Raw genomic sequence first — 115,343 nt, 5'->3', positions numbered from 1 at the left:
TTAATTCATCAAAAATCCCCTTCACCATCGCCGGATTGAATTCCTTAGAGGACAAGCCATAGCGTCCGCCAAAAACTTTAGGCATCGCGCCTTCCCAACTTTCCATTAAGGCAGAAACTACATCTAAATAGAGCGGTTCACCGTTTGCACCGGGTTCCTTCGTTCGGTCTAACACAGCAATTTTTTCGACGGTTTTCGGTAACGCCGCAATTAATGCCGATCCATCAAAGGGACGATATAACCGCACTTTTAAAACGCCAACTTTTTCCCCTTGGGCATTGAGGTAATCCACCGTTTCATGGACGGTTTCACAACCGGAACCCATCAGCATAATCACCCGTGTCGCATCCGGCGCGCCCACATATTCAAATAATTTGTAAGCGCGTCCCGTCAGTGCCCCAAAGCGATCCATCATTTCCTGCACAATGGCGCTGCATTTGTCATAGAACGGATTCACCGATTCTCGCGCTTGGAAAAAGACATCGGGGTTTTGGGCTGTGCCGCGCACCACTGGATGCTCGGGGGTTAAGGCTCTGGCGCGGTGGGCAAAGACATCTTCATCGTCGATCAAATCCCGTAAAACCGATTCATCGAGTAATTCAATTTTTTGAATTTCGTGGGAGGTGCGGAACCCATCAAAAAAGTGGATGAAGGGCACACGGGCTTTCATCGTCGCCGCTTGGGCAATCAACGCCATATCGTGGGCTTCCTGCACCGAGGCGGAGGATAGCAAAGCAAATCCCGTCCCCCGCACAGCCATCACATCGGAGTGATCGCCAAAAATGGAGAGGGCTTGGGCAGCAACAGAACGGGCGGCAACATGGATCACCGCTGAGGTGAGTTCCCCTGCAATTTTGTAGAGGTTGGGGATCATTAATAGTAGCCCTTGGGAAGCGGTGAAGGTTGTCGTTAAAGAACCCGTTTGCAGTGCGCCGTGGACGGCTCCGGCGGCTCCTCCTTCACTCTGCATTTCGATGATGCTGGGCACGGTTCCCCAGAGATTTGGCTGTCCTTGGGAGGCCCAGGCATCGGCCCATTCACCCATCGGTGAAGCGGGGGTGATGGGATAAATGGCAATGACTTCGTTTAGTTTGTAGGCAACTTTGGCGACGGCTTCATTCGCATCGAGGGTGGCAATTGTGTTAGTAGCCATAATCTCAAAATTCTAATGTTTTGCTGGTGACTGGGTGGAAATCGTAGGTGATGATCTGTTTTGTGAGTCGAGGCAGTGGAAAAAGTGATTGATGTTGGCTATTTTTTGAGCCTGATACTTGGTTGACTTTAACAACAAAATGCTTGCTAAAAGTTATAAGAAAAAATAGAATTTGATTGGCCTGATCCGGAAAATCAAGGGAATATTTACACTTCTAATTTTAGAGAATTTTTTTACTGTCTTGGATTGTTCTGCCGTAGAAAATGATAAAAATCAGTGAAGGTTTAAATTTCGTTGAAATCCTAGGGGAAGCTAAATAAGAAAAGTTATTTTTTACTTTTTTTTGTAACGATCTTGGGCATGGTTTCGGTGCCAACTTTTTTAGTAGAGATTGATTATGACACCTTCGGCAATAGAGGAAAAACTGTCGGTGGTTGGCCAAGAAGCTGGGCCTATTGCCAGCATAAAAATCTCGTCGGTTTAGCGATCGCCCACGAGAATTCAAAGAATTAAAGAATTACCTAGGAAAATTGGCCTTGGGCTGAGGTTTTTTCACGCAAACCCCAACCTTTCGCCTATACCTAGTCAATCTAGAAGATTGTTGAGATTGAAATCTCAACGTCCATTTGGTTGGTTAAAGCAAAGGACTAAAACACAAGTAATAATCAAACCAAGAAGGAGAACTATTACAGAAATATCTGTGGAAGTATCCCAATTAGAGTCTTTTTCGACGTTGGGAGGACGTACAGGATAGACTGGATAAGCAGCAAAAAAATTAATCAATCCAGAATCTTTTGGAATTTCCCAAAATGCTAGACTATTGCCAGCAGGAAAGATATAAGAGTGATTAGTAACCATAAAGCTGTACTTTGAGACGAAGAAATGGTTATTGCCGAGGATAAAGAGGCCCTGGCAAAGAGTAAGTAGATCGCCACTAAGGAAAACGGTTTAGTTCATGCTCATCGCTGTGGCGATCGCCCTCTTGATCTTTAGCAGGTAGAAATGGAGATATCTCCCGATGAGAAATAGGCGCAGTCACCATCGGAGACATAGGAACCGTAGCCCCCAGCCCCACCAGTGCTGTAGTAGGAATCATAGCCGCTAGAATCATTCCCATAGCTGCCGTCGTAATTATTACTGCCAGCGCCAAGGTAGCCTTGTACTGTGTAATCGCCTGCATAGCCCCACGCACCAGTGTAGTAATCCAGCCAGTAACTCCCCGCAGGAATCGAGCCACCAGCCAGATACTCAAGGATCATCAAATCTTCGCCCTGGATATATTCGCCATTGACATAGACCTGGGCTTTTACGGGTATCGAGGCACCCGCGAGCAGGAGGAGAGAAGACAAGACCGTCAGAGAAACTTTTTTCAGAAACATGGAACAAACCTCCCGTGAGGGAAAACTAGAAAAGTTAGAGACTGAAGCATTCTGGAACGATTAGGTCAGGTTGCTGGGGATAAGTAGTGGCCACAAAATTTTACTGATGCAGTTTGTCTAAATTTTTGACGCTCACCCTGGATTTATTATCTACTGATGTTTGAATTTTTCAGCGGTCTTTAGCCTTACATTTCCCCAAGCTGCCGTAATCCTCAGTGCAAATAAGCCATAGAGAAACTTTATTATCTAGGCTTTTTCCATGAAGGTTTTCTCATGGAATCTTCACCAGGGGTTTAGGCAAGCGGGTCAAGATATCCATAATCGTCAAGAATCTGGCGATCAGTGTCGAGGTCAGATCCCAAAGGAGAGGTCTTTGCCCATGGAACCCGCCCAACGACAACGGAATGTTCAATGGCGATCGCCCCAGGGGATCTCTAGCCCAACCTCTGTTTCTGGGAAACGAGCCCCCCGATCTAGGCCGCCAGCTCCTCGCCACCGCATCGTGCTATATTCCCACGACACCATGGGCTTGGGTCACAAACGGCGTAATGTGTTGATTGCGCAGACCCTACAACGATCAGCCTTGCCCCTGGATATTTTGCTCATTAGTGGCATGGGCGATGGCAATGAAGGGCTTGCTACTGCGGGGATTGATTGTTTAAGTTTGCCAGCCTTGAAAAAAAGCCGGGATGGTTCCTATCGGGCGCGTCATTTAGCTTTGCCTTTACGGGACATCATTGGGTTGCGATCACAGCTAATTTTAAAAGCCGTTCAACAATTTCAACTGGATGTTTTCATCGTCGATAATGTCCCCAGGGGGGCGGAACGGGAACTAGACCTCAGCCTGGAATACATCCGGAAGCAGCCTGAGATGCGCTGTGTTTTGGGGCTAAGGGATGTGTTGGACGACCCGGCAGCGGTGCGGCGGGATTGGCAACGGGCGGACAACGAAACGGCCATTCGTCGCTACTATGATGCGGTGTGGATTTACGGCGATCCCCAGGTTTACGATCTGCGGCGGGAATATGATTTTTCCCCAGAGGTGGTCGCAAAAATGCTGCCCCTCGGTTATTTCAATCAATGCGATCGCCTCCAGTATTTAGGGCAACCCTGGCAAGAAACCTTAAAAGCATGGGATTTACCAGCCCGGTTCGTCCTCGGTGCGGTGGGTGGCGGCCAAGATGGGGAGACCCTGGCGATCGCCTTTGCCCAAATTCCCTTCACCGCCGAGAATCCGGGGGTGCTACTCACGGGGCCTTTTATGCCGGAGTCCGTGCGCCAAACCCTAGGGGCGATCGCCCAACATAATCCCCACCTGACGATCCTTCCCTACTGTCCCGAACCGACGATTCTCATGGCCGCCGCCGAACGGGTGATTGCCATGGGCGGCTACAATACCGCCTGTGAAATTCTTTCCTTCCAGAAACCCGCTTTGATTATTCCCCGTATAAAACCCCGCCAGGAACAATGGCTGCGGGCGACCCGTTTAAAACAATTGGGTCTGGTGGACGTGCTCCATCCCCACCAGGTTAATCCTCAGAATCTAGTGGCTTGGCTCCGTTGTGATCCAAAATCCCCCAAGTGCAGTGCTGGTCTTAATCTCCAGGCCACCGAACAATTGCCCCTCCTTTTAGCTCAGATGCTCAAGACTTCTAGCGGTTTTACTGCCCAAGCTTCCTAGTCCATCACCTTATTTCCATTATTTGTTCAATGTGCCATGGCCATTGCCTACGTTGTTAAACGCTATCCCCGCTATTCAGAAACCTTTATCGTCAATGAAATTCTCGCCCACGAAGCAGCGGGTTTAGACATCAAAATTTTTGCCCTGCGGCCCCCGGTGGATAGTCATTTCCAAGACAAAATTGCCAGGGTCAAAGCCCCCGTCACCTACATTCAAAAACCTAGCCAAGGGCGATCGCACCCCGATTTATTGGGGCAAAATCCCACCGCAGCCAGTTACCTCTGGGCAGAAATCCAAGCTACCGCCACCCTGATCCCTGACCTCTGGAAAAAATTAGCCTACGCCGCCGGAGAACGTTCCAGTGTTCTGTATCAAGCCCTCTGGCTCGCCCAAGCCGTCCGCCACCAGGGGATCACCCATCTCCATGCCCATTTTGCTAGCGTCGCCACCAGTGTTACCCGGTTAGCCGCCCACTTTGCGGAAGTACCCTACAGTTTTACGGCCCACGCAAAAGATATTTTCCACGAGAGCGTTGATCCAGCCGATTTCGACCGCAAACTCCAAGATGCCTGCGCTGTGGTGACTGTCAGCGACTATAACCGTGCCTATTTACAACAGCAGTATGGGGAAGTTGCAACTAAGGTCAAACGCATTTACAACGGCATGGATTTAACGGAACTTCCCTACCAACCTCCTTTAGAAAATCCACAGCCACCGTCAATTTTGTCGGTGTCGCGCCTCGTGGAAAAGAAAGGATTGACTTATTTGATCAGTGCCTGCGATCTGCTGCGCCGTTGGGGTTGCGAGTTTCACTGTCAAATCGTGGGGAGTGGCCCCCTAGAAACGACATTGCGATCGCAAATTGCCCAACACCAGCTAGAGCCTTGGGTGGAAATCATTGGCCCCAAACCCCAGGGAGAAGTATTTCAACTCCTAAAACAGGCGACAGTTTTCGCCGCTCCCTATGTCATTGGGAAAGATGGCAATCGGGACGGTTTACCTACAGTTTTGTTAGAGGCGATCGCCTTGGGGGCTCCCTGTGTGGCGACGGATGTGACAGGGGTTCCGGAAATTATTCAGCACCAGGAGACAGGGTTGCTGGTGGCCCAAAATGATCCAGAACAACTCGCCAAAGCCCTCCAAATTCTTTTAAACCAAGCAGATTTACGGCACCACTTCGCCCGGGCTGCCCGCCAGCGTTTAGAACAAGCCTTTAATCTCCAGCGCAATGCAGCCCAACTCCGCCAACTGTTCCACCAAGGGGAGGCCCAACGATGAAAATTGCCTATGTCTGCGCCGATCCAGGCATTCCGGTCTTTGGCTGTAAAGGGGCCTCGATCCATGTGCAAGAGATGATCCGTGCCTTTCAGAACCAGGGGGCAACGGTAACGCTATTTGCCGCGAGGCTTGGAGGTGAACCGCCTGCAGACTTGGCCGATTTACCCGTTTACTGCTTGCCCAAAGTTCCCAAAGGAGATCTGGCAAGCCGTGAGCAGGGACTCTTTCAACAAAATCAGACGTTGCAAAATTTATTAACCCAGGCGGCCCCCTACAATCTCGTCTATGAACGTTATTCCCTCTGGAGCCAGGCGGGGATGACCTCTGCGCGAAACTGGCAGATTCCCGGCATTTTAGAAGTGAATGCGCCCCTAATTGAAGAACAGGCCACCCACCGGGGTTTAATTGACCGGGATTTAGCGTTGCAGGTCGCAGCGACAGCCTTTGGGAAAGCAACAGCTTTAATCGCCGTGTCCGAGGGGGTGAAGGCCTATTTACAGCAATGGGTGCCGGGCGATCGCCTTTTTGTGCTGCCCAATGGGGTGAATCCAGACCGATTTTCGGAGGTTTTCAAACCGTCCGCCGCAAAGCCGTTTACGGTGGGTTTTGTGGGTTCCCTCAAGCCTTGGCATGGCCTAGATTGCCTCATTGAAGCCTTTGCTCAACTGCGACAAACTGTCCCGGAAGCGCGCTTGTTGATCGTCGGCGATGGCCCCCAACGGCAGGATCTTGAAGCGGCGATCGCCCGGCACCAGTTAACGGCCCAGGTGCAATGGACAGGGGCAGTGTCCCCAGAGGCAGTCCCCCATTGGTTAGGGCAAATGAGCATAGCGGTGGCCCCCTATCCCGCCAGTGAGGATTTTTATTTTTCCCCCCTCAAGGTGGTGGAATACATGGCGGCGGGGCTGCCTGTGGTGGCGAGTCACATTGGTCAACTGCCGGACATTGTTGACGATGGTGTGACGGGCATTTTATGCCCACCGGGGGAAGTCGCCGCCCTCGCCCAGACTCTCGAACACCTTTGGCGATCGCCCCAGTACCGGGAACAGTTAGGTCTGGCTGCCCGTGGTTTCGTGCTTAAACACCATACCTGGGATCACATTGCCGCCCAAATTTTGGCGATCGCCCAAGCCTCGTTTTTTAACGTTGAGGTTAAAAGTTAGAAAAATATGCACCGTGCCTCCCCCATGACCCAAGCTGTCCCTGGCCTCTGGGCTGTAATCACCACCTTTTGGCCCCAAATTCGTGCCCAGTGGCGACTCTTGCTAGTGGCGATGGTGACTTTACTGGCGGATGTGGGGTTGCGGCTATTGGAACCCTGGCCCCTCAAGCTGCTCATTGATGGGGTGCTGATTCCCGCTCAAACTCAACCGACCCTGGCTTTTCTTGGTTTTACAAATCTCGATCCCGCCTGGCTATTAGTTTTAATTGCGGCTGGAGTCATTGTGATTGCCGTCAGTCGGGCGATCGCCACCTATTGGAATACCGTCAGTTTGGCGATCGTCGGTAGTCGCGTCATGGCCCAGGTGCGGGATCAACTCTATGGCCATCTGCAACGGCTTTCCCTGCGCTACCACTACCAAGCCCGCAGCGGCGATCTAATTATCCGCGTCAGTAGCGATGCAAACCGTCTCCAGGAAATTTTGCTCACGGCGGCGTTGCCCCTGGTGGTTAGTCTTTTAACCCTGGGGGGAATGCTTGGGGTAATGGCCTGGCTTGATTTGAAACTCACCCTCTTATCCCTCGTGACTTTTCCGCTGTTTTGGTTTGCTGCCAGCCGTTTAAGTGCCAAAATTCGCCGTGCTTCCCTCACCCAACGCCACCGGGAAGGGGCCGTCGCTGCCACCGCCGCCGAATCCCTCGCCGCGATTAAACTGGTGCAAGCCCTTTCCCTAGAGCAGGCCTTTGCGGATCTCTTTAGCCATCAAAACCAACAGAGCCTCCAGAAGAGTATTGAAACCAAACGATTGGCCGCAAACCTGGAGCGGGTGGTGGATGTGCTGATTGCCCTAAGTACGGCCTTGGTGATGGGCTACGGGGCGCATCTCGTGATCGAAGATGCCCTCACGCCAGGAACAGTTTTGGTGTTTTTAACCTATCTGCGCAATGCTTACAAACCCGTGCAGAATTTTGCGAAATATACTGGGCGTCTGGCAAAGGCGGCGGCATCAGGGGAAAGGATTTTAAATATTTTGGCGGAAACCCCGGATATTCAGGACAAACCAGGGGCGATCGCCGCGCCATCTCTCCGGGGGGTGATTGAATTTAAAGATGTCTCCTTTGGCTATCATCCCGACCAAGGAATTCTTAAAGGGCTAAATTTAACGGTGCAACCCGGCGAAAAAATTGCCCTCGTTGGCGCTTCCGGCAGTGGAAAATCGACGCTTCTCAGCTTGTTGTTGCGCCTCTATGACCCAACAGCGGGGAAAATTCTGATTGATGATCAGGATCTGCGGGATTATCAACTGACGAGCCTCCGGAACCAAATGGCGGTGGTGCTGCAGGAGAGTTTACTGTTTGCGGCAACGATCCGGGAAAATATCGCCTATGGCATCGAGAACGCAACGATGGCCAAGATCGAAGCGGCGGCCCGTTTAGCCAATGCCCATGACTTTATCTTGCAACTGCCCCAGGGCTACGACACGGTGGTGGGGGAACGGGGGACGACCCTTTCTGGTGGACAACGGCAACGGTTGGCGATCGCCAGGGCCGCGATGCGACAAACCCCGATTTTGATCCTAGATGAACCCACCAGTGGCTTGGATAAAGTCAATGAACAGTTAGTTTTTGAAGCCCTAGAACGGTTAGCGGAAAATCGCACCACATTTCTGGTGACCCACAATCTCCAGTTGGCGATCGCCGCCGACCAAATCCTCTACCTCGACCAAGGGCAAATCCAGGAACAGGGCACCCACGCCGAATTACTGGCTCGCCAGGGCGTCTATGCTGACCTTTTCCAACGGCAAACCCTCGCAACCGTCACTCAATCCTTGGGGCGTTAACCATGGCAGAAATTTACCCTGATCCCAAAATGCCCTGGCTACCGTTTGCCCTCGACCTCCAGTTAGCCCAGCCGCATTTCATTACCATTTTTCCCACTGTGCGGAGGGTGATCAAGGCCGAACTGCTACGCCATAAAATCGGACGCCGGGCCTTGATTGCTTATTATCTGGAAACCGACGCAGGGGAACAGATTATTCTCGGCAAAATTCGCGCCAAGGGAACAGATTACAAAAGTTATGGCTACCAGCGAGCGTTATGGGAAAACGGCTTCCACGGGGATAGTGAAGATGGCTTATCGGTGCCGGAACCTCTCGGTATTGTTGAACCCTGGCGGATGTGGCTGCAACGCTGGGTGCCTGGTCAACCCGCAACCGATTTATTGATCACCCAGCCAGATTTACCCGAAAAAATTGCTGCCCTTGCCCACAAACTCCACACCTATTCCGTACCCACCCCAAAGACCCATACCATTGCTGATGAATTACAGATTCTTGGCGATCGCCTCCGGGATTTTGCCCAACAGCAACCCCAATGGCAGGGAAAAATTCAACATTTCATCGCCCAGAGTGAACGGCTAGGACAAATCTTAGAACAGCATTCCCGTCCTTTGACAACAATTCACCGGGATTTTTACCCTGATCAAATTTTGGTAGAAGGCGATCGCCTCTGGTTGGTGGATCTCGACCTCTATTGCCAGGGGGATCCCGCCGTTGATCTGGGGAATTTTATCGCCCACATGACCGAACAGAGCCTCCGCACTTTGGGTGATCCCGGTGCCATGGTTAGTCAGGAACAGGATTTAAAGACGGCTTTTTTGTCAAAACAGTCCTCAGAAAGCTCCCATCTGAGTCAAGCTATTGATATCTACGCTAACCTCACTCTCCTACGGCATATTGCCATTAGTTGGCGTATTCCAGAGCGTCGCCCGAATATTCCCACCCTGATCGAACTCTGTGGCGATCGCCTTGCCGAACAACTACAACAGGTTAGATGAGAAACTTCTCATGGAATTTTCAATGTTGTTTCATTGCTCTCGGTCATCCTTAGAATTGAAGCAATCTGCCCGACAATCCCTATCCTTTAAAAATTGGCTATTTTCCCATGGGTCAGTATCAGCATTATTTACAATCCCCGTTTTGCCGATTGGGACTGGGCGTGGCCTTTGCCATGGGGGTTTTCGGACTCTTCCCCGTACTCGCCCAGGCGACCCAATGCAAGGGAAGTTTAGGGGCGATCGCCATTGGGGATCTCGAAGTCCCTTCCGGAGCCACCTGCATTCTCCGGCAAACCACCGTACGAGGTGATGTCGTCGTCCAACCCAGAGGCACCCTCATTGCCAACGGCGCAGTGATTCAAGGTAATATTTGGGCAAAACAAGCCCTGAGTCTTAATCTCAATGCCGCAACCCAAGTGGCCGGTATTATTGAACGCCCCCTACCCCAACGCTCCCTCTTCCAGCGTTAATGGTCGTCTTTTCCCCCAAACAATGGCTTAAACTGCTGCGAATCCATTTTCTCTCGGTTCGGGGTCGCGTTTTTTTCTGGTATTTACTGCTGTTATCGGGGTTCCTGGCCATTTCCTTTCCCCTGATGTTGCACTTGGTATTTAGCAACATTAACCAGCGGGTCAGAAATGATCTCAAGGAAGATGTCTATTTGTTTGAGGGGTTGCTTAACAATGACCCCCAAGTAAAACAACGGCTTGCCCTCCGAGAAACCGAGATTTTGCCCCTCTCTACTCCGGCGGATCTGATTTCTTTGTTTAATCTGTATCTGGCCCGTCGGGTACCGGAGGACGACACTTTTATCGTTGGCGTGATTGCCGAGGAATTTTATCGCTCTAGCCCCGAAGCACTACCGCCGACCCTCCAGGCAGATTCTTCTCTTTTGCAACGCTTGGCCCAGGTAAACCGCTGGGAAGAGGGAGTTGATCCGCGTCCCAATTCGGAAACGGGGGACATTTTGTATGTGGCGCTCCCCATCGAAAATGAGGCAGGGGATATTCTGGGGCGCTTTATTGCTGTCCATGCTGTGGCGGGGGAACACAATGAAACTCTCACGTCTTTAAAAATTGTTTTTGCGACGTTGATCGGGGTTTTTTGTTTGTCCATTGCGGTGAGTGCCGTGATTGCAGGGCGGGTTTTAGCACCCCTAACTTTAATTTTGAAAACGGCAACAAGCATTAATGAATCCAACCTGACGCGACGGATTCCCATCACCACCCAGGGGGAATTGGCCAATTTAGCCCAGGCTTTTAACTCGATGCTAGACCGACTGGAAACGGCCTTTGAAAATCAGCGGCAGTTTCTTAATGATGTGGGCCATGAACTGCGTACGCCGATCACGATTATTCGGGGTCATTTGGAATTGATGGCGATCGCCCAACTGCCCCTCGAAGAACAAAAAACGGTGGAATTAGTTTTAGATGAACTGGATCGCATGGGCCGCTTGGTGCAAGAGTTGATCCTGTTGGCGAAGTTGGAGCGGCCTAATTTTTTGCACTATGAGCCGATTGATATAGAGTCATTTTTAGAAGAGCTTTACACGAAAATTACGGCTTTAACGTCTAGTCCTCGCCAATGGCAACGGCAGGGAATGGTGACGGGTATTCTCTGGGGCGATCGCCAACGGTTAACCCAAGCGCTAATTAATCTCGCCCAAAACGCCGTTCAACACACCCAACCCCATGACGAAATTTGCCTAGGGGTCACTCGCACCGGGAAAAATTTACAATTTTGGTTACAAGATAGTGGGCAGGGAATTGCCGCCGCTGACCAAACACGGATTTTTGAACGGTTTGCCCGGGGCCGCCAAGTACGGGGCACAGAAGGCTCAGGCCTGGGGTTAGCCATCGTTAAGCAGGTGGCGATCGCCCATGGCGGCAGCATTACCGTCGAAAGCGAGTTAAACAAAGGCAGTACATTTACCCTGACGATTCCCTATGACCCAGATTCTGATTATCGAAGACGAACCTAGAATCGCTTCCTTCCTTGAAAAGGGGTTTAAAAGCGAAGGCTTTACGGTGACCATCGCCAGCACCGCCAAAGAAGCCCTAGACTGGGCCTTGCAATATCCCTTTGCCCTGTTGATCTTAGATTTAGGCTTGCCCGATGCCGATGGTTTAGAGGTGCTCCATGATCTGCGCGGTCAGGGGGTCACGGCCCCAATTATTATCCTCACGGCCCGCGATGACCTCGACGACAAAGTAACTGGCTTAAACCTTGGTGCCGACGATTACTTGGGTAAACCGTTTAGTTTTAAAGAACTCCTGGCCCGTGTCCAAGCGCGGTTACGCACCTTTACCCCAAGGGCGACCCCAGAGCCGATGTGTCTGAAAACCCAGACGTTGGAGCTAGATCTCAAGGCGCGGCGGGTCAGGCAAGGGGATGTTTGGTTAGAGTTGCCCACCCGTGAATTTATCCTGTTAGAAACGTTGCTCCGTCATCCCAACCAAGTCCTCAGCCGTCAACAGCTCTTGGATCAGGTGTGGGGCTATGATTACGATCCAGGCTCGAATATCGTCGATGTGTACATTGGCTATCTCCGTAAAAAGTTGGGCAGTGATCTCATCGAGACGGTGCGGGGCATTGGTTATCGCCTCAAGACCTAAATGTCAGGGCGATCGCCTGGTACAGTTGAAAAATTCCGTCGTGGGCAATGTATGATCAGCCGTTTTAATCTGCCAGCAATTTTAGAAGGATATTCCCAGGGCTATTTTCTGATGGCGGATGAGCAACAGCATTTGGGTTGGTATTCGAGTCGGCAACGGACTTTGATTCCCCTAGATAGTCGGTTTCGTTATCCCAAATCCCTGAGGCGATCGCTCAATCAACAGATTTTTACCCCCAAAATTAACCAAGCCTTTGAGGCGGTGTGTGCCGGCTGTGCCAACCGGGATGTGACCTGGATTTCGCCGGAATTACTAGACATTTATCGGGCGTTGCACCGGGCTGGGTGGGCCCACAGTTTTGAAACCTGGCGGGGGGATCAATTAGCTGGGGGGATTTTAGGCATCGCCATTGGTGGGGCATTTATCGGGGAGTCGATGTTTTTTCAAATTCCCAATGGTTCAAAGGTGGCAATGGTTCTTTTAGTCGAACATCTGCGGCGGCAAGGCTTTATTCTGTTTGATGCCCAGTTGCAAAATCCGCACCTAGAGCGATTTGGTTCCTACGTTATTGATAACCAGGATTATCGACGGTTGTTAGCCCAGGCGGTGCGTTTGCGGTGTCAGTTTGCGCCGGATTAAAGAAGGGGAAAGATCTTTTTATAATTAAGGTGAGATTTCTTCGGCAATGGATTGAACGATGGCTTCCCTTGATGATTTGCTACGGGATTTAGAAAATCAACATCGCGCGGCAGCACCACAGCCACCGGACAATGGCCTGGATCAAACCCTAGCGGCCCTCCAGCAGGAATACCAAGCCCGCCCGCAGCCGACTGGAGAAAAGTCATCCCAGGGCGATCGCCTTTCGTCCATGTTGCAAGCCCTCGAACAGGAAACGACCGCCAACAAACTCAAAGATTGTGAAAAAAATCACCGTCTGTACCAAGACATTAACCAACTAATCGCCGAACAGCAAAAGCAAGCCCAGCAGCCCCTCCCGGAAACAGACCTCAAGGCGATCGCCGCCGCCGAAAAGCAAAAACAGGCCCAGGCTAAATATTGGCGTACCAAAGCCGAAACTTGGCTCAAGCAACTGGATCCCCTCTCCAATGAAGGGCTCTGGTTTATGGACTTTGCCGAGGGCTATGACTCCCAGCTTGCCGCCGCGATCGAGTATCTGCAGGCATTAGAATGAGGGGACACAATTATTTTTGGCAACCCTGGCAGTAACTATGGATTGGTGGCGCAAACTTCGAAATAATACCCTGGCGCGTTTGGGCGCAATTATCCTGATCACCTTTTATGTCCTCGTCATTGGTGCTGACTTTTTTGCCCCCTATGACCCCTATGTGTCCCAGGCAGATGGTTCTTTAATGCCGCCCACAGCGATCCACTGGCGCAATGGCACCCCCCATGTTTATCCCACCAGCCAGGGGCCGACGGATCTCGACACGGGCGATCGCCAACTGATTGTCGATACCGATAACCCCCAACCGCTGCGCCTCTTTGTGAAAGGTGATCCTTACCAACTGTTCCAGATCAAATTGCCCGTGCCCCCGACCTTCGAGGAAAAAATTATCTTTCCGGGCATCCGGGGCGATCGCCATTTATTTGGAGTGGTCGGCGAGGCCCGCTTTAATCTCCTCGGCACCGACGAACAGGGGCGCGATCAATTCAGTCGCTTACTCCATGGGGGCCGCATTAGCCTGTTCATTGGCCTGGTGGGGATTGTCATTTCCTTTCCCTTGGGGATGCTCATCGGTGGCATTTCCGGCTATTTTGGCGGCTGGATCGATGCGGTCTTGATGCGCTTTGTGGAAGTGTTGATGACCATTCCGGGGATTTATCTCCTCGTTTCCCTGGCGGCAATTCTGCCCGCGAGTTTAACCAGTGCCCAGCGATTCCTCTTGATCGTATTGATTACCTCGTTCATTAGCTGGTCTGGCCTGGCGCGGGTGATCCGGGGTCAAGTGCTCTCGATTAAAAACCAAGAATTTGTCCAGGCGGCCCAAGCAACGGGGGGGCGATCGCTCTACATCATCACCAAACATATCCTGCCCCAAACGGCGAGCTATGCGATTATCTCCGCAACCCTCGCCGTACCAGGATTTATCATTGCCGAATCGGTATTGAGCTTGATTGGCCTCGGCATTCAACAGCCCGACCCCAGTTGGGGCAATCTGCTCTCTTTGAGTACCAATGCGTCTATTTTGGTCTTGCAACCCTGGCTGGTGTGGTCACCCGCAATTTTGATTATCGTGACGGTGCTGGCCTTTAACCTGCTCGGTGACGGGCTACGGGATGCCCTCGATCCAAAGAGCCTCCAAAACCGCCAAGACTGAACCCTGTTGCAACTAGCCGCTGGGGTGTATTGATTTAAGAAAACTAAAGACTGTTGTGAATCCTGGGGTGATTGTTCGTAGCGATGTAACCCTGGGATATTTTTGTGTTGGGCACAGAAAAAAGACCGGCGACTTTCCGTGTTTCGTCTCGGTCTTCTTTCTGGTTCGCTCCTCACACACCTGTAAGTGTAGACCATCTTTTCTCAAACTGCCATGTTTTTTTCAAGTTTTGTGTCGAAAATTTTAAATAGACCAATCAAAAAAAGCGTGAAAGCTAACGTCCCACTGCCTTTGAGTCTTGTGAATTAATTTTCTAATTGTGGAAGATAGCGGGCTAAAAATTGGGCGAGATAGGTAAACCACTGCCAATAATGACGGCCTTGGGTGGAATTTTCACGGAGAAAATAAAATAGAGGGCAACGGCGCTGTACTTCCCAGAGAGTTTGTTCGAGGGTGGCAAAAAGATGGGGTTTGGGTGAGCGATGGAAACTCCCTAGGACACAACGGGCGATCGCCTCTAGGAGAGCTTGCTCCCAGGCGGGCAAAAGAGTTTTTTCAAAATTCCATTGGGGCGTATCAGTGGTGTAGTCAGTGGCGAGGCGACTGAGGTCTTGGAAGCGTTGCTGTAGGTAATGACAAGAGAATAAAAGATCTGAGGGCAACTGAGGGAAAATCAGATTTTCTCGCTGTAATATTTGATCTAGCCAGCGGCCGATCTCCGTCGGCATCAAAAAAAATTCTAACCAACCCTGGGGGGTGGCGATCGCCTCATAGGTGAATACCGTCGTTGCAGTTCGGTGTTTTAAATTTGATTGCGGCGTTGGAGTAGTGAGCTGAGCGAGATATGCCTGGGCAATGGTCTGGGGAGACTGGTGGCTGTGGGCGGCCAATTTTAAGGCGATCGCCGACCGAAAACCGATGCCTTGCCGTTGGAAACAGAGCTGGAGCGGAATTTCACTGGCTTTGGCAAGATCTCCCGCCTGGGCGAGGTGTACGCGAAGATCGTTGGTTAAATTGCCATCCTGGGTTATGACTGAAATGGACGCCATTGCAGCTTGCCTGGACTAGGGGGATCTTTTAGGATGATAGAGCTTTCCGCAGCTTTTGCCCGTATTAATGGCCCCTAAAACCGACCCAAGATCAGCTCACTCATATTCACTCTTTTTTTGCGTATTTTTGTGTATCTATTAAGTAATGTCTCAGTTCTTTGCCCTTGACGAAATTAAGCCCCACTCGCCTTTAATCACAGAGTTTTTGCAAGAATGGGCGATCGCCCACTGTCGGAGTCGGACGTTTTTCCAGGAAGAAACCATTCCTACCCGACCCGGTTTGCTCTACTTTGTCACGAAAGGATTTGTGCGCCTTGAAAGTCGTCTGCGGCATTTCCAGCCTTCCCTTTCCCTAGATGGACAGCCGGTAATTTTGGCGTTTATTGGGGCCGATCAACCCATTGATATCTACCGCAGTCCGATGATCTCGTTCCAGGCGATCGCCCAGGTAGATCAAACAGAAGTCTTTTGGCTCTACTGGGAAGATCTCGACCAGTGGCCCACCCTAAAAAACAACGTATTACAAGCGCTCCGGCACCAGCAGCAACACCAGCGCCTAGAGCAGACCCTCCTGTGCCAACGTAAAACTATTGATCGGCTGTGGCTATACCTAGAAATGTTGGGGCGGACCCACGGCAACCCTTCCCCGGAAGGAATGATGATTCCATTTCCCCTCACCAGCAAGCAATTGTCTGAGGTTCTGGGGGCCACTCAGGTAACGGTCAATCGCCTCCTCAAACAACTCATGCAAGCGGATAAAATTCAACTCACCCAGGCGGATCGGTTTCAGGTTCGCCTCAGCCACTGAAAATGAAATTTAAAGGGTTAAAGGGCGAGGATTTGACGCACCTGTTCCATGGTTTCGGTGTAGAGAACATCTTTGCCCCAGCGTTGGAGCTGTTGCCCCAGGAGATGCTCGGTTGCTTGATCGGCCAAGGGGGTGACCTGTTCAATGCGGCAGGATTGCGCACCACCACCCGACTCCATGTGCATACAGCCAGAGGTTTCTGAACAAATCACGGTGCAACAATCGGCATCAAGGTTATTGGAGGTGAGTTTGAGGCTCACGAGATCGCCGACGATATCCCCCACATCGGCCATGGGTAGACCTACTAGTTCAGCCGTAATTGCTTTTTTGTGGCGATCGCCAAAACGAATGCGGTGAATCTCATAATCCCCTGATTCCCGTTCGATGTCCGTCGGATGCCAGCCGAGGCGACTGGCGAGCCAGCCTAAAAACAAAATCGCTTGGGTGGCATTCCCTTTTTCGTAGTTGAGGGTCACATGGTCTACATCCCAGATGGCTTCCCGTCGTTCTGGGGGGTCAAAGGCAGCGGCGGTTAACTCTTGCCAAGCTGCTAAGCGACTCCAATTGAGATCGGCGGTGTTGGTGCCCTGTTGCAACAGTTCGCACACAACCTTGAGATCTGCTTCGGCATCCCGGAAGCCACTGGAATCGAGGATGAGGGTATCTGCTTCGGCCATCAACCGTTGAAAAAGGCCATAGTTGCTATCTGGCACTGCCTTCCACCAGATGAATTTTGGCAAATCCCGCACCATCAAAGCTGTAATTAGGCCCCCAATGCGCTCTAGGGCTGCCGCTGTGCCACTCAGGGTAATGTACTCGCAACAAACAAGGGTGCTACCGCCCCGTTTATTAATCGGACAATAGGCCGAGACCTGGGCGGAAACGCCTTCATCTTCACCGGTGGTGGGACAAAGGGTAATGATTCGACAGGGATTCGCAGCGGCGATCGCATCGGCCACCCCAGAACTACTCAGATCGGCCGAATAGGTCAACGGTTGGCAGCCTTGATCCTGACTCTGGCACTCCCACATTTCCCGGAGCTTCGCGAGTAATTCCGGTGAAATCTTACCGGTTTCCTCAAAACCATAGGCTTTTTGAGCAGCCCGGATTGCTGCCACCGTGCGCGAACCAGCGATCCCATCGATTGGCCCCGAATAAAATCCTAAACTTGCCAACAATGCTTGGGAATCGTCCGGCTCATAGACCAAAAAACTAAAGGTGGTGGCCCGGGTGGCACTCATGCCCTCATCGGAGCGGTAATTTTGCCAGAGTTGTGCCAGTTCCGCTTCAATCTCCTCAATCGAGACATCCTTCGGAGCTTGCAAAGAAACAAGGGGTGCTGAAATAGTCATAATTTTTCCAGAGATTGCTTAGAGAGTTTTTTGCGAAATTTGCGTGCGAAAAGAATTAAGAAATCAAAAATAAACAAACACTGAGAGCCGATATTTGTTCCCTAAAATTGGAAATTCGCCTCTACAACCGACGCCAACGGCGACCATCCCGATTAATCAAAAATTCCGCTTCTGTCGGTTCCCAAGTCCCCGCCTCATATTGGGGCACATTGCTAGGATCCGCTGGCCCATCCCACGCCGCTAGAGCTGGTGTCACCACACGCCAAGCCTCCTCCACCTCATCGGCCCGGGTAAAGAGAGTTTGATCACCGACCATACAATCTAAAAGCAGTCGGGTGTAAGCATCCTGGGTGGCCATGGCAAAGGATGTTCCATAGCTAAAATCCATATCCACGCTGCGGGTTCTAATATCTGCGCCGGGCATTTTGGCCTCAAAGCGTAGGGAAATGCCCTCATTGGGTTGAATTCGCAGGGCCAGGGTATTGGGATTCGCCTGTTTTGCTGCCGATGGGAAGATCGCCAGGGGCACCTGCTTAAATTGAATTGCAATTTCTGAAACTTTCTTGGGCAAACGCTTGCCGGTGCGCAGATAGAAAGGCACCCCTTGCCAGCGCCAATTATCTACCATAAATTTCATCGCCACGTAGGTGGGCGTCGTTGATTCGGGATTGACGCCGGATTCTTCCCGGTAACCGGGAACGGGTTTGCCTTTCATCCAACCTGCTTTGTATTGTCCTCGAATCGCTGATTTATCAAGATTATGGATATCGGCGAGGTGGGTAGCCTGTAATACCTTGGTTTTTTCGCTGCGAATACTGTCGGCATTTAAAGCATTGGGCGCTTCCATCGCCGTTAAACAAAACAGTTGCATCAGGTGATTTTGCAACATATCCCGCAGGGCGCCGGAGGTTTCGTAATAACCTGCACGATCTTCGACACCGACGGTTTCGGCGACGGTAATTTGCACGTGATCGACGTAATGGCGATTCCAGAGGGGTTCAAAGATGGCGTTGGCAAACCGAAAGACCAACAGGTTTTGGACAGTTTCTTTGCCGAGGTAGTGGTCAATACGGTAAACCTGTTCTTCACGGCAGACGTTTTTAACGACATTGTTTAAAACTTGGGCAGAACTGAGATCTTTGCCAAAAGGTTTCTCAATGACGAGGCGGTGTTTGAGAGGATCATTGAGCATCCCAGCCGCACCCAGATTTTTGATGCCAGGCGGGAAAAACTTCGGAGAGACCGCAAGGTAAAAGACGCGATTACCTCTGGTACCTCGTTTTTGATCGAGTTCGTCTAAAAAGGTTTTAAGTTTCTGGTAACTGTCGGGGTCGTCCATATTGCCGGAACAATAAAAAAGCCCTTCGGCAAAGTTGTTCCAGAGGTCTTCGCTGCCGATGCCGTCGGAAAATTCCTCAATGCCCTGGCGCATTTGTTCGCGGAAGTAATCGTGGCTCCAGTCCCGCCGGGCAACACCGACGATAGTGATCTCCGGTGGCAATAAATTATCTTTTTTGAGGGCGTAGAGGGAGGGAACGAGTTTACGCTGGGTGAGATCGCCGGAAGCACCAAAGATAACGATGATCAGGGGGTCTGGGGTGCGTTCTTGGCGGAGTCCGACTCTGAGGGGATTTTCTTGTAAGGCAACCATAGGGCTGGGTTTGAAGGAGCAATGGGGTAATCAGAAAGGGATTTTTGACATCTCCCTAAAATCCCCTATGGAGGAGACTTTAGGGGTGGGTTTGGTTAGACAGTGGCCAATTGTTTGACTTTGGTTTCGAGGGAGTCCATGAGGGATTCGAAGGGCTTGATAAATTTTTCGATCCCTTCTTCGAGGAGTTCGGCCATTACAGTGTCAAGATCGATCGCCACATCTGCGTCACCGAGGGCGGCAATGATTTGTTTGGCTTGGGCGACGTTGGCAGTAATGCGGTTGGCGGGATCGCAGTGGTCGGCACAGGCTTCGATGGTGTCGGGGGGCAGGGTATTGACGGTGTCAGCGCCGACGAGTTCATCGACATACATTACATCGCTATAGTCGGGATTTTTGGTGCCGGTGCTGGCCCAGAGGAGTCGTTGGGGTTTCGCGCCTTTCGCAGCGAGGGCTTGCCAACGGTCGCTACTGAAAATCTCAAGGTAATGTTGGTAGGCAATTTTTGCGTTGGCGATCGCCACTTTTCCTTTGAGACCGATCAGCTTGCTGGCGACATCTTCGCTGACCCCGGATTTAATTTTGGCATCGAGTTGATTGTCGATGTTGACGTCAATGCGGCTGAGGAAGAAGCTGGCAACGGAGGCAATGTTGCTGATATCTTCCCCGGCAGCGGCGCGTTTTTCGAGTCCTTCGATGTAGGCCCAAGCGGTGTCGATGTAGGCTTGTACAGAAAATAGCAGGGTGACATTGACGTTAATCCCTTCGGCGATCGCCTCGGTGACGGCGGGCAAACCTTCGGGGGTACCGGGGATTTTGATCATTACGTTGGGACGACCAATTTCCTTGAAATAGCGGCGGGCTTCTTTGATCGTGCTTTCGGTGTCTTTGGCAATGTTGGGGGGAACTTCAATGCTCACATAGCCATCGAGGGCGTCGGTTTTTTCGTAGACCCCCGCAAAAATATCGCAGGCGTTGCCAATGTCCTCAAACACAATGGATTCGTAAATTTCGAGGGTGGATTTTCCGGCCGCAATGCCCTGCTTGATCGCCTCGTCGTAAATTTCGTTACCGGCGATCGCCTTTTCAAAAATTGCTGGATTAGAGGTAATCCCATGGATCCCCCGACTGTCGATCAATTGTGCCAATTCCCCAGAGGTGATTAGATCCCGACTGAGGTTATCCATCCAGATACTTTGACCATAGTCTTCAATATCAATAATCGGGTTTGCGGTAGCCATAGGTCATTACTCCTTTTGTGTGCGGCGATCGCCCCCAAGCAGTGGGTATTAATGTTTTGATACAGTGCGTGGGGGCACTACTCTCAACTTACAAGATCTTTTTAAAAGTGGCCGGGGATTGTTGAGGAAGTTTTCACTTTTTGAAAAAATCTTGACCTGATTTGTGAGGATTACCTCACCTCAAGGGCCGGGGTCTGGATTGCCGGGACGAAAGAATTATTTTAAAGGCTGTTTTTAAACAGGTTAAATTTTCCCTAAAGGGTTACCTAGCTCAGTGTTGTGACCATAGAAAAGCTCTTTTTGGCTGCTAATCTCTCCCAACCCTTGGCATTTCTTAAACAAATATAAAATTACGTCTTCAGTGAAAATTTTTCTTTAGAAAAAAACATTAAAACTTAAGATTTCACCACCTTGATTTTCGCTAGCTAAAAAATGCCTATTGGAAGGGTTGGATTTCGATGGCGTCCCCATCTTTAAGATAGGGGGCTCCTTTTACCACCAGGCGATCGCCCGCTTGCAACCCCCCTAACACTTCAATCTGGTCATTGTCTAAAAGCTCCCCAAGTTGGACAGTGACGGCGGTAACGGTGTTGTCATTATTCACCCGGAAAACCGTCGCCTGCTCGCCATCCTGGGGAATCACAGCCTCCGTGGGCACCCCTAAACCCTGGGCCTGGGCCAGAAGGATATTGCCCCGTAAAAACATCCCTGGCTTGAGGTCTGTCCCTGGGGGCAAACTAATTTTTAGGGTCGCCTGGCGGGATTGTCGGTCAACGGTGGGGACAATCTCTTGGATTTGCCCCGTGAGCTGAAGATTGGGATCGCGATCGCTGGTAATTTCAACGGTTTGGCCAATTTCGACCTGATTCAGTTGGGTTTCGGGAATGTTTGCTTCGAGTTCTAATTGTCCTGCTTCTAAAAGATTAAATAACGGCTCACTGGCAGCACTGAGATCACCGAGTTGAGCGAATTTTTCGAGGATTTTACCGGAACGTGGTGCTCGGACTTGGGTCTCCCGCAACCGGGTGGTCACTAGGCTAACCTGGGCCTGGGCCTGTTGTAGTTGGGCTTCTGCCTGGGCCAGGGTTTCAAGACGGGGGCCACGGCGCAATTCTTGCAGGCGTTGTTCGGCTTCCCGTAATGTGGCCTGATTTTGACTGACACTGGCGGCGGCACCATCGCGACGGGTGCGGGTCTCATCGAGGGTATCGGCGGCGATCGCCCCGGCTTCAAATAATTCTTGGTTCCGTTGTAGGCGTTGTTCGCTCAGCTTGAGATCCGCTTGACTCCGACCGAGGGCGGCCCTGGCTTGGTTCACTTGTTCCTGGGCGCGGGCAAGTTCTTCGGAGCGGGCTCCGGCTCTGAGTTCGGCGAGGCGGGCTTGGGCTTGGGCGACCTGGGCTTGGGCTTGACGGAGTTCTGCCTGGAGGATGGCATTATCCAGTTGGGCCAGCAGTTGACCCGCTTGAACATTGTCCCCTTCATCCACCAAAAGATTAGTAATCTGGAGACCCGAACGGGCCGCCGTAACCGCTACAATCTCAGCGGGGGTAACGGTGCCCACAATCGCCATGGTTTTGGCGATCGCCTGGGGTTCGAGGGTCAAGGTCGTGACAGCTCGCCCAGGGGCTTGATTGGGGTTTGTCGTTGGGGCGGATGAGGTTTCTTCGGGTTGGGAGCTGGAAAATTGCCCCCCTACATAAGTGGCGATCGCCCCGATTAAAATCCCGACCACCAAACCAAGCCAGGGTAGCCGCTTCGATTGAGAGGCGATCGCTGGATTATCAGTCGGATCCGGTTTCGGGGCGAGTTGGGTCACGATGGGATATTTGTAATATTGCTTAATAATTATCTTAAAAAATTTTGGGCTGATTTGGTGGCTTTCGCCAGAAGTCCCCAGAAACTTGGGTGATAACCTACCCCGAAAGTTACAGTGGCGGCCCCCGTCCGCCGAAAAGGAGTGTCAAAATATAAACATTGTCTTAAATTTTCTCCATGACCCTTGAGTTGATTTCCCTAGAAACCCTGCAAACCCTCGTCACAGAGTATGGCTATTGGTCTGTTTTTATCGGCATCGGCCTGGAAAATATGGGTATCCCCCTCCCCGGAGAAGCGTTAACCCTGCTGGGGGGCTTTTTTGCCGGGAGTGGCGAGCTGCAATACCGCTGGGTTTTGTGTGGGGCGATCGCCGGATCATTCATCGGTAATAATATCGGCTACCTGGTGGGAAAGTGGGGTGGGCTGCCGCTGCTCCAGAAAGTGGCCCATTTTTTTAGAATTAGTGACGAAAAGCTCGCCGAAACTAAACAAAAGTTTTTAGAAAATGCCCCTAAAGCTGTTTTTGTTGGCCGGTTTATCACCTTTTTTCGGATTTTTGCCGCTCCCTTCGCCGGCATTGTGGGGATGGCCTGGCCGATCTTTCTGCTGTGCAATTTAGCAGGGGCGATCGCCTGGGGAACAGTGACGGTGACACTCCCCTATTTCCTCGGACGCATCATGCCCCTGGCGGATGTGTTGCGATTCATGGCGAAATTCGGTCTCCTTGTTTTTGCCTTCGTCGCGGCCTGGATTATTGTTCCCCTGTGGTTGGAGTATCGCCCCCGCAACCAACCGGAAAAATAAGCCGCGAAAATCTTCAAGTTTTCTCGTCTACCCCAGCAAGCCGCTCGCCAGTCACCCCTAATGATTCAGTGGATAGTCTCTTAGCTCAAAGCACCACCACAACTCGAGCCACTTCCTGCTGTGCAACCATAGCAATAGGGTTTCGTCGCCACCGTTTCAATGACATCTAAAGATTCTGCCTCTAGGAGGTGCCGCACCGTTACAGGCTGGCCGTCGGGAGTGCGGGCCGGGAGAGCTTCCATCTGGTTAAAATCACAATCGAAAATATTGCCTTCATAATCCACAGAAAGCTGACTACGACACATGAGATTAGGCACTGTCGTCCCGTTATGGTGCGCCGCCAAAAAGCTGAGATAGGGTTTATAGAGCGCGTGGGCCTGGAGATAATTTTTTACGCGGCCAATGGGTAAATTTGTGATCGTAAACAGGTGATTAAACTGAATTTGAAAATGGCGTGCTAAATAGGCTTTGTAATCCTGCTCTAGGTTCGCTTGATTGGGCGTGAGGGAAAAGTCTTGGTTCCGGGGCACGGGCGGATTGTAAACCAAGTCCAAGACCAGGGCGGGATCTCGACCATAACCCAAGGCATTTAATCGTTGTAGGGCCGCAATGGAATCTTGGTACACTCCCGCACCCCGTTGGCGATCGACGTTATCTTCTAAATAACAGGGCAGGGACGCGACTACCCGTACCTGATTTTCCGCAAAATAGGTGGGTAAATCTTCGTACCCAGGCACGAAAAAAATGGTTAGGTTTGAGCGCACAATCACATCTTTCCCTGTTTCCCGTGCTGCAGCCACCAGTTGCCTAAACCCATCGTGCATTTCCGGCGCTCCCCCCGTGAGATCCACCGTTTGAATTTGGGGGAAGGTGCGAACTAGTTGGATCAATTGGGCACAAATCTCTGGGCTGAGTGCCTCGGTACGCTTCGGGCCGGCCTCAACGTGGCAATGGGTGCAGGCGAGGTTGCATTTTTTGCCGAGGTTAATTTGGAGAGTGCTGATGGGGATTTTGCTTAGGGGTTGACCCAAGGTTTTCTGAAAAGCTGGGATTGCAGTTTGGGTTGGGGTTTGAACCATGGTAATTGGGATAACAGAACAGGGATGAGTTTTGAGCAATTTAGCAACAACTGTCAGTGCGACAACAGGCGGATTCTTCGGTTAGTTGGGTGAGCTGGTAATCTGCGCCCTTGGTCTCCTGGGGATTACGGCGGGCCTCTGGGTGACAGTTAAATGGGGCGGCTGTTTCCGGGGGAATTGCTTGGTAGGGGGCAACGGGAATAAATTGCCCGGCATAGGGGCCATCGGGATTCGTCAGGCGCTGAAAGGTTTGATCACAAACGGCCATTCTTTCACCTCGAAAATAGGTGCGACCTGTATCATCTTTGATCTGTTTCCAGGGGCCTTTGTAAATGACGGCTTGATGCCGTTCGCGACCAATTGCTTTTTCGCCTTTATAGGCCCGGACGGTCATAGAGCGAAATTCGATGCCATCAATGGTCTGCCAGGGTTCAGCCCCGTAATTAAGGATTTCAACGCTAGAAAAACCCGCCGCCTCAAACATTTGCAAAAATTCGGCTTCCAGAAAAGCGCCAGCAATGCAACCACTCCATAACTCTGGATCATTGAGGATTTTTTCGGTGGGTGGCTCATCACAGACGATATCCGAGATGACGGCGCGGCCCCCTTTTTTCAGAACCCGGTGGATTTCCTGGAACAGTTGTTGTTTGTCGCTGGGTTTGACGAGGTTTAAAACACAGTTGGAGATCACAAGGTCAATGCTCTCGTCGGCAATTAGGGGGGACTCTGCCCGGAGGCGATCGCCTTCTGTTTCATAGCGGGCAATATCTTCTAGGGTGGTAATGGGATTTGCCTGGAGCCAAGCCTGGAGCAGATCAAGGGGAAGTTTAAGGTCTTGGATTTTCCCTTTGACAAATTCGGTATTCTGGAAGCCAATTTTCGTGGCGATCGCCCCTTGATATTTGCGGGCGAGATTTAACATCACATCATTAAAATCAACGCCAATCACCTTGCCCGTCGGCCCCACTTTTTGGGCCACCATGTAGCAATTTTTGCCAGCTCCACACCCCAGATCAAGGACGGTATCTCCTGGGATTGCATAGCGAGTCGGATCACCACAGCCGTAATCCTTCGTCAAAATTTCATCGGGAATCACATCCAGATAATGGACATCCTGGTAGTCCGTCGGGCAACACAGACTGGGTTCGTGGGTCTGGGCTCCCGCTTGGTAGCGACTGAGAACCGCATTCTCCACATCGTAAGTCGGTGTAATACTTTGTTCGGGCATTGGTGAGTTTTGACCCCAGATCAGCGCGTATGTGTTGATCATCATATCGATGATTTATGAAAATCACCTGAGTCAATGGCGCAAATACAGCCAAATCACCTGAATTTCTCCACCATCGGTTAACCTTTGACCCTATGTTTGCCCCTCGGTTCTTGCCTACAATGGGAAAGAATTTTTAAGTTTAAATGTTGCCTTCCCCCATGACCTCAAACGCTGCCCCCGTTGGAACTGACTTTGATCGTGCCATGATGCAACGCTGTATTACGTTAGCAAAGCAGGCAGCCGGAAAAACCGCCCCAAACCCAATGGTGGGCGCTGTGGTCGTTCAAGATCAAAACATTATTGGTGAAGGATTTCATCCGGGGGCAGGTCAACCCCATGCAGAGGTGTTTGCACTCCGGGAGGCAGGGGCAGCCGCCCAAGGAGCAACGCTCTATGTCAGCCTAGAACCCTGTAACCACCACGGCAGAACACCTCCCTGTAGTCAGGCGGTGGTTAAAGCGGGCATCTCTAAGGTCGTAGTCGGCATGGTCGATCCGAATCCTTTAGTGGCGGGGGGCGGTTTAAAAACCCTCACGGATGCGGGCATCGAAGTTGTAACGGGTGTCGAAGAGGCTGCTTGTCGAGAGTTAAATGCGGGTTTTATTTGGCGGATGCTGCATCAGCGTCCCCTCGGTATTTTGAAATATGCCATGACCCTCGATGGCAAAATTGCCACGACCACGGGCCACAGTGCTTGGATTACTCACCAGGAAACCCGCAACCAGGTCTATGATCTTCGTTCCCAGTGTGATGCAGTGGTTGTCGGGGGAAATACGGTACGCCTTGATAATCCTTATTTAACGACCCATGGCACCACTGACCACAATCCTTTGCGCATTGTTGTGAGCCAAACTTTAACCCTGCCCCGTGATCGCCATTTGTGGGATGTGACCGCTGCCCCGACGGTGGTTTTGACCCAGGCCACAGCGAATCCAGAAATGCAGGCTTTCCTCCAGCAACGGCGCGTGGAAGTGGTACACCTTGATCCAGTTTCCCCTGAAGGCGTGATGCAATATCTCTATGACCGGGGTTGTTTGCAGGTGTTGTGGGAATGTGGCGGCACCCTCGCGGCGGCGGCGATCGCCTCTGGCAGTATCCAAAAGGTGATGGCTTTCATCGCCCCGAAAATTATTGGTGGGCAAGGGGCACCGACCCCCGTGGGGAATTTGGGTTTGACGCTCATGGACGAGGCGATCGCCCTCGAAAATGTCCAGCTTCAATCCATCGGCCATGATTTCCTGTTAACTGGCGATCTCCCCAATTTGAAGGAATAATTTGTCGCCCTAAGCTTCACATGAGGCGTAACCAGGAAAATAGCTCTGTGGCGGTGAGTTGCCAAGGGGCGATCGCTGGCAAAACGGGAAGCGGATCGTCTTGTTCTTTGAATTCAGCGAGTTTATCAGGGTAAAAAATGGTAACTGAGTAGTCCTCTGGGGCAATGAGCCAACCGAGTTTTGTCCCTTGTTGCAGAGAAAAAAGAATTTTTTCGATGACTCTGAGGGGATTTTGTTCTGGAGAGAGAATTTCAATCACCCAATCTGGGGCAACAGAAAACCGATTTTGGATTTCGCCATTTTCATCTACAGGAATATTGGCCCACTCGAACACCGCAATATCAGGTACAAGGGAGCGATCGCCGAAGGTACAACGTAATTCAGGAAAAGCATAGGCTAATTTTTCAGGCTGTCCAACGCGATTAATTTCCGCCACTAAACGACCTTGCAATGTACTGTGCTTTCCTTGGGGCATCGGTTTTTGATGAATTTTCCCGTTGATATATTCGCTTGCTGGTTTGGTTTCAGGTAACTCCAAAAATTCAGCTAGGGAAGATTCCTGGGAAACTGCTGTGACCATCGCCATTACAACTGCTCCTGTTCACTATGAAACCATTTTAGACTTCATTCTCAGTGTGTTAGTGTCAATGGTATCGACAAAAAAGGCGATCGCCGTTTATTATTTCTTCGTTAATAGCGGTTTGAGGAATTGACCTGTATAGGATTCTTTGACTTTAATTAAATCCTCTGGTGTACCTGTCGCAATAATCTCGCCGCCGCGATCCATTAGTTTACATTAGATAATCTTAGGAAGATTGTAGCAATAGTTTTTGCAATTAAGTCATTATCAAGATTAATCTAAGAAAGATTTTCGTTTTCAAGCATAAGTTGAATGCAAGTTTGGAGAGGATTTAATTTTGTTTGTATAATGCTCCAAACAATTTTAGTATTCACACGAAAATACGTGTGAGCAATAATATCCCTCAAGCCAGCAATCTTCTTCCACTCAATTTGTGAATATTGATCGCGTAGAGAATCCGGAATTTGTTTTGTTGCTTCGCCAATAATTTGTAAATTGTAGGCGATCGCTTCAAGGCTTCGACTGTCCTCACAAAGCTCTTCATAGGTTAAATTCTCGGCATAGTTTTGGATTTTTGTAATGCTCTTGAGAATATCGGTGAGATAGAGACGAAGACTACGGGACATAAATCGCTTGTTTAAGGATATTTTCTCTGATTTGGGGTTTGAGGTCTTCTTTGATGACAAGATCTACTTTACGGTTAAATAGCTCCTCAAGAAAAAATTTAAAATCCATGTAAATATCAAATGTGAGTTCAGTATCAAACTCTACTAAAAAATCTAAATCACTATCGATAGTCGCTTCATCACGGGCAGTAGAACCAAATAGGGCAAGTGACTTTACCCCAAATTTTTCAAGCTGATCACGGCATTTTTCGAGGCTAGAAAGGACAAAACTTTGCTTAAGTATTTTGGGCTTCATAAAATCACCTACCGACAGCAATACACTTTTTTTCGTGATACTTGTTATTGTACTGAATGTGTTGGCGATCGCCGTTTATTATTTCTTCGTTAATAGCGGTTTGAGGAATTGACCTGTGTAGGATTCTTTGACTTTAATTAAATCCTCTGGTGTACCCGTCGCAATAATCTCGCCGCCGCGATCGCCACCCTCTGGCCCCAGATCAATCAACCAATCACTACAGCGAATCACATCCAAATTATGCTCAATCACCAGCACCGAATTTCCCTTATCCACCAGCCGTTGCAACACATTTAACAGGTGATGCACATCGTAAAACGATAAACCCGTCGTCGGTTCGTCAATCAAATAAAGGGTTTTACCCGTTGCCCGCCGCGACAATTCCGAAGCCAACTTCACCCGTTGCGCTTCTCCGCCGGAGAGGGTCGGTGCTGGTTGCCCCAAGCGAATATAACCCAAGCCCACATCCACCAGAGTTTGCAAGCGATTTGCCGCCGTCGTAATGTTTTCAAAAACTTCCAAGGCTTCCTCCACCGTCATATTCAACACATCCGAAATGGAATAGCCCTTAAATTTCACCTGAAGCGTTTCCCGGTTATAGCGTGCCCCCTTGCATACCTCACATTGCACATAGACATCCGGCAAGAAATTCATCTCGATCACATTCACCCCTTGCCCGCCACAAGCCTCACACCGTCCCCCTTTCACGTTGAACGAAAACCGCCCTTTTTTATAACCTCTCGTTTTCGCCTCTACCGTCTCCGCAAACAGATTCCGAATCGGATCGAAAATACCCGTGTAGGTCGCCGGATTGGAGCGGGGGGTTCTGCCGATGGGAGATTGGTCAATGACGATCACCTTATCGATGGATTTTAAGCCTTTGACATCGCCCAACTCCTTCGGGAAAGGCACATTTCGATTCAAGCTATGTTGCAACGCTGGATAAAGCAATTCATTCATCAGGGTCGATTTTCCCGAACCCGATACCCCCGTCACTGACACCAATTTGCCGAGGGGAATTTCTACGGTGATATTTTTGAGATTATTTTTGGTGCAATTTTCGAGGCGTAATCTGCCGCCGTTGCCTTCCCGTCGCTCTGGGGGGGTGGCGATCGCCCGTCTGCCGGACAGATAGGCACTGGTGAGGGATTTTTTGTTCTTCAAAAACTTGTCAAAGCTGCCCTGAAAGACGATTTCGCCGCCATGTACCCCCGCTTTTGGCCCAATATCAACAATGTGATCGGCGGTGCGGATCGTGTCTTCGTCATGTTCGACCACAATTAAAGTATTGCCGAGATCGCGCAATTTTTTGAGGGTTTGTAACAGTCGCTCATTATCCCGCTGGTGGAGGCCGATACTGGGTTCGTCGAGCACATATAACACCCCCGTTAGCCCTGCGCCGATCTGGGTGGCAAGGCGGATGCGCTGGGCTTCACCACCGGAGAGGGTCATGGCAGCGCGATCAAGGGTGAGGTAATCTAAGCCGACATCCAGCAGGAATTGTAACCGCGCTCGAATTTCTTTGAGGGCTAATTCCCCAATCAATTTTTGGCGATCGCTTAACTCTAAATTTTCGACCCGTTCGAGACAGTCGCGGATAGCAACGCTGGTCAATTCGTCGATATTGTATTGTCCTAAACGGACAGATAATGCTTCTGGTTTAAGGCGTTTTCCGTGGCAAACTTCACAGGGTTGATTAATTAAATATTTTTCCAGTTTATCTTTGATCGCATCGGAATTTGTATCTTCATAATTGCGTTCTAATAGTTTTAAAATTCCCGAATAATGGCGATAGTAACCTTTGCCGCCCCCATAGCGAGATTCCTCCTCAAACCAAATGGGTTCTTCGGTGCCGTGGAGTAAAATTTCTTGGTGTTCTTTTTTTAATTTTTCCCACGGCGTTTGGATCTCAAAACCGAAGTTTTGCCCAAGGTTATACAGCAACGATAAATAATAAGTATTTTCCTTTTCCGACCAAGGGGCGATCGCTGCGTATAGAGGCTGCTTCGGGTCGGGGATCACAAGTTCGGGAGAAAAGCGCCGATGACTGCCTAGGCCGTGGCAAGCGGGACAAGCGCCATAGGGGGAGTTAAAAGAGAACAAACGGGGTGATAACTCTTCCATGACTGCGCCATGTTCGGGGCAAGCAAAATTTTCGGAAAAAATAATCTGTTCACCCGTCTCAATTAAATCAACAATTGCTGTCCCTTCGGAGTGTTTTAAACAGGTACTCAAAGAATCCACTAAACGCTCCTGAATCCCCTCTTTTTTCACCAGACGATCCACCACAATTTCAATGGTGTGATAGTGATTTTTATTGAGGGTGATATTGTCACTGAGTTCACGGGTTTCGCCATTAATTCTCACCCGGGCAAACCCTTCGGCGGCAATACTAGAAAGGGTCTTTTTATGGGTTCCCTTTTGGTGGCGCACAATCGGTGCAAGCAACTGAAATTTCGTTCGATCCGGCAGTGCCAACACCCGATCACACATCTCATCGATGGTCTGGGGCGCAATCGGGCGATCGCAGTGGGGGCAGTGGGGTTCTCCGGCCCGCCCGAAGAGTAACCGCAGATAATCAGCAATTTCCGTGACCGTGCCGACGGTGGAGCGGGGGTTATGGGAGGTGGATTTTTGGTCAATGGAGATCGCCGGACTTAAACCTTCAATCGCGTCCACATCGGGCTTGTCCAACTGCCCCAAAAACTGCCGGGCGTAAGCACTAAGGGATTCCACATAACGGCGCTGTCCCTCCGCAAAAATCGTATCAAACGCCAGCGACGACTTCCCCGAACCCGACACCCCCGTAAACACAATCAACTGGTTACGCGGCAAATCGAGATCCACATTTTTTAGGTTGTGCTGTCTTGCGCCACGGATGCGGATTTGGTCGGATTTGCTCATGGGGGGCGATCGCCAATTTTGAGAAAAGTGCCTAAACATTATAAATAGACCTGTCGAGAATTTCAGAACCCTTTCCAGGCCAGATCCTCAGCGGCAAAACCACAGTTGGGTTTTAAATGAGTCAAAAAGAAAACCACAGCCCGATGCCGTGGTTTCACAGATAACCTAAATGGTTGTGGTGTTAAATCACTATGCTGAGATCAACCTAGAGATTCTCGCTAGTTTCACTAGATGTTTCCAATTCTGCCATTAATGCAGGGGGCACAATCACGGTATCGATCACATGGACAACGCCATTGCTAGCTTCGATATCTGCCATGACAACATTTGCATTGTTGACTTTCACGCCATCATCGAGGGAGATCACCACATCACTACCTTCAACGGTGGTGACAGCCCCAGCACTGAGATCAGTGGACATGACATTACCGCTGACCACGTGGTAGGTCAAAATTTGAGTGAGGATTTCCTTATTTTCAGGGAGTAAAAGGCTTTCGAGCACGCCATCGGGCAGGGCTGCAAAAGCATCATTGGTGGGAGCAAAAACAGTAAAAGGGCCTTCGCCAGCAAGGGTCTCGACGAGGTCAGCCGCAGAAACTGCCGCCACGAGGGTCGAAAAAGCATCGTTGCTAGCAGCAATGTCCACAATGGTCGGTGCTGTCATTGCCGCTGCAGGTGCAGGCGCTTCAGCCTCGGTCATGGGCTTGGTTTTGTCTCCGTAGCTACCATAGTCCCCTGCTTGGGCAACGGTACTAAAGCCAAGGGTGCTACCAAGGGCGAGACTAAGGGCGAGGGTTTTTGTAAAACGCATAGATACTTCCTGTCTGTGAGCGAACAATAAAGTTGTTTCTTTTCGTAGTGTTTTGTAAAGAAAACTTTACAATCCTCCTCACTGTAGCAAGTATTTTTCGTTTTGGCAGGAATTGTCTGGAAAGGTCTATTTATCGGGAAATGGCGGAACTTTCTGGGGCAAACGACAGTCTAAGAACAGTTATTTTTGAAATTTGTTGGCGATACCACAGGCCACAAAGCTTAGAGCAGACTTGACTTTTTAAGAAAGAACACGCAGGGGATAAATCGTCCACATTTGTCCCGTAACTGTGGGGAGATGAATTTTAAAATTACGGCCATCGGTTGCCAGTTTGGTCACAACTGCAAACAAATCGTTCACAAAGGGAGAGACATGGCGGAGGCGATCGCAACCACTTTGTACCAACTTTAAACACCAGTGGCGCAGCATATCATACAAAACTTCGAGGCCAATGTAGATGGCGACTTGCTGGAGTTGACTAAGGTTGAGGGTCAGGGGCGAAAGGCAATAAAGCCAGCATAAGAAACCAAAGATTGCGAAGGTAAGGGCGAGTTTGAGGGAGTGGTGACGGAGAAAAGTAGTGATAATCATCGGACTGGCCTGCTCTGTTGTGGTACTGCTTGATAGTTGCCACGTCCCAGAACAGATGCAGTATTTTATTTATCTACTCACCGCAAAAGCCCCCTAACAGATTAGCCATGTTAGGGAGAAGATTGTGCTGGCAGGTTTTGACCAAGGCAATGATGTGCTTTGTGCCATCACACCACCACCTTGGCGATCGCCTTTTTTAGAAAGAGAAGATGGAGCTTTGGTTTTGGAAGCTATTTTGGAAACTACTGTTGTTGACGCTGTTGCCGAAACCAATTCCTGCGCCTGTTTGGCTTGCACCCACCTGGGCAACACTGGCATTATTGCCAAACCCAAAGGCATCGGATTGGAGCTGGGTGCTGGATTGACCGAGGTTGTTATTGACATTGTTGAAAAAGCCATCAGCCACGGCAGTCTGGGAACCGACAATCGTTGACTGGGAACCGTTGTTACCACCACTAAAGAAACCGCTTTGGTTTTGGAAATTCGATTGGCCCATGGTGTTAGAAGTAGAGTTGCCGACGCCAACAGCGGCACTGGTCTGTTCAGAAATCATTGTGCTGCTAGAAACATTATCGGCTTTAGCGGGTTGAGCGATACTTAGGACACCGAGGGCAAGGAAAGCACCAGCGGCAGCAAGTTTGAGGGACTGGGGGCGGGAGAAAGCGAAAGTAGTCATGGGTCAGTTACCTGTTGATTGATTGTTGTGTGTTGCCAGGTGATAGTGACCGAAAATTTTGCTTATGCAGTTTTTAAGCGCAACTTTTTTGAAAATCCTTCACCATCAAGGGTTACAACGTTCTTGGTAAAAGCTGGCCATCTGCTTGAATCGTTAAAGGAGTCTCCGGAAAATCCCGCTGGGTCAACTGTTGCATCCGCTTAATGGCCGTACCCGTGGCATCGTAAAACGGGAACCCTTGGCCGTTGAGGCGCACAGGATGAAGTTTCCCCTTCAGAAAACGCCCCTCACTACTCATCGCAACCTCTAAAATAACGCTTTCGGCGAGGGTACTGGCCACTGACAGGGCACCATCGGCGACGAAATTACCGAGGGAATAGGCGATCAAACGGCCTTGGTAAAGTTCCACTGCCCGGAGCACATGAGGGCCATGGCCAACAATTAAATCTGCTCCGGCATCAATCAGAGTCCGAGAAAATTTGTGGAGGTCGCCACGGTTTTCGCCAAAAAACCATTCCGTACCAGGCCGGACGCGATTTGCCCCCGTACCTTCGGCACCAGCATGGACAGAGATCACGATAATGTCGGCTTTGGCATCGGCTTCCTTGACCAGAGCGACGGCGGCATTCAGATCTTGAACCGTATTGTGATATTGGTAAGTGCTAAAACCGATGAGGGCGACGGTGAGGTCTTTGTGTTGGTGGTAATGGATTTGGTTTTTAACGCCAATGGGGGCAATGCCAGTGTCTGCAAGGGTCGTTTGGGTATCTTGAAAGCCTGTTTGTCCGTAGTCGAAGGTGTGGTTGTTCGCAATGCTGAGGGCTTGGAACCCTGCATCCTTGAGGAGATTGGCGTAGCTAGGGGCCGTCCGAAAAGCAAAGACATTGGGGCGACTGATATCTTTTGCGGCGTAGGGATGATTGGTGAGGGTGGTTTCTAGATTGCCGATAAGGAGGTCGCTCCAACCGAGCTGGCCTTCGACCCCGGCAAACATTTGCATTTTCTGTTCGACTTGGGGCGTTTTCGAGTAGCGAGTCCCTGGGGCCATATCCCCAACGGCCTTGAGGGTGATGACGGTCGTTTTTGTTTGGGGGACGGGGGCGATCGCCTTGGCTGCATCAGTGGCAATTGTGGCGAGGGTACTGTTGCTAATGACGACGGAAGTGCTGATAAAAGAGACTTGCTGGCGTTGATAATGCCTAAATCCGAGGATGCCAAGGGAAGTGATAATTGTTAGGCCACCTAAACCCCAGGGCAACCAACGGCGCAGGGAAGTAGACAAAGGAAACTGTGCCATAGCAACGGACGCAAAAGTACCGCTTTATCGTACTGGATTTTTGGTGCTTCGATGTTTAGGAGACACAGAAAATAAATCACCGGTGGTGATCGCCTTTTTTTTGCCCTGATTCTTAACTCTTAATTGTTGGCGAACTTTTAGGGCCGTTGAAAGTTTATTTACCAGCGGGTGTCGAGGTAGATATTTTGGTCGTTGTGGTAGGTGGGCCGTTGCCAGGGGTTACGCTGCCAATAGGTGCTGAATTGGGGTGATGAACTAGGCTCTTTTTTCCAGGGCTGTTGCCAATAGGGTTCATATTGCCAAGGGCGACTTTTCTTGCTTTTAAAAGTATTACTAAAAGAATAAGTATGGTGGCTAGTCGGCCGTCGATAGTGGGCTGGTTTCCAGGGGCGATCGCCTGGTCGTCGATGGGTGCTAGACCCAGGGTAGCTATGGTAATAGGGCGAGCGGGAGTAGTAGGAACTGCCGTTGATAAAGGTATTGGGGCCAAAGGTCTGGATACTGTATTGATTGCCCCGACCATCTTGGCAGGTGGTATAAAAATCGCTAATCCGGAGACAGGTTCCCTGGGCCGCGACGGGGATCGCCAGACAGGAAATCCCCAGGGCCAAAATTAAAGCTTTCATTGGGTTGATGCAGAGCGCTGAAACTTGCCTTCAGTATAGCCAAAGGATTTGAATTTCCTGGTGCTTACCAGTTCCATAGGAGCGGATTTTCGTCTAGAGGATCGGTTACTGTTCGTCCGATATGGTCAATGGCTTCGAGATCTTTAGCCGTTAACTCGATATCGATGGCCTGGGCATTGGCGATCGCCTGTTGGGCATTGCGCGCGCCGACGATGGCATTGGTTTGGGGCTGCCGAATCAGCCAGGCGATCGCCAGTTGAGCTAAGGTGCAATTTTTTGTCGTGGCGATCGGTTTCAGGAGTCCGAGGGCCGTTTGTACCCGTTGATAATTTTCTGGGTCAGCATAAAGACGGTTGTGGGAGCGGTGATCCCCCGCCGCAAACTGGTGATCGGGGCCAAATTTCCCCGTGAGCAGACCCTGAGCCAAGGAAGAGTAGGCGAGGATCGAAATCTGCTGGGTCGCACAGAAAGGTTGAATCTCCCGTTCAATGGCCCGCCAAAATAAAGAATAGGGCGGTTGAATGCTATCGATTTGGCCGTGTTCCATGGCTTCCTGGAGTTGCGCCAAGGAAAAATTAGACACACCAATGGCGCGAATTTTGCCCTGTTCTTTCAATTGGTTCAGGGCGGCCATGGTTTCAGCGATGGGCACCAGGTCAGAATTCCACGTTCCCGCTGGCCAGTGGATTTGGTACAGATCGATGTAATCAGTTTGGAGCCTGTTGAGGGAATTTTCGCAGGCGGTGATCACCTGGTCGTGGTGGAGGTGATTGGCAAAGACTTTCGTTAATAGGGTCACTTGATCCCGTTGGGGGGCGATCGCCTCGGCAACCCGACGTTCAGAATCCCCATCGCCATAAATTTCAGCGGTATCGATGGTTGTAATGCCTGCATCTACGGCGGCACGGATCCCGGCCACAATTTCTTGGTCGTCAATATCCGCCCAATTGCGCTTGCCCGCTTGCCAAGTACCGAGAATAATCGGGGTGATTTGGACGGCACTTTGGCCTAGTTGTCTTGTTTTCATAAGCTCGTTTTTCTGGCGGGTCATTGGTTCCACTGTAGCTTGTTCCGCTGGGGAATTAATCTACTCCGTCAGATTCGATAAGCTGGGGGAGCAAGGGTTGGAGGAAAATAAGCATGACCATCCAGGAACGTTTGATTTGGTTGCAGGAACGCACCAGTCTCGGTTGTTTGTCGCTGGAAACCCTAGGGGCGATCGCCACGGCACTCCAAAGGCAAACCCTCCCTCCCCAACAGGCCCTCAGCGAGATCGACCAACATCCCCAAGGTTTGTATATCTTGATTTCCGGGGAGGTGATCAGCCACAACAGCGCGGCTGCACCAGAGACCAACCCCTTAACCAGAGGCAGTACGATCAATCTGCGGCCTTTACTCCTTAATGAAGCTTCCCAAGAGGCGATCGCCACCGTCACCGACACAGAAGTGTGGTTTATGCCGCGCCAACAGTGGCAAGACCTGATCCAAAACTATCCTGAAATTACCCAGGCCTTTTCCCAGGATCTCGCCCAGGAGCTGGCAGAAGTCGCCCAAGCTCTCCAACAGGAACAGCAACAGCAGGAAATTTTGCGCCCCTACCTTGTCACCAAAGCAAAACGGGGGGTTGTGGGCAAAAGTCGCTACGCTAAACGCCTGCGGCAACAAATTCGTGAGGCGGGTACCCATGATCGATCCATTTACATTTTTGGGGAACCGGGTTTAGAAAAAGATAATTTAGCCGCCTTGATTCACTACGGTTCGCCCCGACGCCGACAGCCGATTATTAAAATCGATTGCAGCATTCTCCAAAAAAGTGGTGCTGAACTCTTTGGCCGCACCGATGGTAAAAAAGGTCTCTTGGCATGGCTGGGAAAAGGTACCCTAATCCTCAACAAAATTGAAGAATTGCCCCCGGAACTAATCGATAAAGTCGCCACGTTAATCGAAACCCAGACCTATACCCCCATCAGTCGCCCTGGGGATCCGGAACCTATTCCCCAACAAACGGCGGCAAAATTGGTGGCGATCGCCGAACGACAACTCCCCGCCGTGGCCCGCCATTTTTCTGAAACAATTAAAGTGCCGCCGCTGCGGGTGCGCAAAGCAGATCTCGCGGCCCAGGTGGAATATTACACCAGCTTATTTTGCCGGGCGAAGGGCCTCGATAAACCGACCCTCACCCCCGAAGCCCTCCGTCGCCTCCAGTCCTATGATTTCCCGAACAATATCCGCGAACTGCAAAACCTGGTAGAACGGGCCATTGTTCAATCGGATCAAGGGTCAATACTCACCGAAGAAATTTTTTGGTCAGCCCAGGGGAAACAAAAACGCTTTCGCCTCAATTTACTCAATGCCTACCCTGCCTTTCGCCGCTTTCTCCGGAGTGCTTGGTGGCCCGACCGCATTAACTATGGTTTTACGGCGATCGCCTTTCCGTTGATCATTGCCGTTCTGTTTCTCGCCCCCCAAACCCGTGACCAAAACTTTGCGCTGAATTTCTTTTGGGCTTGGTGGTGGCCCCTGGTGCTCCTCGCCTTTCCCTTTGTCGGTCGCCTCTGGTGTGCCGTTTGTCCGTTTATGATCTACGGGGAAATTACCCAGAAAATCACCACCGAACTCCTAAAGCGCAACCTCAAACCCTGGCCGCGTCAGCAGGCAGAAAAATGGGGCGGTTGGTTTCTCTTTGGCTTATTTGCCCTGATTTTCCTCTGGGAAGAACTGTGGGATTTACAAAATACGGCTTATCTCTCGGCTTGGTTGCTGATTATCATTACTGCCGGGGCGATGATCTGCTCGGCGATCTTTGAGCGGCGGTTTTGGTGTCGCTATCTTTGTCCCATCGGCGGCATGAATGGCCTCTTTGCGAAACTTTCGATGACGGAGTTGCGGGCGCAACAGGGCACTTGTTCGGCGGAATGTAGCACCTATCAATGTTATAAAGGCGGCCCCCAAAAGGGTGAAGGCTTAGAAACAGCAGGCTGTCCCCTCTATTCCCACCCGGCCCAACTGGAGGACAACCGCGATTGTGTACTGTGCATGACCTGTCTTAAGGCTTGTCCCCATCGATCGGTAGCGGTAAATCTACGCCCCCCAGCCATTGAACTGTGGACAACCCACCGCCCCCGCACCTATGAAGTCGCTCTTTTACTATTACTCCTGGGGGGAATCTTTCTCCATCGGCTGCCAGAAATTAATCAAGTCCTGGGTTTAAATGTAGACCTCAGTCAATTTTGGCCCCACCTGGGATTGGCGATCGCCGCCTTGGGAGTACCCGCTGGAGTAGTCCTATTAACAGGGGCTGTGGTGCAATTTTTAAACTCTCCTCCCAAGGCAAAACCCTTTTTACAACTGGCCTATGGCTATCTGCCCTTGGTTTTGGGGGGGAGCCTCGCCCATTATCTCCGTCTTGGTTTAGGGGAAGCTGGCCAAATTTTACCCGTAACCATGGCCACCTTCGGTCTCCAGGGCAGCACCTTGCCGATTGTTGTCGCCCATCCTGCCGTGATTGCCTTTCTCCAGGGTTCAACTCTAATCTTTGCAACGCTCTGTACTTTTGTGCTCACTAAAAAAATGAGTAAACAATCCTGGCGATCGCTGTTGCCCCAGTACCTAACAAGTCTCGGTCTCGCCTGGGCGATGGCTCAGATTATTGTCGGTTTGTAACAGAGTTTTGTTACAAAACCCCAGGGCTTAACATCGTTTTTTCAACCGTTATTGCTCTACCCCGATCTCCTGAAAGGATTGGGGTTACTGCTGTTTGGGGCAAATAGGACTTTGATGGCCCTCACCCCAGAAAAATATTTTTTCGTCAATAACTTGCAACATTTATTTACATTCTGTTATATTTATTCATGTAAGCAAGCACGAGGTTCCCTCAATGGCTACTGGTTATACTTCCAACGAATTCGGTCAACTCAACAGCTTTGCAATCGAGCCTGAAGTCTACGTTGATACAGAACATACCGCCGGCTGGACAGCCTACGCCGAAAAGTTAAATGGCCGCCTGGCAATGATTGGTTTTGTGGCGCTCATCGCAACGGAATTGATTGGTGGCGACACCCTGATCAATCTCTTGTTCCAACTCTAATTTTTTAGTTTTTTCCCAGTTATTTGTCGTTTTACGAGGCTAGTTGCAATGTTTGGTTCCCTGGTTATCTTGATTCGCAAAGTCATGGGTACAGCCCGTTTTAACAAAACCCGTGGTAAGGTCATTGGTCTTCATTGCAAGACGATCACCAACTTTTGCAACACCGTCGGCCTCGACGCAAAAACGCGACAAAATCTAATTCGCCTCGCGAAATCCAATGGCCACCGCCTAGGTTTCATGGCCTAACCTCCGTTGCATTCTTAGGTACTCACTATGTCCCGTCAACCGATCACCAAAAAACAAACCCCAGCTTCTCAAAATGCGGGTATTGTTGCGATTCTCTTTTTCCTAGCTGGTGCGCCCCACATCTACAGTTTTCTCAAACGACGTTCCCAGCAGGGGGCAAGTCTTGGGGCCTTAGGGATGAAGATCTTAGGGTTGCTCGGGACGGGTACCATCGGGGCGATCGCCGTGAATGCCCTCTAGGGTTATCTGTAATTTTCTACAAGTTTGTCCAAGTTTTATTCTCCTCTACACGAGCAATCGTGATCATCAACTCTAAAACTCCGGTGGGATGGGGTTTTAGGGTTTTTTTATAGGAGAGATTAGAAGGCGTTCTCAATGGATATGTAGAGTTATGCCTTGAACTGGGCGATCGCCTTTTGCACCGCACTTTGAAACTCATGCCAAGACTTCTGACATCCTTCTGCCAGTTCTTGCCAAGCATTATCTGTACTGTGTTTTAGGTGATTAACCTGTTCTTGCAACTTAACTTTCTGGGATTCGAGAGCGGCAATGTTCGCCTCAAAGGCAGATCTCGCTTCCGCCTTCGCAAGATTAGCTTGGAGCTTTAATTCATCGATATTGCGAGAGGCTTCGTCAATTTGCTGGTGCAGTTGGGTGACGAGCTCGTCTTTATTGCTGGGTAAATTCATCGTTTTCTCCTCTTGTTCGACTGCGCTTCAATTGTTGATCAAGGCCGGGTAAACAAAGTCCGCTTATTTGCTGAAATTTGTTACGTCATGGTCAGATAGCATTGTGCAGATCGCTCCACACTAAATCAAGTATAGAAAAAATATTGAAGTTTTTGGTTGTTCTGAGCCAAATTTTCATGTCAGGCTGATTCGTTTTAAATATGACTCCAGGAAGTGCGCCAGATCTGCATTTTTTCTAGGGGTTAATTGTTTAGTTACAGGGGAGAAATTCATAAAAAATCGATAAATTTAGGTTAACAACTTGTCATCGAAGTCTTCAATGAGCCAGAAAATGCTCTTAAGAAATCTTAATCTTGTCTTTCGGATTTTTGTAGACAATTGCCTTGCGGCTTTCGAATTTATGTCACAAAAAATGTAACCATCGTTGAGGCCAGAAAAATCCTGTTTAAGCTGGGGGCATTAGTAAATGAGAAAAACTTTTTTGGCTTGGGATCGTCGGTGTAAATAAATCTCCGAATTTTAAATCTGTTGAAGTCAGAAGGTTATCGGCAAAGGTGTGATGATGAACAAAAAATTAGTTGGCAATTGTTTAATGATCGCTGGGGCGATCGCCCTTGGAGGAATCGGCATTTCACGACAGCTACCACCGGCCACCAGCCAAGGGGTTTGTCGGAATACGAATGATTTAAGCGCCGTTGATGCAACCCGTATTGTTAAGTTCGAGCAATTTGGTATCCAACTGGAAATTCCCCGAAATTTCCGGACGATGCTCCGCAATGATGGCAGCATTTCAATCCTCAGGCCAGGAGATTTTAATTTGATTCGTTGCCTTGCCCAAGGAACCCCTGTGCTAGGGACAGATGCGATTTATCCCCACACCCTCCGGCGGCAACCCAACCCCCAAAATTTAACCCTCCAAGAGTTTGCCCAGGGGCGCACCGTGGGGCCAAATCCGAAGGTCAGTCGGGCATCAATTAATGGCATTGATGTGGTTTTTGCGGAAATTCAAAGCCAGTTTGATGTGGCCTATGGTTGGTACGAAGCGCCGGATGTGCCGGGGATCGTTGAGGTGCAAAGCGTGAACAAGGCGTCTTTGGTGAATTTATTTGATCAGGCGACGTTATTGGCCCAGACGAGCGAGCCACTCCTATTTGCTAACAACCAGGGGGCGGCCCAAGATCCGCTCATGGTGGCTTTAGCAACGGCAAAAGGCCTTGGTTATACTCCAGAGAGTTTTCGGGTCAGCATCGACCGACAAAACGATACGGTGGAAAACCCCCAACGCTCTACGGTGACGATCACCCAAGAAGGTCTGTTGGATGATTCGGTGCGGGGGCAACGGTTTACGATTTCCCTCAATAAAAATGTCAATGGCACCTGGACGGTCAGCGATCGCCAAGTGACCTGGCGCTGCCAACCGGGTCGAGGTTCCCAGACCTATTCAGCGCAACTCTGTCTCTAGCGTTTTTTTTGGCTGGAATGTTTGACTGAAATTTAAAGTGATTACCCAGGAGCCCTGCCCACCATGCAAAAATTTTACTATTACACCCTCCCCGCCACGGCCTTTGTTTTCAGTGCGATCGCCGCCTATCAGTTTTTGGGGAACCGCACCACCGCCAGTATTCAGCCCTCGCCGCCCCAACCGGGCTTTGGTGCTGTTTTAAAACAAACCCCAACTGAACCTGAGCCGAGTCTTCCTACCCCAGAGCCGGGGATCACCCCACCAATCCCCGTGGCGATCGCCCGCACGGTGACTGGATCGGAAAAAGCCAGTATTTTTCAGCGGGTGGTGGATCAGCAAGCCAGCCTTGGCCTCTGCCTGGACAACGATAATTTGGCTGCGAATCTCGATGATGCGGCGGTGTATCAACAGGGCGAAGATCAATATTTGGTGAGTGTGCTGTGCTTTATGGCGGCCTACCAAGGGGCCTATGAGTTTGTTTATGTTGACGGTGAAACCCTCACCCATTCCCGCTTGGCCCTCGCTGGCTTTCCCACCTTTGACCCAGAAACTAGCGTTCTCAGCAATGGCTATAAATTTAACGGCGCAGGGACTTGCCTAGAGGACTCTGAATATTATTGGGATGGCTATAGCCTGCGACTTATCTCTGCCAGTTTGATTGATGGTGTCCCCAATGGCTGTGCCGATCTCGGTGTGCGATCGCCCAGTGCAGATTATCTAATTACCGCCGAGGGGGTCGGGCCTGCCCGTCTAGGAATGACTTTTAGGGAGTTCAAAGCCCAACTGCCCGAAGCGGCCACCTTGGAAGCCGTGCCTTTGGGGGTCGATCTGCCCACCGGCTGGCAAGTAAATCTCTACGGTGCAGCCCAGTTTGTGGTGGCCTTTGATGGGGACAGTGGTGACAATCTTCCCGGTGACCAGGACAAAATTATTCGGATTATGGTGGACAATCCCAGCTACCGTACCGCTGCGGGGGTTGGCCCTGGCACTCCCCTATCCGAGGCGATCGCCGCCTATGGCCCTGCAACCCTCAGCTACAGCACAGAAAATGAAAGTCGAGAATTGATTCAATTTGCCGACTCCCCTTTCAGCACTGACCAAACATCCTGGCTCTTTTTCCGCTCGAATCAATGGACCCTAAGCGATTACGCAGGTATTTATCCTGATCGCCAAGACAGCTATCAAACGACCACCCAATACGAAGACCATGCCGCCATCGGCTCCATTTGGCTGACCCAATATTGATTTAGGGACTATCAAGATCCGCCGCAGTGCTCCGCCCATAGCCGAAGGCTTAGGGGGTGGTGAAGCGACGAGCGACCGGAGGGAGCAATTAAAAAGCTCTAGGAAATAGGCAAATATTTCTTAGACTATAATGGTTGTATGTTAAACATGACGTGGGAATTTAAGCTAGAGCCAACTTCTGAGCAGGTTTCAGAGATTGAGCACATTCTTGATGTGTGCCGCAATGTCTGGAACTTTTCCCTGCGGGAACGCAAAGACTGGCTGGATTCTCGCAAATCTCCCGTAAATGCGTGTTCAATTCGGCAGGAGTTCATCTTGCCAGCGAATGCACCATTCCCCAGTTATGCGCGGCAGTGTAAGTCTCTGACAGCAGCTAAGGCTGATTTCCCCAGCCTAAAAACAGTCAATGCCCAGGTGCTCCAGCAGGTTATCCGAAAGGTAGAAGCATCTTGGGAGTCATGGCGGCTAAAGCGGTCGGGGCTCCCTCGGTTCAAGAAGCCGAATCGAATGCGGTCGTTTGTCTTCCCTCAAATGCTCAGAAATTGCATCAGCAGCGAGGGAATTAAGCTGCCTCAGTTGGGCTTGGTGAAGGTGCGCTGGTCGAGGGAGATTCCTAATCTCTTTGAGGTTAAACAAGCCCGGATCGTTCGCAAGGCGTCGGGGTACTCTGTCATGCTTAGCCTTCAGGCTGATGTTGATATCCCTGCCGTTGCTCCTCATGGGCATCCGGTGGGGATTGATGTTGGGCTTGAGTATTTTCTTTCGACTTCTGACGGTGAGCAGGTCAAGCGACCTCGCTTCTTTAATGGACTGCACCGCAAGCTGAAATCGCTGCAACGCAGACTCAAGAAGAAGCGAAAAGGGTCAGCTAATTGGCTGAAGCTCCAGAAGAAGATTGGGAGAGTGCATCAACGCATTGCTAATACTCGTAAGGACTGGCATTTCAAATTAGCGCATCATCTTTGCGACCATGCCGGAATGGTGTTTGTGGAAGATTTAGATTTCCGCACTATGTCTAAGGGGATGTTGGGTAAGCATACCCTCGATGCTGGACTGGGACAGTTTGTGAATCAAGTCTTGCCTTGGGTGTGCTGGAAGCGGGATGTGTTTTACAGCAAGGTGGATGCGCGGGGCACGTCTCAAGAGTGCCCGGACTGTGGGGGAGAGGTTTGTAAAGACCTCTCGACCCGAAGCCATCACTGCCATCATTGCGGGTCAATCAAGCCTCGTGATGTGGCGGCAGCTCAAGTCATTAGTACCCGTGGGCAACGGGGGATAGAAAATGCCTGTGGAGCCGATGCGGCGGGGGCTGGGGTCACTCAGTCTAGCTGGCTGGCATTGAAGCAGGAAATCTTTGGGGTGACCCAAGGAATCTCCATGCATAATCCTTGATTTGCGCGGAGAGGATGTCAATCTTGGATTTTTAAGACGGTCACTAAATTCAGGGCCTGAAGCTGGGAATAAATGAGCAGATTGGAGATGAGAGACGTGACAATGACGATCAAAGCCGTCAGCCCATAGATACCGGAATTTAGGGTTAACGGTAGACGATAAAGCTCCGTATTGTAAGCTTGCACCAGTAGCCAGAGCAGCAGCACCCCCAGCCCCAAACCCAAGGGAACGGCGATGAATGTGAGCAGAGTTTGTTCCCCCAGGAGGATAAAAGCAATTTCGGTTTGGGTAAATCCCATCACCCTCAGAGTGGCTAACTCGTGGCTTCTTTCGGACAGGGCAAGGCGCGCTGAATTGTAAACCACACTGAAAGTGATAATGCAGGCAAAGAGGACAATAATACCGGTCATAATCTGGAGGCTTTCGCCGCTAATGGCTTGGAAACTTTCTAACAGAGCTTCCCGAAACGCAATGCCTTCAATGGCTGGTAATTGTTTTAAGGCTTGGTAAAGTTGTTCTTTTACGTGGGAGTCAATGAGAACATAGGCTCCGGAAATGACCTGGCCTTCACCCAGCATTTGATTCAGCGCTGCTAAATTCATGTAGGCCGATAGGCCAATCGGTTCATCCACTAAGCCCATTACCCAGGTTTGTGTTTGTTGGCGTTTCCCCTCAAGGACTTCGACTCCGAGGCGATCGCCGGGTTGAATATGGAGGATTTCCCCCAACTTTGTGCCCAAGACAAGACCTGCTGGCGGCAAAGATACAGGTTGCAGTTGACGGTTAACGAGTTGTCGTAATTCCCCTTGGGGTTCGAGGCCGGTAATCGCCAGGCGATATTGATAGTGGCCGTGGCGTAACCGCACTGGCACCGACCGAAAAACCTCTGTCTTGAGAATGCCTGGGAGGTGGCGCAGGTGATAGCGGCTGCGATAGGGCAACAGTTGATTAAACGTTAAGGTCATGTCTTCGCGCTGCACGGTTTGAAATTGGATATCCATTAAAGTCGTCATGGATCCTTGCAGGCCAAACCCCGTTAGTAAAATAGCCACAGCCACAGCAATGCCGAGGATCGATAAGCTAGCGCGGAGGGGACGACGTTCGAGATTGCGGAGAATAATCCGTCCGGCTGGCGAAAAAAACCGTTGTAAGCCCAATCTTTCGACCATGGTGGCGCGAAATGTCACGGGTTGTTTGGGCCGCATCCCCTCGGCTGGGGGCAAGAAAATCGCTTCTCGTACCGCCATCAATCCGCCAATACAGGCCGCACCGCCACTAATAAGCAAGGCGGTGATGATAAGCAGGGCACTGGCTTCGTAGCGCAGGAAGGGAAAATGGAAAAAGTCTGCATACAGTTGGGTTAAACCTTGTCCGAGCCAAAGCCCGCAGGATAACCCCAAAACAGCACCACCACTAAAAACCAGCAACATGAATTTGAGGTAATGCCAGCCCACTTGGACATTGGTATAGCCAAAGGCCTTGAGCACGGCAATTTGTCCCCTTTGGATGGCAATCAGACGGGAGATTAAAATATGCAGCAAAAAAGCGGCGATCGCCAAAAAGATTGTCGGTAGGATCGTGGCAGAGACTTCTAAACTCTGAATCTCATCGCTCACAATCCGGTGGGAGAACTGATCCCGGCGACCATAGGCCCCCAAGCCACCATAGCCTTCGAGGAGGTGATCTAACTGGGTAATCACGGCCCGTTCATTGGCCCCAGGAGTCAACGTGAGCACCACACTATTAAAAGCACCATCAAGGCCAAAAGCATGACTTAAGGCGGTTTCGTTGGCCCAGAGAATGCCAAAACGTTTGTCGTCTGGGTAAATATTCCCCCCGGAAACCGCATAGATATATTCAGGGCTGAGGGCAATGCCCGTGACCCGGAGGTTTTGCCAGCGACCATTGAGAATTGCCCCCAGGCGATCGCCCACTTGGATCTGATTGGCTTCGGCAAAGGCCTCACTGATGAGCACCTCCTCAGGCTGCTGGGGATCGGGAAAGGTGCCTGGACTGCGTAAAAACAAACCATTGAGCATCCCCTCGCGTCTAGGAGGCAGGGAAATTAACCGCGCTGTGGCCGGTTCTAAGAGTCCTGGTACATTGAGGGTGATATCAGCGACAATTCGGGTTTGTACTTCCTGAACTGCGTTGATGGCGGCAATTTGTGATTGTAGGCTTTGGGGCGCGCGCTTCAGTTCCGCAAACACTTCCCCAAACCGATAGCGTTCATAGTAGGCCGTTTGGGTCAGCACCAGGGAATGGTAAGCACTGAGCATCATCACAAAACAAGCAATGCCACAGGCCACCACGAGGGCGATCGCCAAAAGTTGACCCCACTGGGCCTGTAGGTCTCGCCATAACTTCCGATCCAGCGGTGCAACCATCCCTACCACTCCAAAAGCAATGGTGATTGTTTAATCGCATTCGTTTCGATGGCGACAATTTCCCCACTACGCATCCGCAAGACCCGGTCGGCCATGGCTGCAATCCCGGCATTATGGGTAATCACGGCGACGGTGGTGCCCAGGTCGCGATTAATCTGTTCAAGCACCTGCAGCACCCGTTTCCCGGTTTGGAAATCTAAAGCGCCCGTCGGTTCGTCGCAGAGCAAAACCTCTGGTTGTTTGGCGATCGCCCGGGCGATCGCGACCCGTTGTTGCTCGCCCCCCGATAGTTGAGCCGGGAAATGATCGAGGCGATTCTCTAAACCCACTAAGGTCAAAGCCTCCGTGGGAGCCATGGCATGGGCCACCAGATCCGTTACGAGGGCCACGTTTTCGGCGGCGGTCAGACTTGGGATCAAATTATAAAATTGGAACACAAAGCCCACATGGTTGCGGCGGTAACGGGTGAGTTGCGCTTCATTAGCGGTGGTGAGACTTTTGCCCCGAAAAAAAATTTCGCCCGTACTCGGAATATCTAAACCCCCCAAAATATTCAGCAAGGTTGATTTACCACTCCCCGAAGCGCCCAACAGCACGACAAATTCCCCCTCGTATAATTCTAAATCGATATTTTTTAGGGCTTGTACGGCTACATCACCGATGTAATAGGTCTTGGAAAGGTGTTGAATCCAAAAAAGAACGATGGGTGAGTCGGTCATAATTATCGCCCCCTAGTTTGTCGGCGCTGCACGGTCTGCTTGGGGCTGTACTCGACGCCCAGTTTGAATATCTCCAGAGGGATAAAGGATCACTTGATCATTGGCAGCTAAACCGCTTTTGACCTGGGCATTCTGTTCCGTTTTGTGGCCAATCTCCACCGCCACTGCTTGGGCCTGTCCCGCTTCCATGAGAAACACACACCATTGCTCATCGCAGCGAAATAGGGCGCTAAGGGGCACCTGCAATACATTTCTGGCTTGCCAAACCACGATCTGAGTTTCGACCCGATATTGATCGCCCAGGTTGGCGGGAATGTCATCGAGGCTAACCACCACATTTACCCGTTGTTCTTCGACGCCGAGGGCCGACACTTTGGTAAAAGCCGCTGGTTCAAGGCGTTTCACTTGGCCCGTCAAAGGGCGATCGCCACCCCATTGGTCGATGATGACGGGATTTCCGGGTTGAATCTGGGTCGCTTCACTAGAGAGTACATCCACCATCACCGCTAAGTTTTGTAGATCTCCAAGCTCTAGCAGGGGCTGTCCCGCTTCCAGATATTGGTAATTTTTTTGATAGAGACGCAGCACTTGGCCACTGATGGGCGCTTTGATCGCGGTGCGTTGGACTTGGTCGGTGCGGTTGGCAAGCTCTGCCTCTAAACTGCGAATTTGGGCATCATAAACTTCGAGCAAATAATCAGGATCCTGTTGGGCGGCCCGCAGCTCATCCCGTGCGGCGATCGCCTCTTGCAGATTCGCCTGGGCTTGGTTCAGTCTTTGTTGCGCCACTTCTGAATTTTGGGCGATCGCCTTGGTATTTAGTTCTAATGTTTCTAAAGCCTGTTTCGAGATGGCCCCATTGCGGTAGAGAAATTCCCCCCGTTGTTGTTCCTGTTGCGCTTGGATGAAACGAATTCTCAATTCCGTGGCGATCGCCTGATCCGCTGCAATTTCTGCTTCAACCGCCTTGATCTTGGCCTCTGCTTGGGTCAAACTCTCTGTCTTCGGTCGGAGGGTGGCAACGCCTGTTTTTTCGGCTTGGAGGGCGTTGATTTGGGCCAAGATTGCCGACACATCATTATCAAATTCGAGGGGATCAATCTGGGCGATTACTTGATCATGGCTCACCGGATCACCGACCTCAAGATCCAGTCGGGGCACATACCCTGCAACGGGGGTAGACACCAGGTAGCGGTCCTCAAGGTAGGTCTGTCCTTCCTCAATGACCATCACTTGCAAAGGCCCCGGTTTAATGGTCACCACTTCTACCGGAATCGGTTTTGGGCGGAAGAGGACAACACAAATTCCAGCAACGGCGATGATCCCCAAACCATACAGCCATGGTTTGAGCTGGTGGTCTAAAACTTTTGAGGATATGACAGCGTTTGTGGCCACGACGCAATGAAATCGATGGAGTCAGGTTATTAAGTCTGGGAGCCTACTTCCATGGTAGCCATTGCCACTTACATCAGCCCGGTATAGTAATGTTTCGCTAAATCATACTGCGATCAATTATTTGGCGATCGCCTGATTCTGAGCCGGATTCTCTTTGCAAAACCTAAGGACGACAATCATCGCTGTTCCCTAGCAAAACCCTATTGGCTTTAATTTAAAATTATCAACACAAGTTAATATTTATTGACTAAAAAATTAAACTCTAAGATGCAGTCTAAAACATTACCTATGGCCCTGAAATTCCTTTGATACAATGAAAATAAGGGGAGATTTAGAAAAAAAGCAACAATTTAATTGTTAAAGTCGCAACGAATTTAGCCAGTAGTCAAATAGATTGACTATTCCTAAAAAGAAGCTTTTTCTAAATCTCAAAGCAATGTCCCCATTCTCAACACAGGGGGAAGGCCAATGAAGATTCAACAGGTTGCTAATTTTAGTAGTCGGACTGTTTTTCTTGGAGCCCTACTGATGTTCCAAGGGGCGACCCTCACCGCAGCCAACCCCTTCGATAATCTCGAAAATCGCTGTTTTGAGCAAGTTTGTGACCAGTACAACTGTCGCCTTGTGGAAGTTCCCTGTAGTCAGTCCGGCTCCCAAAATACGTCCCAGGAAGATGGCGGTGATGTGGCCCTTGCCTGTGGGAACTATGGTTTACCGTTTCAGGGGCCTTTAGAATGGACGCCCTACCAAGAAGCTCTCAATGATGGCCCCCAAAACCCTGGGCCTGTGTACGTCATTTTTTCAATGATCACCTCAGAAATGCGGCCTAACTGGACTCAAAATAATGGGATCTGGGAAGTTGCTGGCCCCTTTGATCTCAGGGCGGGCAAGGGTTATCTGCTAGAATTTGGCCCCCAAACGCGCCAAGTGCGGATGATTGAAGGCCCGCTGCCCTACTATGTCGAAGGAACCGCCAGTTGGGTACAGGTGCGAAACACCGACACGTTCCGCAACAGCTACGCCTATTGCATCGTTTCAGCCAATAAATATAACAGCGCCACCCAGTCATCTACACCGAGCCAGACCCAAACAGGCGCAAATTCAAGGCAATGGCGAGGCACCTTAACGAGGAATAGTCGGGTTTTTGACGATGGGACATTTTACAATGCGCATCTATTTACGGGGCAAGCCGGAGATACGATTCAAATTACCCTTGAAACCCAAGCTTTTGATGGATTGTTGATTTTGGTTGATCCCCAAGGAGAAGCAATCGCACAAATTGATGACAACTGGAAAGGCGAGAAGGAAACATTAGTCATTAAACTACCCGATACGGGGGAATATACCATCGTTGTTAATAGCTATGAAGCCGGCGAAACAGGGGACTATCTTCTCAGTCTCAATCAAAATAATTCCGCTGCCCAAGCACCAACAGCCTCCCCAGAAGTGGCCCTTCAAGAGGTAACTCTTTTTGATAACAATAATATTTATGGTGTTCGTAATAGTCCAAGTAGTGCCACACAGTTTTCTTTACCGAATGCGGCACGGTTGACCTATTTCATGAACTACCACTGGAACGATGCCCGGGGTCAAGCTCCTGGAACAATGTGGCTGACCCATCAGGACGGCACAACCTATGGCCCCTGGCAAGCGACGACCCAACCGGGTCAAGGGGGCGTGCCCAATGCCTATTGGATTGTGCGCCCGAATGTCACCCTCAAAGCAGGCAACTATACCATTGGCGACAGTCATCCGAGCAGTTGGGCGAATAATCAACAATCGGGATTTAAGGGAATGTCTCTGCTCAAAGGCGTTTCGCTCGGTAGTGCCAATGGTTCTACTGGGAATGCTGGGAGTAGCCCGATAGATTGCAGTCAATTGGAAGGACTAGACCGCATTTTATGCGAACATGACCCACGGAATTGACCATCGTCGTTAGTCTGGGATCGTCAATGGACAGTTGATCAGCGTTTCAGAAGTCTCCCATAATTGCTTGGCGATCGCCTCGTCTTGGGCTTGGTCTGATTTCTCAACGCGTCCTGGTTTGCCGGACATCTCCCCAAAGCCCTGGGGGCCAAAATAGTCGCCTCCGGTTGCCGTGGGTTCGAGGGCAGCCATCAGGGTGGGTAACGCGCCTTGTTCGACGGAATTTGCGAAAAAAGGTACAAAAATCAAACGGATCAGGCCCGCTAAAAATGCCGGAATGTAGCGGCCAAGTTCCGTGGGGGCGATGCCTGGGTGAGCCGCCACCGAGAGAATGTTTTTATTTTTTGCTGCTAGCCGCCGTTGCAATTCCACCGCAAATAGTAAGCAAGCCAACTTGCTCTGGCCATAGGCCGCTGTTGCCGAATAGTTTTGCTCGGACTGTAGATCTTGAAAATTGATTTTGCCGAATTTATGGGCGTTGCTACTGAGCGAAACAACCCGTGATTCTGCGGTGTCGGGCATCAGATCAATTAAGAGCGCCGTTAAGAGGAAATGGCCTAAATAATTCACACAAAACTGACTTTCAAAACCATCTACCGTTTGGCTATAGGGAGGGAACATAATGCCCGCATTGTTGATGAGGAGATTTAAAGTTTGATGCCGTTGACGGTAGGCCGTCGCAAATTCTTTAACAGAGGTTAATTGACTCAGATCTAACGCCATTGTCTCCACGTTAGCGTCGGGGATCTGCTGACGGATCTCAGTTGCGGCCGCCGCGGCTTTGTCCATGTCCCGACAGGCCAAAGTCACATGACAGCCTGTTTTTGCCAAACCGAGGGCTGTTTCAAAGCCAAGCCCTGTATTTGCGCCGGTAACGATGGCTTTTTTGCCTTGTTGTGAAGGCAGGCTATCGAGCTTAAAGGTCATTCAAAAATATCTCCATTAAATTTTGCTGGAACGGCACTGGTTCAAAGTCGATTGTAACGGGTTGAATTTCTGGGGGGTGGGCATCGAAACGGGTGTGGGGTGAAAAATCCGCCAGGCGATCGCAGCTCATAATCCCCTGGTCGGCTGCTCTTAACACTGGGTCTGGGTGATAAGTCTGCAAAAAATCCATCAAAGTTGTTTCTAGCTCGGTCTGTAAAACCTCTTGGTGCCAGAGGGCGTGGTTCAAAAAAGGCACTAATAATGCCAGCAAATCCCGCGTGACCACCACGGCCATCTTGGTCTCATCCTTTAGGCAAGCAAAACTTTTGATCAATTGACCGTCTGTTCCTATTTCACAGCCCGTTTGACCCCGGTCCCACACCTGATCATCGATTAATAACGACCCACCACCAAAATCTTCCTCAAAGGGAAAATGGGTGTGGACACAGCCCACCGAATAGCCAGAAGGTTCATTGCGGCCAAAGTAGGCAAAGCGATAACTACAAATATCTTCGATGAGCCATGTGTCCGGGTGTCTTTGGGTATGGGCCTTAGAAAAAGAGTCTTGCAGAGTATGGAGGGCGGCCCCGATAAATTTGAGACCCGTCATTTTTCGGTGTCGCTGCTCGAAACTTTCGGAGTCTGGCGGCGGAGACAATGGCCCGGCCATGGAAGCAACGCCATGGATAATTGTGTCTTTGATGAAATTATGGGATAACCCACAGGATTCATGGGCGCTGACGGATTCTTCTTGGGCGTTCCCCTGATAATTGCGCGTGAAGTTTGTAATTTGGGAGCGATTGTCATCGTGGCGAATCATGCCCGCTAATAATTCATCCCGTTCCGCTTCAGATAGAACTTCCCAATCTTCTGGCCCGACTAAAATTTGCATCAACTGCTCAGCAAAGGGACGATCTAGCCCCGGAAAATCTACCAGGGTATTGCCATTAAATAAAGGATGGGCTTGACGATCAATGGAGCCGACGGGCGTGCCATAGAAGTTGCGCGTCAGGGGATCGGGACTTGTTTGCAATTGTTCAAGGGCAAAAAGGGTGAGGTATTCGTGGCCGGGAATTAAGTGGGTCATAAAGGCTGCGGCTTTGGTCCCCTGGGCAAGCCAGACTAGCACCAGACCCCCAATGAATCGATTCAATAATTTCATTATCTCAAGCTATTTTTGCCCCAGGATGGAGAACTTATTCTTCACTTTCTACTAGGATACGCTCTGGCTCTCCTTTTACATGCACCCGAAAGACAATAGCTCGCCCACCTTCTGGGCCTCCTTGGGGAGCGTGCTGGGCATAGGGCGGGATCACATAGGTATCGCCTGCTACAAGAATTTGGTTGGGTTTTCCGGTTTCGATATGAATCACAGAGCCTTCGAGCAGATAGATAAATTCTTCACCGGGATGGTAATGGAGGGGCAAGCTTCCCCCCGGCGGAATAATCACGTCTGAGATAATCACTTCGAGGTTTTCTGCCATGCTCACCGGTGCCCGTAACATTGTATTTGGCCCCGGTGGTAAATCTACACCAGTGCTTTGTTGGGCAATCTCAGATGGATGGGAGAAATGTTCAGGGGGATGGGCTTTGACTAGAGCTTGCTGGGTGAGCACACTGGCGATCGCCAAGGCAAAACCGGCACAAACTTTTCCACGAATTGTCGCCATCGAATTTTTCTCCCAAGTATTAAGACTATGGCCAAAGGATAGAAGAAAAAACTTTTCCCAGTAGCAAACCGAAACAACAATTTAAAGTTGAGTTGCAAAGCGCCCAGAAACAGACGCCCCATTAGTGCTTTTCCTGTCGGTTATGATCGAAACAGACCCACACCAAATATCACCAAGCAGTTCTTTTCACTTTACGGCTCCCTTGAAGCCACTTGTCACTGGGTCATACTGCATCGGGATTAATACGCCGCAACTAATCCCCAGTATTGACTGTTTTACAACTGAATAAAAAGAGGTAGTATCTGATGAAAACACTCACTTTCCTAATGATTCCGGCAATGGCCTTGTCCTTAATGCCGCAGTCCGTTTTAGCCTGGAACGCTTATCATCTCTATAACAAAGATGGGAGAGATATCTGGGCCATTGAATGCGCAGACGGCACACTCCACAGCTATGCAGGCAGCTCCAGTGGCCTCGGCACCGTGGGGCCAGCCCTTTGTGAGAATCATGGCGGCATTGCCAATCCTGGTGGTGACCCGCAACCAGTCCCCGCAACAGTTCACGAAGTAGATTCTTCCTTGGGTGATCCAAAACCAGAACCGACTACCCCCAATTCTCGACCCCAAACCTTTGAGAATTGGAATTTCTAGGCGTAAATAGTGTCGGTCTAAGCCGCTTGTTTTAGACCGATGCAATCCTCTTTCATTTGAAGTAAAAAATTATATTTTATACTTTTATCTTGATTAAAGTAATCAACAAAACTTATTCCTGAAGATTGTTTATCTCTTTTTGAATAATCAATAAGCTGTGTTGAAAAGATAAAAATGATTTTGGCTACAAAAAACTTACTACAATTTGCAACAATTGGTAATATATGTGGTCTAAACGATAAAGAAGTGGTAGAAAGCGTAAGGAAATCCATAATTATGTATCCACAGCTCTTTATGGTTGCTGGTGGTCTGCTCTAGATCAAAAATGACAATTAAACAGTCAGTTGTGCCACTTTTAGTCACTTTTTACTTGGGATATTTAGGGACAAATCAAACCTTAAGTATCGCTGCAAATTTCCCCTTAGAGACAGACAGGCTATCTTATGAGAATGGACAGAGTGACCAAGACAACCTTCAAAAAAAACTATCTAGTCATGAAGCAATAAAAGTTATTGCACAATCCCCTTTAAACTCGGAATTATTTAATGATAGTCAAATCAGTCCAGAACAAATAGATCTCGAAGAGGGGATTCTACCAGAGTTTCCGATTCGCCAAGACTTAGAAGATCAAAATACAGAAGAGTTAGAACAAGATTTTAAAGAAGCAGCAAGTGAATCTGAAAATCTTGATAGGAGAAAAGAATTAATCAGGCGGTTTATGTTACGTTCTCTCGCGATTAGCTCACAGAGATATCCATTTCTCATCGATCCGACTGACAATGTAACTTTTGAACCTCTGCAATTTAATCCTTTTGAGCTAGAAAGTTATGGTCAATTTGATCTTCAAATTAACAACAGTGATTTTGTAATTGATAAAATCACCTATGGTCTTTTTCCTAAAGAAAATCAGTTCTATTGGGTTCTCCCTAATAATAGAATTGTATTTGAAACCCAAGGTTGGGTTGGTGGTCTTCAGTATCAGGGACAAACCACAGATATCCGAGAAATACGTGACGCTCGTCAGGAAGTTTCATTTTGGGGATTACAGGCTGTTTGGAATATTCCGAGAATACGAGCTGATGGATCTAGCACGACGGATATTCTATCTATTGAAGAACTACGTCAGGCGGATATCATAACATTTGCTGGACAAGTCACTTCCAATGATGGTTTTCCCGGTCAAGTGATTATTAATAGTGGTATTGATCTTAATGATCCAAGCATTACTGATATTAGTGAGCTTTTAAATCCTCCACCAGGCTTAGGAGAAACATCAACCAATTCTACCCAGGGAGGCAAAAATCTTTTCGAAGGATTAGAAGATGACAGGACACCAGTTATTTTGCAGGCATTTCCCACTAGCGACTTAAGTAAATTATTGGATAACAATGTTGATCTCCGTGAGGGGGAGTTTATTCCTAGGGAAAATTTAACGAATACGGGAGTTGTTTTTGGAGATCTGACCAAAGGCGACAGAATTGAAATTGATCTTGATTTTACTTCAGTGCCAGGTGTTAAGTTTGCTCGTCCCTTTGATGACTTTAAAAACCTTGATCTTTTAAATGTTTTAGTCAACCCAGAGCTAACCGGAAAAGAATATGAACGACGTTATCTAAATTCACTACTCTGGAACGGGATTCGTCGTAGTCCCAGAATTGATAATGCTAGAGTCACTACAGAAACAACCAGTTGGTATCAAGGATATCTAAGCCGTCCTCACAAGCGCGCAGCCATCACGTACCATGCCGAAGAGCCTTCTGCCACTTTTACAGAAATTTTTGCTAACCCTGGCCTTGGTTTCACAGTAGGCAGTTGGGGAGATAAATTTGATGGGATTCAGTTTCTTAATATTACAACTGGTTTGCTTTTAGGCGGAATTTTTGAAGTAGTTGACGAGGATGGTGTTCAAGATTCATTAAATACAGCAAAAGAACTCTTCGAACAGGGTAAGCTCACTTCTGGTTTAAATACGAAAGCAACATCTCAAGAATTAAGAGAGCTTGGTTTACGTTTGGATAAAAGTCTTTTATATGCTGATTTTAATACTAATATCGCACAAACATCTGGAAGATTAACTTCTGATAGTTATATCACACCTAAAACATCAGAATTATGGCAGCTTCGTACCGGATTGTTCCCACGTCGTGTTCAAATAATCGAAGAACAACAATTAAGCTCAACTGCAGGACAACCTTTCTTTTCCACAGTTGATATTTCACAATTTGGGCAACTGACTTTTGTTAGTATTCCTTCTTCAGAAGATCGTCTATTTGAAACACCCGAAGAAACAGAATATACCATTTTTACACCTAGCTTTTCTCCGAGATCGCCACGGACCACATTTGGCACAGAAGTTCTTTTGACAACACCTAGTGGACAACGTTTTGTACAGCGCTTTTCAACGGATTCCACTCAATTTAGTAGTTTGCCTAATTCGATTAAAAGTTCTGACATTGCGTTTGATCGGATTAATATTGCCCAAATTGATCAAATTCAATCTCTTACTTCAATTTATGAAGGTATCGCTTATGTTCCAGCTATTGAGTTAGCGTACGCAGGTTCTTCTGATCTTTGGTATTACAATCTTAATGCAGGCATCTGGGCTACGTTTAATAGTCAAGTGGCTCCTGGTGTCACAGAAAAAATTATTGATAATAACGAGCCAACAATTGGTGCTTATTTAAAGGGTTTTGTAAACGCGATTCAAGAAATGCCTATTTTGAATGAAAATTCAATGGCCATGGGAGTTAGAACCTATGGCCCGACATTTCGTTTCAATACAGATACCCAAAGCCGGTTTAATTTGACCTTGGGTTACGAATATGGTGAACGCCGTCCTGGAATGGGTTGGACTCTGCGACCAACCTTATTTTATTCTCAAGGTACTAGTACTAATGAAGATGAAAACCTACGTAACTGGGTCGGACTGCTTGATGGACAAATTGGCCTACAGTCAGGTTTGAGTATTATTAACCGCTTAGAGTTTGGGGAACAGTTATTCACAAGTTTAACGGCACGCCAGCGGCTTAATCCCAATATTTCAGTTGGTATTTATACGCAAAACTTTGATAATGAAATTTCTGGTTTAGGTCAGCGGACAGAAGGCAGTTCAACAGGATTAATCTTGCGCTATGACTCGATAAGAAGTCGCACATCTTTCTATGAAGGCCGGATTGGGACAAGTGATTCGGGTTTGGATTTTGAATTTCGCAGTCGCTTTGTTTTCTAACCTGAATAAATTTAGCTAAAAAATTTTTATTTAACTAACGTGAGCAAGATTCAAAAAACTATACATAATAAAAAAAAGAGATAACAAAAACTTATTACCTCTTCATTTTAATTTCATAAAAGAGTAGTTTTAGATTTTTAAAAACTAAGCTTATCTAAGGCACTGCTAAAATAGCTGCTGCTACTTCAACATCATTGATATCAAATCCGAGTAGCGTTTGAATGTCATTAACATCGCCGGCAACGCTAGATAGATTATCAAGATATCCTCCTTCAGCGAGGGCTTGGAAGATAGCGTTTTTAGTGTCAGTGGTAAGGCTAGGATTGTTATATACGGTAGCAATTACCTGTTCTAAAGATCCACCACCTTGAACTGTCTGCTGAATTGCATACTGGAGAATGCCATCAATATAGGGAGCAACATCTGCTGCGTCCAACGACAATTGATAAACAGGCGAGTTATTAACATCTTGGAAAATAAACTCAGCATATTTGAGAAAATCGGAGAGGATGACAGTCGGATCGAAAGAACCCGTCAGTTCCACATTAGCCGCAACAAAGCCTTCATCTGTTACTGTCAGTGGGGCGATCGCCTCTACTTCAAAACAGATAGGATCTTCTGCTGGTACTAGGCTTTGTAGGTCACCGGCACAGATGCTATTTGCTGTAGCTAATGTCCATTGGATAGTATCAAGGTTGACCCCAGTACCGTTGACATCATTGAGTTCAGCTAGGACTTCTTGAATTTTCGGCGCACCACCCACTAAGGTTAGGTTGTTCAGAGCAAGGAAAGATCCTAGAGTCCCAACGCCAGTATTCCCAGGAAGAGCAAGACCAGGAAGAGTACTAGGCAAAACACCAGGCTGAAATAAAGTTTGGCCAGTATTAAAAAGTTGAGGTGTATTCAAGGGTCTGTAACCCAAGCTGATCTCTGCAGAATTGAAGCGACTGCCGGGACTGTCTACTTCAACCGCATAGGCAGAAATCGCTTCGCCAGCAGAGGTAAAAGTGACAGAACCGGAAACAGTATCCGCAGTAGCAGGATTAATCGCCATCAGAGAAACAGCAGTGATAGTGGCTGTTCCACTTAAAAGCTTTACAGAAAGGTTTTTCATTGGAATAATCTTTTATCCATGATAATTAGGCAAACTCAAACTTATAGACGAAAAAACAGAAATCCTGAGCTCTAAGAGCTAGATAATTGACTAAAAGTTAGAGTTTTCAGAATATTAACAAACTTTTTAGAAATACGAATAAAGAAAAATGTGAAGTTTCATTGAAATACTCGATACTCATACTCATTTTCTAAAAAGTCATAGGTTAGTGGCTTAAGCTGATTTTATTAGCCAAGAAATAAATTTTGTATTTATGTATGCTTTTATTGTTGTGTACTGTTATAGTGCTATTCCAAGTTTGTAGTGTTTTGATTATCTCGGCCTATTGGCATTTTGCATTAAAATCGCGGAGCCACAGCTTGGTGGCTTGGCCCACGGAACCTCGGAAAGCATCACGGGGAGGGTTAGCTGGTTGGCTAGGATCAGGATTGGCAAGACTAGAAACCACATTGGCGATCGCCCAACCATTTTTCGTAGGGGTTAGAAACAGCCAATAGTAGTTTTCAAAGCTAATTTTTTGACTGTTGTTGTATTGGGTTTCTAAGGTGGTGAAAAAAATCTGCTCCGTAGTATCAGGAACCGTCGGCGTATATTGACGATTTTTGAGGGGCAGAGGAGTTAAATTTCCTGGACTGGCGATGACAATATAACTAAAACTATCTTCAGTACGGTCTAAATTACGCGCCCGTTGAATGACCCGATTACCATAGCTGGGTAAATCTTCCAGGAGTTGGGGCACAATTTCTGTTAAGGGGGCGTTGCACTGGGGTTGGGCGATCGCCTTCGTGGAGCAGATCCCGAAACTGCCGCAAATTAATGTGAAATAAATGGCGAAGGAGCGATTGAACATCATATTTTCAGTAGTGCAAAGGCGTTAACTCGGCAGTGAACCCAGGCAGAGCAGGGAGAAATATTTCATCTTCCCTGTCTGTTTAGTCTAACCTTCGGCTTGGTCGGCAGCCTCAGCCCAGGTTTTCGCCCAGGTCAGGATTTCTTGTACGGCTTCAGGATTGGCCGCTTCACTATATAACCGCAGTACAGGCTCGGTACCACTGAAGCGAATCAGCAACCAACTTTGATCAGCAAGGCGAAATTTATAGCCATCTTTGGGGTCGCTGTGAATTACGTCACGGTTGGCGATCGCCTTGGGGGGATTTGTCGCGAGGATCTTTAATAGGCGATCGCGACTGGAAAAGTCCCGCAAATGTAAATCAATGCGGTCATAGGCGCCATAAAAATTAGCTTTGGTTTGCAGAGAATGGTAAAGCTCGCCGAGGTCTTGATCAAAAATGGCGATCGCCTCCAGGAGATACAATGCCGCCAGCAGCGCATCCCGTTCGGGAATGTGGTGGCCGTAGCCAATGCCGCCGGATTCTTCGCCACCAAGGAGCACCTGGGTCTGTTGCATTCGTTCGGCAATGTATTTGTAGCCGATGGGTGTTTCAAAGACTAGCAAACCGTAGTATTCGCTCAAACGGGGGATTAAATCAGAGCCGCTGACGGTTTTTACCACTTCCCCTTGATATTGGCGATTTTGGGACAAATGGGCGAGCAAAATCGGGATTAGCTTTTGGGAACTGAAAAACTCACCATCCCCAGCCACAGCAGCAATGCGATCGCCATCACCATCAAAGACAAACCCCACCTGAATTGCCTCTAAATCTTGATTATGGGCGGCGCGAATGGTGCGTTGCAGTTGAGACAAATGCTTTTCTAAAGGCTCTGGTGGGCGGCCGCCGAACAAAGGATCTGGTTCACAATGGATTTCTTGGATCGCCGCATTGAGCAGTTGGGTCAAACCGCCCGCCGCTGCGCCATACATTACATCGGCAAAGACTTGGAGACGATCAGCGGCGATCGCCTGGCGAATTTTTTCTAAATCAACCAGTTGCTGTAATCCGGCGCAATAGTCCTGCCAGGGATCAAAATAATCTAAACTGCCCGTCGTTGAATGTTGAGGATCAATCCCGACTTCCAGTCGCGCTTCAATCTGAGCCGTAATTTCCTCGGAAACCGAGCCGCCAAAAGCCCCTTTTACTTTTAATCCTAAATAACCCGCTGGATTATGGCTGGCCGTTAAGGCGATCGCCCCCAGAGCCTTGTGGTGGTGGGCGGCATAGCTCAGGGCTGGGGTTGGCGCAAAACTATTGGCTAGAAGTACGTGAAATCCTTCCCCCTGGATCGCTTCGGCGGCGGCGAGGGCAAATTCGTCTGCGAGAAACCGCCGATCATAGCCGACGATTATCGTGTTATCAATGGCTTGGTCTGCGAAATTTTCTTTTAAAACATGGGCTGTGGCGATCGCCACCCGTTGTACCCGTTCAAAGGTAAAATCCGCCGCAATAATGCCACGCCAACCGTCTGTGCCGAACCGAATCGGCTGTTGATTCCCAAACGCCAACACAATCTCTGCCTCAAAAACTTAAAAACGTCCTTTAGCAGTTTAATTGCTGGGGAAGTCTTGACCAACATAAACAGTGCGCGTCTGACCAGCCCGCTCCAGGATGACTTGGTTACTCTGGGCACCAATCAGCTTCCAACTGCCACTGCCCAACTCTTCACCGAGACGGAACCGTTGGGTGGTGCCATTGATTTTGAATAAAGCCTCGGAGCGATCGCCCGCTTCTAAAACCCCCACGAGGCTATACATCGTCTTTGGCGCTGCGGGGGGCGCAGGTACATCGTTGACGGTTGGGGTCACCGCACGGGGTGCAGGGGGCGGCACGATCGCCAAGGGAGCTGAATTTTGCTTTGGTGGCGGTGGGGGGGCGATCGCCACGGGGGGTTCAACACTTGGCGGTGGCGGTAAGAGGGCTAAACCCTGGGATAAGTTTGCGCTGCCATTGGTGCCCGCATTCGGTGGATAGACCGGAATATAAATGCGTTCAATGACCTGTGGCCCGGAATTCGCCTCTGATGCTGGTGCTTCTGTATCCGCTTGGCGGTCAATATTGTCGAGCGCTCGCTGAATATAGTTCGCAAATTCTGTCCCCGGCTCTGGGCTTTCTGGGGGGACTGTCTCCGTCGCCGGAGGGGTAGAACGACTGAGGAATTGCGGCATTTTTAACTGGTCATTCGCCGCTAACCACAGAATACCGCCCACCAAAGAGGCACAGGAACAAATGAATAGAAGTCGCTCTGTGTAATAGCCCCAGCCCCGTTTGACCACCAATTCTGCGTCGATTTCCTCTGGTGGAAAGGGGGGTTCTTCAGGAGGCGGCCCCATGAGGTCTCCCTGGGTGACTAATACCGATTGCATCGGTCTGATTTCTGGCTCTGGCGATCGCCTAAAAGATTGGGGCGGCTGGCGATCGCCTAAGAGCTGATCGATATCCGCAAACACATCATCCATGAGACGGTTAGCCTCTGCTTCAGCAGACCAAGAATCAGATTCTAGGGAATCCAAGGAAGTTGTGCGCAGTTCGTTCATATCACCAAGAGGGGGGCAGAAAAATTGCTTTTAATTGTAATCATGATCTCGCCACCTAACCGTGCCGAAATTAGCGATCAGCCCATGGTGCAGCGTCGAGATTGATGCCACATGTTCAAGATGTGGAAATATCTCTACAATCCTAATGCCCTTTGGCCAGGACGCAACCCCAAGCTTGCTTTTTTTCACAATTAGTAGCTGTAGGCCGTCGGCGGCAACAAAAGACAATCCCGAAAGAAGCGGCTGATCTGGTTCAGAACGCGCCACGGTGAGGAGATAAATTTCAAAAAAACCCTTCTCCCATTAAACTGTTTATGTTTTGTTTCTGAGGGAAAAAAGTCACATGGAGCATCGTGGCGTCACAGTTTGGTTCACCGGTCTGAGTGGTGCAGGGAAAACCACCATTAGCCATGCCCTAGCGGAACGTTTAAAAGCGGCTGGCTGTAAGTTAGAAATCCTGGATGGCGACATTGTCCGGACAAATCTCACCAAGGGCCTAGGCTTTAGCAAAGAAGACCGCGATGAAAATATTCGTCGAATTGGCTTTGTTTCCCATCTGCTCACCCGCAACGGCGTGATTGTCTTTGTTTCTGCTATTTCTCCTTACCGGGAAATTCGCGAAGAAGTGCGGCAACGAATTGGTGATTTCGTCGAGATTTTCGTCAATGCCCCCCTCGAAGAATGTGAACGGCGGGATGTTAAAGGTCTTTATCAACGGGCAAGAGCAGGTGAAATTAAAGGTTTTACCGGGATTGATGATCCCTATGAAGCGCCCACCAATCCTGAAGTGGAGTGCCGCACTGACCTCGAAGAACTTGAAGAAAGTATCGAAAAAGTGATGGCGAAGCTCACTGAACTGGGCTACATCACCCCTTAATTTTGATTGCAGTCCCACAATTTCATAATTTGAAAGTGCAGTCCAGGATAATGCTTGGCTGCATTTTTTTGTGTTTCGTGGCTAGTGCAGTTGCGATCGCCCCCACTCGATCGCTTCGGCTTTGGTGTGAATTTTTCCTTCGACATGGGCCACTTGGATTTCGGTAAGTAGATGACCGATTTGGGGACTGGGGGAAAGGTGCAACTCACGGATGAGATCCTTCCCTGATAAAAGCGAAACCGGATGAGCGACGGGATCGTGGGCGGTGAAATACCGTTGCAGTAATGGCACCAATGAGGCGCTGTTGAGGCCAAAACTCCGGGCAACCAGGGCAAGGATCGGAAAAGCACCCTTAACCGTTTGGAAGAAAAAGTATTGTTCTCGCAGGCTCAGGGGTTGCGCTTGGCTGGCCAACAGTTGGGGGAGCATCTCGATGACGGTGCTGACGGTGCGCAGTTCGTACCGGGGATATTTCAAGCGGGCGATCGCCTGTTGTGCTTTTTCTGGATCGCTGCCCACCAAACAGGCCAATTTTCCTAGGGCGAGCCAGGCTGTCTCCGTGGTAAATTCGGGGTAGACTGCGGCGAATTCTTGACCAATGGCCGTTAACCGTTGCATGCGGTCTAAACTCGTTTGATCCGCTGCGGGCAACCAATGGGCCAACAAGCCATCCTGAAAGGCCAACTCTAGCCAGCGATCGCCTTGTGGGTGGTGCAACAAATAGTTCAACTCATGCTGAATTCGTTCCGCTGCAATATTTTTAATTAAAGGGGCCAATTCCCGGATTTGTGCCCTGGTAGCCGCATCTAAGGTAAAGCCCAACTGCGCCGCCTGGCGATAGGCCCGCAATAACCGCAGGGGATCATCGGCCAAATTTTCCGGTGTCACCATCCGCAACACCTTATTTTCCAAATCAGCGAGGCCATTGAGGGGATCGACTAAGCAATCAGAACGGATATGGTAGGCGATCGCATTTACACAATAATCCCGCCGCCGCAAATCCCGCTCTAGGCTGTCCCCTTCCTGTTGGGCAAAATCCAACGTTCCCTGCCGGAAGACCACCCGGGCAATTTGACGCATCTCATCGAGTACCACAAAACCCGCTTGATATTTTTTTGCAATGGCACGGGCCGTTTCCACTGCCTTTTTGGGGACGACGAAATCAAAATCAATATAATCACTCTGGCGCTGCAAGAGGGCATCCCGCACGGCACCACCCACCAAGCAAGCCTCCGCTGGTAATTCCGCCACAGAAAATGGCAAAAGGCGTAAAAATTCAGCTAAACGCTCCTTGGGAGAGTCCAAAACCATCAATGACGAAACCCGATTAGAATAAGCACGATTAATGAGAATATCATTCCCCCTCCGATTATGGGTGGGGAAATTCAAAAGCGCAAAAACACAGGCTAAAATAGGGTCTGCTGTTTGAGGGCACCGACCAAATGAAGGACTTTGTTGTCATCACCTTTTATAAATTTTTTGATTTTCCTGACTACAAAGAACGGCAACAACCCATTTTTAACTTTGCCGACGAACAAAACATCATTGGCACTATTCTGTTGGCCCACGAAGGCATCAATGCCACCATTGCAGGGACCCAAACAGCCCTCGATGCCATGGTGAACTTTCTGCATCAAGATCCTCGCCTCGCAGATCTCACCTACAAAGTTTCGACGGCCCCCAAGCAGCCCTTTAAACGTCTCAAGGTCAAACTCAAACAGGAAATTGTTACCCTAGGCCAGCCGAACATTGATCCGAACAATACCGTCGGCACCTACATTGACCCCAAGGATTGGAATGACTTGATCCAAAATCCGGATGTGACCCTCGTGGATACCCGCAATGATTATGAAGTGGGTATCGGTACGTTTAAAGGGGCCATTAACCCCAACACCAAATCCTTCCGCGAATTTCCCGATTATGTCGCCGAAAATCTAGACCCCCAGAAAAATGCGAAGGTGGCGATGTTTTGCACAGGGGGGATTCGTTGTGAAAAGGCGACCTCCTACCTTTTAAACCAAGGGTTTCAGGAGGTTTACCATCTCAAGGGCGGTATTTTAAAATATCTCGAAGAAATCCCCGTTGCAGAAAGCCTCTGGGAAGGGGAATGCTTTGTGTTTGATGAACGGGTCACGGTCAAACATGGCCTAGAAACGGGTCACTATGAACTGTGCTATGCCTGTGGCCATCCCATTGATGCTGAGGATAAAACGTCGGCGGACTATGAGATTGGCGTGTCTTGTCCCTATTGTATTGAAGCTCTGACCCCGGAACGGCGATCGCGCTTTGAGGCAAAATGGCAACAACGGCAACAGATGAAAGCCTGCCAAGCCAGTTAGATCGTCAGGGAATCCACAGCAGAATTGGGGAACTTCTCGACTACAATGGGGCTAATTCTTTGCCAGCATTCATGACGTAACGACATTACCACGTTGATTTTTGGTAATTCCCAAAGGATCAAATCTTTGGCGATCGCCCCTAGTCAACCGCACCATTTACTAAATCACCCTTACTTACCCGTAAAAGTATGCCACAACTGCATCTTTCCCACCTCAACCCCCGCGCGCAAACCGCCAACCCCCAAGCACAATCAATGCCAATGGGAGATGTTCAAATGGGTGGGATGATGCCAGATCTTGATTTAGCGACCGTTAACGAAAAACTCAGCGAGGCCAATGCCGTTGAAGTCGTCCAATGGGCGTCCCAGACCTTTCCCGAAGGGCTGATCATGAGCACCAGCTTCGGGATTCAGTCGGCGGTAATGCTCCACCTCGTCACCCAGGTCATCCCAGATATTCCCGTCGTTTGGATTGACACTGGCTATCTCCCAGAGGCCACCTATCGCTTCGCCGAAGAATTAGGCGATCGCCTCAACCTCAACCTCAAAGTCTATCAGTCCCCCCTCAGTCCGGCGCGGATGGAAGCCCTCTACGGCAAACTATGGGAACAGGACAACATCGAAGCCTTTAACCGCTACGATTACATCCGCAAAGTCGAACCCATGCAACGGGCCCTCAAGGAGTTAAACGCCAAAGCCTGGCTCGCCGGACTCCGCAAAGGCCAAACTGACCACCGCAAGACCCTCGGTTACGTTGCCAAACAAGGCAAGCAGTACAAAATTCACCCAATTTTGACCTGGACTTCTAAGGATGTTTATGAGTATCTAGTGGCCCACGATCTCCCCTACCATCCCTATTTTGATAAAGGCTATGTCACCGTTGGGGATTGGCACTCTAGTCGGCCTTTGATGGCAGGCGATGAAAGCGAACGGGATACCCGTTTCCGGGGCCTAAAACAAGAATGTGGCTTACACCTTCCCAGCACCTCCGAAGAAGCCCAGAGTTTAGACTCCAGCGGCCTCTGATCAAGTTGCGGTAGTCGAGTTTGCCATGGCAAGCCCTAGACAACAGAGCAATTGTCCATCCCAGAGACTTAAAAAAGGCGAATCAATAGTGATTCGCCCCTGGGGTTAACAATTTGATTGGATGACAAAAAATAAATGCCGCAATCCTTTGGTTTAAAGCTATCTAGAGGGGGATTACGTCGAATTGAACCGTTGCGGTCACTTCGGGGTGCAGTTTAACCTGGGCTTCGTAGCTACCAGTTTTGCCAATTTCAGGGAGCGTAATGCCACGACGATCCACATCTTGGCCTGCTCTTTCTTTGATGGCGTCGGCCACATCCTGGGTGGTTACGGTACCGAAAATTTGATTTTCTTCACCAACTTGCTTGCGGATAATGAGTTTACCCACGGTTTTGAGGGCAACTTTACGCACTTCGGCGTCCTGGAGTTCTGCAAGCAGACGTTGACGTTCTTTTTCGCGGCGCTGTTCAACTTGGCGAAGAATGCCGGGGGTGGCGAGGGAGGCAATGCCTTGGGGGAGGAGGTAGTTACGGGCATAGCCTGGGGCAACTTCAACGAGGTCACCATTGTTGCCTAGCTTGCGCACGTCCTGATTTAGGACTACCTGTAAACGCTTACTCATAATATTGACAGAATAATTTTTTCTATAGAAATCTGTTAGCTTCCAGAACTTTAAATTCTACAAGTTAAGGGATTGTTTAGGCAAATAGTCCGGATCTGTGTTCTGTTTTGTGGTATTGGGGCGGGGGTTGTCGTCACAGGCAGATTGTCGCCCTTGTTTCCGCTGCCGCTTATTCCGATACATTTTCTCGTCAGCTTGTTTCAACAGGGTGCGTAGGGAGGCATTGGCTGGAAATTCGGTATAACTGGCGTAACCAGTACTAATAGAAAGTTGGTAGGAGCGCTGTTGTTGTTGGTTGAAGTTGGCGATCGCCGCTTGGAGACGTTGGCAAATCAGATCCGCTTCTGCCTGGTTCACCGGTGCAAAACAGGTAAATTCATCGCCCCCCAGCCGGGCCAGAATATCTGCCCTCCGGAAGCTATCCCGCAGAATCTGGGCTGCATCGACAATGACGTGATCGCCTACCCCATGGCCCAGGTGATCATTAATCATCTTTAGATTATCCACATCGAAGAAAAAGAGCGAAAAAGGCAACTTTTGGCGCTCCAGCAAGGATAATTCCTGTTCGACGAGCATAAAGAAACCCCGACGATTGTAAACGCCTGTCAATTCATCCGTAAGAGACAGTTGACGAATGCGATTTTCAGCTTTTTTCCGTTCCTGCACCTCTTGACGAAGTTTTTGATTGAGGCGGTCTAGTTCCTGGGTACGCTCTTTGATCTGCTGTTCTAAAAAACTCACAAGCCCGTACATCTCATTTTGGTTCATCGCCTCCAGTAAATTCGATTGGGTCACCAACCCCAGGAGTTCGTGGTGCTCCCCGACCACAATCAAGCGGTGGGTTTGGTGCCGTTCCATCAGTTGTTTAGCCTCGATCAAAGAACGGTGCACCGCAATTTTGATTGGCCGGGTCATGGTTTGTTCCGCTGTGATTTTTTGCAAATCCACATCCAGGGAACGTAAATGTAAAATATCCTGTTCTGTGACAATTCCCAGGGGAAACCAAGCCTGTTCGAGAGTCGGATGGGGTTTAACAATGACAATTGAACCCACGCGACATTCCATCATCACCTTAGCCAAGTGCCACATGGATTGTTGGGGGGCACCGTAGACCACGCGACTCACCATCACTTCTGTGACAAATCGCAGGCGCAGCAAATGCACAGGTTCAATGACACCACGCAATAAGCGGTGGGTGATTAAACCGAATAGCTTACCTTCTGTGTCTAGAACTGGTAAGTGACGAATCCGATGTTTTTGCAACAGTTGAGAAATATGCAGGGGTGTTAAAGACTGATCCCAAGTCAGAGAGATGACAGGGGTCGTCATAATTTGCTTTAGGGTGATCTGCTGCCAATTTTGATCTAGGATGACCCATTTTAAGAGATCTCGCTCAGTCACAATCCCCTGTAATTTCTGGTCGGCCATCACCAAAATACAACTGGCTCGGCTGCTATTGACCTCTAGGGCATCGCTTGTTTTGTCTTGTAACTCACAGGTGCGCTTTAAACTCGCCATGGTGTTTGCCGCTTCAAGCAAGGTGGTCTCCGCCGCGAGCATAATGGGGTCTTTAATGAGGCATTTTTCAACGGATTTGTAGGAGGTGAGATCAAGCATAGGTAAAACGCGACAAAAGTTTGCCCTGAAGAAAAAATGACCTGGTGCAATGGGCCACAATGACTCAAGCAACTGGAATGAAGGTGCCTAGAAGTATTTATGACTCTTTTGTCCATCATAGGCGGGCTATGGATCGGTTGGGGGTTTTCAGCAACGAATCTTGAGCGCTGTTGAGTAGTACCCTGTTTTGTGAATTGCTCTGCTTGGGTGTTGCTCAAGTGCAAGTGTAGAATTTTCCTCGGTCCAAGCTGTTCCCCAGAAAAAACTGAAAATACAAATTTCCCCTCCTGGTGCGAGAGGGTTAATACAGAAATCAAACGATCAGTGGGCGATCGCCTAGAAAGACAAATGATTTATTGACGTTTCTTGGACTGGGAACCGTAGTAGGAATAGGAATAAGAACTGCTAGATGTACCTTTTGTTTGACTATTAGCAACGAGTCCTAAGATTGGAATATTGGCTTGCTTAAAGGTGGCGATCGCCTGGGAAACGGCCGAGCGCGTGGTTTTATTCAACGTGACCACTAAAATCACACCATCAGCATGGGAGGCGAGCAGACTCGTGTCAGCAAGTCCAAGCACTGGCGGCGTATCATAAACAACGAAGTCAAATGTGCGCTCAAACTCCTCAACCAAATGTTTCATCTTTTGAGACGCGAGTAATTTTGCCGGATCAGGAGGCAGAGTCCCTGCTGGCAACACAGAAAAATCCACTAAGGGCATCGGCTTCTGCAAATAGCTTTCGATTTCAGTCTCGCTGCTATTGTTTGTAATCACAGTACTGAGACCCTGTTTTTGGTTTAAATTAAGGCGCTGAGCGACCTGGGGACGTCGCATATCAGAATCAACGAGCAAGACTTTCTGACCGAGAATCGCCGCCGTTGGTGCTAAGTTCAAGGCGATCGTTGATTTACCATCTCCCGGCAAAGCCGAAGCAATAATCACCGAGCGTAAAGGGCGATCGGCACTCAGTAATTTCAAATTCGTATGTAGCACCCGTAGAGATTCAGAAAATGCAGACGCACCATAATAGCCATAGGGGTGATCCCCACTGGTCATTTTCTGCCATGTCCGAGTCGTTGAAGCCGGAATGAAGGAGGTCAGCCAACGTTGGAAACGTAGCAGTGGTGGTAACGACGATTCTGCTCCTCCAGCCATCCCATGTTGTTCTTCGTAGGGAATATTAGCTAGCAATGGTAGCTTTGTCCGATTCTTCAGATCATCTGGGGAGTAATAAACATCGGTGAGTTTATCGAGTAGTAAAGCGGCGCCGACGCCCAAGACCGAACTAGCAATAAAGCCCAGCATCAAGCTCCGTTGGATATTAGGCGAGATCGGTAAGTTGGGACGCGTGGCACCTTCAATCACTTCCCACGGAATCTCCGTCTGTGCGGCTTGCACTTGTAGAGCTTGGCGTCTCGCCAGGAGCTCTGTCAATGCTTCCGTTGAAATCCCGAGTCGCCGCTGGAGATCAGTGTATAGTCGATTTAAAACGGCGAGATTTTGAAAAGATTGCTCGACTTCGGCTTGGGCTTGATTGAGGGATGGAATCCGAGCTTGCAGAATACGGAGCTGATTAGCGGCATCTGTCACTTGGGTTGCCCCCACCCGTTCCGCCTCCTGTTGCAAAATGGGCAGTAGATTCTGGCGTTCTTCTCTCAACACTTGAATGTTCAAGCTATCATTTTGAAAACGCGTCGATTCTTTGGCAATGTTCGCCTCGACTGACCGCAGTTGACCAAGGACTTGCTGATAGGTTTCTGAATTTTCGAGGGCGGCTAAAGCCCCACGGTCTCCTTGGAGGGACTGGAGGCGGGTTTGGGCCTGGGCAATTTCTTGCTGAAGTTGGAAGCGCTGCTGCTCTAAGGTTGCTGCTTTCTGGGCAAGCTGATTGAAATGAATTTCTGGCTCGGTGAAATTGTAGTTTTGACGAAACTGTTGAAGCTCTGCCTGCAGAGTATCCACTTCCTGTTGGAGGTCGGGTAATTGTTCATCGATGAACTGCAGACCTTGTCTAACGTTGGTTTGGCGGTCGGCCAAGCTGTACTCCAGGTACACCGAGCTAAGCTGTTCTAACACCGCTTCAATTTGATCAGGGTCTGGATTTTGATAGCTGACTTCGAGAATTTTTGTCTCTCCCGGTCGGGTAATACTGAGATTACTGAGTAGAGTATTGTAGTTAAGGTTAGGATATTGTTGCTGCAGTGGTTGAATAACTTTTTGCAGCAACTCAGGACTGCGTAATACTTGGATTTGGGTACTGTAGTCTAGCTCCCCTGCCCTGCCGCTGCCTGGTTGGAGACTCTGGGCTAAGTCAGAAACGTTATTGTTGGAATTAACGGGTTCAACTAACAAACGAAACTTCGATAAGTAGATTTTTTCTTGGGAAAATGTGTTGAAGGTAACTGCCCCCATGCCAACGGTTATCACCCCCAGAATTAACCAAGCTCGCCGCCGCATCACGGATAAAAACTGGCGGAAATCGAAGTCATCGCCGTAGTCTACTGGTTGCAATAGAGGAGAGACAGGATACGGTATTGGGGCGACTGCGCCATTTTTTTTATGGCCGTTATTTTGATATTCGAGAACAGCGTTATTAGTGTCTTGCTTATCCATGTTAATTTCGCGCTTAATTTATAAATTTAATTCTTAAAAATTCATCTTTAAAATAAGAAACCGAAAGGCAAAAGATTGCGCAGTGGACTTAAAATGCGTGAGAGTCCATCTGTAAAGCTAGCCGTTGCATTACGATCCACGATGATGACATCGTTGTTCCAAAGAATTGGGTTGGATTCGGCATTGACGTTTTGAGAAAAATCAATTTCAAACTGCTGCTGGACAATGGTGCCATTGGGATTGAGACGGATTAATTCCACATCGTTGCGGGCGCGATCTGTCAGTCCTCCAGCGGCCAGCACGGCTTGGTTTAATGTTGTATTTGCAGGAACGCGAACAGCACCAGGACTCTCGATTTCACCGACCACATTAACGAGAATTTGATCGGGGGACAAGTTAGTGGCCACAATTTGGGCCGCCTCGGCATCGGATGGGGCCGCAGCGGTGGCGATAGAAATGGTATCCCCTTGTTGTAAGGCTAAGTCTTGGGTCAAGTCCCCCGATTGAAACAGTTCCCAAAAATCAATGTCAATGGTTTGGGATGTGCCACTGCGGGTCAGACGTCGCACTTGAATTTGACGAATATCAGCGGAGGGCTTGATTCCACCTGCTTCCCGAATGGCTTGGGAGACGGTGGGGTTGGTTTGGGATTCGCCGCCCGTTAATCGATAGATACCTGGACGAAATACTTCGCCAACAACACCAATGTCTAAGGTTTCAGGGGTGCCAATTAGATTTGAGGCTGCTAGTTGAGCCGACTCGGTTAAGTTCACCGTTTCTACTGCGGGGACAAAAACCGCATCCCCATCTCGCAGGGCGATGTTTTGGCTTGCATCGCCGTTTTGTAACAGTTCCCAGAGGTCAACGGCGACGGTCTGCCTTGCGCCAGATGGGTTGAGGCGACGAATTTGCACTTGTCGTAAATTGGCGGCATAGGTGAGCCCTCCCGAAGCCTGAATGGCTTGCACCAGGGTGGGAAACTGGCCTCCGTCTAGGGTATAGGCACCGGGACTATTGACTTCTCCGGAGAGGGTCACTTGGAAAGAACGGGGTTGCTGCAGGACAAGGGTAATTCTGGGATAGCGTAATTCTGACTGGTAGCGGGTGGCGATCGCCGTTTCTGCTGCTTCGATGGTTAAACCCGCAACCGGCACTTTACCAATGGCCGGGAGGTTAAGGGAGCCATCGGCCAGCACCCGTTGACTACCACTATATTCAGGCACATTAAAGACTTCAACTTCTAACTGATCGCCCACACCGAGAATGTAGTTTCGATCAACGCCCATTGCCGGCAAAGCACTAGACGATAGGTGGATCCGTTGTGGAGTTTGCGCTTGCATCGCCCCATCTTCTGAAAAATCAGACCTGTCGGCAGCAGCGGCAGCGCTGAAACTACCAGGAATTAGGATGAAGACTGACGTACAAAACAGGATAAAAAATTGCATTGAGCAAGGCTCCTGGAATTTATATTCTGACCCAAGGATTCAGAATCTACTAACAACACAGCTATCTACAGACGACCCCAAATTAGGGGCAGGCTAATGCTGATCGATTCAAAAGGGAGAAAATTTATCTAAATTCTATTGTAAAGTTACTGTAAAGTGTCACTACCATAGGGCACAGGTTTAAAAGTGAGCAACCGATGACAAAAAGGAAGCAAATTCAATCCAGACGCCAGACATTATAGGTGCTTATTTTAAAATTGTCAGTATAACGATTAGATGAGCCAGGCTAATGTTAATGCTTGAGACTGATACCAATCTCTAAATTAGACACTTAGGAATAGTGTCGATGAGTAGTATGTGTTAAGTGGCAAGCAATCACTATCCTGTTAGCGTTTTGTTTACCAATCAAGTTGTCTCGGCAATTGGGTCTACATTCATTCTGCGTCATGAAACCAATCAACCGGAATTCTCATCCTGTCTCCCCAGACAATAGAAGTTCAGGCAAACAATCATCGACCAAGCGCCGCGATCGCCACCGTAAGCGTTCCAAGCGCCGTGCTATCTTTTGCCCGATTCACCAGTGCTACTTAGATAGTGTGAGTCAGAAACACCGAATTTACGCCGACCAACCGGATCATCTCCAAAGCCGGGGGCTCAGTCGGCGCAAGGCACTTTTACTCGTTGCAACAAAAACGACTGTGCCCTTAGATGGGGAGTGGCTAGAAGCCTTTTGGTGTAAGTGTTGTCAAGAAACGAAATGGTATCATGTCCGCAAATGCGATCGCGAATATCAGTTATCGTTGGCCTCTCCTGAACTATGGCAACAGGCAACTGGCGTAATTTCTGTTCAAGGCAATCCTTCTGTCAGCGAGTTTACGCGCCGTCAATCGCAATGTCAGGGTTCTACCACAATCAAAGATTTCTGCTTCGTAAATTGACCTCGACCAATTGGCGTAGATAGGATACAGTGTGAAGAAATGATGAAGAAAGCATGAGGGAGCGATGAAAGCTTCCCACCGTAGAGTGAGCTTCGATGGTCTATTTGATCTCAGTTTCTCTACTCTGCTTCTACTACTAGCAATGCCATCAGTTCGGCATCCAGGGTAGAACAGTCCCAGGATTCGTCTGTCTATTTTTTTCACAACCCAAGCTTGCTGCATGGCCGCGCAACGATCTTTCAGCTACAAGGGGATCACTAAAAACGTTGCCTAGAAAGCTTTGCGTGTAGGGCGATCGCCTTTTTGGTTAATGGTTCAGCGATCGCCTAATGGTGAAGATGAAGCAAAAGTGCATGGGTTCATTGCTTCGCCGATCCAAATCTTTAGCTTTATCTCCCCTTTAAAAAAGTTTATCTATGTTGTTTGTTCATTACCTCAAGTGCTTGGTTTCTAGCCGTTCCCAGCCAACTATTGATCAACCTTCTGGGCCGAGGAATGAACCACAACTCCGCTTAATGGTGCTCACCCAGTTTTTCCCCCCTGATTTTGCCCCGACAGGTCAGCTCATCGAGGAATTGACGCGGCACCTGAGCCAGCAAGGTTTAGATGTTGATATCTTTACGGGGCAACCCGGATACGCCTTTCAAGCGACAGATGCTCCACGCCTTGAACAAGTAGATAGTCTGAAAGTCCGGCGATCGCGGACAGCCCAGCTCTGGCCCCAGCGGATTCGCGGCAAAGCGATCAATGGCATTTTGTTCCTATTGCGGACAGTGCTCCATCTCGTCGGATGTGGGCGCAAAACAGAACTGCTGTTGATTACGACGGCCCCTCCCTTTTTACCCGTCGTGGGTTACTTTGCGAACCTGATTTTCCGAGTGCCCTATGTTTGTCTGCTCTATGATCTCTATCCTGATATTGCCGTTAAGCTTGGCGTGATCCCAGAACAGCACTGGTTAGCGCGATTTTGGCAAAATATGAACCTCAGGGTGTGGCGACGGGCGAAGGGCATTGTGGTGTTAAGCCCAGCGAAAAAACAACACATTACCCAACTCTGCCCGGAGATCGAATCAAAGGTCAGCGTGATCCACAGTTGGGCAAATCCGGACTTAATCGTGCCGATCCCCAAACAAAAAAATTGGTTTGCCCTGCGGTACGGACTGATTCAGCCATTTACGGTGCTCTATTCTGGCAATCTGGGACGTTGCCACGATGTTGAAACCTTCCTCGAAGCGGCCATTTTACTCAAGGATGAACCGATTAAGTTTGTCTGTATTGGCAATGGTGCCAAGCGGCAGGTGTTAATGGAAAAGCGCGAACAGTTGGGGTTATCGAACCTGCTGTTGCTGCCCTACCAAGATAAAGAAGTGCTGCCCTACTCCTTGACGGCCTGTGATTTGTCGTTAGTCAGTTTGAGTCCGGGGATGGAACGCCTGTTAGCACCGAGTAAGCTCTATTCAGCCTTGGCAGCAGGTCGGCCCATTGCCGTGGTCTGTCCGCCCAAGAGCTATTTAAAAGATCTAGTGCAGAAAACAAATTGTGGCCGGGCGATCGCCAATGGGGATGGCCAAGGGCTAGCGGATTTTATTCGGCAGTTGGCAGGCGATCGCCCCCTAGCAGAGGGCATGGGCCAAGCAGGACGCCGATATTTAGAAGAGAACTTCACACCGCAGCGAATTGCGGCGCAATATTTAGAGGTGTTGCAAAATTCCGTCAAACGGTAGAGAGCAATCGCTTTTTATTTCCATTCTTGGCTTTTAAATGAGTCGTTAAAATAGGGGCATCTCTTCTGTCCTTTGATGAATGCAGCATTGGTACTCCCATGGAACAACTGTACGAAAAAGACTTTAGTCAATGGGCAGAAACGATGGCCGATCTTCTTGCCGCTGGGGATTTTATGGCCCTTGATATTGAAAACTTGGTAGAAGAGGTGCGGGATTTGTCCAAGCGAGAACGCGATCGCCTCCTTAGCAGTATCCGGCTGATTTTACATCACCTATTAAAGTGGGATCATCAGCCCCAAAAACGGTCTCGCAGTTGGCGAAATACGATTGATCGAGAACGAAGTAATATTGAACTATATCTTGAGGACAGTCCGAGTCTGCGGCGCTATCTTAATGATGAGGTATCCCTAGCAAAAATGTATCGGCTTGCCCGTGCTGACGCGATCCGGGAAACGGATTTAGATTTTCCTAAAGATTGCCCCTACGATATCGAAGATGTGTTAAGTCGCGTTATTTCCCTTGGTGAGTGATCCTCTAGAGGGCGATCGCTTCAATGAGAACAAGTTGTTAAAATTAGCTTACTCCTCTAATCTGCATCATTATGGCTACCGTTTTAGACCTTCAGCCAATTGTTTCGTTAAATCGCGGGCAATTTTATCAGCTCTGTCAAAACAATCCTGACCTCAACTTAGAAAGAGACCCCCAAGGAAAGCTCCTTATTATGTCTCCAGTTGGGGGTGAAATCGGTGCCCAAGAAGCGAATCTTATTTTCAAAGTTTCTCTCTGGAATGATCAGAGTCAACTCGGAATTGTTTTTAGTTCTTCAACAATATTTAGCTTGCCCCAGGGCGGCGATCGTTCCCCTGATGTGGCTTGGCTCTCCCGATGCAACTGGGAAAAACTAACCCACGCAGAACGAGAAGGATTTCCGCCAATTTGTCCGGATTTTGTCATTGAGCTGAGGTCAAAAAGTGATCGCTTAAAACCCTTACAAAATAAAATGCAGGAATACCTAGGCTCTGGTTTAAGGCTAGGTTGGTTGATTAATCCACAACAAAAACAGGTGGAAATCTATCGCCCAAATCAAACCATACAAATCATCAATTTACCGGCGACCTTATCTGGAGAAGAGGTTTTACCTGGACTAAGCATCAGCCTAGACTGAACAAGTTCGAGATACCAATTATTGGCCTTAGTTTTTCACTTAGCGATCGCTGTGATCGCCCAAAAATTTCTCCCTGAAAATGAACTTATCCTCTACTGCCCTGCTGCTGGTGTGATAGAAGGCGATCGCCTTTTTGAGGTGCTATGACTAAGCCAACTTTGCATGCCTCACAGTATCTTATGGGCGACCGCCATTTTTACACAATGACAGTAGTTTAAGATAACCTATTGCAAAGGTGACTTGTCCTGTCGATGCAACTAAAAATGACATGGGTCATGAACTTGACTCACTTTTGTGTTTTTAAGAATCTATATTTAATTGTGAAAAAAATTTTGCGTAACTTGCGATCGCCCGCCTATCAGTTGGTGCTCGAAACAGCCCAGAAAAATTGGGGGCTGATTGTTGTGAATCTGACGACAAATATATTGAGTGCGCTGCTGGAGGGAAGCACGTTAGGGGTGATTTATCTGGCGGCGTCGTATCTCTCTACTCCAGGTGAAGCACAGGCTGATTCGCAATTAATGCAGACTCTTGCGACGCTGTTGCCGCTGCCTCCAAAGCAAATGTTTTTGGTGTTAATTGGCGCTGCAGTGGGATTACAAATTCTGCTTAGTTTGAGCAACTATACTAATAAGGTATCAGCAGCGTCGCTATCAGCAAAAGCTCAGCCCCATGTGACGGGCAAAGTGTTTGAGCGAACAATGGCTTTTAGTTATGGTTGTGTCAGTCGTTATAAAGTAGGCGATCTGGTACTGTTTGCGAATGACGCGGCACTGGCGGTTGATCGACAAATCACGCAATTCAATAATATTGCGGTAAACTTATCCTTCGCTGTGATGTATTTGATGGTGATAGTGCGCCTTTCGCCTGTGTTGGCTCTAGCTGCGGCTCTCTTGACATTGGCCGTTGCTCTGGTGCAGTACAAGGTAATTCCACGACTAAGGCATGTAGTATATCAAGTAACACAAACTCAGGTTGAGTCAGCAAAATACATTACGGAGAGTATTCAGGCGTTGCGACTGCTCCATACCTTTGGAATGCAGCGAAAAACAGTTGAAATAGCGAATCTTCTGCTAGATAAAACGCGGGAACAGCTTCAAAAGCGTGCCTATATTTTCTACTTACCGGAGCCAATTATGGATGCAGTCCCCATGATTTCCATTGGCGTTCTAGCGATTTTAGCGGTGCTATTTCAGGGAACTGAGACGAATGTTTTACCTGTGTTACTAACGTTTCTGTTGGTTTTGCAGCGACTATCGGCCCGGCTTAAAGCAACGGTTAGTACCATCACGGTTTTTGTTGATAATAGTGCTCGCATGTTTCGGTTAAAAACCATCTTGGATCGTCAGGATAAGGAGTTTGAACAATCGGGGGATGAGCCGTTTGTAGGGCTGAAGAATGATATTGAGTTTCAGTCGGTGAGTTTGTCCTATCTCAATGATGGGGCGTTTGCGCTGAAGGATTTGACATTTACCATTCCCCGTAATCGAGTGCTTGCGCTGGTGGGAGAGTCAGGAGCAGGGAAGTCATCGATTGTAGATGTGTTGGTGGGGCTGTATCGGCCTACTGCTGGAACGATATTAGTGAATGGTAAACCATTGGATAACTATCGCTTAGAAGACTGGCGGCAACACATTGGGGTGGTGAGCCAAGATACATTCATTTTCAATGACAGCATTTTGGAAAATTTGCGCTATGGTTACCAGTCAGCAACGCTGGATGAAGTAATGGAGGCAGCGCAGGCGGCTCAAGCCCACGAGTTCATTATGGCGCTGCCAGATGGATATGAAACGGTTGTGGGTGAGCGGGGCTATCGATTGTCGGGAGGACAGCGGCAGCGGTTGGCTCTGGCGAGGGCGTTGATTAAGCGGCCTGAGATTTTGGTGTTGGATGAAGCAACAAGTGCACTAGATAGTGAGTCGGAGCGGTTGATTCAACAAGCATTGGATCAATTCAAGAAAGATCGCACGGTGATTGTGGTGGCGCATCGACTTTCGACGATTACGGGCGCAGATGAGATTTTGGTGTTAGATCGAGGACAAATCGTAGAACGAGGTAGGCATTTGTCTTTGCTAAGACAAGATGGACGTTATGCAAGATGTTGGGAATTACAGAGTAGCATTACTGTTGCTTGATATTGTGAATATTAATTAGAGAACTGATAAATTTCAAGAAAATGATACAAGATACAAAGTCTATAAAAATTTATGGCGAGAGAAATACAAATACTCGTTATATGAGTAAACTAATTAAACTAAATCTCGATATCAAAGAAATTCCAGGAGTTGTGCCACCAATGGTTATGAGCTTACAAAATAAATTGCCTGGAAGATAATTTGTCCGTGACCTTTATTTTTATTTTGCATATAGATCTAACTTAGGATGGAAGCATACACGAGTAAAATCGGAACAAGAATTACGAAGGTATAAATTATATAATTCCAATTTGATCTTCTTAACAATTACCAAAAACCCTTATTCTTGGTTGTTATCTTTATATAAAAGACCTTATAATTCACATATTCATAATGAAAAGCTGACTTTTGAAGATTTTCTTCAACAACAATGGAAAACTCTCAATAGAGATAATGTTGATGTTATTCTTCGTAATCCGATAGAATTGTGGAATATCAAAAATAGATCATATCTTCGTCTGGATAGTAAAAAAACAATTCATATAACAACTGAAGCAATTTTCGAAAATCCAGAGGCGATCATAGACAAGATCAGCCAAAAATTTTTCATTGAAAAAAAGTCAAAGGTATTCACCAACTATGATCAATCCACCAAAGATAGAACTAAAAATTTCCTTTATTACAGGAATTACTACTTGTCTGAAAAATGGCGTAAGGAATTGTCACAAGAAGCAGTCATGCTTATTAATCAATCAATAGACAAAAAATTGATGAACTACTTTGGCTACAAGCTTCTCCTCTAATAGCTTATTACACTGGGTGAAAATTTCGTGATAAATGGTTAATTAAGACTTAAAAGGCTCGGTTAGATTTACAGTTCTAACTTCAAATGTTATTAAACTTTAAGTGCCATTAAAATCTTGAAGATAGATTAGATGATTCTCGCCAGAACAACCACCTATCTTGTATTGTTAGTAGTATTCTTGAATACTGTATTACTTTAATTTTTTATTGTTGGTTTTAATGAGAAGTATTTTTCTAAAAACATTATCTGCGTCGGAAAAGATTAACAAATATCTAGAAAAACGTTTTTCTTATCAAAAGACAGTATTCTTACATATACCAAAATGCGGTGGGACTTCAATTTCTTCGGCAATATCCAGGGCTATTTGTGCCAATCATAATGGCTATGTCGATCCTATTATGACCAGATACTTAGCTCAAAAGCTTTCAAAAAATCATACTACCACCGCAGAAATTGAACTTTTATTCAATATGAGAAGGGCGTTATTTTTTGAGCGATTCGAAAAACAAGAGCCGTACATATATGGTCATTTTCCGGTCATCAAGCAATGCTTGTTAGATCAAGGAAATTACATGTTTATGACAATTTTGAGAGAGCCTGTCGAAAGATTTATTTCTCAGTTTAAATATTATTTAGCAACACGAGTTTTAAACAAGAAAAAATCTGTAACTCATGATGAAATTAAAGTGTTATGGGATGATTATTTTTACTCTGATCTTGCTCAATTTCATGCAAATATCCTGGTGTCATATTTAGATGACAAAAGCCCTGATGGAATCGGCACTTCAGATTCTTTGGAACGCGCTGTAACAAACTTAAAGTACTTCAAAATAATAGGTACTCTAGATCGTTTAGATCTATTCGCACAAAAATTTAATAACAAGACTAACAGAGCATTAGACATTGAAGTAGTCAAAAATAAAACTGCTGACAAAATGCTACAAGAACAAAATTTTTTAATTAATAGTTTTTTTACGGAACAAAGAAATCAAGAGATCAGACAATTGTGTCGTCAAGACATAAGCTTTTATTGTCTTGCTAAGCAACAGTAATTTACTCACTGAATGCATAAAACATCATAGATCATGAAAATAATTATTCTGGCACTTAGAAGATCTGGCTCGACAATCTTTTGGCAATGTTTTCGCGAAGCAACAAATGCAAGATGTTTTGATGAGCCTTTTAATCCAAAGATATTTCAGATCCCACAAGAGCATTCAAAGGGAAATCTCAAAGAGTTTATAGATTTACTCAAGACTGAAGGCGAACTATTTTGGCAATTATTTGATCCAATTTACCCTCAGGAAGAGCTAAAAAAAGGATTTACTGCCGAACAGAATGCATACTTGACTAAGTTGCTTTCTCTTAATGAAGATGTAGTCATTGATTCAACGAGATGCTGGAATAAAATATCAGCCCTTGGAGATATTACTGATTCGGATACTTTTCTGATACATCTTCATCGTGCTCCTGCAAGCTGGATTACATCTCATCTGCTTCCATCTGAAGAAAAAAAATACCTCTTATTAAACTTAAAAAGGAAGAAAACCTTCTGGACTCGAAAAATTGACTTCAATCGATGGAATATGGAAGATATTTTAGGTCGAGAACTCCTGAGTCCGTTTCACTCTTTTATTTTGAAAGATGCACAATTAACAGAGTATTTTTATAGAGCCCCTGCTGTCTATCGGCTAATGAAGTTTTGGGCATTGGTATTTCAGGAAGTAGAAAGTACTGGAAGGAAAGTATTTGGAAAGAGATTTATATCAGTCCACTTTGAAGATTTTTGTATTGATCCAATAAATACACTTGGATTGATCGGCTCTAAAACCGGATTATGTTTTGACTTTAAGAAACTACCGTCAATCAGGTTGCCTTCACCAGCATTTATGAATTCAAATGAGAACTGGCAACAAGCTGCTCAATATTGGGAATTGCCTGACGACATTCACTACCTCTTTAGAGATAATGTATAAAAAATGGTTTCTAGTGACAGCAGACTTTAAGCCCATGACAGGTGGAGTTGCTGAGTTTTCGCTCCAGATTGCAAACACTTTGAACAAGCAAAGAATTCTAAATTCTGTAATCACTCCTGTTGTTCAAGTTGAAGATAATGAACTTCCAATTATTGCACCTTACAAAATAAATTGGATTCCGACTCAATTACCTATTAAGCATTTACACAATAAAATCCAATCTTTACAGTACAAGTTTTTTTACTTAAAATGTATCTTTCTCATTTTGAATAATCGAGAAAGCACTTTTTTCTTCACCTATATTGATGATTTATATGCAATCCCTCTTATTAAGATATGTCATAAATTTAAAGTCAAATTTATTGTGTTATTACACGGTAAAGATATTTTGAGGATCTCTTGTAAAAATAGTGACTTATTAGATTTTTTGGTTAGCAACTCTCAACGTTTAATATTCAATTCACTTGCAACTGCAAACTTATTTGAAAAATATTCAAACGTTTCAGCAGTGAATTCTCGAAATATTTGGTATCCAGGAGGCAGGTTTGATTATTTGGATCAATTAGAGCCCCGGCCGATAGAGAGCTTAGATGAGCTACCCAAAGATGCTTATATTATCTCTTCAGTTTGTCGACTTGTAAAACGTAAAGGAATAAACTTTTCAATTCAGGCATTTTTGAAATTGATTTTAAATGCGGAATTTAAAAATATTTATTATGTTATTGCTGGAGAAGGCCCTGAAAAAGAAGACCTTGAACAGTTAGCGCAAAAATCTGGTGGAAAAATTCTATTTCTTGGAAGTGTAACTGAAGGTCAAAAAAAATTTTTACTTCAAAAAAGCGATATATTTATTATGCCTAACTCTTCAGTGAAAGGCACTGATTTCGAGGGATTTGGAATTAGTTTTATTGAGGCTGCATACTTCAACAATATTGTTATCGGTGGTAACAGCGGTGGTGCAAGTGAGGCGATAAAAATGTGTCCACGGGGAATTCTCGTTGATACAGATATTGATGATCCCGTATCTTGCGTTTCTAAAGCACTAAATATGGCTTTACAAGCGTTGCAAACCAATTCTGAAAATATTCAAAATATAAATTCGACAAATAATATTCTACGAAAAAAGCTTGATTTAGAAAAGAATGTTGATCACTTGATAAGTAGCTTTAAAGCATAAATTTAATAAACTTGAATAGTTAGACATTTAGACTATTTCACCTGATGAAAATTCTTGCGGTTAATCAATTTTTAAAAATTACACTTCAAATCAAGAGATATACTTTGAAGTTTTTGAGGCGTTATCAACAAGTTAAATTCGCGCTTAGATTTTTCAGGGAAAATGAAATTTTACAAATTTCTTCAAAATTTCATTCTTCTCATTCAATACATAAATATAGTAAAGCTGAAATTATTCGAATTGAGCCATTATCTCAAGAAGAGGATAAATTAAATATAACGAAACAGTGGAACTACTTATACGGTGAATATACTGTTGAGCAGCCATATTATTACATTGCTAGTAATGTCAGAAGTTTTCCTAATAGTTTTCTGGTAAGAGCACAAGATGATTCCTATATGGTGTGGGAACAATTGGGTGGAAGAAATGCGGTAATTGATGAACATTTGACAGAACTTTTACCCCAAAAATTGCGTTTATTAGGTAAAGATCAGCCAACAATCGAAGTTAATTTTGGTGTTTTTCTCAACACTCGTAATCCCAATAACTATTTTCATTGGCTTTTTGATGGCATCAATAGATTAGAGGCTTTAGATGAAATTTCTATCAATACAAAGAATATTAAATACATTACTACTTTTTCTTTTACTAGGTGGCAAAAGTCGATCTTAAAGGCCTTTGGCATTAAAGAAAATCAGTGTGTAGAATTGAATGGCAATGTGGGCAGCTTTAAAGAACTTTTGGTTTTATCGCCCAGACGCAACCATTTTAGGTATTCATTAGATAATTGTAATTGGCTTCGAGAAAAAGTTCGATCAGCTCATAAAAATTCAGAACCTTTTTTGAAAAGCCCTCGATATTCTAGTAGATTTATTATTGGCAGAAAATTAAATGAAGGTAGGTGCATTTTAAACCAAGACGAAGTGCTTGAAAAGTTAAGATCTTATGGTTTTCAGATGTACTATCTTGATGAGCTTGACTTTCTTGAACAGTATGAATTATTCAATAACGCAGAAATAATTATTTCACCACATGGAGCTGGTCTCGCCAATATTTTATTTTGTACTAAAGCTCATGTTATTGAAATATTTTCAGACCGTGTACTCCCATTTTATTTTTTACTATCAAAAACCCTCGGACTGAGTTATTCGTGTATACAAGGAAATATTGATGAATTATCTGCTTTTAATAAGCGACCCAATATTTATGTTGAAATCAATTTACTTCTTGATTTGATAAAAAACAGTTTTTAATCTAACTCATAAAAGAATCTAAGTACACTTAAGACAAGTATCTGATAACTTATTATGATAATCTCACACAAGCATAAGTTTATCTTTATTAAGACACGAAAAACCGCAGGCACTAGTCTTGAAATTGCCTTGTCTCAGTTTTGTGGAGAAGAAGATATTATTACTCCAATTTCACCTAAAGACGAATTACTAAGAAAAGAATTAGGATTTAGAGGCCCTCAAAATCACTCCATAACATATAAATCTTTGTCTCCTAAGGCTTGGAAAAAACTGCTACAAAAGAGAAGGAGGTTTATTAGCTTTTACAATCACATATCTGCCAAAAAAATTCGTGAGCAAATTAGTGATAATAGCTGGAATAGCTATTTTAAGTTTTGCTTTGAGAGAAATCCTTGGGATAAAGTCGTCTCTCATTATTATTGGCAATGTCAGTCTGATGATAGACCTCCGCTATCTGAATTTATTAAAGACCAAGCTTCAAAAGGAAAATTCAGTGACTTTGAACTATATAGCATAAATAACAAAATTGCTGTCGATAAAGTATATATGTATCAAGACTTAAACACAGCAGTTCAAGAATTGACAAGTTTATTATATTTAGATAAGCCTCTACTACTGCCTCGTGCAAAATCAGAGTTTAGAACTAGAAAAGTTCATTATAGTCATTTGTTGAATTTAGATGACAAAAATATGATTTCGCAACTATTCTCTAGAGAAATAGAAACTTTTGGATTTGAGTTCTAGTATTTACACCAAGCATATATATTTCTTCTTTGGTTCTGTTCTAATGACTAAACGCTACTATCCAGAGATAAATGGCTTAAGGGGACTTGCAGCATTAGCTGTTGCTTTATTTCATTACATTGGCGCTTCCTATGATTCTAAACCCTTATTTTTTGAATATGGTCGTCATGGCGTTGAACTTTTCTTCATTATTAGTGGTTTTGTAATTTTCTTTTCACTTAATTCTAAGAAAAATATTCTTAATTTCATTAAAGCTAGATTCATCCGGCTCTTTCCTATATTTTGGTTCTGTGTTCCAATTACTTTTATCATAACCACATTATATGGTCCTGATGAACGAAAAGTCTCTGTACTTCATTTTCTATTAAATTTTTTCATGATGCCAAAATTCTTGGGCATTAAATTTGTTGATGGTGCATATTGGACGTTACAGATAGAACTCTTCTTTTATATTGTGATCGCGCTCATATTTTACTTCTTAAAAAGATTTCGATTTGTTTTAGTTTACTTCTGTCTTATCACGCTTACGTATGCACTCACAAATTCATTCGGCATCAATGAATTTATAAATACTTTTGATTCATTATTGCTTAAGTCAACATATTGGCGATTATACGGATTATTTATTGTTGAATATAGTCATTTATTCCTGATTGGAATTTCTATCTATTCAATCCGTATCTTGAATTACAAAGTAGGTTACTTGACATTAGTCTTTGCTAACATAGCCGCGTTGACATCGAGTACCTATGATTTTTATGTTGTACTTTGTGTTACCTCTATTTTTTGTTTTGCTCAACTATTGTTTTATCTAAAGAAATTTCTATCTCTTCAATTCTTTCAGTGGCTGGGTTTTATTAGCTACCCATTTTATTTGCTCCACATGAATATCGGAAGAATTATTATCCAAAAGCTGTCCGAGCTTTTAGGAAATGTAGAAGTTTCTATTGCACGTGGATTAGCTGTAATGCTTGCGGCAGCTCACCTCGTCGCATATTTTGTTGATTCTCCCTTGAGAAGTTTCGTTAGTAAAAAAGTTTTGCCTGTGCAAGTACCTGCTAAATCAGGCTAAAAATTCATAGAGTTCAAAATGTCTCAGTTGATATCTGTCGTCATCCCTTGCTACAACAGTGCAGCCTACGTCAAGGATGCGATCGCCAGTGCTCTCGATCAGACTTATCCACATGTGGAAGTTATCGTGATAGACGATGGCTCAACAGACGGCAGCATCGACATCCTTCACTCATTTGGCGATCGCATTTACTGGGAAACCCAAGCCAATCAAGGCGCACCAATCGCTCGCAATCGGGGACTAGAGTTAGCTAAGGGAAAATACATTAAATTTTTAGATGCAGATGACATTCTGTTACCTGACTGTCTTGAACACCAGATTCAGCAAGCTCAACAATTAGATCCAGGACTTAAAGCGATTGTTTATGGTGATGCGATTCGAATTGATCAAAATGGCAATACACTGCCCGGTTATCCTCTTCGGCCTAGGACAGCCAAGGAGGACTCCATAGCCCACATCTTATCAAATAGCCCTTTAACATCTTGTCCGCTACATAAACGGGAATATTTATTAGAAATTGGAGGATTCGATCCATCCTTGCCCAGGGGGCAGGAACATGATTTACACTTGCGTCTCGTATTGGCAGGGGTCAACTTTCTCTATTATTCCACTCCCATTTATCAATATCGTGAGTATGTCAGTGATGGTCGGATTAGCCAAAAAGGTTACAGCAGTAAGGGAGCTATGTTCCAATATGAGATATTGAGAAAACATCAAGCACTTATAGAACAAACAACCAATCAACCTTTATCAAAGGAACTTAGAGCAGTATTGGCAAAACGTTTTTGGGCTTTTGGCCGGGCTGTTTTGCGCGAAGGCTACAAGAACGGAGCTAAGCAATATTTTCTGGCGGCTTATGATCTTGATCGCCAAAATTGCATCGTTGGGAATGTCCCCTATCCACAATTAGTAAAAATACTTAATCCTGTTTTTGCAGAGCAATGTATGTCTCAATTAGGTAAGCTTAAAGTCCTAAGACGATTAAATAAACGATGAATATTGGTGTCTATTTCTCCGCCAATGATGTGGTGTATGATTGGGCGATCGCCTTCCTCAACAGCTACCGCACCTTTAATCCAGACCTACGGCTGATCTTGATTCCGTTTAATGATGAGTGCGATCGCCTGCTGAAACTCCAAGACACCTACAACTTTGAAATTTACGAAGATCCATCTTTTGCAAGGCTAGAGGCCATTGGTCAAGCTTTTGAACTAGGACATACTCCCACGGGCCCCTACTGGTTCCGTCGCTATGCTGCTTTTTGGGGGAAATGCGATCGGTTCATGTATCTCGATGCTCGACAGGTAGTTTTAGCAGACCTGAAACCTGTGATTCAAGCATTAGGCGATTATAACTTCGATCTACTCCACTTCGACTGCGCCATCAATCAGGTCTATGAACCAGGCGAACTGCGTCGAGAACTACTACGTCAAGGCAAAGCCAGAGGCTTTAACTCAGGACGCTGGGCATCTCAAAAAAGTCTATTTACCCTAGAAGAATTTGAGCGGTTTGCTAATGATGCACTCAAAGTGAGAGAACAATTGAATCCCCGTAATACCGACCAAGCATTTATTAACTACTGCTGTGATATGAAGCCTGTTCGCTATGGTCATGTTGCCGAAGTCTTAGGAGGTATTTGTCAAAATAGCTGGGCACGACAATCTGGATACATATACAAATCCCAAAATAGTTATTTTGTTTGGGATTATGGAGGCTTAGACCATAAAAAAAGAGTCCTAATAATACACTGGGCCGGATTCTCCTTAAATGCTATAATGCCTCAAAGAAAATTTTTTAACAAATTTTTTCTACCTTCAAAACCTAAAGCTTCTATACCTTTACTCCAGATAACAGATTTAGCTAAATTCTCCTTAATTAGGCCATTTTTTGTATTGAAGAGAAGTCGAATAATTAATGGCCTGTACCATAGAATCAAAAATTTGAAAATATAGAAATATTTACATAAAAAATGAATTGCCTAAATCAATCTGCATAAGCAAACAAAGATATGAAAAATGAAACTCAAAGAATTTTGAGATCAATGAATTTAGCTGTTTACTTCGCAAGGCCCTAATTTGGTAGTGAATAAAATGGAAAAGAAAATCAGAAAAATTCTTCAACACCTGCCTTTTTTGATATTAGATCAAAGAAAGACAAGGGGATATTCTTTAATGCATGATCTTAGATTCTGGAATAAGCATAAAAGTTCTATGGTGATTTTTGATGTCGGCGCAAATGTTGGCGAAATTACTAATGACTTTTGTCGTTATTTACCAGGTTCGAGAATTTATGCGGCTGAGCCTATCTCAGAGACATATGAAAAACTAGTTGATAACTGTAAAAAGCTTAAAAATGTCATTCCCTTAAATTTTGGCTTTGGAAATAAAGAAGACGAGTTGGATATGTATGTTATTGAAGACTCGAAGTACTCTTCAGTTCTAGATTCATCATTTGCTGCCAAGCATAATCACAAGATAGAAAAGGTCAAAGTTACTACGCTAGACTCATTTTGCAGTTTAAACGGAATACAAGAAATCGATATTCTTAAAACTGATACGGAAGGTTTTGATTTAGAAGTTTTATCCGGAGGCAAAAACTTGTTAGATAAAAAATCAATAAGGTTTATTGTTTCAGAAGCAACAACTCTGCGTCACAAAACAAACAATACCTCTTTTTTTAGCCTTGCTGAGTTTTTGGGAGGTTACGGATATGTTTTAACTGGTTTTTATGATCTTGTCAGAACAGAGGGAAGCCATGGACCAATTCGAGTAACAAATGCATTGTTCGAGCCATACTTATAGAAAGTTACAGCATGAAATCTAGGCACTGTCAGATCAATTTAATTTCTACGTTTAATGGAGTTTGGTGATGTCTGATGATAATGGCGTTCTTTTGATTGCGCACGGGAAAAAGAAATTTTATATTCAGGCCGCATGTTTGGCTTGGTCTATAAAGAAGAGTAACCCTAAGCTTCCAGTTGCATTAGCTTGTGATCATAATTCCTGTGAGTCAGAACTTTTTCATCCTTATGATCAGATTATAACTTGGAATTTTTCGGATTGGCCTGGCGTTTCAGCTAAAGTAAACATCGACAGGCTAACGCCCTTTTCTGGCCAAACTATGTTCATTGACTCAGATTCATTAGTATATAGCGACTTATTATCAATCTTTCAAAAGTACTCACACCTTAACTTTGTCGCTTTAGGTAAAAATATTAATCATGTTGGGCACTGGTTCCTCGATTGTAATAGAGTTAAAGAGTATTTTAATGTAAAAGTCATCCCTTTCTTTACAGGGGATTTCTATCTATTTAAAAAAAATGAGACTGGCATCTTTGAACGTGCTCGAAAAATGCGCTCAATATATGATCAGCTTGGTTGTATACGCGCTAGAGGAGGTTCAATGAGTGATGAAAGGTTAATTGCTATGGCACTGATGAGCAATGGTTTCTCCGTACAGACAAGAGATTTATCGGATATTGTATCTCTCCAAGAAAATGGTATGACTTATTACTTCTCAGATATACTATCCACAAAGAGGAAAGTAGTAGTGAATAACCATTCTTATGAGCCTAAAATTATTCATTTTGCTGATTATGCTACCCAAATAAAGTATATGACTGAAATTGAAAGGGTAAGAATGTCATTGACTAATTTTAGTAGCAATCATACTTTTTTGAAACTTTTGGGTGGAATTAAAGGTGTGAGTTCTTCGCTTTTCCAGCGCTCTATGAGTCGATTCTCAAAGCTAATCTCTTAGGGAGGTTTCTTTTGCAAAAGTAAAATTCAAACTTTCTCAAGGACAAATTAATCTTTCTGACTTTTGAAGTAAATTTAGTCGTACTATATCTATTGTTTTTGCATTTGCGTATAATCTCTTACATCCATCCTCTCCGCACCTACCTCCCCTGCACAGGTGTCGGGCGCCATATCAACGCCGTTCTCCACCAACTCCACCAAACCGAAGGCATCAATCTTAATCTCCTTGTCTCAAAACAGTGGCTTGGCCCAGACCATAAACTCGACACCCTCTGTCCCCTACGAGACTTGCCCACTTATACATTCCCTACACCCGAAAACCCCACTGAACGCAGTTGGAAACTCCTCGGCTTGCCTAAACTGGATCGCCATATTCCTGATGGTACTGATTGGGTTTATGCCCCGATGGAAACCTATCTCCCTGTTTCCAAATGTCCCGTTGCCATTACCCTCCACGACATCCAAGCCTTTGAGTCACAGTTGCCCTGGTCCCAGAGCTGGCAGCATCGCTGGTTTCGCTACAAGTGGGGGCGGTGGGTAAGGCGATCGCTGAACGATAGTCGAGTTGTCTTCACCGTGTCAGAATTTTCAAAACAGCGTATGGTGGCATTGTTAGGTGCAGACCCCAGAAAAATTGTGGTGATTGGCAATGGAATCGATCAACCTTTTTTCGATATTGCTACTACCCCACCTGACACCCTTCCTTCCCCAGTGGAAGCTCCCTACGTCTTTATGATTGGCGGACTGCGCAAAAAGAAAGGCGGTGATTCTTTCCTCGAAGTTGCCAAGCACCTGCGCCAGCGAAAAAGCGATATTCACATCGTCATCGCAGGCAGATCCGACCCCGACTACATCGAAGCCGCGAAAGATCATCCCAACATAACCTTGCTTGGCGTTGTCTCCGACGAAGACCTACCCCTCTTACTTCGCCGCTCCCTAGGACTGTTATTTCTCTCTCTCTACGAAGGCTTTGGCATTCCTGCCTTGGAAGCAATGGCTGCTGGAGTACCCGCTGTAGTTGCTAATCGTGCCTCTCTCCCCGAAGTTGTTGGTGATGCAGGGATCATCGTTGACCCGGATAAGCCTGATAACATTGTGGATATTTTAATAACACTGGAAAACAATACTCGCTTCCGACAAGACTATATCCAACGCGGGCAGCAGCACGCTGCTGCCCACACCTGGTCTGCCTGTGCTGACCGAGTTATTGAGGCATTTCAAACCTTTGCATAACAATAATTAATTTGATTGTGAGTTTAAACATTGTTTTTTGTTGGTCAGACATTTCTGGCTATATGGCTGCCTGTTGGCGAGAACTGCAAAAAATTCCTGAAGTTGACTCCTTTGTCCTTGCATTTCAAGCCAAAACCCAAACTGCCTTTAACGACCAACTCGTGGAGGGCATTCCCCATCGACTGCTCGACCTAGAAGAACGCCAGCAAACAAGCTTAATTCAGCAAATTGTCAGCGAACAAAAGCCAGACGTGATTTTTATCGGTGGGTGGTTCCATCCCCCCTATCGTCAATTGGCCTTTACCCCAGACCTGAAATCCAGTCAATTTATTATGGGTATGGATACCCCTTGGTGGGGCACCTGGAAACAACGGTGTGCTCCCTGGGTACTGCGTCCCTACCTGAATCGCTTTTCCCATGTGGTTGTTACCGGAGAACGCAGTTGGCAGTATGCCCGCCGGTTAGGCATTGCCCCAGACCACATTAGTACCGGCCTCTATGGCATTGACTACCAAACCCTCTCTCCTCTCCTTAATGTCCGTTGCCAATCTTCCTGGCCCCGGTCGTTTCTGTTTGTGGGGCGCTACAGTGAAGAAAAAGGTCTCCAAGAGCTGGTGGCCGCCTATCAACAATATCGCCAACAGGTAACAAATCCATGGCAGTTGGTCTGTTGTGGCAAGGGTGAATTAGAACATCTCTTAACAAATCAAGCTGGCATCATCAACCGAGGCTTTGTTCAACCCGATGCCATGACAAAAATGTGGAGTCAGGCAGGTGCCTTTGTCCTCCCCAGTCGCTTTGACCCCTGGCCCCTAGCCCTAGTGGAGGCCGCCGCCGCTGGTTTGCCAATTGTTTGTACTGATGTTTGTGGTTCTGCCGTTGAAGTAGTCCGCTCCTGGTATAACGGTCTAGTGGTTACACAAGAGAATGTTGAGGCTCTGGTGACTGCCTTGCTGAGTATTCATAAAGCCTATGATAAACTCTCGGCCTGGGGCAGGCGATCGCAGCAACTTGCCGCCCCCTATGCTGCCGATGTTTGGGCAACGCGATGGGTTGCATTGTTGAATGAGTTAGTGCCCGCCCATCAGTCAAATTCCCCGTCACTCATAAGCAATAAATAGTAAGGACTCCTTTATGGGCTCAGCATTTCTTAGCCAATTTATTAATCTTCTCAGCAGCCCCCTGGGCATGGTGTGTGCAGTTATTGGCGTTATTTTGGCTTATCAAGCCCGGCGATCGCCTCGTATGGCCTGGTTGCTAGTTGCTCTTTGCTGTTTTGCTGCATCTCTCAGTGAGTTCCGAGACCAATACGTTCTCGATCCCCCAGATCTCGTCTTTCCTCTGGAGCAACTCCGCGCCGCCGGTCGGCCCCTGAGTCTTCTTCTGGTTGGTTTGTTGCTTTGGCTTGGCGTTGAAACTCCCAATAAACAGAGCTGGCGACAACGTTTTATGCCTTCAGCTGTATGGTGTTTGATGGCGATCCAAGGACTGATTTTCTTCAAAACTTTTGCCTCTGGTAGTCTTTCCTTCGCCTTACTAGCATTCATGACCTTTGCGAGTACTGTGTTGATGGTCTGGCTCGGCCCATCCCGTTGGCTCCAGGACGATGGACAATTCTATTTGGCGATTTGGGCGATCGCTAGTGTGGGAGTTTTATTCGTGATTGCCAATGGCTATCAGGCATTCTTTGACCTCTATCCCATCACTTTCGTCCATGGGGCCTTACTCGGTACCACTGGCAACCCCCAACATGCGGCAACTCTCTTGGCAACCACAGTGCCTTGCTTGCTCTTCTTGATGCAGGCTCAAAGACAACAGCGACAGCAAATCTTTTGGGTGATCGCTCTGGTACTGGTTCTCATTGCCCTATTTCTAACTGCCTCGCGTACGGGAGCACTCATGGGATGTTTGGCTGTTCTACTCTTTTTTCGCCGGGGCAAGAACCAATTTATTCGCGTTGCATTTTTCATTGGTTTATTTGTGGCAGTGCTTGTTCCGATCTTAAGCACATTGGATACAAATAGTGTGGCTAACCAGTTGCTTGATACTGAGCTGGAAAATTCCCGACTCCGCGTCTGGCGAGCCATGTGGAATGCTTTTAGCGCCCATCCATTTTTTGGCGCTCCCCTCCAAAGCGATCGCCTTGGCTATGGCGAAAACTCGTGGTTAGCCATTGCTGCTAACCTAGGCATCGTTGGGCTGATTCCTCTCTTTTTTTTCGGGGTCAGTTGTATTCGTCTGATTCTCAAACTAGATCAGATTGCAACCCGTAGCCCTATGTATTCGCTCCATAGCAATACTATTATTGCCGGATTAGCTGCCCTGCTAGTAGGTAGTATCTTCGAAGCATTTCTACTTGGTACGATCACTTTCCCCTCACTGGCATTGTTGCTATATCTATCGCTCGGACAGTATCTTATCGAGCTACACCAAGCTATGAATTCCAGGCTTCCATCCGGAGAAGCACCAGGTTCCTATTATCCTGAACAGCTTTACCCCAATATCTAAAAGTGAAATGCGTATTCTTCACGTTATTGCCTCTATCTCAAAAGTTAAAGGCGGTACTAGTCAAGCAGTTTTAGAAATGGTCAGAGCCTTACAAAGCTCTGGTGTTGCGGCTGAAATTGCCACCGTCAATGACTCTGGCCGCAATTTGCTTGATGTACCGTTAGCCCAAAAGGTACTGTACTGCCAAGTCCCCATTTACTTTTTTCCACGGTTTTCTCCTCCACTGCGAGCAATACGAGAGTTTGCAATTTCACCACCCTTTATCACCTGGCTGTCGCAAAATCTACATCGCTACGATCTTGTCCATGTCCATGCCCTCTTTTCTTTGCCTTGTACTTTAACAATGGCTCTAGCCCAATTCAGGGATATTCCTTATGTTGTTTCTCTGCATGGATTACTGTGCCAGTGGTCGCTGCAACAAAGTGCTCTAAAAAAGCAAATATATCTCCATTTAATCGAACGTTGGAATTTGAATGGTAGTTCAGGATTGCATCTCAATTCCTACCTTGAGCAGAGTGAAATATCTAAGTTGGGATTAGCTGCACCTTCATTTATCCTGCCTCATGGTCTACAGATTTCCTCAAAATATCCTGATGCTCACCAAAAGTTACGCTATTGGCTAAATCTACCTAGTGACGAACCTATTATCCTATTTCTTTCGCGTCTCCATCCAAAAAAAGGCATAGAAATACTAATTCAGGCTCTAGCGCAACTGGTAGATCAACGATTTACCTTCCTTATCGCAGGCAGTGGTGATCCCAATTATGAAAATGAAATTTATACTTGCCTTCAACAATCGGACATAGGCGATCGCACCCGGATGTTGGGCTTCATCGAAGGAGAAAAAAAAGATCTCCTTTTGCAAGGTGCTGATCTGTTTACTCTCACGTCTTACTCTGAAAACTTTGGTATCGCTGTCCTGGAAGCTCTCGCCGCAGGACTTCCCTGTGTTGTCACGCCTGGAGTGGCTCTTTCGGAAATTGTTAAACAGCAGGATCTAGGAATAGTTCCAGAGATGAATGAAGCGGCGATCGCCACTGCAATCCGCACCTGTTTGCTTCAACCTGAAGTCACCAAAGAAAAAGGCGATCGCGCGCGACAGTTTATTGTTGAAAACTATACCTGGGACAAAATCGCCGCGAATTTAGTCGAAATATACGACGCCATCATCCAGAATCAACCCTTGCCCCATCGCCATGTTTGAGTCAATCACACCACTGATCCTGACCTATAACGAAGCCCCAAATATCGAGCGTACCCTGCAACAACTCCAGTGGGCAAGTCGCATCGTAGTCATTGATAGCTTCAGTTCCGATACAACCCTTGAGATTCTGAAATTTTATGCTCAAGTTGAAGTTATCCAGCGAGAATTTTCATCCTTTGCTGATCAATGTAATTTTGGTCTGGCACAAATTCAGACAGAATGGGTTTTGTCCTTGGATGCAGATTATGTTTTAAGTGATGACTTGATTCAGCAACTCAAAGTACTGCAAGACAATCCAGCAATCAATGGCTACAGTGTTCCCTTCAAATACTGCGTCTTTGGTAAGCCGTTGCGAGGTACATTACTTCCCCGAAGAACCGTGTTGTATCGTGCAAGAAAAGCCACTTATCAAGAAGATGGCCATGCCCATCGAGTACAGATAGCAGGAAAAACAACCTTGTTATCTGGGCATATTTACCATGATGATCGCAAATCCCTTAGTCGCTGGCTCTGGGCGCAGGATCGCTATATGGTGCTCGAAGTTAAAAAGCTTCAGAAAACTCCCCTATCAGAATTAGGTTGGGGCGATCGCCTCCGCAAACAAAAAATCCTTGCACCTATCATCATCTTTTTCTATTGCCTCATCCTTAAAGGCGGTATTTTCGACGGTTGGCACGGCTGGTACTATGCCTTTCAGCGCGTCTTTGCCGAAACCCTCCTTAGTCTACGCCTCATCGAAGCTGACTTGTCTGACCTTTCTACGACGACTCGACCCCCACAAAAACTAAACTAGAAAAGCACGCTGACCATCTTTATCAGCCGAAATTAGATGCTGCGTTGCGCAAAAAACTACCGCAAACCGTGGGTAATCTTTACTACCACAAGCCTCATTTTTCTTATTGGGTTTATTCCCGTCCGCTTAATTTTCGCACAGATTCAAGCTCCTACACCTCAAGCCATCCTAGCCCTTGGAGGTGGTTTAGGTCGGGAAGAATTTGCCGCCAACTTTGCCCAGCAACACCCAACTCTCGATATTTGGGTTTCTAGCGGTCAATCTCGTCAAATCGCCAAGGATATCTTTCAAGCCGCAAACATCAATCGCGATCGCATTCATCTTGATTATCGTGCCATCGATACCGTCACCAACTTCACCACTCTCGTTAAAGACTTTGGCGATCGTCACATCCAGCACGTTTACCTAATCACCTCTGATTTTCATATGCGTCGTGCCCAGGCGATCGCCTTCTTTGTTTTCGGCAGTCGCGGCATTATCACCACCCCCATCCCCATTCCCTCCAACCAACCTCACGAAACCCTCTGGCATGTCTCCCGTGATATCGGGCGAGCAATCCTCTGGATCATCACCGGCCGTACCGGAGCCAGCCTACATCCCAAGTTGGGAGTAGCATTTCCTTCAAGCAACCTGTAAGTATTTCACCAAATCAGAAAGGTTAAAATGGGATCATGGTAAGCTTTTTAGCCCTGTTACCCCGTGCCCTCACCACCTTTCTCTATGCCGTTGCTGCCCTCCTGAGATTCTATGCCGACACCGACACCACCCCAATCCAACTCTTCCCCCTCACCATCCTCCAGTGGAGTTTCCTGGCGTTCGCGTTGGGGACAGCGGCTCTCCTGGCTAATCTCGGCCTTGAGTGGCACGCTGGAAATCGAAGCCGATACCGAGAGGCTGAAGAAAGAGAACGCGAAACTCGACGCGATGCTCTTGCGGACGAAGAACGACGTAAAGCAGATCGAGAAAGAGACCAAGCAGCTCAAGAAAGAGAACGAGCGGCTCGCCGTGCTCGAATCCAAAATCGAGGCTTTATTCTCCAAACACGGTATCAACTTACCCCTGGCCGAGAAACCGGAGCAGCCCTAGCAGACTTTCTCAGTTTTCTTCAGGAATATGGGGAGTAAAGAAGGCGATCGCCTTTTGGCTAAACTAAAACCATGGTTAGTTTTCTCGCTCTACTGCCCCGTGCCCTCACCACCTTTCTCTATGCCGTTGCTGCCCTCCTGAGGTTCTATGCCGACACCGATACAATCCCAATCCAACTCTTCCCCCTCACCATCCTCCAGTGGAGTTTCCTGGCGTTCACGTTGGGGACAACGGCTCTCCTGGCTAATCTCGGCCTTGAGTGGCACGCTGGAAATCGAGCAAAGAACGAGAGAGCACGAGCAGAGGACGAAACAAATCGAGAACGAGATCGAGCAGCTCAAGAAAGAGAACGAGCGGCTCGCCGTGCTCGAATCCAAAATCGAGGCTTTATTCTCCAAACACGGTATCAACTTACCCCTGGCCGAGAAACCGGAGCAGCCCTAACCGATTTTCTCAGTTTTCTTCAGGAATATGGGGAGTAAAGAAGGCGATCGCCTTCTTTGTCTTCGGCCATTAAGACATTATCACCATCCCTGCCTTTGAATTTTCGCTCAATTTAAAAATTGCTGTTGTGAGTTTTATCCATCTCGACCGCTATACCACCGGAAACTACACTCCCGGTGCTTCCTTTCTAAGGCAACTCTTGTGGTTTTTTATCGGTGATCCCGTGGTGCGAACTCGGTTGCTCCCCCCATCCTCTTTTAAAGTTTGGGTATTGAGACGCTTTGGCGCCACCATTGGTCAAGGGGTGAGGCTTAAACCCGGCGTGCGCGTTAAATTTCCCTGGCGACTGACCATCGGTGCTCATTGCTGGATTGGCGAAAATACTTGGTTTGATAACTTGGCACCAATTACCCTTGCTGACCATGTTTGTATTTCCCAGGATGTCTATCTTTGTACCGGTAACCACGACTGGAGCGACCCCACCTTTAAACTAATCACCCGTGCCATCCACATTGAACGGGGCAGTTGGCTGGGGGCCCGCAGTAGCATTGCCCCCGGTGTCACCATCGGCGAAGGGGCGGTGCTTTGTTTAGGGAGTGTTGCCTTGCGATCGCTTGACCCGATGACGATCTATGGCGGCAATCCGGCGATCGCCTTAAAACCCCGCATCATTCATCTGCAATGCGAAGACTTTCAAGATCCATGACTGAGGTTTCGGGGGCTTCATTTCGGCTGATCTCTTTGAGGTGGTCTAAGACGTCCCAAATCTCTTGTAGCAACTGTTCTAGACCGGTTCTGGATACCGCTGAAATGGTCAGAATTTTGGCGTCGGTCAGCCGCCGTAATTCCTCCGTGATGAAATCTGCAAATTCGCGATCGCCTGCATCGAGTTTATTGAGGGCAATGATCTGGGGGAGTTCTGGTAAACCGCGACCATAAGCTTCTAGTTCTCCTTGGATCGTTTTGTAATTTTTAATTGGATCTTCCGCATTGAGATCCACTAAATGCACCAAAACCTTTGTGCGCTCAATGTGACGTAAAAATTCATGGCCCAAGCCCACCCCCTGGTGTGCCCCCTCAATTAATCCTGGAATATCCGCAAATACCGTGCCATCTCCCGTTGGCCGTTTCACCACCCCTAAATTAGGGATTAAAGTTGTAAACGGATAAGCGCCGATTTTGGGCCGGGCCGCCGACAACGCAGAGATTAGGGTCGATTTCCCGGCATTGGGGAGGCCGATAATGCCCACTTCTGCCAGTAATTTTAATTCTAGGCGCAGTTGCTTGATTTCTCCTTCTAAGCCGGGGAGAGCATATTCCGGGGCGCGGTTTTTATTGCTGAGAAAATGCTTGTTTCCCAGGCCTCCCTTACCGCCCTTGGCGACGCAGAAGGTTTGTCCATGAAAAACTAAATCACCAATTTCTTCGTCGGTTTCCCGGTCGTAAATTACCGTGCCACAGGGCACATCCACAATCAGATCCTCCCCAGAAGCGCCAGTGCAATTATTGGGGCCACCCCGTTCGCCGTCCGGGGCTTTGAAGGTGCGGGCATAACGAAAATCGAGGAGGGTTTGCAGGTTTTCTTCTGCCCGGAAGATCACTGAACCCCCCCAGCCGCCATTGCCCCCCGCCGGGCCACCAGCAGGCACGTATTTTTCGCGACGAAAGGCAACGATTCCATCTCCCCCTTTTCCGGCGATAACTTCAATTTCAGCGTGGTCAATAAATTGCATGGGAAATAGAATCTGGTGATTTTGGGCAATCTGGGCAATCAATTATTATACTCTGCTTTTCCGCCATCGGATGCGCCAGATTGGAACTGTAATCTAGCGGAAGTCTTGGGAAAAAAATAGAATTGTTATGCTAGAGGAAATTTTCGACATTGAGGGAAATCCATGGAACGACGCAGCATCATCGTAAGCTTTCTCGCGGGATGTTTATGGCTTTGTTTGGGGTTATTTCCATTCAGCCAGGCCTTGGCCCTCACGCCGATTCAGTTGTCTGACTTGAGCTATGAGCGCTGTCCCGCAGAGATGCAGGGAATTGTGACCAGCGGCTCCAATGAAGATGCAAACTGTTTCATGATTAAAGGCAAAGCGAAAAACACATCGGGTAAATATATTGTTGATGCGGATGTGTTTGGGCGAATTTATGATGCCAATGGTTCGCCGACCTTTGAGAATCGCGGTCGTGTGGGCACTATTTTAGAAGTACCACCAGGCATTAGTGAGTTTCAGATCCCGGTATCGGTCGCTGCCAATCAGCCGGAACCCCTCCAACTGAAAAAATTTAAGGCGTCTGGGTTCACGTCCCGGGTGCGTCCTTTCTATTACGATAACGAGGATGTGGAATAAGACGCGCAGTTGGCAACGGTTTTGCCGCAATCGTCTGGCGGTACTTGGGGGGATTGTCCTGGGGGCGATCGCCTTGTTGGTTTTTGGCCTACCGCTGATTTACCAGACCCCCATCGATGGCATTGACTTCGCCAGAAGTGCCCTTGCACCAAGCTGGGAACACCCCTTTGGCACCGATGACCTTGGACAGGATCAATTGGCGCGGGTGTTGTTTGGGGGCAAAGTTTCCCTGACGGTCGGGCTGGCTGCGATGGCTGTGGCGATTAGTTTAGGGACTGTGATTGGGGCGATCGCCGGCTTTTATGGTGGCTGGCTCGATCAATTGTTGATGCGTTTGACGGATCTATTTCTATCCCTCCCCCAACTGCCAGTATTACTCCTGGTGGTCTATCTGTTTCGGGAATCCCTCCGGGCGATCGCCGGGGCAGAATGGGGCACCTTTCTCCTCGTGGTGCTGGTGATCGGCAGCTTGAATTGGATGGCGATCGCCCGGTTAGTCCGCGCCCAATGCTTGACCCTCAAAAACCGAGAATTTGTGACCGCTTCCCAGGCCATGGGGGCCAATCCCCTCCGCACCCTCAGGACACATCTTCTGCCGAATCTGGTCAGTCTCATTGCCGTCGCCGCTACCCTGTCCGTGAGTAACGCGATCATCACCGAATCAACCCTCAGTTTCCTTGGTTTAGGGTTTCCACCGGACATTCCGACTTGGGGGCGAATGCTGTATGATGCCCAAAATTTCGTCACCACAGCTCCCCACATGGCCCTATTTCCAGGCTTAGCGATTTTTTTGACGGTGCTCAGTTTAAATTACCTTGGCGATGGCCTCCGAGACGCCTTTGATCCGAAAAGCGCGTCCCACTAAGCTAGAATAAACGACCCCGATTTTAGGGTGTGATCGAGCATTAATTCAGCCATGGCGAAGAAACAAAAACAACGCTTTCCCCATCTCCTTGGGTCTAAATGGACCGCCACCCAAAAGACTTTCGGTTGGCGACATTTCCAGGTGATGAACCGCCGCAATGAAGGGAAATGGGTGTTTGCCGAATTAGTATCCTCCTGTGACCCTGACACCCGATTTTGGATCAATGCCAAACAACTCAAGGATCAACGACTATGGGAAGCGGGCTGGAAAACCCTCGAAGAGATGAATCAGCCCCCCGAAGTTCCCTTCTGGCAAGATTAGTCATGGCGAATAAAATGCCCTGTAAAATTGGTGATAAATAGGCGATCTCCTTGATCTCTTGATCCCCACGGGAGCTGTCCATAGACGCTAGACGCCGGTGAACAAACATAATAAAATCCAAAAGTTATAATTTTTCGCTAAAGATCCGCCGACACAATACATCGATGTAAATCATGTAAATGTGTTCAAGGTTCAAAACCAGCTCAACACACAGCAGATAAGGGGTCAGCGTACAAGTGGGTTTATTTAGTCGCTTTTCATTTTCACGGGACATGGGTATCGATCTCGGTACCGCCAACACCCTTGTATACGTCTCTGGTAAAGGGATTGTCCTCCAGGAACCGTCTGTTGTGGCCATCAACAAAAATAACCAAGAAGTCCTGGCGGTTGGCCTAGAAGCCAAGCGCATGTTAGGGCGTACCCCCGACAACGTGATTGCCATTCGCCCTCTCCGAGATGGGGTGATTGCGGACTTTGACACCGCCGAGGCGATGCTAAAGCACTTCATTAAGCGCGTCCACGATAACCGCAATCCCCTGATTCGGCCCCGGATGGTAATCGGGATTCCCAGTGGCGTTACAGGAGTAGAGCGGCGGGCCGTCGAAGAAGCAGCCAAAGAAGCTGGGGCCAGCGATGTTTATCTCATTGATGAACCCGTTGCCGCTGCCATTGGCGCAGGGCTACCCGTTTCTGAACCCACCGGTAACATGATTATTGATATTGGTGGCGGCACCACAGAAGTGGCCGTTTTAAGTTTACAGGGCACTGTTCTGAGCGAATCGGTACGGGTTGCGGGGGATGAACTCAGCGACTCGATTATGCTCTACATGAAAAAAGTCCACAATTTGGTCATTGGGGAACGCACCGCCGAGGATATCAAAATTCAACTGGGATCTGCCTATCCCACCGACGAAGAAGAGCCGATCATGGAAGTGCGTGGCTTACATTTGCTTTCCGGATTACCCCGCACCGTCACCATCAAGGCCCCTGAAATCCGTGAAAGTATGTCTGAACCGCTTTCGATCATCGTTGAAGCCGTGAAGCGCACCCTAGAACGAATTCCACCGGAATTGGCTGCTGATATTATTGACCGGGGAATTATGCTGGCCGGGGGGGGCGCCCTGCTCAAGGGACTCGATACCCTGATTAGCCACGAAACAGGCATCGTTACCCACGTGGCGGCCAATGCTGAAAGCTGTGTTGCTTTGGGTACAGGTCGTGTTTTGGAAAACTTTAAAGATAAGGATATGGAGCGGGTCTTTAAGAGCCATACTCGCTACGAATAGCCTAGGATGGATCACATCGTTTTCTTGAGTGAATGTTAATGTTCCGCCGTTGGTGGCAACGCTATGGGATGACCTTAATTTTTATTGGGGTTGGCCTTTCGGCTGCTTTATTTTTGCGCCAGACCCAGGGGGGCGCAATTCAGGAATTTTATGGGCTTTTCTTCCGGCGTCAGGGCAATCTCACCGCCGCTGAAACGGAAATTTTGCTCCAGAATAGTAAGCTGCGGGAACTGCAAAATCGAGTCGAGGAACTCGAAGCCCAGAACCAACAGCTACAAGATTTATTGGATTATCGACAAACGCTCCAGACAGAGGCGATCGCCGCCCCGGTCATTGGTCGCAGTGCCGATGCTTGGTGGCAGCAAATTATTATCGGCCAGGGGAGTCAAGCCGGGATCAAGGTCGGGGACACCGTGACTGGCATCGGTGGACTTGTGGGCAGGGTGGTACAAGTTACCCCCCACAGTAGTCGCGTTGCTTTGGTGAGTGACCTCAACCAACAAGTGGGTGTGATGTTGTCCCGGAGTCGTTTCCAGGGCTATCTCCGGGGCCAAAATGATCCCCAACAGGCCCAGATGGTTTTCTATGAGAAGGTTCCAGATGTCAAGGTGGGAGATATGGTCACCACCTCAAACCTGAGCACCCTGTACGCCCCAGGTCTCCCCATTGGTCGCATTGCCGCAATTGATTTTAATGCGGGGCCAGCCCCCATCGCGACGGTGGAGTTGACGGTACCGCTGGGGTCGTTGGAATGGGTATTGGTGGCACCTTTTGAGCAGAAGCCCTTAAATTTTGAGCTGCAACCGGAGCAAGATGTTTCGCAAACTCCCTAGAGGGGCACTGCCCTGGATGAATGGTTTGGTGAGCATTGGCTCGCTGCTGCTGTGTAGCCAGCTTTTGTTACTCCGCATTCCTGGGATGACAATCCTCGGTTTTAGTCCCCAGTGGCTCTTGATGTGGGTAATTGCTTGGAGTGTGAAGCGGGAGATGATTTATGCTCTCCTGGGGGCGATCGCCGCTGCTTGGATCCATGACAGCTTAATGGTGAGTGCCTTACCTTCCCACCTTCCAGGCTTCGTGCTGGTCGCCTATTTCGTTTCCCGCTGGCGACAACAACGCTATCTCCAGGAAGACTTTATTATTCTGGCGCTGCTGGTCTTCGTAATGACCCTAGCTGCAGAAGTGATTATGGCATTTCAATATCTGCTGTGGGGGTTGGGTTCCTCAGGGATGCTCTGGGGTGAACTGCAACGGATCGGCCTCGCAACGGCAATTTTAAGTAGCCTCTGGGCACCGCTCCTTTGTACGCCTCTGGTGCGTTGGTGGGATTATGTGAGAATGCTCGATAGGCAGTAGTGATGGCCCTGGGGCTTGGGAGAGTGACCATAGCGCTCCGCCAGAAAATGGGCCACAGAGAGAAGATCATTGCAATAATGATCGGGCTGATAGGTTTTGAGGTAGGCCGTATCGCGAATGCCACAGGTCACGGCGATCGCCGGAATATTCATATTTTTTGCGGCGATAATATCCGCTTCGGTATCACCAACCATGAGCCATTGATCGCTTAGTTCTCCTTGTTCGGCGATCGCCTCCTTGAGGAGGGCAGTTTTCACATCCACATTATTCACATAGGCCGTGTGGCGATCGTCGCTACCGTAAATCCCACTAAATAGACGTTTTAGGCCATATTGATCGAGCATTTTCCGCACCTGCTGTTCTTCCCGGAGCGTCACCAGTACCAATTTCACCCCGTAGGAATGGAGTAAGGCCAAAGACCAGTTCACGCCCCCCTGCATTTTGTCGAGGTGGAGTAGGGCTTCATCGTTGACGATGGTGCGGACATGGTCGAGGAAAAAGGCAATTTGCTCTTCCTGGAGCCCGGACTGCATCGCAATTTCGATATCACTGACCCGTTGGCGCTTCATTTGCCAAAATTGGTCTTTGCCGAGGTATTTGAGGGGAATGGCGATGCCCTGTTGGGCGTAAATCTGTTGCGTATGCTGGAGAGCGGCTTGGTACGTACCATAGTATCGCTCCGAAACATCGACCAATGGCCCATCGAAGTCACAAAATAGCGTCAAACGGAGACGTCTTGCGGTGGGAGAGTTCATAGTTTGAAAACGGGCAGCGGTTCTCTGGAACAAGCCTGGGATACTCATGGTGCTTTTTGGTCAATGCTCTATCTTTAGCATGATTTACTTTTGTGGTTTTGTTGTCTGCGTCACACATTTATTGGTGATTTGTAGACTTGTTTATAAATTTGGATAACTTACTTAAACTTTCTTTACAATAGCAAATTTTTATCGAAACAGCGGTAGAAAAAACCGTCGGAATGATGAAAAAATTAGGGGTTGATGATAAACGAAGCTGAATAGTAATGGCGATCGCCTTTTGGGAGCCGGGGAGAAAATCCCAGGGAATGCCACAATAAACAGAGATTTTTAAAGAGAGAGGCCCAAAGCACCATGGCTCAGCTAGAGAAATTGATTCAGATGGCGGAAAATGAACTGACAGAATACAGTACCGACGCCCGCAAGATTGAAAAGTTGCGCCGCAAATTTGCGTTTATGTTGAATCCTCGACAACAGCAGCAAATTAAGGATGAACTTTTGGCCCAGATGCCCCAGGGATTTTTCGGAAAAATGGTGCTGGAAAATCGACAGACAGTCGCTTTACCTTTTTGGGGCATTGCGGGTTTGGGTTTACTGTTCGGCATTTCCCTCCAGCAGCCCCTCGATTTCCTCGCCCCGGCGATCGCCCTACCCGCTGCCATCCAAATTCAACGCTGGGGCTGGCAACTAGAAGCAAAGCGGTTGGTTTTGCAAACCCTTGACGATCTCGAAGCCCGCGCCAAAAATCCGACGGCATCTTAAATGCGGCTTTCGAGACTGGTGCCCCGATACAGTTCTGATATAGGCATTTCAAGGTGGATGCTGGTGAGCTTGACCGGATCAATTGTCCGGTAAATTTGATTCGTCCAACCCTGGGGCGATCGCCGCCAAACCTCTACTTCCTGTTGCGTTTGGGAAATTAAAACATACTCTTCTAAGGTCGTAATCCGTTGATAATCTTGGAATTTTTCTGCGCGGTCAAAGTTCTCTGTGGCTGGAGATAAAACCTCAAGGATTAACTTGGGAAATTGTTTTACATAGCGATTTTGTTGATCCCTGGGGTCGCAAGTGACAAAAGCATCAGGATAATAAAAAAACTGGTCTCGATAATTAACTTTTACGTCCCCCGCAAAAAATCGGCATGGGCCATCCCGGAGATGCAAATTAAGGGCCGTTAAAAAATTAATGGCAATGCGACTATGGTCATCACTACCACCGGCCATCGCATAAACCAATCCCTGGCGATACTCATGGCGAATTGTGCTTTCGGACTCAAGTTCGAGGTATGCCTGGGGAGAAAAACCAGAGGGTAAAGCAATCATGCCAAAAGACTGAAAATCAGTGCTTTAATTGTACCCTGGTTGATCTGGGAGCATAATTCAGCACGAAAGGTATGGGTCTAGATTTTAGTAATCTTAATAGTCTCTGGGCGGGTGTGATGGTAGAAACCCTCGCGCGCCTGGGTTTGCAATCGGCGGTGATTTGTCCTGGATCCCGCTCTACGCCCCTCACCGTTGCCCTGGCCCGTCACCCCCAGATTAAAGCGATCCCGATTTTAGATGAACGCTCGGCGGCGTTTTTTGCCCTGGGTTTAGCGAAAAGTTCTGGTTTACCGACGGTGCTGGTCTGTACGTCGGGGACAGCGGGGGCCAATTTCTATCCGGCGGTGATCGAAGCCTACCAGAGTGCGGTGCCTTTAATTATCCTCACAGGCGATCGCCCCCCGGAATTGCGGGATTGTCATTCGGGGCAAACCATTGACCAGATCAAGCTATTTGGAAATTTTGCCCAGTGGTTTAGTGAAATGGCGACGCCCCTGGGCACTGTTGAAATGTTGCGCTATGCCCGACAAACCATGGTGCAAGCTTGGCGGCGATCGCAGTTTCCCCAGAAAGGGGTGGTGCATCTCAATTGTCCGTTTCGGGATCCCCTTGCCCCCATTGCCGATGGCTCAGTGACGCACCTCAAAGATGTGATCAAGGCGGATTTTTTTGCCGGGATTCAGCCCCTGGAAAAGGCAGAATTTTCTGCGGATATTTTGCCTACAGAAGCTTGGAAAAATTATGCCCGGGGGCTAATTATTGCTGGGGTGAATCAGCCCGATGATCCCGATGTATATTGTCAGGCGATCGCCCAGTTGTCGGGTTATTTGAGTTTTCCAGTTTTAACCGAAGCCCTCTCCCCCGTGCGGAACTATGCCCATTATTTTCCCCAGGGTTTAGTCATCACCTACGATTTTATTTTGCGGGATCAAAACCTAGCAGAAACCCTCAAACCAGAAATTGTGATTCAAATTGGCGCTCTGCCCACCAGTAAAATTTTGCGGGCCTGGCTCGAAAAGCAGCAGATTCAAACCTATATCTTGAGCGAGCGGGCCGATAATTTTGACCCCATCCATCGTCCCCACCAATATCTCGCCGTTAATCTTCGCACCATGAAGTATTTGGGGATCTTTCCCGACAACGAAAAAGGTTTGCCCTACTTGGATCTATGGCAGACCCAAGATGCAAAAATTCGCGCCAAATTAGCCGCAGTTTTCCAGGCAGAACAAAATCTCAACGAAGCGGCGATCGCCTACTGTTTAGCCAGAGCGTTACCAGAGGAAACAGCTATTTTCTTTGCCAATAGCATGGTGGTGCGCTATGCCGAATTTTTCTGGCAGTTGAATGATCAACAAATTTTGCCCTACTTTAACCGGGGTGCCAATGGCATTGATGGTACCCTGTCAACGGCTTTGGGCATTGCAGAGAATCATTCGCCTGCTGTGTTACTGACGGGGGATCTCGCTCTCCTCCACGATATCAATGGCTTTTTGACATTATCAAAATTTACCGGCTCCCTGACGATTATTGTGATCAATAACCAAGGCGGCGGCATCTTTGAAATGTTACCCATCGCCGAAGAAAAAGATATTTTTGAAGATTATTTTGCGACGCCCCAAACCGTTGAATTTTCTAAAGTATGCGATTTATATGGCATTGAATATCAGGCGATTCAAACCAAAGCTGACCTAATGCAAACCTGTGCTACTTTGCCACCCAAGGGAGTAAGGTTACTGGAAGTCAAAACAAACCGTAACCAAGCGATGACTTGGCTGAAAGATTTATTCCAAGGTTTTGAAAGTCATTTTTAAATGGCGTGTTTTTTCACTAAATAGGTGATTTTTTCGGCTTCATCGGTCGTTAATTCCGGGGCTTCTTTAATGCTTTGGCGGTACATCTTGAGGTATTCCCCAGCGGATTTGTACCAACTAAAGTCATAGCTCATGCCCCGTTTTTGTAGTTCAGCCCAGTCTTTTTTGTAGCGGAAACTTTCCCAGGCCCGCACCATGCAGGTGTACATATCCAGCGGTTCGTAGCGGTCAAAACTAAAGCCTGTCCCGGTTTGGTGAATCGGATCATGGAAAGAGACTGTATCCACCAAACCCCCGGTGCGCCGCACAATGGGCACAGAACCGTAGCGCATCGCCATCATTTGACTAATGCCACAGGGTTCAAAGCGTGACGGCATCAAAAAGACATCGGATCCAGCGTAAATCCGGCGGGAGAGGGCATCGTTATAGAGTAGTTGCACAGACATCCGCCCCTTAAAGCGGTAGGCGGTTTGCCAGAGTTGGGTTTCGTAGTGGCGATCGCCAGTGCCGAGAATAATGAGCTGGGCGTCGGTGTAGGCCATAAACTGCTCCAGGATATTCAGCAGCAGATCAATCCCCTTTTGTTCCACTAAGCGGGTGACCATCGCCATCAAAAAAGCCTTGGAGTTGACCTCTAGCCCCGTTTCTTCTTGGATGATCACTTTGTTGGCGGCCCGATCCTCAAGATTGGTGGTAGAAAATTGTTTTACCAGGGCTTGGTCGTTAGAAGGGTTATACAGTTCCACATCAATGCCATTGACGATGCCGCGACTTTTGCCACTGATCCAAGACAACAAACCCTCTAATTTTTCACCATAGACTTTGGTTTGGATCTGTCGAGCATAGGTGGGAGATACGGTGTTCACTTGATCAGCGAACATCAGCGCCGAGGCCATTACATTATCACCGTCCATATACCACGGGCACCAAGTGTTGCGCTCCAAGAAACCCCGCCAAGGCCCCTGGTAAGCCAAGTTGTGGATCGTAAATACCGTACTGATATCCGGCGATTGGTGCATCCACACCGGAATCATACCCGTGTGCCAGTCGTGGCAGTGGGCAATTTGGGGTTTCCAGTGGTTCCACATAAATTCAGCGGCTCCATTGGCAAAAAAGGTAAAACGCCAAAATTCGTCCTGCCCACCATAAATGTGACGTCCATCGAAGGCAGGGTGGCCAAACAGATAAAGGGGGACATCGGTATTGGGTAATACGGTTTCATACACGGCAAACGTATTGAACATTGCACTGCCCCACCACACGGGTTCCGCAGGGATGTCGAGCTTGTCGTTGAGAAAGCCGTAATAGGGTAAGAAAATTCTCGCGTCATGTCCTAACTGCCGTAAAACTTTGGGCAGTGATCCCACCACATCTCCCATACCTCCAGCTTTAGCGATGGGAGCAGCCTCGGCAGAAACAAACAAAATACGCATCAGAATTTTCTCGTCAATTTTTGATGTTCTGTTAGAGCGTATCATTCTTTGAGGGATCCCAAGAATAAATACTATCCGGGAAATTTGTCCCTGAGAAATTGCTGGATTTCGGCTTGGTAGCGGTGGGGATTTTCGAGCATGGGGAAGTGTCCCACCTGGGGAATTTCAATATATTGAAAGTTTGGGTTTAAGGCGATCGCCCTTTTGGCCATGGCCGCCGGAATGATTTGATCTTTTTCCCCGGCGAGGAATAGGGTCGGACATTGGATATTGCGAAACGCCTGGGGCAAGCGGGTCACCATCATTTCATTCACCGAAGCTAGTAGAGTCCCAGCAGCGGCGCGATTATCAGCGCTCAAAAAATCCTCCAGGAATTGCCGCCGCTCTGTGGGCGCAATTGGTTGCTGCAAAAAACGGGCGATCGCCAACCGATCCAGCCCCGGCACCTGGCGTAACCACGGAAACCGTAAGCGCACAATGGTGCCAGCAATTTTCTGAAACATCCCAAAGGCGCGGGCATCATACTCAAAAATTCCGTTGCAGTTCAAAATGGCCCGGTCTAGGCGTTGGGGAAACTGCGCCGCAAAAATTGCCCCGATGGAAGCCCCCATGGAATGGGCATTGAGAATAATTTTGCCGTTGATGTCTAACTGCCGCAGCAGTACTTCTAGATCCAGAGCATAATCGTCTAGGGCATAGTCACCACTGTAATCGATAGGGAGCGCAGAACGACCAAAGCCCCGCAGATCATAGATCAGACAATGGAAAGATTCACTGAAGGCCGTGGCAGTGTTGCGCCAATAATGGCTCGACCCGCCCCAACCGTGGACAAATAACATCACTGGTTTGGGAAGATCGCGGCCCCCGCGACAAATCCATTCGTAATAGTGGGGGACTCCCCGCACCTGGGCGATCGCCATTGGCCCTAAGCAGATTCTGGTTTGGGTAAGGAGGACGGATGGAGTAGGAGTTCAGCCGTAGAACGTTTTTCGACCATTTCCGGTGTAATCGTGCAGCGGTTGACATCTTTACGGGAAGGCAGTTCGTACATCACATCGAGCATTAATTCTTCGACAATGCCCCGTAGCGCCCTAGCCCCGGTTTTGCGGCGGTAAGCTTCCTGGGCGATCGCCCGGATAGCGGTCGGTTCAAACTCCAACTGCACACTGTCCATCTTCAGGAGTTTTTTGTATTGCTTGACGAGGGCATTTTTCGGTTGGGTCAAAATTTCAACTAGCGCTTCCTCATCGAGGGGACTGAGGGACGCAATCACCGGAATCCGCCCGATAAACTCTGGAATCATCCCGTACTTAACGAGATCCTCTGGAGAAAGATGCTGGAGCAATTCAGCGGTACGTTGTTCCTTGGCACTGCCCTCTTCCCCGGGCCGCACGAAGCCCATACTTTTTTTGCCGACCCGCCGCTCAATCACCTTATCGAGACCGACAAAGGCTCCACCACAAATAAATAAAATATTGCGGGTATCAATTTGAATGCAATCTTGGTACGGGTGCTTTCTGCCTCCCTGGGGAGGCACATTGGCGACGGTACCCTCCAGCATTTTCAACAGGGCCTGTTGTACCCCTTCCCCAGACACATCGCGGGTAATGGAGGGGTTTTCACTTTTGCGGGCAATTTTATCGATTTCGTCGATGTAGATAATCCCCCGCTGGGCTTCGGCCACATCGAGATCGGCCACCTGTAGAAGGCGCAGCAAAATATTTTCGACATCTTCGCCCACATAGCCCGCCTCGGTAAGGGTTGTGGCATCGGCAACGGCAAAGGGCACATCAAGGATCTTCGCGAGGGTCTGGGCGAGGAGGGTTTTACCGCATCCCGTTGGCCCGATCAAAAGAATATTGGATTTGTGGAGTTCGATGCCATCGGCGACGGGATCGGCGTCGTCGTCTTCCATCAAACTCAGGCGCTTGTAATGGTTGTAGACAGCCACGGAAAGGACTTTTTTTGCTTCGTCCTGACCGATGACATGTTCGTCGAGGTAATGCTTAATTTCCCTGGGTTTGGGAATGTCTTCAAAATTAATCTTTTCGGGGGGAGCCTTGGGGGGATTTTTTTCAGGCGATCGCCCCATACCCATGCCCGCTGCATTTTCCATCAGCTCTTCATCGAGGATTTCGTTACACAGCTCGACACATTCGTCACAAATATAGACCCCTGGCCCAGCAATGAGCTTTCTAACCTGTTCTTGGGACTTACCACAAAAGGAACATTTGAGATGGGAGTCGTATTTAGACATGGGTTTTGGAGTAGGGCCTCTGGATAACGTGAGCGATGGGGTTAAGCGGCGTTCGGGGCGATCACTTGGTCGATCAAACCATACTGGCAAGCCTCTTCGGCGGACATATAGAAGTCCCGCTCGGTATCTTCTGCCACCTTATCAAAGGGTTGACCCGTATGATCGGCGATCAACGTATTTAATTTATCTTTGATGTAGAGGATTTCCTTGGCTTGAATTTCGATATCCACTGCTTGGCCTTGGGCACCACCGAGGGGTTGGTGAATCATGATGCGAGAACTGGGCAGGGCCATCCGCTTACCCTTGGTGCCCCCTGAGAGGAGAAAAGCGCCCATACTGGCAGCGATGCCGTAGCAAATGGTCACCACATTGGGACGAATCTGTTGCATGGTGTCGTAAATCGCCATCCCTGCATAAACGGAACCACCGGGGGAGTTGATGTAGAGTTGGATGTCTTTATCGGCATCCTCGGCGTCTAAAAAGAGCAACTGGGCCACCACAGAGTCAGCAACGGTGTCATCAATGGCGGTACCGAGGAACACAATCCGTTCCCGCAGGAGACGGGAGTAAATATCGAAGGCCCGTTCTCCCATGCCAGATTGTTCGACAACCATCGGCACCACCGTTCCACCCATGGAGTAGCTGTAGGGGACGGCTTGGCTAGAAAGGTGTTGATAGGAGGTAGTTGATTGAACCATGGAAGCTCGATGCTAATGTTTTGGGGGATGAACAGGAAAAAAACTGGGGAAAAATCAGGGGCAGACCTTGATGACCGTTGGGTGAGGCCGGGCAATGATTTCCCACATAGCCTTTATTATATAGTCGCATTGCCTGAGATGGGAGCCACCAGCAGAGGGCGATCGCCCCTTGGTTAATTTCACTAAGATTGGCCGCTTTAGAGATGGACAAGGGGTTGGGCCTGGGATAGGGCGATCGCCTGTTGTAATTGGGGGTAGGCCCCCGCTAGATAACCCGTCCCCCGGAGAAAACCCGTATTCGCAGCGGGCAGCAGATATTCTAGGGGCTGATTTTTAAACGTTTCAATCAGCTTTTCGATGCCTTTGAGTTGGCGGCCCCAGTGGAAAGTTTTGGCGGTGCGCAGGGCGAGAATTTCACCCTTTTGGTTGGGGAGGAGATGCCGCCCCGTGAACAGACAGCCTCCCCATTGGCCATAATAGAGACAGGAAGCACCAGGGGAAAATCCGGGTGTCCAAATGCCGCGAAAATCACCATCCTGCCAATCATCCCGAAAGGGCGTCACGTCGGCCTCTGGCATCAGGTAGGCTTCTTGCTCTTGGATCACAATCGCACAACCGAGGGCCTGTTGAATCTTCGCGACTTGGTTACTGATGGCGGCCCGCTGGGTGATGTAGAGGGTTTTGACGCCGCCCTGGGCCTGCAAAAAGTTGAGGGTCTCTGGGTGCCAAGGGGGACAATCAACCAACAGACCACCACCGGCTTTTGCGATAAAGTAGGCTGTGCCACCGAGGGTTTCTCGATTGGGGGCAAAGGCGTAGATGTCTTCAAAAAGTTTGCGGGGCGGTTTGGGGGGAGTCTGCACGGGGGGAGTCCCTACTCATGTTGAAATGTTAAACAGTCGCTACCATTGTTGCATTGGGGTGAGGTTTCGACAATTTTCTCTCTAGGGGCGATCGCCACAAAGCAGGGGCAATCATTTTGCTTGTGCCACACATTTTCTAGTAAGGATTCAATTGAAAGTTCATGGAAGTTTGGCTGCTTTTCTTCGTTATGGGGGTGTTGACCTACGCCCTCATCCGCCGCACTGTACCACCAGAAAATAAAGCACCATTAAGCTTACTCTGGCTGGTGATGATGTTGCCTGCTTCCGCCTGGCTAGTCTGGATTTTAATTTTTGGGGCGACCCAGCCGATGCCCTTGTTGCTGATGTTGCCACTGTTGATCCTTTCGCCGTTTATGTATTGGAGTTTGTTGGACTGGGGGAAACCCAAACCGGACGAATCTGCTGATCCCAGCCCGCCGTCCGCTGCCCCCCAGACTCCAGGCTTAGATTTAGAAAAATTAGACCAAGCTTCTGCCCTGAAAAAAGAAGGCTCTAAGCTCCGCCCGATCAGCACCAAGGAAGAAAAAGCACTCCGGGATTGTTTTCCCTGGGGGGTTTATTATCTTCAGAATATTGACTACTATCCTCAGGCGATCCTCTGTCGAGGCAAGTTGCGGGCGGTCCCCCAGGAAGCCTACCAAACAATTCGGGATAATATCGAACAGCTCTTTGGCGATCGCTTTATTGTGGTCTTCCAAGAAAGTCTGCGGGGGCAACCGTTTTTTGCCCTTGTTCCCAACCCTTGGAAAGCGGCCCAACAATCCCAAACCAAAGAGGAACCCCTAACGCGCCCGGATTTGGCGATCGCCTTAGTGTTAATTACTTTATTTACTACCACCGTCATGGGTTTGGAATTGCAGGGGGTCGCCCCGGAGGTGATCCAACAGAATCCGAGTATGCTTTGGCAGGGCTTACCCTATGGTCTGCTGTTAGTCGCAATTCTCGGTTGCCATGAACTGGGCCATTACGGTGCGGCGGCCTATTACAAAATTAAAACGACGCTCCCCTATTTCGTCCCGATTCCCTTTTTTATCGGTACCCTGGGGGCCTATACCCAGCGGAAATCCCCCATTCCCCATCGCCAAGCTTTGTTTGATTTTGCGGTGGCGGGCTCTTGGGTGGGGATGCTCCTGACCCTGCCTTGTTTGTGGGTGGGCCTGGGCTTGTCCCAAGTGGTGCCCTTGCCAGAGGAATCAACGCTGTTAGCCTTTAATGAATTTAATCCAAGGTTTTCTCTCCTCCTAGGACTGATGAGTCGTTTGGCCCTAGGAAATCAGTTCACCCCGGATATGGCCCTGGATTTACACCCGGTGGCGATCGCCGGTTATGTGGCCCTGATGTTGGGGGGCTTGCAACTCTTGCCCATCGGTCAATTGGATGGTGGTTTGATGACCCACGCCGTTTTCGGCCAGCGGACGGCGAGCATTATTGCCCAGGTGACAAGGATTTGTATGATTGCGATCGCCTTTGTGCAGCCAAATTTTCTTTTTCTGGCGATTTTCGCCCTGCTGATGCCCATCGCGAACCAGCCCGCCCTTAACGATGTGACGGATTTGGACAATCGCCGCGACCTGTTGGGGATGTTTACCCTGGTTTTTGTGGCGTTAATTTTCTTGCCGTTACCCGCTGGCCTGAGTAATTGGCTCAATTTTTAGGGGTTAGCGTTTGTTTCAAAAGCGGCATAAAGACTGTCCCTGAGGGGTTGTAATTGCAAGTCAAACCGAGGTTCATAGACAACAGACGGGAAAAATTCGCCGAACCAGGTGTTAATTGCGAGATTTTCGCTTACCGTCCAAAAATCCGTGGGATTGTCCCCATCAATGTGGCGACTGTTCACATTAAACCCACTGCGCTGGCGACGGTACTGGAGAACTGGGGCACCGACGCGGATCCAAGTGGCAAAATCTGGGCTATTGGCCATAGTGGCTAAAAATTCTTGCCGTTGTTGGTCGGTGAGGGGCTGTTGGGGCGAAACCCTAGCCCAGGCTTCCTCTAAAAGTTCTAAGCGTTTTTCTGGGTTGTCCCAGGTGGCTTGTAATTGGGCGATCGCCGTTTCCTGACCCAGGGCTTCCCGACCGGGGAGTAAACTGAGGGCTGTGGCGTCGAAATACTGGCGAAATTCCGTTTCGGCCAGGGCAAAATCCCCAATCCACCAGGCAATACCACCCCGACAGCGATGTAACAACGGATCATCGGGATATTGCGCCAGTAGCTGTTCGTAGTGACCCATCACCCGCGCCACCACCGCTGGATAAAGCTCTCCCAAGCCCCCGCCTCGCCAAATGGGACTGGTGATAAATGGGGGATCACGAAGAATTTCTAAGGCGATCGCCTCGACCGCAAGATCTGTTTTGTCCTGGGCCAACAAACTTAACCCCAACCCGTAGAAAATGCCTCGTTTCGCGGGCACAAGCTGGGCCGATTGGTAAAATTCCGCCGTTGCTAGATTGGGTTCATTGTTGGCGATGTGGAGCCAGGCCACGTTGCTGCGGCCAAATTCCCGGTAGGGAGATGCTTGGTTGCCCTGGTTAAACCATTGGATCGCCTCCTGGAGATAGCGTTGCCGTTGTTCTAAGTCTGTGGTCTGGAGAGCTAATTCACCGAGATTCCAACCCAACTGATAGGAATAGTAAGGTTCCCAGGGAGCGAGGTCATGGGCGGCGGTCAAATTTTCCACAAAACGGTCATAATCAGGGGTTTCCTGGCGCAATGCTAAAAATCCGGTGCTGGATCGCTCCCAGGCGGCTTGGATCGGCGCTAACCAGATGGCAACGGCACCGTAAATTCCCACTAGGCCGAGAGCGACGAGACGGGGTTTTCCTAAAAATTTTTCTGGGTTTGGTTGGGACGGGAGAGATATTTGGGGTTGATCTTGACGGGCGATCGCCGCGAGCAAGGCCACCAGAATTGCAATGATGCCGCTAATGGCCACATTATCCAGTTGATAATCGGTCCAACTCAAGGCCCAATAGCCGACTAGCCCGGTGTAAATACTGCCCAACAAAATGCGGTCTTCCCGTGCCATCCCTTTAACATGGCCCCGCAGTCGCCAGAGGATCACCCCCAGAAAAACAATCGAACCAAAGAACAAACCCAAGCCCCAGATGCCCATTTCCGCCCAGAGTTGCACCGGGGTACTGTGGAGTTGATAAATAATTTCCGAAAGGCGACCCGCTGTGATTGGGCGGTAATTTTGATACAACAAGAACGCATTTCCTAAACCAGCCCCCGTCCACCAATGGTCGAGACCCATGGCCCCACCCACCTGGGCATTGACCCAACGGTAATTTAATTCCCCAAATTCCCCCTGCAAAATCGGTACCACGAGATTGTAGAGGCGGTTATTGGTCAGCACAAAAATCCCTAAAACTCCCGTGGAAATAATCCCCGCTAGCAATAAATAAAATTTGCGAATCTGACTAAACCCCCAAGCAAACCCGAAGGCCACCACCGAGGCGATCGCCAACCCAAGCCACCCCCCCCGAGAGCTCGTGGTATAGAGATCTACCGCCCCAATTACCACCCCCGTCAGCCAAAGCCAGCGCCGCCAATCCCGATGTAAAATCGCCAAGCCCAGGAGGGTCGGTAAACAAAGAATGAGATAACCGGCCACATAATTTTGGTGACCCAAGGGAGCCCAGTTACGCAGTTCCAGCAGCGAAAAATCAAACTGTTGCACCGCCC

Annotated in this window: 108 protein-coding genes and 1 pseudogene (1 of these 109 running past the window's edge); 62 read left to right on the top strand and 47 right to left on the bottom strand. The window is 48.1% G+C overall.

From position 1 onward, the window contains the following. A protein-coding gene (nifJ, locus tag AACT35_RS00545) for a pyruvate:ferredoxin (flavodoxin) oxidoreductase (RefSeq protein ID WP_099237424.1) crosses the window boundary here: on the bottom strand, nt 1-1,153 show its start. It extends 2,384 nt beyond the left edge of the window; 1,153 of the gene's 3,537 nt are visible here — the first part of the coding sequence; the start codon lies at nt 1,151-1,153; its stop codon lies off the left edge, out of view. 989 nt (nt 1,154-2,142) lie between these two features. After that, the gene (locus AACT35_RS00540; protein ID WP_099237420.1) at nt 2,143-2,532 is read right to left on the bottom strand and encodes a hypothetical protein; all 390 of its coding nucleotides are present in this window, start codon (nt 2,530-2,532) and stop codon (nt 2,143-2,145) included. Nucleotides 2,533-2,911: 379 nt separating this feature from the next. On the opposite strand from AACT35_RS00540, the gene AACT35_RS00535 reads away from it, so the two are divergent. The 11 genes from AACT35_RS00535 (at nt 2,912) to AACT35_RS00485 (ending at nt 14,442) form a co-directional block, all read left to right on the top strand. After that, on the top strand, nt 2,912-4,213 hold the full coding sequence (locus AACT35_RS00535; protein WP_099237418.1) for a glycosyltransferase family protein: 1,302 nt from the start codon (nt 2,912-2,914) through the stop codon (nt 4,211-4,213). Between the two features lie 36 nt (nt 4,214-4,249). Then, nucleotides 4,250-5,491: a glycosyltransferase family 4 protein gene (locus AACT35_RS00530; RefSeq protein ID WP_099237416.1), complete on the top strand. Its 1,242-nt coding sequence runs from the start codon at nt 4,250-4,252 to the stop codon at nt 5,489-5,491. Further along, on the top strand, nt 5,488-6,654 hold the full coding sequence (locus AACT35_RS00525; RefSeq protein WP_099237414.1) for a glycosyltransferase family 4 protein: 1,167 nt from the start codon (nt 5,488-5,490) through the stop codon (nt 6,652-6,654). The genes AACT35_RS00530 and AACT35_RS00525 overlap by 4 nt, the downstream gene beginning before the upstream one ends. A 24-nt stretch (nt 6,655-6,678) precedes the next feature. Continuing rightward, on the top strand, nt 6,679-8,493 hold the full coding sequence (locus tag AACT35_RS00520; RefSeq protein WP_254047926.1) for an ABC transporter ATP-binding protein: 1,815 nt from the start codon (nt 6,679-6,681) through the stop codon (nt 8,491-8,493). Between the two features lie 2 nt (nt 8,494-8,495). Then, nucleotides 8,496-9,488 carry a phosphotransferase family protein gene (locus AACT35_RS00515; RefSeq protein ID WP_099237411.1) on the top strand — a complete coding sequence of 331 codons (993 nt, stop codon included), beginning with the start codon at nt 8,496-8,498 and terminating at the stop codon, nt 9,486-9,488. Between the two features lie 107 nt (nt 9,489-9,595). Beyond that, nucleotides 9,596-9,958, top strand: coding sequence for a hypothetical protein (locus AACT35_RS00510; protein WP_012307064.1), 363 nt, complete (start codon nt 9,596-9,598; stop codon nt 9,956-9,958). Next, complete coding sequence (locus AACT35_RS00505) at nt 9,958-11,469, top strand: sensor histidine kinase (protein ID WP_099237410.1); 1,512 nt, start codon at nt 9,958-9,960, stop codon at nt 11,467-11,469. The genes AACT35_RS00510 and AACT35_RS00505 overlap by 1 nt, the downstream gene beginning before the upstream one ends. Continuing rightward, nucleotides 11,435-12,103, top strand: a complete 669-nt coding sequence (locus tag AACT35_RS00500; protein WP_099237408.1) for a response regulator transcription factor — start codon at nt 11,435-11,437, stop codon at nt 12,101-12,103. The genes AACT35_RS00505 and AACT35_RS00500 overlap by 35 nt, the downstream gene beginning before the upstream one ends. A 51-nt stretch (nt 12,104-12,154) precedes the next feature. Next, the gene (gene aat / locus AACT35_RS00495; protein WP_099237406.1) at nt 12,155-12,742 is read left to right on the top strand and encodes a leucyl/phenylalanyl-tRNA--protein transferase; all 588 of its coding nucleotides are present in this window, start codon (nt 12,155-12,157) and stop codon (nt 12,740-12,742) included. Nucleotides 12,743-12,800: 58 nt separating this feature from the next. Then, nucleotides 12,801-13,295 carry a salt stress protein, Slr1339 family gene (locus tag AACT35_RS00490; RefSeq protein ID WP_099237404.1) on the top strand — a complete coding sequence of 165 codons (495 nt, stop codon included), beginning with the start codon at nt 12,801-12,803 and terminating at the stop codon, nt 13,293-13,295. A gap of 37 nt (nt 13,296-13,332) precedes the next feature. Continuing rightward, a complete protein-coding gene (locus AACT35_RS00485) occupies nt 13,333-14,442 on the top strand; it encodes an ABC transporter permease (RefSeq protein WP_030007174.1) in 1,110 nt (369 codons plus the stop codon). 305 nt (nt 14,443-14,747) lie between these two features. Here the strand turns inward: AACT35_RS00485 and AACT35_RS00480 are convergent, their stop codons facing one another. After that, a complete protein-coding gene (locus tag AACT35_RS00480; RefSeq protein ID WP_099237402.1) occupies nt 14,748-15,491 on the bottom strand; it encodes a hypothetical protein in 744 nt (247 codons plus the stop codon). Nucleotides 15,492-15,636: 145 nt separating this feature from the next. Here AACT35_RS00480 and AACT35_RS00475 point away from each other — a divergent pair, with 145 nt between their 5' ends. Then, nucleotides 15,637-16,299, top strand: a complete 663-nt coding sequence (locus AACT35_RS00475; RefSeq protein WP_012307071.1) for a Crp/Fnr family transcriptional regulator — start codon at nt 15,637-15,639, stop codon at nt 16,297-16,299. A 17-nt stretch (nt 16,300-16,316) separates the two neighbouring features. Here AACT35_RS00475 and opcA read toward each other — a convergent pair whose 3' ends face one another. The 4 genes from opcA to AACT35_RS00455 form a co-directional block, all read right to left on the bottom strand. Then, the gene (opcA, locus tag AACT35_RS00470) at nt 16,317-17,651 is read right to left on the bottom strand and encodes a glucose-6-phosphate dehydrogenase assembly protein OpcA (protein ID WP_216820499.1); all 1,335 of its coding nucleotides are present in this window, start codon (nt 17,649-17,651) and stop codon (nt 16,317-16,319) included. A 121-nt stretch (nt 17,652-17,772) separates the two neighbouring features. Further along, nucleotides 17,773-19,302, bottom strand: coding sequence for a glucose-6-phosphate dehydrogenase (zwf, locus tag AACT35_RS00465; protein WP_012307073.1), 1,530 nt, complete (start codon nt 19,300-19,302; stop codon nt 17,773-17,775). Nucleotides 19,303-19,397: 95 nt separating this feature from the next. Next, nucleotides 19,398-20,543: a transaldolase gene (tal, locus tag AACT35_RS00460; protein WP_099237398.1), complete on the bottom strand. Its 1,146-nt coding sequence runs from the start codon at nt 20,541-20,543 to the stop codon at nt 19,398-19,400. Nucleotides 20,544-20,979: 436 nt separating this feature from the next. Further along, complete coding sequence (locus AACT35_RS00455) at nt 20,980-22,362, bottom strand: efflux RND transporter periplasmic adaptor subunit (protein WP_099237396.1); 1,383 nt, start codon at nt 22,360-22,362, stop codon at nt 20,980-20,982. A 176-nt stretch (nt 22,363-22,538) separates the two neighbouring features. Between AACT35_RS00455 and AACT35_RS00450 the strand changes: the two genes are divergently transcribed. Next, nucleotides 22,539-23,165, top strand: a complete 627-nt coding sequence (locus tag AACT35_RS00450) for a DedA family protein (RefSeq protein ID WP_099237394.1) — start codon at nt 22,539-22,541, stop codon at nt 23,163-23,165. Between the two features lie 80 nt (nt 23,166-23,245). Here the strand turns inward: AACT35_RS00450 and arsS are convergent, their stop codons facing one another. Together arsS and AACT35_RS00440 are read right to left on the bottom strand one after the other, a co-directional pair. Further along, complete coding sequence (arsS, locus tag AACT35_RS00445; protein WP_099237482.1) at nt 23,246-24,244, bottom strand: arsenosugar biosynthesis radical SAM (seleno)protein ArsS; 999 nt, start codon at nt 24,242-24,244, stop codon at nt 23,246-23,248. Between the two features lie 40 nt (nt 24,245-24,284). Further along, nucleotides 24,285-25,472, bottom strand: a complete 1,188-nt coding sequence (locus tag AACT35_RS00440) for a methyltransferase domain-containing protein (RefSeq protein ID WP_099237392.1) — start codon at nt 25,470-25,472, stop codon at nt 24,285-24,287. Nucleotides 25,473-25,672: 200 nt separating this feature from the next. Here AACT35_RS00440 and ribD point away from each other — a divergent pair, with 200 nt between their 5' ends. After that, nucleotides 25,673-26,788: a bifunctional diaminohydroxyphosphoribosylaminopyrimidine deaminase/5-amino-6-(5-phosphoribosylamino)uracil reductase RibD gene (gene ribD, locus AACT35_RS00435; RefSeq protein WP_099237480.1), complete on the top strand. Its 1,116-nt coding sequence runs from the start codon at nt 25,673-25,675 to the stop codon at nt 26,786-26,788. Between the two features lie 16 nt (nt 26,789-26,804). Here the strand turns inward: ribD and AACT35_RS00430 are convergent, their stop codons facing one another. The 10 genes from AACT35_RS00430 to AACT35_RS00385 form a co-directional block, all read right to left on the bottom strand. Further along, on the bottom strand, nt 26,805-27,368 hold the full coding sequence (locus tag AACT35_RS00430) for a Uma2 family endonuclease (RefSeq protein WP_254047930.1): 564 nt from the start codon (nt 27,366-27,368) through the stop codon (nt 26,805-26,807). A gap of 278 nt (nt 27,369-27,646) precedes the next feature. Then, nucleotides 27,647-27,994, bottom strand: a complete 348-nt coding sequence (locus AACT35_RS00425) for a HepT-like ribonuclease domain-containing protein (RefSeq protein ID WP_099237388.1) — start codon at nt 27,992-27,994, stop codon at nt 27,647-27,649. After that, nucleotides 27,984-28,289, bottom strand: coding sequence for a nucleotidyltransferase family protein (locus tag AACT35_RS00420; protein ID WP_099237386.1), 306 nt, complete (start codon nt 28,287-28,289; stop codon nt 27,984-27,986). The genes AACT35_RS00425 and AACT35_RS00420 overlap by 11 nt, the downstream gene beginning before the upstream one ends. A gap of 78 nt (nt 28,290-28,367) precedes the next feature. Further along, nucleotides 28,368-31,193, bottom strand: a complete 2,826-nt coding sequence (gene uvrA / locus AACT35_RS00415; RefSeq protein ID WP_099237384.1) for an excinuclease ABC subunit UvrA — start codon at nt 31,191-31,193, stop codon at nt 28,368-28,370. 205 nt (nt 31,194-31,398) lie between these two features. Next, a complete protein-coding gene (locus AACT35_RS00410; RefSeq protein ID WP_030007160.1) occupies nt 31,399-32,004 on the bottom strand; it encodes a fasciclin domain-containing protein in 606 nt (201 codons plus the stop codon). Nucleotides 32,005-32,244: 240 nt separating this feature from the next. Next, the gene (locus tag AACT35_RS00405; protein WP_012307084.1) at nt 32,245-32,595 is read right to left on the bottom strand and encodes a hypothetical protein; all 351 of its coding nucleotides are present in this window, start codon (nt 32,593-32,595) and stop codon (nt 32,245-32,247) included. A 196-nt stretch (nt 32,596-32,791) separates the two neighbouring features. Then, the gene (locus AACT35_RS00400) at nt 32,792-33,271 is read right to left on the bottom strand and encodes a hypothetical protein (RefSeq protein ID WP_099237382.1); all 480 of its coding nucleotides are present in this window, start codon (nt 33,269-33,271) and stop codon (nt 32,792-32,794) included. 112 nt (nt 33,272-33,383) lie between these two features. Continuing rightward, nucleotides 33,384-34,568 (bottom strand): CapA family protein, encoded by a 1,185-nt coding sequence (locus AACT35_RS00395; RefSeq protein ID WP_254047925.1) that lies wholly within the window; start codon nt 34,566-34,568, stop codon nt 33,384-33,386. 158 nt (nt 34,569-34,726) lie between these two features. Continuing rightward, nucleotides 34,727-35,194, bottom strand: a complete 468-nt coding sequence (locus AACT35_RS00390; RefSeq protein WP_099237380.1) for a hypothetical protein — start codon at nt 35,192-35,194, stop codon at nt 34,727-34,729. Nucleotides 35,195-35,258: 64 nt separating this feature from the next. Next, a complete protein-coding gene (locus AACT35_RS00385) occupies nt 35,259-36,221 on the bottom strand; it encodes an aldo/keto reductase (RefSeq protein ID WP_099237378.1) in 963 nt (320 codons plus the stop codon). 113 nt (nt 36,222-36,334) lie between these two features. Between AACT35_RS00385 and AACT35_RS00380 the strand changes: the two genes are divergently transcribed. The 4 genes from AACT35_RS00380 (at nt 36,335) to AACT35_RS00365 (ending at nt 39,767) form a co-directional block, all read left to right on the top strand. Next, nucleotides 36,335-38,857: a sigma 54-interacting transcriptional regulator gene (locus tag AACT35_RS00380; RefSeq protein ID WP_099237376.1), complete on the top strand. Its 2,523-nt coding sequence runs from the start codon at nt 36,335-36,337 to the stop codon at nt 38,855-38,857. Nucleotides 38,858-39,071: 214 nt separating this feature from the next. Further along, entirely contained in the window at nt 39,072-39,281 is a 210-nt protein-coding gene (locus AACT35_RS00375) for a chlorophyll a/b-binding protein (RefSeq protein WP_012307090.1), read from the top strand. A gap of 48 nt (nt 39,282-39,329) precedes the next feature. Beyond that, complete coding sequence (gene pgr5 / locus AACT35_RS00370; protein ID WP_012307091.1) at nt 39,330-39,527, top strand: cyclic electron transport protein PGR5; 198 nt, start codon at nt 39,330-39,332, stop codon at nt 39,525-39,527. Between the two features lie 27 nt (nt 39,528-39,554). After that, nucleotides 39,555-39,767 carry a hypothetical protein gene (locus AACT35_RS00365; RefSeq protein ID WP_030007154.1) on the top strand — a complete coding sequence of 71 codons (213 nt, stop codon included), beginning with the start codon at nt 39,555-39,557 and terminating at the stop codon, nt 39,765-39,767. Between the two features lie 149 nt (nt 39,768-39,916). On the opposite strand, the gene AACT35_RS00360 is transcribed toward AACT35_RS00365, so the two are convergent. After that, complete coding sequence (locus AACT35_RS00360) at nt 39,917-40,216, bottom strand: hypothetical protein (protein ID WP_030007153.1); 300 nt, start codon at nt 40,214-40,216, stop codon at nt 39,917-39,919. Between the two features lie 559 nt (nt 40,217-40,775). Between AACT35_RS00360 and AACT35_RS00355 the strand changes: the two genes are divergently transcribed. From AACT35_RS00355 to AACT35_RS00345, 3 genes are all read left to right on the top strand, one after another. Then, a complete protein-coding gene (locus tag AACT35_RS00355; protein ID WP_099237374.1) occupies nt 40,776-41,678 on the top strand; it encodes a hypothetical protein in 903 nt (300 codons plus the stop codon). A 63-nt stretch (nt 41,679-41,741) separates the two neighbouring features. Continuing rightward, nucleotides 41,742-42,923: a DUF1176 domain-containing protein gene (locus AACT35_RS00350; RefSeq protein ID WP_099237372.1), complete on the top strand. Its 1,182-nt coding sequence runs from the start codon at nt 41,742-41,744 to the stop codon at nt 42,921-42,923. Between the two features lie 138 nt (nt 42,924-43,061). After that, entirely contained in the window at nt 43,062-44,315 is a 1,254-nt protein-coding gene (locus tag AACT35_RS00345; RefSeq protein WP_099237370.1) for an RNA-guided endonuclease InsQ/TnpB family protein, read from the top strand. 17 nt (nt 44,316-44,332) lie between these two features. On the opposite strand, the gene AACT35_RS00340 is transcribed toward AACT35_RS00345, so the two are convergent. From AACT35_RS00340 to AACT35_RS00330, 3 genes are read right to left on the bottom strand one after another with little or no spacing between them, the layout of a single operon-like run. Beyond that, on the bottom strand, nt 44,333-46,702 hold the full coding sequence (locus AACT35_RS00340) for an ABC transporter permease (RefSeq protein WP_099237368.1): 2,370 nt from the start codon (nt 46,700-46,702) through the stop codon (nt 44,333-44,335). Between the two features lie 2 nt (nt 46,703-46,704). Beyond that, entirely contained in the window at nt 46,705-47,421 is a 717-nt protein-coding gene (locus tag AACT35_RS00335) for an ABC transporter ATP-binding protein (protein ID WP_012307096.1), read from the bottom strand. A gap of 12 nt (nt 47,422-47,433) precedes the next feature. Further along, nucleotides 47,434-48,816, bottom strand: coding sequence for an efflux RND transporter periplasmic adaptor subunit (locus AACT35_RS00330; protein WP_099237366.1), 1,383 nt, complete (start codon nt 48,814-48,816; stop codon nt 47,434-47,436). A 468-nt stretch (nt 48,817-49,284) separates the two neighbouring features. Between AACT35_RS00330 and AACT35_RS00325 the strand changes: the two genes are divergently transcribed. After that, complete coding sequence (locus AACT35_RS00325; protein WP_099237364.1) at nt 49,285-50,742, top strand: PPC domain-containing protein; 1,458 nt, start codon at nt 49,285-49,287, stop codon at nt 50,740-50,742. A 9-nt stretch (nt 50,743-50,751) separates the two neighbouring features. On the opposite strand, the gene AACT35_RS00320 is transcribed toward AACT35_RS00325, so the two are convergent. From AACT35_RS00320 to AACT35_RS00310, 3 genes are read right to left on the bottom strand one after another with little or no spacing between them, the layout of a single operon-like run. Then, on the bottom strand, nt 50,752-51,669 hold the full coding sequence (locus tag AACT35_RS00320) for an oxidoreductase (RefSeq protein WP_099237362.1): 918 nt from the start codon (nt 51,667-51,669) through the stop codon (nt 50,752-50,754). Then, on the bottom strand, nt 51,659-52,831 hold the full coding sequence (locus AACT35_RS00315; RefSeq protein WP_099237360.1) for a hypothetical protein: 1,173 nt from the start codon (nt 52,829-52,831) through the stop codon (nt 51,659-51,661). The genes AACT35_RS00320 and AACT35_RS00315 overlap by 11 nt, the downstream gene beginning before the upstream one ends. A 34-nt stretch (nt 52,832-52,865) precedes the next feature. Next, entirely contained in the window at nt 52,866-53,339 is a 474-nt protein-coding gene (locus tag AACT35_RS00310; RefSeq protein WP_084449040.1) for a cupin domain-containing protein, read from the bottom strand. 305 nt (nt 53,340-53,644) lie between these two features. Here AACT35_RS00310 and AACT35_RS00305 point away from each other — a divergent pair, with 305 nt between their 5' ends. Then, nucleotides 53,645-53,989, top strand: coding sequence for a hypothetical protein (locus tag AACT35_RS00305; protein ID WP_143596748.1), 345 nt, complete (start codon nt 53,645-53,647; stop codon nt 53,987-53,989). 17 nt (nt 53,990-54,006) lie between these two features. On the opposite strand, the gene AACT35_RS00300 is transcribed toward AACT35_RS00305, so the two are convergent. Then, complete coding sequence (locus tag AACT35_RS00300; RefSeq protein WP_143596747.1) at nt 54,007-54,261, bottom strand: hypothetical protein; 255 nt, start codon at nt 54,259-54,261, stop codon at nt 54,007-54,009. A 53-nt stretch (nt 54,262-54,314) separates the two neighbouring features. Here AACT35_RS00300 and AACT35_RS00295 point away from each other — a divergent pair, with 53 nt between their 5' ends. Next, nucleotides 54,315-57,218: a hypothetical protein gene (locus tag AACT35_RS00295; protein WP_099237356.1), complete on the top strand. Its 2,904-nt coding sequence runs from the start codon at nt 54,315-54,317 to the stop codon at nt 57,216-57,218. Nucleotides 57,219-57,372: 154 nt separating this feature from the next. On the opposite strand, the gene AACT35_RS00290 is transcribed toward AACT35_RS00295, so the two are convergent. The 5 genes from AACT35_RS00290 to AACT35_RS00270 all read right to left on the bottom strand — a co-directional run bounded on the left by AACT35_RS00290 (nt 57,373) and on the right by AACT35_RS00270 (nt 62,029). Then, nucleotides 57,373-58,332, bottom strand: coding sequence for a hypothetical protein (locus tag AACT35_RS00290; protein ID WP_099237354.1), 960 nt, complete (start codon nt 58,330-58,332; stop codon nt 57,373-57,375). A gap of 322 nt (nt 58,333-58,654) precedes the next feature. Further along, nucleotides 58,655-59,185, bottom strand: a complete 531-nt coding sequence (locus tag AACT35_RS00285) for a hypothetical protein (RefSeq protein ID WP_143596746.1) — start codon at nt 59,183-59,185, stop codon at nt 58,655-58,657. An 84-nt stretch (nt 59,186-59,269) separates the two neighbouring features. Further along, complete coding sequence (locus AACT35_RS00280; RefSeq protein ID WP_216820498.1) at nt 59,270-60,736, bottom strand: phosphoglucomutase/phosphomannomutase family protein; 1,467 nt, start codon at nt 60,734-60,736, stop codon at nt 59,270-59,272. A gap of 39 nt (nt 60,737-60,775) precedes the next feature. Then, a complete protein-coding gene (locus tag AACT35_RS00275) occupies nt 60,776-61,762 on the bottom strand; it encodes a hypothetical protein (RefSeq protein WP_030007138.1) in 987 nt (328 codons plus the stop codon). 30 nt (nt 61,763-61,792) lie between these two features. Next, nucleotides 61,793-62,029, bottom strand: a complete 237-nt coding sequence (locus AACT35_RS00270; RefSeq protein ID WP_099237350.1) for a hypothetical protein — start codon at nt 62,027-62,029, stop codon at nt 61,793-61,795. Nucleotides 62,030-62,105: 76 nt separating this feature from the next. Here AACT35_RS00270 and cysC point away from each other — a divergent pair, with 76 nt between their 5' ends. After that, nucleotides 62,106-62,639 carry an adenylyl-sulfate kinase gene (gene cysC / locus AACT35_RS00265; RefSeq protein ID WP_030007136.1) on the top strand — a complete coding sequence of 178 codons (534 nt, stop codon included), beginning with the start codon at nt 62,106-62,108 and terminating at the stop codon, nt 62,637-62,639. An 81-nt stretch (nt 62,640-62,720) separates the two neighbouring features. On the opposite strand, the gene AACT35_RS00260 is transcribed toward cysC, so the two are convergent. After that, a complete protein-coding gene (locus AACT35_RS00260; RefSeq protein WP_173867205.1) occupies nt 62,721-63,950 on the bottom strand; it encodes a CCA tRNA nucleotidyltransferase in 1,230 nt (409 codons plus the stop codon). Nucleotides 63,951-64,081: 131 nt separating this feature from the next. Here AACT35_RS00260 and trhO point away from each other — a divergent pair, with 131 nt between their 5' ends. Together trhO and cysH are read left to right on the top strand one after the other, a co-directional pair. Continuing rightward, on the top strand, nt 64,082-64,978 hold the full coding sequence (trhO, locus tag AACT35_RS00255; protein WP_099237348.1) for an oxygen-dependent tRNA uridine(34) hydroxylase TrhO: 897 nt from the start codon (nt 64,082-64,084) through the stop codon (nt 64,976-64,978). A 287-nt stretch (nt 64,979-65,265) separates the two neighbouring features. Next, nucleotides 65,266-66,003, top strand: a complete 738-nt coding sequence (gene cysH / locus AACT35_RS00250) for a phosphoadenosine phosphosulfate reductase (protein ID WP_254047929.1) — start codon at nt 65,266-65,268, stop codon at nt 66,001-66,003. A 163-nt stretch (nt 66,004-66,166) separates the two neighbouring features. On the opposite strand, the gene rplI is transcribed toward cysH, so the two are convergent. The 4 genes from rplI to AACT35_RS00230 all read right to left on the bottom strand — a co-directional run bounded on the left by rplI (nt 66,167) and on the right by AACT35_RS00230 (nt 72,302). After that, entirely contained in the window at nt 66,167-66,625 is a 459-nt protein-coding gene (rplI, locus tag AACT35_RS00245; RefSeq protein ID WP_099237344.1) for a 50S ribosomal protein L9, read from the bottom strand. A gap of 57 nt (nt 66,626-66,682) precedes the next feature. Further along, nucleotides 66,683-68,242 (bottom strand): diguanylate cyclase, encoded by a 1,560-nt coding sequence (locus AACT35_RS00240; RefSeq protein ID WP_099237342.1) that lies wholly within the window; start codon nt 68,240-68,242, stop codon nt 66,683-66,685. A 353-nt stretch (nt 68,243-68,595) separates the two neighbouring features. Then, nucleotides 68,596-70,857 (bottom strand): GumC family protein, encoded by a 2,262-nt coding sequence (locus AACT35_RS00235; RefSeq protein WP_099237340.1) that lies wholly within the window; start codon nt 70,855-70,857, stop codon nt 68,596-68,598. A gap of 47 nt (nt 70,858-70,904) precedes the next feature. Continuing rightward, complete coding sequence (locus AACT35_RS00230; RefSeq protein WP_254047924.1) at nt 70,905-72,302, bottom strand: SLBB domain-containing protein; 1,398 nt, start codon at nt 72,300-72,302, stop codon at nt 70,905-70,907. A gap of 446 nt (nt 72,303-72,748) precedes the next feature. On the opposite strand from AACT35_RS00230, the gene AACT35_RS00225 reads away from it, so the two are divergent. From AACT35_RS00225 to AACT35_RS00100, 26 genes are all read left to right on the top strand, one after another. After that, on the top strand, nt 72,749-73,240 hold the full coding sequence (locus AACT35_RS00225; RefSeq protein WP_254047923.1) for a hypothetical protein: 492 nt from the start codon (nt 72,749-72,751) through the stop codon (nt 73,238-73,240). A gap of 416 nt (nt 73,241-73,656) precedes the next feature. After that, on the top strand, nt 73,657-74,964 hold the full coding sequence (locus AACT35_RS00220; RefSeq protein WP_099237338.1) for a glycosyltransferase family 4 protein: 1,308 nt from the start codon (nt 73,657-73,659) through the stop codon (nt 74,962-74,964). Nucleotides 74,965-75,062: 98 nt separating this feature from the next. Then, a complete protein-coding gene (locus AACT35_RS00215) occupies nt 75,063-75,494 on the top strand; it encodes a DUF29 domain-containing protein (RefSeq protein ID WP_099237336.1) in 432 nt (143 codons plus the stop codon). A gap of 71 nt (nt 75,495-75,565) precedes the next feature. Beyond that, complete coding sequence (locus AACT35_RS00210; RefSeq protein ID WP_099237334.1) at nt 75,566-76,129, top strand: Uma2 family endonuclease; 564 nt, start codon at nt 75,566-75,568, stop codon at nt 76,127-76,129. A gap of 21 nt (nt 76,130-76,150) precedes the next feature. Continuing rightward, complete coding sequence (locus tag AACT35_RS00205) at nt 76,151-76,276, top strand: hypothetical protein (RefSeq protein ID WP_256376208.1); 126 nt, start codon at nt 76,151-76,153, stop codon at nt 76,274-76,276. Nucleotides 76,277-76,404: 128 nt separating this feature from the next. Then, nucleotides 76,405-78,264, top strand: a complete 1,860-nt coding sequence (locus tag AACT35_RS00200) for an ABC transporter ATP-binding protein (RefSeq protein WP_254047922.1) — start codon at nt 76,405-76,407, stop codon at nt 78,262-78,264. A 311-nt stretch (nt 78,265-78,575) separates the two neighbouring features. After that, on the top strand, nt 78,576-79,067 hold the full coding sequence (locus AACT35_RS00195) for a hypothetical protein (RefSeq protein WP_099237332.1): 492 nt from the start codon (nt 78,576-78,578) through the stop codon (nt 79,065-79,067). 220 nt (nt 79,068-79,287) lie between these two features. Beyond that, nucleotides 79,288-80,121: a sulfotransferase family 2 domain-containing protein gene (locus AACT35_RS00190; protein WP_099237330.1), complete on the top strand. Its 834-nt coding sequence runs from the start codon at nt 79,288-79,290 to the stop codon at nt 80,119-80,121. 33 nt (nt 80,122-80,154) lie between these two features. After that, a complete protein-coding gene (locus AACT35_RS00185) occupies nt 80,155-81,045 on the top strand; it encodes a hypothetical protein (RefSeq protein WP_099237328.1) in 891 nt (296 codons plus the stop codon). Nucleotides 81,046-81,058: 13 nt separating this feature from the next. Continuing rightward, nucleotides 81,059-82,222 carry a glycosyltransferase family 4 protein gene (locus AACT35_RS00180; RefSeq protein ID WP_216820497.1) on the top strand — a complete coding sequence of 388 codons (1,164 nt, stop codon included), beginning with the start codon at nt 81,059-81,061 and terminating at the stop codon, nt 82,220-82,222. Between the two features lie 44 nt (nt 82,223-82,266). Beyond that, nucleotides 82,267-83,475: a glycosyltransferase family 61 protein gene (locus AACT35_RS00175; RefSeq protein WP_099237324.1), complete on the top strand. Its 1,209-nt coding sequence runs from the start codon at nt 82,267-82,269 to the stop codon at nt 83,473-83,475. A gap of 54 nt (nt 83,476-83,529) precedes the next feature. After that, nucleotides 83,530-84,219: a sulfotransferase family 2 domain-containing protein gene (locus tag AACT35_RS00170; RefSeq protein ID WP_099237322.1), complete on the top strand. Its 690-nt coding sequence runs from the start codon at nt 83,530-83,532 to the stop codon at nt 84,217-84,219. A 43-nt stretch (nt 84,220-84,262) separates the two neighbouring features. Next, entirely contained in the window at nt 84,263-85,291 is a 1,029-nt protein-coding gene (locus tag AACT35_RS00165) for an acyltransferase family protein (RefSeq protein ID WP_143596745.1), read from the top strand. Between the two features lie 18 nt (nt 85,292-85,309). Beyond that, nucleotides 85,310-86,287: a glycosyltransferase gene (locus tag AACT35_RS00160; RefSeq protein ID WP_099237318.1), complete on the top strand. Its 978-nt coding sequence runs from the start codon at nt 85,310-85,312 to the stop codon at nt 86,285-86,287. Next, entirely contained in the window at nt 86,284-87,243 is a 960-nt protein-coding gene (locus AACT35_RS00155) for a hypothetical protein (protein WP_099237316.1), read from the top strand. Before AACT35_RS00160 ends, AACT35_RS00155 begins: the two co-directional genes overlap by 4 nt. A gap of 138 nt (nt 87,244-87,381) precedes the next feature. Beyond that, nucleotides 87,382-88,092 carry an FkbM family methyltransferase gene (locus AACT35_RS00150; RefSeq protein WP_099237314.1) on the top strand — a complete coding sequence of 237 codons (711 nt, stop codon included), beginning with the start codon at nt 87,382-87,384 and terminating at the stop codon, nt 88,090-88,092. Between the two features lie 67 nt (nt 88,093-88,159). Further along, complete coding sequence (locus AACT35_RS00145; protein WP_099237312.1) at nt 88,160-89,050, top strand: hypothetical protein; 891 nt, start codon at nt 88,160-88,162, stop codon at nt 89,048-89,050. A gap of 104 nt (nt 89,051-89,154) precedes the next feature. After that, nucleotides 89,155-90,282 (top strand): glycosyltransferase family 4 protein, encoded by a 1,128-nt coding sequence (locus tag AACT35_RS00140; protein WP_099237466.1) that lies wholly within the window; start codon nt 89,155-89,157, stop codon nt 90,280-90,282. A 62-nt stretch (nt 90,283-90,344) separates the two neighbouring features. Further along, the gene (locus tag AACT35_RS00135; protein WP_232321318.1) at nt 90,345-91,403 is read left to right on the top strand and encodes a glycosyltransferase family 4 protein; all 1,059 of its coding nucleotides are present in this window, start codon (nt 90,345-90,347) and stop codon (nt 91,401-91,403) included. Between the two features lie 13 nt (nt 91,404-91,416). Next, entirely contained in the window at nt 91,417-92,790 is a 1,374-nt protein-coding gene (locus AACT35_RS00130) for an O-antigen ligase family protein (RefSeq protein WP_099237310.1), read from the top strand. A 7-nt stretch (nt 92,791-92,797) separates the two neighbouring features. Next, nucleotides 92,798-93,994 (top strand): glycosyltransferase, encoded by a 1,197-nt coding sequence (locus AACT35_RS00125; protein ID WP_099237308.1) that lies wholly within the window; start codon nt 92,798-92,800, stop codon nt 93,992-93,994. Next, the gene (locus tag AACT35_RS00120; RefSeq protein ID WP_099237306.1) at nt 93,987-94,787 is read left to right on the top strand and encodes a glycosyltransferase family 2 protein; all 801 of its coding nucleotides are present in this window, start codon (nt 93,987-93,989) and stop codon (nt 94,785-94,787) included. Before AACT35_RS00125 ends, AACT35_RS00120 begins: the two co-directional genes overlap by 8 nt. A gap of 36 nt (nt 94,788-94,823) precedes the next feature. Beyond that, the gene (locus AACT35_RS00115; protein ID WP_099237304.1) at nt 94,824-95,423 is read left to right on the top strand and encodes a YdcF family protein; all 600 of its coding nucleotides are present in this window, start codon (nt 94,824-94,826) and stop codon (nt 95,421-95,423) included. Between the two features lie 35 nt (nt 95,424-95,458). Beyond that, nucleotides 95,459-95,911, top strand: coding sequence for a hypothetical protein (locus tag AACT35_RS00110; protein WP_065710721.1), 453 nt, complete (start codon nt 95,459-95,461; stop codon nt 95,909-95,911). A gap of 33 nt (nt 95,912-95,944) precedes the next feature. Continuing rightward, a complete protein-coding gene (locus AACT35_RS00105; protein WP_099237302.1) occupies nt 95,945-96,355 on the top strand; it encodes a hypothetical protein in 411 nt (136 codons plus the stop codon). 89 nt (nt 96,356-96,444) lie between these two features. Continuing rightward, nucleotides 96,445-97,023 (top strand): putative colanic acid biosynthesis acetyltransferase, encoded by a 579-nt coding sequence (locus tag AACT35_RS00100; protein WP_099237300.1) that lies wholly within the window; start codon nt 96,445-96,447, stop codon nt 97,021-97,023. On the opposite strand, the gene obgE is transcribed toward AACT35_RS00100, so the two are convergent. Further along, nucleotides 96,986-98,050, bottom strand: a complete 1,065-nt coding sequence (gene obgE / locus AACT35_RS00095; protein WP_099237464.1) for a GTPase ObgE — start codon at nt 98,048-98,050, stop codon at nt 96,986-96,988. The genes AACT35_RS00100 and obgE overlap by 38 nt on opposite strands. A gap of 162 nt (nt 98,051-98,212) precedes the next feature. Between obgE and AACT35_RS00090 the strand changes: the two genes are divergently transcribed. The 6 genes from AACT35_RS00090 to mreD all read left to right on the top strand — a co-directional run bounded on the left by AACT35_RS00090 (nt 98,213) and on the right by mreD (nt 102,499). Further along, the gene (locus AACT35_RS00090) at nt 98,213-98,671 is read left to right on the top strand and encodes a hypothetical protein (RefSeq protein ID WP_012307136.1); all 459 of its coding nucleotides are present in this window, start codon (nt 98,213-98,215) and stop codon (nt 98,669-98,671) included. Further along, nucleotides 98,661-99,536 carry an ABC transporter permease gene (locus tag AACT35_RS00085; RefSeq protein WP_099237298.1) on the top strand — a complete coding sequence of 292 codons (876 nt, stop codon included), beginning with the start codon at nt 98,661-98,663 and terminating at the stop codon, nt 99,534-99,536. The genes AACT35_RS00090 and AACT35_RS00085 overlap by 11 nt, the downstream gene beginning before the upstream one ends. Before the next feature lie 51 nt (nt 99,537-99,587). Further along, nucleotides 99,588-99,857, top strand: a complete 270-nt coding sequence (locus AACT35_RS00080) for a TIGR02450 family Trp-rich protein (protein ID WP_030008139.1) — start codon at nt 99,588-99,590, stop codon at nt 99,855-99,857. 236 nt (nt 99,858-100,093) lie between these two features. Next, nucleotides 100,094-101,143 carry a rod shape-determining protein gene (locus tag AACT35_RS00075; protein ID WP_012307139.1) on the top strand — a complete coding sequence of 350 codons (1,050 nt, stop codon included), beginning with the start codon at nt 100,094-100,096 and terminating at the stop codon, nt 101,141-101,143. Between the two features lie 32 nt (nt 101,144-101,175). Continuing rightward, a complete protein-coding gene (gene mreC, locus AACT35_RS00070; RefSeq protein ID WP_062434141.1) occupies nt 101,176-101,976 on the top strand; it encodes a rod shape-determining protein MreC in 801 nt (266 codons plus the stop codon). Beyond that, nucleotides 101,957-102,499, top strand: a complete 543-nt coding sequence (gene mreD, locus AACT35_RS00065; RefSeq protein WP_254047921.1) for a rod shape-determining protein MreD — start codon at nt 101,957-101,959, stop codon at nt 102,497-102,499. The genes mreC and mreD overlap by 20 nt, the downstream gene beginning before the upstream one ends. Here mreD and AACT35_RS00060 read toward each other — a convergent pair. After that, the gene (locus AACT35_RS00060; RefSeq protein ID WP_099237296.1) at nt 102,472-103,302 is read right to left on the bottom strand and encodes an HAD family hydrolase; all 831 of its coding nucleotides are present in this window, start codon (nt 103,300-103,302) and stop codon (nt 102,472-102,474) included. The two genes, mreD and AACT35_RS00060, sit on opposite strands and share 28 nt — an antisense overlap. 306 nt (nt 103,303-103,608) lie before the next feature. On the opposite strand from AACT35_RS00060, the gene AACT35_RS00055 reads away from it, so the two are divergent. Beyond that, nucleotides 103,609-104,016 carry a hypothetical protein gene (locus AACT35_RS00055; protein WP_012307143.1) on the top strand — a complete coding sequence of 136 codons (408 nt, stop codon included), beginning with the start codon at nt 103,609-103,611 and terminating at the stop codon, nt 104,014-104,016. On the opposite strand, the gene AACT35_RS00050 is transcribed toward AACT35_RS00055, so the two are convergent. Further along, nucleotides 104,013-104,576 carry a Uma2 family endonuclease gene (locus AACT35_RS00050; protein ID WP_099237293.1) on the bottom strand — a complete coding sequence of 188 codons (564 nt, stop codon included), beginning with the start codon at nt 104,574-104,576 and terminating at the stop codon, nt 104,013-104,015. The genes AACT35_RS00055 and AACT35_RS00050 overlap by 4 nt on opposite strands. A 71-nt stretch (nt 104,577-104,647) precedes the next feature. Between AACT35_RS00050 and menD the strand changes: the two genes are divergently transcribed. Beyond that, nucleotides 104,648-106,387, top strand: coding sequence for a 2-succinyl-5-enolpyruvyl-6-hydroxy-3-cyclohexene-1-carboxylic-acid synthase (menD, locus tag AACT35_RS00045; protein WP_099237291.1), 1,740 nt, complete (start codon nt 104,648-104,650; stop codon nt 106,385-106,387). On the opposite strand, the gene glgA is transcribed toward menD, so the two are convergent. The 6 genes and pseudogenes from glgA to AACT35_RS00015 all read right to left on the bottom strand — a co-directional run bounded on the left by glgA (nt 106,384) and on the right by AACT35_RS00015 (nt 111,638). Next, nucleotides 106,384-107,820 (bottom strand): glycogen synthase GlgA, encoded by a 1,437-nt coding sequence (glgA, locus tag AACT35_RS00040; protein WP_099237289.1) that lies wholly within the window; start codon nt 107,818-107,820, stop codon nt 106,384-106,386. The two genes, menD and glgA, sit on opposite strands and share 4 nt — an antisense overlap. A 71-nt stretch (nt 107,821-107,891) precedes the next feature. Beyond that, the gene (locus tag AACT35_RS00035) at nt 107,892-108,740 is read right to left on the bottom strand and encodes an alpha/beta fold hydrolase (protein WP_099237287.1); all 849 of its coding nucleotides are present in this window, start codon (nt 108,738-108,740) and stop codon (nt 107,892-107,894) included. Nucleotides 108,741-108,745: 5 nt separating this feature from the next. Beyond that, a complete protein-coding gene (gene clpX / locus AACT35_RS00030) occupies nt 108,746-110,077 on the bottom strand; it encodes an ATP-dependent protease ATP-binding subunit ClpX (RefSeq protein ID WP_012307148.1) in 1,332 nt (443 codons plus the stop codon). A 41-nt stretch (nt 110,078-110,118) separates the two neighbouring features. Beyond that, nucleotides 110,119-110,697: pseudogene (gene clpP, locus AACT35_RS00025) on the bottom strand (ATP-dependent Clp endopeptidase proteolytic subunit ClpP); the annotation flags it as partial. Between the two features lie 40 nt (nt 110,698-110,737). Next, the gene (locus tag AACT35_RS00020; RefSeq protein WP_143596743.1) at nt 110,738-110,986 is read right to left on the bottom strand and encodes a hypothetical protein; all 249 of its coding nucleotides are present in this window, start codon (nt 110,984-110,986) and stop codon (nt 110,738-110,740) included. Next, entirely contained in the window at nt 110,973-111,638 is a 666-nt protein-coding gene (locus AACT35_RS00015; RefSeq protein WP_099237284.1) for an MBL fold metallo-hydrolase, read from the bottom strand. Before AACT35_RS00015 ends, AACT35_RS00020 begins: the two co-directional genes overlap by 14 nt. A 161-nt stretch (nt 111,639-111,799) precedes the next feature. Here AACT35_RS00015 and AACT35_RS00010 point away from each other — a divergent pair, with 161 nt between their 5' ends. After that, entirely contained in the window at nt 111,800-113,314 is a 1,515-nt protein-coding gene (locus AACT35_RS00010) for a site-2 protease family protein (RefSeq protein WP_099237282.1), read from the top strand. Here AACT35_RS00010 and AACT35_RS00005 read toward each other — a convergent pair. Further along, nucleotides 113,311-115,343, bottom strand: a 2,033-nt coding sequence (locus AACT35_RS00005) for an O-antigen ligase family protein (RefSeq protein WP_099237280.1), incomplete at its 5' end; no start/stop codon positions are given. The genes AACT35_RS00010 and AACT35_RS00005 overlap by 4 nt on opposite strands.

This window comes from Synechococcus sp. BDU 130192, assembly GCF_963876085.1.
Classification (GTDB): domain Bacteria; phylum Cyanobacteriota; class Cyanobacteriia; order Cyanobacteriales; family MRBY01; genus MRBY01.
The sequence above is the reverse complement of the archived record's forward strand: the minus strand, read 5'-3'. Positions and strand labels throughout refer to the sequence as shown.

Excerpts from the sequence above, each read along its gene's own strand:
- AACT35_RS00540 (WP_099237420.1), bottom strand. The coding sequence starts at position 2,532 with ATGTTTCTGAAAAAAGTTTCTCTGACGGTCTTGTCTTCTCTCCTCCTG.
- AACT35_RS00535 (WP_099237418.1), top strand. The coding sequence starts at position 2,912 with ATGGAACCCGCCCAACGACAACGGAATGTTCAATGGCGATCGCCCCAG.
- AACT35_RS00530 (WP_099237416.1), top strand. The coding sequence starts at position 4,250 with ATGGCCATTGCCTACGTTGTTAAACGCTATCCCCGCTATTCAGAAACC.
- AACT35_RS00525 (WP_099237414.1), top strand. The coding sequence starts at position 5,488 with ATGAAAATTGCCTATGTCTGCGCCGATCCAGGCATTCCGGTCTTTGGC.
- AACT35_RS00520 (WP_254047926.1), top strand. The coding sequence starts at position 6,679 with ATGACCCAAGCTGTCCCTGGCCTCTGGGCTGTAATCACCACCTTTTGG.
- AACT35_RS00515 (WP_099237411.1), top strand. The coding sequence starts at position 8,496 with ATGGCAGAAATTTACCCTGATCCCAAAATGCCCTGGCTACCGTTTGCC.
- AACT35_RS00510 (WP_012307064.1), top strand. The coding sequence starts at position 9,596 with ATGGGTCAGTATCAGCATTATTTACAATCCCCGTTTTGCCGATTGGGA.
- AACT35_RS00505 (WP_099237410.1), top strand. The coding sequence starts at position 9,958 with ATGGTCGTCTTTTCCCCCAAACAATGGCTTAAACTGCTGCGAATCCAT.
- AACT35_RS00500 (WP_099237408.1), top strand. The coding sequence starts at position 11,435 with ATGACCCAGATTCTGATTATCGAAGACGAACCTAGAATCGCTTCCTTC.
- aat (WP_099237406.1), top strand. The coding sequence starts at position 12,155 with ATGATCAGCCGTTTTAATCTGCCAGCAATTTTAGAAGGATATTCCCAG.
- AACT35_RS00490 (WP_099237404.1), top strand. The coding sequence starts at position 12,801 with ATGGCTTCCCTTGATGATTTGCTACGGGATTTAGAAAATCAACATCGC.
- AACT35_RS00485 (WP_030007174.1), top strand. The coding sequence starts at position 13,333 with ATGGATTGGTGGCGCAAACTTCGAAATAATACCCTGGCGCGTTTGGGC.
- AACT35_RS00480 (WP_099237402.1), bottom strand. The coding sequence starts at position 15,491 with ATGGCGTCCATTTCAGTCATAACCCAGGATGGCAATTTAACCAACGAT.
- AACT35_RS00475 (WP_012307071.1), top strand. The coding sequence starts at position 15,637 with ATGTCTCAGTTCTTTGCCCTTGACGAAATTAAGCCCCACTCGCCTTTA.
- opcA (WP_216820499.1), bottom strand. The coding sequence starts at position 17,651 with ATGACTATTTCAGCACCCCTTGTTTCTTTGCAAGCTCCGAAGGATGTC.
- zwf (WP_012307073.1), bottom strand. The coding sequence starts at position 19,302 with ATGGTTGCCTTACAAGAAAATCCCCTCAGAGTCGGACTCCGCCAAGAA.
- tal (WP_099237398.1), bottom strand. The coding sequence starts at position 20,543 with ATGGCTACCGCAAACCCGATTATTGATATTGAAGACTATGGTCAAAGT.
- AACT35_RS00450 (WP_099237394.1), top strand. The coding sequence starts at position 22,539 with ATGACCCTTGAGTTGATTTCCCTAGAAACCCTGCAAACCCTCGTCACA.
- arsS (WP_099237482.1), bottom strand. The coding sequence starts at position 24,244 with ATGGTTCAAACCCCAACCCAAACTGCAATCCCAGCTTTTCAGAAAACC.
- AACT35_RS00440 (WP_099237392.1), bottom strand. The coding sequence starts at position 25,472 with ATGCCCGAACAAAGTATTACACCGACTTACGATGTGGAGAATGCGGTT.
- ribD (WP_099237480.1), top strand. The coding sequence starts at position 25,673 with ATGACCTCAAACGCTGCCCCCGTTGGAACTGACTTTGATCGTGCCATG.
- AACT35_RS00430 (WP_254047930.1), bottom strand. The coding sequence starts at position 27,368 with ATGGTCACAGCAGTTTCCCAGGAATCTTCCCTAGCTGAATTTTTGGAG.
- AACT35_RS00425 (WP_099237388.1), bottom strand. The coding sequence starts at position 27,994 with ATGTCCCGTAGTCTTCGTCTCTATCTCACCGATATTCTCAAGAGCATT.
- AACT35_RS00420 (WP_099237386.1), bottom strand. The coding sequence starts at position 28,289 with ATGAAGCCCAAAATACTTAAGCAAAGTTTTGTCCTTTCTAGCCTCGAA.
- uvrA (WP_099237384.1), bottom strand. The coding sequence starts at position 31,193 with ATGAGCAAATCCGACCAAATCCGCATCCGTGGCGCAAGACAGCACAAC.
- AACT35_RS00410 (WP_030007160.1), bottom strand. The coding sequence starts at position 32,004 with ATGCGTTTTACAAAAACCCTCGCCCTTAGTCTCGCCCTTGGTAGCACC.
- AACT35_RS00405 (WP_012307084.1), bottom strand. The coding sequence starts at position 32,595 with ATGATTATCACTACTTTTCTCCGTCACCACTCCCTCAAACTCGCCCTT.
- AACT35_RS00400 (WP_099237382.1), bottom strand. The coding sequence starts at position 33,271 with ATGACTACTTTCGCTTTCTCCCGCCCCCAGTCCCTCAAACTTGCTGCC.
- AACT35_RS00395 (WP_254047925.1), bottom strand. The coding sequence starts at position 34,568 with ATGGCACAGTTTCCTTTGTCTACTTCCCTGCGCCGTTGGTTGCCCTGG.
- AACT35_RS00390 (WP_099237380.1), bottom strand. The coding sequence starts at position 35,194 with ATGAAAGCTTTAATTTTGGCCCTGGGGATTTCCTGTCTGGCGATCCCC.
- AACT35_RS00385 (WP_099237378.1), bottom strand. The coding sequence starts at position 36,221 with ATGAAAACAAGACAACTAGGCCAAAGTGCCGTCCAAATCACCCCGATT.
- AACT35_RS00380 (WP_099237376.1), top strand. The coding sequence starts at position 36,335 with ATGACCATCCAGGAACGTTTGATTTGGTTGCAGGAACGCACCAGTCTC.
- AACT35_RS00375 (WP_012307090.1), top strand. The coding sequence starts at position 39,072 with ATGGCTACTGGTTATACTTCCAACGAATTCGGTCAACTCAACAGCTTT.
- pgr5 (WP_012307091.1), top strand. The coding sequence starts at position 39,330 with ATGTTTGGTTCCCTGGTTATCTTGATTCGCAAAGTCATGGGTACAGCC.
- AACT35_RS00365 (WP_030007154.1), top strand. The coding sequence starts at position 39,555 with ATGTCCCGTCAACCGATCACCAAAAAACAAACCCCAGCTTCTCAAAAT.
- AACT35_RS00360 (WP_030007153.1), bottom strand. The coding sequence starts at position 40,216 with ATGAATTTACCCAGCAATAAAGACGAGCTCGTCACCCAACTGCACCAG.
- AACT35_RS00355 (WP_099237374.1), top strand. The coding sequence starts at position 40,776 with ATGATGAACAAAAAATTAGTTGGCAATTGTTTAATGATCGCTGGGGCG.
- AACT35_RS00350 (WP_099237372.1), top strand. The coding sequence starts at position 41,742 with ATGCAAAAATTTTACTATTACACCCTCCCCGCCACGGCCTTTGTTTTC.
- AACT35_RS00345 (WP_099237370.1), top strand. The coding sequence starts at position 43,062 with ATGTTAAACATGACGTGGGAATTTAAGCTAGAGCCAACTTCTGAGCAG.
- AACT35_RS00340 (WP_099237368.1), bottom strand. The coding sequence starts at position 46,702 with ATGGTTGCACCGCTGGATCGGAAGTTATGGCGAGACCTACAGGCCCAG.
- AACT35_RS00335 (WP_012307096.1), bottom strand. The coding sequence starts at position 47,421 with ATGACCGACTCACCCATCGTTCTTTTTTGGATTCAACACCTTTCCAAG.
- AACT35_RS00325 (WP_099237364.1), top strand. The coding sequence starts at position 49,285 with ATGAAGATTCAACAGGTTGCTAATTTTAGTAGTCGGACTGTTTTTCTT.
- AACT35_RS00320 (WP_099237362.1), bottom strand. The coding sequence starts at position 51,669 with ATGACCTTTAAGCTCGATAGCCTGCCTTCACAACAAGGCAAAAAAGCC.
- AACT35_RS00315 (WP_099237360.1), bottom strand. The coding sequence starts at position 52,831 with ATGAAATTATTGAATCGATTCATTGGGGGTCTGGTGCTAGTCTGGCTT.
- AACT35_RS00310 (WP_084449040.1), bottom strand. The coding sequence starts at position 53,339 with ATGGCGACAATTCGTGGAAAAGTTTGTGCCGGTTTTGCCTTGGCGATC.
- AACT35_RS00305 (WP_143596748.1), top strand. The coding sequence starts at position 53,645 with ATGAAAACACTCACTTTCCTAATGATTCCGGCAATGGCCTTGTCCTTA.
- AACT35_RS00300 (WP_143596747.1), bottom strand. The coding sequence starts at position 54,261 with ATGGATTTCCTTACGCTTTCTACCACTTCTTTATCGTTTAGACCACAT.
- AACT35_RS00295 (WP_099237356.1), top strand. The coding sequence starts at position 54,315 with ATGACAATTAAACAGTCAGTTGTGCCACTTTTAGTCACTTTTTACTTG.
- AACT35_RS00290 (WP_099237354.1), bottom strand. The coding sequence starts at position 58,332 with ATGAAAAACCTTTCTGTAAAGCTTTTAAGTGGAACAGCCACTATCACT.
- AACT35_RS00285 (WP_143596746.1), bottom strand. The coding sequence starts at position 59,185 with ATGATGTTCAATCGCTCCTTCGCCATTTATTTCACATTAATTTGCGGC.
- AACT35_RS00275 (WP_030007138.1), bottom strand. The coding sequence starts at position 61,762 with ATGAACGAACTGCGCACAACTTCCTTGGATTCCCTAGAATCTGATTCT.
- cysC (WP_030007136.1), top strand. The coding sequence starts at position 62,106 with ATGGAGCATCGTGGCGTCACAGTTTGGTTCACCGGTCTGAGTGGTGCA.
- AACT35_RS00260 (WP_173867205.1), bottom strand. The coding sequence starts at position 63,950 with ATGGTTTTGGACTCTCCCAAGGAGCGTTTAGCTGAATTTTTACGCCTT.
- trhO (WP_099237348.1), top strand. The coding sequence starts at position 64,082 with ATGAAGGACTTTGTTGTCATCACCTTTTATAAATTTTTTGATTTTCCT.
- cysH (WP_254047929.1), top strand. The coding sequence starts at position 65,266 with ATGCCAGATCTTGATTTAGCGACCGTTAACGAAAAACTCAGCGAGGCC.
- rplI (WP_099237344.1), bottom strand. The coding sequence starts at position 66,625 with ATGAGTAAGCGTTTACAGGTAGTCCTAAATCAGGACGTGCGCAAGCTA.
- AACT35_RS00240 (WP_099237342.1), bottom strand. The coding sequence starts at position 68,242 with ATGCTTGATCTCACCTCCTACAAATCCGTTGAAAAATGCCTCATTAAA.
- AACT35_RS00235 (WP_099237340.1), bottom strand. The coding sequence starts at position 70,857 with ATGGATAAGCAAGACACTAATAACGCTGTTCTCGAATATCAAAATAAC.
- AACT35_RS00230 (WP_254047924.1), bottom strand. The coding sequence starts at position 72,302 with ATGCAATTTTTTATCCTGTTTTGTACGTCAGTCTTCATCCTAATTCCT.
- AACT35_RS00225 (WP_254047923.1), top strand. The coding sequence starts at position 72,749 with ATGAAACCAATCAACCGGAATTCTCATCCTGTCTCCCCAGACAATAGA.
- AACT35_RS00220 (WP_099237338.1), top strand. The coding sequence starts at position 73,657 with ATGTTGTTTGTTCATTACCTCAAGTGCTTGGTTTCTAGCCGTTCCCAG.
- AACT35_RS00215 (WP_099237336.1), top strand. The coding sequence starts at position 75,063 with ATGGAACAACTGTACGAAAAAGACTTTAGTCAATGGGCAGAAACGATG.
- AACT35_RS00210 (WP_099237334.1), top strand. The coding sequence starts at position 75,566 with ATGGCTACCGTTTTAGACCTTCAGCCAATTGTTTCGTTAAATCGCGGG.
- AACT35_RS00200 (WP_254047922.1), top strand. The coding sequence starts at position 76,405 with ATGAACTTGACTCACTTTTGTGTTTTTAAGAATCTATATTTAATTGTG.
- AACT35_RS00190 (WP_099237330.1), top strand. The coding sequence starts at position 79,288 with ATGAGAAGTATTTTTCTAAAAACATTATCTGCGTCGGAAAAGATTAAC.
- AACT35_RS00185 (WP_099237328.1), top strand. The coding sequence starts at position 80,155 with ATGAAAATAATTATTCTGGCACTTAGAAGATCTGGCTCGACAATCTTT.
- AACT35_RS00175 (WP_099237324.1), top strand. The coding sequence starts at position 82,267 with ATGAAAATTCTTGCGGTTAATCAATTTTTAAAAATTACACTTCAAATC.
- AACT35_RS00170 (WP_099237322.1), top strand. The coding sequence starts at position 83,530 with ATGATAATCTCACACAAGCATAAGTTTATCTTTATTAAGACACGAAAA.
- AACT35_RS00165 (WP_143596745.1), top strand. The coding sequence starts at position 84,263 with ATGACTAAACGCTACTATCCAGAGATAAATGGCTTAAGGGGACTTGCA.
- AACT35_RS00160 (WP_099237318.1), top strand. The coding sequence starts at position 85,310 with ATGTCTCAGTTGATATCTGTCGTCATCCCTTGCTACAACAGTGCAGCC.
- AACT35_RS00155 (WP_099237316.1), top strand. The coding sequence starts at position 86,284 with ATGAATATTGGTGTCTATTTCTCCGCCAATGATGTGGTGTATGATTGG.
- AACT35_RS00150 (WP_099237314.1), top strand. The coding sequence starts at position 87,382 with ATGGAAAAGAAAATCAGAAAAATTCTTCAACACCTGCCTTTTTTGATA.
- AACT35_RS00145 (WP_099237312.1), top strand. The coding sequence starts at position 88,160 with ATGTCTGATGATAATGGCGTTCTTTTGATTGCGCACGGGAAAAAGAAA.
- AACT35_RS00135 (WP_232321318.1), top strand. The coding sequence starts at position 90,345 with ATGGCTGCCTGTTGGCGAGAACTGCAAAAAATTCCTGAAGTTGACTCC.
- AACT35_RS00130 (WP_099237310.1), top strand. The coding sequence starts at position 91,417 with ATGGGCTCAGCATTTCTTAGCCAATTTATTAATCTTCTCAGCAGCCCC.
- AACT35_RS00125 (WP_099237308.1), top strand. The coding sequence starts at position 92,798 with ATGCGTATTCTTCACGTTATTGCCTCTATCTCAAAAGTTAAAGGCGGT.
- AACT35_RS00120 (WP_099237306.1), top strand. The coding sequence starts at position 93,987 with ATGTTTGAGTCAATCACACCACTGATCCTGACCTATAACGAAGCCCCA.
- AACT35_RS00115 (WP_099237304.1), top strand. The coding sequence starts at position 94,824 with ATGCTGCGTTGCGCAAAAAACTACCGCAAACCGTGGGTAATCTTTACT.
- AACT35_RS00110 (WP_065710721.1), top strand. The coding sequence starts at position 95,459 with ATGGTAAGCTTTTTAGCCCTGTTACCCCGTGCCCTCACCACCTTTCTC.
- AACT35_RS00105 (WP_099237302.1), top strand. The coding sequence starts at position 95,945 with ATGGTTAGTTTTCTCGCTCTACTGCCCCGTGCCCTCACCACCTTTCTC.
- obgE (WP_099237464.1), bottom strand. The coding sequence starts at position 98,050 with ATGCAATTTATTGACCACGCTGAAATTGAAGTTATCGCCGGAAAAGGG.
- AACT35_RS00090 (WP_012307136.1), top strand. The coding sequence starts at position 98,213 with ATGGAACGACGCAGCATCATCGTAAGCTTTCTCGCGGGATGTTTATGG.
- AACT35_RS00085 (WP_099237298.1), top strand. The coding sequence starts at position 98,661 with ATGTGGAATAAGACGCGCAGTTGGCAACGGTTTTGCCGCAATCGTCTG.
- AACT35_RS00080 (WP_030008139.1), top strand. The coding sequence starts at position 99,588 with ATGGCGAAGAAACAAAAACAACGCTTTCCCCATCTCCTTGGGTCTAAA.
- mreC (WP_062434141.1), top strand. The coding sequence starts at position 101,176 with ATGTTAATGTTCCGCCGTTGGTGGCAACGCTATGGGATGACCTTAATT.
- mreD (WP_254047921.1), top strand. The coding sequence starts at position 101,957 with ATGTTTCGCAAACTCCCTAGAGGGGCACTGCCCTGGATGAATGGTTTG.
- AACT35_RS00060 (WP_099237296.1), bottom strand. The coding sequence starts at position 103,302 with ATGAGTATCCCAGGCTTGTTCCAGAGAACCGCTGCCCGTTTTCAAACT.
- AACT35_RS00055 (WP_012307143.1), top strand. The coding sequence starts at position 103,609 with ATGGCTCAGCTAGAGAAATTGATTCAGATGGCGGAAAATGAACTGACA.
- AACT35_RS00050 (WP_099237293.1), bottom strand. The coding sequence starts at position 104,576 with ATGATTGCTTTACCCTCTGGTTTTTCTCCCCAGGCATACCTCGAACTT.
- menD (WP_099237291.1), top strand. The coding sequence starts at position 104,648 with ATGGGTCTAGATTTTAGTAATCTTAATAGTCTCTGGGCGGGTGTGATG.
- glgA (WP_099237289.1), bottom strand. The coding sequence starts at position 107,820 with ATGCGTATTTTGTTTGTTTCTGCCGAGGCTGCTCCCATCGCTAAAGCT.
- AACT35_RS00035 (WP_099237287.1), bottom strand. The coding sequence starts at position 108,740 with ATGGCGATCGCCCAGGTGCGGGGAGTCCCCCACTATTACGAATGGATT.
- clpX (WP_012307148.1), bottom strand. The coding sequence starts at position 110,077 with ATGTCTAAATACGACTCCCATCTCAAATGTTCCTTTTGTGGTAAGTCC.
- AACT35_RS00010 (WP_099237282.1), top strand. The coding sequence starts at position 111,800 with ATGGAAGTTTGGCTGCTTTTCTTCGTTATGGGGGTGTTGACCTACGCC.